This is a genomic window from Natronorubrum tibetense GA33, assembly GCF_000383975.1.
GTDB classification, from domain to species: Archaea; Halobacteriota; Halobacteria; order Halobacteriales; family Natrialbaceae; genus Natronorubrum; species Natronorubrum tibetense.
Genome location: NZ_KB913017.1, coordinates 600,088 through 714,862 on the forward strand (window position 1 = coordinate 600,088; position 114,775 = coordinate 714,862).

Here is a 114,775-nt window from a genome sequence, read left to right on the forward strand (position 1 = left end):
GCGGGTGACACGCTCGAGTTCCGCCTCCGAGTACTCGTCGGGGTCGATAATGATTCCGCCCTTTCCACCGCCGTAGGGGATTCCGGCGGTTGCACACTTGTACACCATCCAGCCAGACAGCGCCTTCACCTCGTCGCGAGAGACCTGCGGGTGGTACCGAATGCCGCCCTTGTAGGGTCCGCGGTCGCCGTTGAACTGCGAGCGAAAGGCTTTGAACCGCTCGAACGAGCCGTCGTCGAGTTCGACCGTGAGATTTGTCTCGAGCACGCGCTCGGGATGTTTGAGCCGCTCGATGACATCGTCACCGACCTCGAGATGAGTTGCAGCCTCGTCGATCTGTGACTGGAGGCTTTCGAATGGATTCGCGCCCTCGGTCATATTGGCCTCTTTTTCGGACGGGAGGATAAGCGTAGCGAATATCTATCATGGTGCATAGTACCCCGTTCATCCGAGTTCCCGAAGTGCCCTTGTATATTGGTCGAGCGGTCACTTTTCGCCAGTTCCTGCCGTTCGGTCCCGAACGGGTCTTGCTCTGATAATTGGGAGTCGTCGACCTCCGAGTGAGGGAGTCCCGTGTCAGCGGTGCGTGTCACGCAACCGTCGTCGACCCGGGAGCGTTCGACGACGGACACCCCTCGTTCAGAGTGAAACGACTCGAGCGGGTGCTCGTGTGCGACCGTCGATTCGAACGCCCCGTAGTATCCGATAGGGGGAGACCCGTCGTTCAGAGTGAAACGACGACGATGCTACGGCTCGTTTCGTCGCTGTCCACCCGGAGCGTTGCGCGGTGTGACAGACGACGCTGAACGCAAAGAGGTGGCCCTTCGAACGGCGCCATCGATCCGTTCGGTCGATTCAGAACTCTTTCACTCTGAACGGGGGGAGAGACTCGAAACAGGTCTCTCGCGAAACGGATTCGGGTAACCGACACGCCGGATCGGGACCCCCACACCCAGTTCAGAGTGTAACGGGTAACGACTGTGGTGTAGTGGCTGAGATCAGTCCGCGTCGACGCTGGATCAGAGGCGATTAGACGAGACTCCTCGTGGAAAGGACATAAAAATCAAAGTGGTATATAAAAGCGTACAATTAAGAAATATCTTCCTATACCATAAAATATAATACTACTATACTAGCTAGACGGGTATCGATAGAAGAGAGAAAAAGCGAAAATCGTGCTTCTCGAGGACCAGAAGACGAAGTTACTACCCGACAGTTCTAGTAGGGCCACTCTGTACCATCGTGGATCGTCCGGTCTGTAGTCCAACGCTTCATCGCGTCTCCGTTCTGTTGGCTCCTCCCACCCACACCTACACTCCGTTTTCACTCTGAACGGGGGGTGTGGGGGTCGTGATCACGGTCGGTAGCGAGCGGCGAGGGTCCGGTTGGAATCCGAGTCGGTCTCGAGACTGGTACAGTCTGAACCCGGGGTCTAGCTACCTCGAGCGATATCGGGCGAATTGGACCGTACCAATACAGCTACCCGAGGTCTATCAGTCTGAACTACCTTCCATAGATTTATTATGTCCGTCTTCGACGACCGAGGTATGGCTGATCAGGCTGGGGATCCGCTCTTCCACTCTCACGATCCTATCTTCGATCGGAAGGAACTCCTCCACGTCGGTCACGTTCCCGACGAGGACCGTATCGTCGGTCGGGACGACGAGATCGAATCCGTCGCGGCCGAAGTCGGGGCGATCACGCGCGGTGATCCACCGAATAACGTGATGATCTACGGTAAGACCGGCACCGGAAAGAGTCTCATCTCCCGACACGTCGCGACGCGAGCACAGGACGCCGCCCGAACGAACGAAATCGACTGCGGCGTCCTCTACATCGATTGTTCCGAAGCGAACACGGAGACGCGCGCGACGCGGCAGTTGGCGCTCAGTTTGAAAGAGCAGACCGGCTATCAGGAGAACATCCCGGTCCGCGGCGTCGGAACCATGGAGTACTACCAGCACATCTGGCAGATTCTCGAAGCGTGTTTCGACGCGATCATCGTCATCTTGGACGAGATCGACAAACTGGACAATAGCAACATCCTGATGCAACTCTCGCGCGCTCGAGAGGCCCAGAAGACGGACGCCTACATCGGTGTCATCGGCATCAGTAACAAGGTCAAGTATCGGGAGACGCTCGACGAACGCATCGATAGCAGTTTCGGCCACCGCGAACTGTTCTTCCATCCCTACGACGCCTCCCAACTCAGGGAGATCATGCGCAACCGCGAGGACGCCTTCCAGCCCGACGTCTTGGAGGACGGGACGATCGAACTCTGTGCCGCACTCGCAGCCAAGAAACATGGCGACGCGCGGAAGGCGATCGAGATTCTCAAGGAGGCCGGCGAACTCGCTCGCCGAACCGGCTCGGAAACGGTCTCGGAAGACCACATCCAGCAGGCCCAGGAGGTCGCCGAAATCAACCGGATCGAAGAGCTCACGAGCGGCGCGACGGTCCACGCGAAACTCGCGCTGTACGCGCTGGCGAGTCGCATCATCACGGGCGACCGCGAGACGTACAAGACCAGAGAGGTCTACGAGCGCTACGTCGGTATCTGCGAACTGGTCGCCACCGATCCGATCACCGAGAACGGACTGTACCGACAGCTCAAGGAGCAAGCGTTCCTCGGCGTCATCGAGTCCGAGAAGACCGGCGGCGGGCGGTCGCAGGGAAGTTACCTCCTCCACCGTCTCGTTACCGACCCGAAACACATCGTGAAGGCCGTGCGGCGAGATTCTTCGCTCGAGGACCTGCCAACGTACGACGGTCTCGCCGGGACGACGACTGCCGGAACGGACCGTGACGCCGACCTTTCCTCGTTTTCCTGAGGCGGCTTCGGTCGGTTCCAATTCGACGATCCGCCCGACCCACGATCGGGCTTTCACTCTGAACGAGGGGTGGGGGACCGGAGGTGACGTCGTTCGGGGACAAGTTTTCGGCGCGCACGGATCAGCCAGCAGCCAATATGTGGATTTCAGTTAACGGCCGAGACGACGTCTCGAGCCGGCGAGTGCCGGCTCGAGTCAACTGATTCCGGGAACGATGCGAAAGACGAACAGCAGGTAGTACAGCGACACCGCGACGAGTACGAGCCCGACGACCCGGTTGATCGGCGTCCCGTATCGGGCGAGTGTCCGGGTAACGCGACGACTGTACGGTTGCGAGAGGAGTGCGAACGCCAGGAGCGGCGCGCCGATCCCCAGACCGAAGGCGAAAAAACCGAGCATGACCTCGAGGTGCGAGTCGAACGCGGGGAACGCGACCGTCGAGCGGCTGAAAAACAGCGCGATCAGTCCGGGGTTACAGGGGATGACGATCGCACCGAAAAAGAAGCCGTACCCGAACGCGGACAGTGAGGGGTACTGAGAGTGCGGCGGCTCGACGGACGGGAGCCGGGAGAACGCAGTCGGCGCGACGAGGAGCACCGCCCCGACCACGGCCAGTACCCCGAACGCGATCGGCGAAACGCGATCGACCGCGCTTGTAACGCTCGTGCCGAAAACTGCGGTCCAGAGCAGTCCGACGACCATCATGAACGTGATCACGCCCGCGACGACGAGCGCGCCGAGCACAGCGACGGGCGGGCCGCGACCGTGCTTGCCGCTACTCGCCAGATACGCGACGAAACCCGGGTAGAGCGGAATTACACACGCCGCTGTCAGGGGCGTCGCGAGCCCGAGCAGAAAGAACTCGAGCAGCGCGGCGGCCGTCGACGTCATCGTAACTCTCCCCGTCGCCACACGAACTCGATGGGAGCGAGTCGGAACTGACTCGCCGACGAACGACGGCCGTGGGAGCGATCAGCAGACATCGTCGATCACCGATTCGAGTTCGTCGGCGTCGGCGATCTTATCGAACCGGTACGTCTCGCCGCTCGGACAGACCACGACTATCGGCGAGGCGGTGCTGCTGTTCATCTCCTGGCCGAACTCCGAGACCAAGCTCCCCGACATCGCTTCCGAGGAGACGCCGAATCGCCACTCGAAGCCGTCCTCCGCGGCGTAGCTTTGCAGCTCGTCCGAACTGACGCGTGGATCGATCGTCAGATCGACGATTTCGGCGTCCACATCGGTCCTCGAGTCAAACTCGTCGAACTCGTGGTGTTGGCTGTGACAGACCGCACAGCCGATCGTGAACCGGTGTATCACGACCGGCTGCTCGAAGTCGCCGATGACGAACTCGTCGCCGGTCAACGCGTCGGTTACCGACGTGGTCAGCCAGGTGGCACTGTCGTCGACGTCGACCGCTTCGGGTTCGACGCGGGACTCGTCGTTCTCGTTGTCATCGTCATCTCCACAGCCCGCGAGTGCAGCCAGCGACCCGGTGCCGATCGAACCGAGGACCGTCCGTCGATCGAGCGCGTTGCGGCCAGTCGGAGTCATCGTTCGGGTATCGGGCGGACGGACTACAATGGTTCTGGTACGACGTTCGATTCGGGCCCGGTGCGTTCACACGGGACCGAAAACGCCGAAAAGTCCTCGTTACGGCCAGAGCCCGCGCGTCTCGTGGGCCGCGGCGACCCGCTCGAGCGCCACGATGTACGTCGCGTCGCGCCAGGTCACGTCCCGCGCCTCGTACTCCTTCCGAACGGCGTTCCAGGCCCGGAGCATCTCGGTCTCGAGTTCCTCGTTGACGCGCTCGAGCCGCCACTTTCGGCGGTTGATGTCCTGGAGCCACTCGAAGTAGCTCACCGTGACGCCGCCGGCGTTAGCGATGATGTCCGGGATAACGTGGATGCCGCGCTCCTCGAAGATTTCGTCGGCGCTCGAGGTCGTCGGTCCGTTGGCTCCCTCAACGATGATATCGGCGCTAACGTTGCGGGCGTTCTCGGCGGTCAGGACGTTCCCGATGGCGGCGGGGATGAGCACGTCGACGTCTAACTCGAGGAGTTCGTCGTTGGTCAGCGTCTCGGGTGCGTCGTAGCCGGAGACCATCCCCGGCGTCTCGTCGTGATCCTCGACGTCGTTGGTGTCGAGTCCGTCGGGATCGTAGATGGCTCCGTCGACGTCCGAAACCGCGACGACGGACGCGCCGAGGTCGTCGAGATAGCGGGCCGCGTTGGCTCCGACGCTCCCGAAGCCCTGAACGGCGACGGTCGTCTGCTTGCGATCCCACTCGTAGTAGTCTATCGCCTCACGCGTGACGATACCGACGCTTCGACCGGGTGCTTCCTCGCGGCCGTACGAACCGCCGATCACGGGCGGTTTGCCGGTAACCACGCCCGGCGTCGTCTCGCCTTCCTGCATCGAGTAGGCGTCCATGAACCAGGCCATCGTCTGCGGGCCGGTTCCCATGTCGGGTGCGGGGATGTCACGCATCGGGCCGATGACTGGACGGAGTTCTTCAGCGAAGCGACGGGTGAGCCGCTCCGTCTCGTCCGCGCTGAGGTCCTTCGGATCGACGACGACGCCGCCTTTGCCGCCGCCGAATGGAATGTCCATCACGGCGCACTTCCAGGTCATCCACATCGAGAGCCCGACGCACTCCTCTTCGCTGACATCGGGGTGGTAACGCAACCCACCTTTGTACGGTCCGCGGACGCTATCGTGGTGGGCGCGATACCCCGTGTACATCTCTCTCGAGCCGTCGTCGCGCTCGAGGGGAACCGTCACGCGATAGACGCTCGTCGGGTATCGCAGTCGTTCGACGATGCCCTCGTCGACGTCGAGGTGGTCGGCCGCCCGCTCGAGTTGTCGACGGGCCGTTTCGACGGCGCTTTCCGGTTCGTCCGATTTCTCCTGGTCCGCTGGTGTATTGGAGACGGTCATCGTACTCGAGGTCAGTCTACGTTGCGACCGCAGAAGTACGTCGGCTTGCAACGCATCCCTTCGAGGGCCGGATGCTGGCGTCGCTCCGTCGTGTCACTCGAGGCGAACCCGTCTATCGCCACCCCCGCGTTTGAAGCGGCTCCTCGTGGTCGGACCCTCCATGTCTATCGAGAGCCAAAATCCGGCGACCGGCGAGGTAGTCGACACCTTCGACGAGACATCGGCCGAAGACCGCGAGGAGCACCTCGAGCGCGCGACCGAGACCTTCGAGGAGTGGCGCGAGACGCCAGTTGAACACCGCCAGCAGCTGCTGTCGACGGCGGCCGACGTCCTTCGAGACGGTGCCGAGGAGTACGCCCAACTGATGACCGAGGAGATGGGCAAACCCATCGGGCAGGCCCGCGACGAGGTCGAGAAGTGCGCGTGGGTCTGTGAGTACTACGCGGAACACGCCGCCGAGTTCCTGGCGGACGACTTCGTCGCCGGCGAACCCGACGCTCGCACGGTCGTCGCTTACCAACCGCTGGGGCCGATCCTGGCCATCATGCCGTGGAACTTCCCGTTCTGGCAGGTGTTTCGCTTCGCCGCGCCGAACCTCGTAGCGGGCAACGTCGGTCTGTTGAAACACGCCTCGAACGTTCCCGGCTGTGCCAAAGCGATCGAGGATATTTTCCGCGAAGCCGGCTTCCCCGAGGGGGCTTTCACCTCGCTGCTCATCGGCTCCGACGAGGTCGAGGACGTGATCGGGGACGATCGAATTCAGGGCGTCACGCTCACCGGCAGCGACGGCGCGGGCCGCGCGGTCGCCGAAACCGCTGGCAGCGAACTCAAAAAGAGCGTCCTCGAACTCGGCGGCAGCGACCCGTTCGTCGTTCTCGAGGACGCACCAATGGAGAAAACGGTCGAGACGGCAGTCCAGGCCCGCCTGATTAACAACGGCCAGTCCTGTATCGCGGCAAAACGGTTCATTGTCGTCGACGACGTTTACGACGAGTTCCTCGAGCGCTTCGTCGAGGAGATGGACGCCCAGACTGTCGGCGACCCCAGCGATGAAGAGACTGACATCGGCCCACAGGCTCGCGAAGACCTCATGGAGGTACTCCACGGACAAGTCGAGGAAACGCTCGAGAAAGGCGGCGAGTGCCGACTCGGCGGCGAACCGATGGACCGCGACGGCGCGTTCTACCCGCCGACGGTACTGACGGACGTTCCCGATGAGGCGCCGGCGGACGACGAAGAGCTGTTCGGTCCCGTCGCGTCGGTCTTTCGCGTGCCCGACGAAGAGGCCGCGATCGAGAAAGCCAACGCCACCCGGTTCGGTCTCGGCGCGAGCGTCTGGACGGACGACCTCGAGCGCGGCGAACGAGTCGCTCGTCGGTTCGAGTCGGGTGCCGCGTTCGTCAACGAACTCGTCAAGTCCGATCCGCGACTGCCCTTCGGCGGCGTGAAGGACTCGGGCTACGGCCGCGAACTCGCCCGCGACGGCATTCGGGAGTTCGTGAACGCGAAGACGATCTGGGTGCAACACGACGCCGGCGAGGAGACTGGGATGGTCGAGTGAGCGGTCCTCCCAAACTCGAGCGAAACCGTCGAGAGGCGACACCGTGACGGCCGTCTAACGGGAGCGTTGGTGGTACCTACCGGGATCGATTCCGGTACAGGCCATCGTCGCGAGAAACGTCCTGGCGAAAAACAACAGCGTGAGGACCTGATCGCGATTCGTGAGCGGAGACGACTCTCCGTCTCGAGCGTCGTCGTCGACGCGCTCGTCGCTTGTCGAATCGTCACGTTCGGTGTTGTTCTCGCCGCCTTCCCCGCCCTCGTCGCCGTCTTCCCCCTTCTCGTCGTCCTCAGCCTCACTTTCGTCGTCATCCGCCTCGCTTTCGCCGTCGGAATCGGGCAGTTCGCCCTCGTCCGACGCGTCGTCGTTTCGGCCGTCATCGGACAACTGAACGTCCCGCGTCGTCACCTGGCTCTCCCGGACGGTGACGCTCGAGCGTCGCGTGTTGTAGCCGTCCGCGCTGGTCTCGAGCGAGTAGCTCCCAGGATCGATCTCGAAGGCGTAGCTGCCGTTCTCGCCGGTCGTCGCCTCGCGGTCGGTGTCGGCGACCCGACCCGTCGCCCCCTCCACCGGCTCGTCGTCGGGGTTCGTCACGGTTCCCTCGAGTTCCGTCGGCTCGGCGGTGAGCGTCACGTCGGTCCGCGTCCAGCTTCCGTTCGAGAGGCTCTCGGTCCACGTCTTCGGTTCGTGTCCGTCCGCGTCGACGGTGACCTCGTACTCGCCCGCCTCGAGTTCGAGACTGTAGAAGCCGTCGGCGTTTGTCCTCTCCGTCTGGCTCGAACCGTTGACAGTGACGTCTGCGGCGAAGATCGTCTCCCCGTCTTCGACAGTGACGGTGCCGCTGAGCCGAGCGGTGTCGCTATCGATCGCCGCGCTCGAGACACCAACGTCGACGGTACCGACCGATAGGAGAACGACGAATCCGACAGCAGCGGCTGTCGCGACGGCTGTGACGACGTTCGTATCGACCCCACTCATTCGGAGCCGACCAACTCGAGCGGTGATTCCGCCGCTCGAGACTACAGCGTATCGGACGACTCACCGCTCGATACGTGACTTATCGCTCGAGTGACGCCGAACGTGCTCCGCTCGAGTAGCGACGGCCGTGGCCCACCTCGAGCGAGCACCACGCTTTTATCGGCGCTGTGCGACTCCGAACCTATGACCGGACTGTACTACGAGGAGTTCACCGTGGGTGAGACGATCGAGCACGAGCGCCGGCGGACGATCTCCGAGAGCGACAATCAGCGCTTCTGCGATATGACGATGAACCAGCAGCCGCTGCACTTGGACGCCGAGTTCGCGGGCGAAACCCAGTTCGACGAGCGGCTGGTCAACGGCCTCTACACGATGTCGCTGGCCGTCGGCATCTCGATTCCGGAAACGACCGACGGAACGATCGTCGCGAACCTCTCCTACGACGACGTCGAGCATCCGAACCCCGTCTTTCACGGCGACACGATCCGCGTCCAGTCGACGGTGACGGACAAACGCGAGACCAGCGACGGCGAGCGCGGGATCGTCACCATGCGCGTGGAGGTACACAACCAGGACGACGACCTCGTCTGCGAGTTCGAACGCACCGTCCTCTCGTTGAAACGCGAGCACGCGGAGGCGTGACCGATGGGGAACTCACAAGTCGCTTCCGACATCGACGACGGCGACCACGGTCTCGAGTGGCTCTCGCTGGACGACGACGAATCCGTCCTCTGGTCCGGCGGCCCGGACCGGCGAACGATCACGCCGACAGCGGCGCTGCTCGCCCTCCCGATCCTCGGACTGTTGGCCGTCCCGTTCAACGCGGCCGCCGGACTGGCGCTCGCGGCCGTGCTGGCGCTGGTCGTCGTCCCGCTCGTCGCCTGGTCCGTCCTCTGGATTCGTCGGACGGACTACGTCGTGACCACCAGCGCCCTCTACGCGAAACGGGGTATCCTCTCGCGAGACGTCAAACGGATCGACTTCGAGAAGGTCCAGAACACGTCCTACAGCCAGACTGCCATCGGAACGCATGTCGGCTACGGCACGGTGGAAGTCAGCTCCGCCGGCGGCTCCGGCGTCGAGATGAGTTTTCGATCTATTCCGAATCCGAGAGAGATCCAGCAACTGATCAGCAGTCGCGTCTCGCCGGGTCGTTCATCGGGCGGTCGAGGGAACGCCGGCTCCGACGCAGACGTCGAGTCGGACGACGTACTCGAGGAGATCCTCGTCGAACTGCGAGCGATTCGGACGGCGCTCGAGGACGGTGAGAGCACCCGGACACAACCATCCGAGTCGGAGCCGACCGACGCCGAAACCGAGAGTGTCACGCTCGAGCACGATTCAGCCGACCCACAGCCTTAGTCCTGCAGCACGATCGCTCGGGGGTTTTGGGACCCCCCGTCGGTCACCCTCCTCAGATCGTCGTCGAGATCATGTAGAGGTTGATGCAGACGGCGGCGGTCCAGGGAATTGCGAGTCCCGCGGGAACGATCGCTCGGTAGGCCTTCGGCAGCATCGGTCGACAGACCAGTCCGATCCCGATCGCGAGCCCTTTGAGCGCGAGCATGCCGAGCAGTCCGTAGCCGTCGATCGCGCTTCGTGCGACCGGGTTCGACTCCGCAAGCCCCAGGTGGAGCCCGACGAACGTCGTCACGATGTCCCCGACGAGCGAGACACCGACGAGGACCCAGAAGAATCGCTCGAGGGCAGCCGGCGAGACGTCGACCGGGAGTTGGTGGTGCAGGTGTGCGGCGTCGGAACTCATACTCTCCCCGCCGGAGTCGAACCGGGCGTCGACGCGTCGACCGTCGGGAGCGTGCCGTTCGCACGCCATGCTTCCACCAAATGGGGTATTGTTATGCCAGGCGTAGGCCGAACCGGTCCGACGTTTTCGGTCAGTAACGACTCTCAAACACCGCGATAACGGTCTCGAACGGTCCGCGATAGTGAACCGACGTGACCTGAAATCGCCTCGAGGTCACGTGACTCGCCAGCGACGTAATCGGGAGACGGGACGGGATAGGCAGCCGGAAAACGGAGAGACTGAGACGCGGATAGCAGGCAGATCGTGCGAGAAATAGCACGCTACCGGCGGACGGTCCTCGTTCTCAGAGCACGGTTCCGTGTTTCTTGTCCGGCAGCGACTTCTCGACGTCCTCGTAGAACGCAAAGCGGGCGGCGAGTTCCGCGCGCAACTCGCTGGGGGGAACGATCTCGTCGATGACGACCTCGCTGGCCATCCGGTGGACGTCGATATCCTCGCGGTACTCCTCGCGGAGTTCCCGCTCCATGCGTTCGCGCTCCTCGGGGTCGTCGATCTCGGAGAGTTTGCGCGCGTAGACCGCGTTGATCGCCGCCTCGGGGCCCATGATGGCGATCTCACCCGAGGGGAGCCCGATGACGCTCTCGGGATCGTAGGCTGGCCCGCCCATCGCGTAGATGCCCGCGCCGTAGGCTTTCCGGACGACGACGGTCTGTTTCGGCACCGTCGCCGACGACGTCGCGTAGATCATCTTCTTGCCCTGCTCTAAGATGCCCTCCTTCTCGACCTGCGAGCCGGCCATGAAGCCGGGCGTGTCACAGAGGTAGAGTAAGGGGATGTTGAACGCGTCGGACTTCCAGACGAACTCCGCGGCCTTCTCGGCAGCGTCGGGGAAGATCGCTCCGGCCCGGTGGGCGGGCTGGTTTGCGACAATTCCCACGGGACGGCCGTCGATTCGGGCGTACGCCGTAATGATCTCCGGCCCGTAATCGGGCCGTAACTCGAAGTAGGAGCCCGAATCGACGATGCGATCGATGACGTCAGTCATGTCGTAGCCCTTGTTCGGCGACTGTGGGACGACGGCGTCGATCCCCTCCGGCGACCGCGCCGGCGCGGTTGGTTCCTGCTGGGGCGGCTTCTCGTCCGAGTTGTCCGGCAGGTAGGTGATCAGTTGGGCGACGAGCTCCCGAGCGTGTTCCTCGTCCTCCGCGATCAGGTCCGCGGAGCCGGACTCTCGAGCGTGGACCTGCGGGCCGCCGAGCTCCTCGAGATCGATCTCCTCGCCGGTGACCATCTGCACCATCCGCGGGCTCGCGATCGCCATCGCGGACATTCCCTCGACCATGATCGTGAAGTCGGCGAAGACGGGCGTGTACGCGGCCCCGGCGATACACGGGCCGTAGAGCACGCAGACCTGCGGTACCCGTCCGGAGAGCATTGAGTGGTTGTAGTAGTACTTCCCGATCCCCTCGCGGTTCGCGAAAAAGCCAGTCTGCTGGTCGATCCGGCCGCCGGAGGAGTCCATCAGATAGAACACCGGTCGGCCGGTTTTCAGCGCGCGCTGTTGCATCCGCAGGAACTTCTCGACGCCCTTCTTGGCCATGCTCCCGCGCTTGACGGTGTAGTCGTTGGCCATGAAGTGGACGTCGCGGCCCTCGAAGGTCGCGCCGCCGGTGATGAGGCCGTCGGCCGGCAGTCGGTCGTCGGTCTCCTCGCCGGCCCCGTCGGGATGCCAGTCGTCGAACGCCGCGAACCTGCCGTCCTCGAACTGAAACGCGCTGTTCTCGCCGTCGAACCAGAGCGCGAGGCGGTCCCGAACGAACAGCTTGTCCGTCTCCTCGAGTTGGTCGCGGTACTTTTCGGGGCCGCCCTCGAGAATGTCCTCGATCTCCGCCCGAAGCCGTCGCTCTCGGTCCGTCGGCTCGAGGTCGTCCGCTTGGTCGCTCTCGGTGGAGTCGCGCTGCGGAGCGTCGGCGTTCGAAGCGGAATCGGCCTCCCGTTCCGTCGACGGCTCCGATTCGGACGAGCCGTCGTGGCTCGCTAGCGGCTCGTCGTCGTCGCCGACGTACACCTCGACCGATTCGCCGACGTGTTCAGCCAGTGCGGCGGCGATAGCCGACGCTTCGTCGTCAGATGCGCCTGCCGCGATGCGGACGTGCATGATCGATGATGTGTGGGGAGACCAAAAACCGTTTTCGCTCCTCGGGCCGACGATCGACGGGGAGTCGGCCCGACTGACGGCGACTCACGGTCTGTCTTGTCGGCCGGAACCGACCGAGCACGCCGTTCGCTACCTATCGACCGCAGAAACCGTCCGCCCTGCTCGAACGGACGGACGTCGCTGAGTGCCGAGACGATCCGGGACGGCAAAACACTCTCAACGGGGCGGCAGAGAGGAGAAAAACGGTTCGCGTCCGACCGACCGCCACTGATCGTTCGGAGTTCGCCACGAGGGATGAGGAGGATCACGTGTCGTGGACGCGAACCGATCGGGAGTGAGTCGTACCGTCGGGCACCTGGTGCCCGCCAGTAGCTGCCTTCGTGGTCACCAGCACGAAGACAGTTACTGCTGGATGGGGAGCTGACACGAACGCTTGCGTTCAGTCGTACAGATTTTATAATGGGTTGGGTTTGTGATCGCCTACGAACGTTTCGGCGCGTCAGTGTTGACACGTTGGGGCCCGCAAAACGGACGGTACAAAACGAGTAGCAGGTGCAGGCACAACCGATATCGCCGATTTCATCGTTACATTCGACTGTCATCGACCCTCCCGTGTACGTGAACATTAGCTTTGGCGTCGTGAACTGAACGGACACTGCAGAGACCAGAATCGCGGTATGGAAGGCACACACACTGAGCATCTCGTCCACCGGATCGCGACGATCCGCGATCGGATCGAGACCGGCATGGATCGTCGCGAGTTTCTTCGGACTCTCGTTACCGGCGGCTACGCACTCGGCGTCGCCGGGGCGCTCGGCGTCGACGACTTCCTCGCGGCCGACGATGGTGAGGTCCCGATCGTCACGGCACACGTCCGAGCCGACCCCGACGACCCGTGGTCGCTCGAGGAACGAACGCGATACGTCCCCGCCGAGTGGTACGCAGCCGTCACGAAAGCCCTCGAGTTGAACGAGTTGCTCGCACGAACGGCGTTTACCGGCTATCTCGGGAGCGCGGTCGTTCCCGGCTCTTACGACAGCGGGACGGCCACCGTCTCCGTCGGTATCTCGAGCGATCCGACCTCCCTCAGAGAATCGCTCGACGGGCTCTTGGACGGGATCTCGCTCGATATCGAGACGATCGGCGAGATCGAAGACATCGAGCAGGGACCGCAAGATATCGAGCCGCGGGTCGTCGGCTCCCTCACGGGCAACGACGTTCCGAGCGGGGTCGCCTGCGAGACGGCGGACAGCATCGCGACGCTCGGACCCGTAATGTATGACCCCAGCAGCGAATCGGAGTTCTTCGTAACGGCCGAACACGCGTTCGACGGCGGTGCCGATACGAATGGCGATCACCTCAGTCTCCCGATCGAGGAGAGCGATTCGATCGAACTCGGTCCCGTCTCACACGCTCATCCAGCGGAGGACGTCGCCGCGATCACGCCCGAGGGACGGGTCCAGCCCTCGAACGCGATCGACACACCGTCGCCGTCACGCGTCCGTGGCCAACTTACTCGACTTGGACTCGCGGACCTCATCGCGCGCGACGAACAGCTCGAGAAGGTCGGCGCGGTAACCGGACACACGACGGGGAGGATTCAGGGGATCGACGCGGTCACCTGCTTCACCGACAACTTCTGTCGGCACGGCCAGATCCGCTGGGGCGGCGAGATGGATCTGACCGACGGCGACAGCGGCTCGGTGAGCTACTACGCCGACCCCATCGGCGACGAGGAGGACGTCCTCATCGCGGGCTTCAACAACGCTCGAACCTGGTGGCCGGGACAGAGCTACGTCTGGGGCGTCGGCGCCTACAGACTCACCGAGATGTACGGTTATCACTTCTAACTACCCCGAACTGTACCGATAGGCCTCCACACTCACCACCTCTCAACCCATGGCAACAGATACACACACCGGCTCCGACCGTTCCGACCAGACCGGGATCGTGAGATCCATCGCCCGACTCGTCGGCGACCTGCTCATCGTCACCTGCTGGGTCGTGTTTTTGACGCTGGTCTTTCTCGGGACCGCGTGGCCCCAGTGGGCGTTTTACCTGCTGTTGCTACTCGGCGTCGGGCTCTACGTGTCCCTAACGGCGACGTGGACTGGATCCAGCGGCTAGGAACCACAGGAGCCGAGAACCGGACGGCCGACGCAACCAAAAAACGGACTACGGGATCGTTGATTAAGCGATTCGATTCTCGACCCGATCTTCGAGCCGCTCGACCAACTCGCTGTTACCGACGTGGACCGGCGTTCGATCGTGGAGGTCATCGGGGTCGACGGAGAGCAGTGACTGATTGCCGTCCGAAGAGCGACCGCCCGCCCGTTCGACGATGTAGCCGATGGGGTTGCCCTCGAACTGGAGGCGGAGTTTCCCCTCGGGGCGGGACTCGAGACCGGGGTAGCCGAAGATCCCGCCGTAGGTGAGCACCTGATTGACGTCGCCGATCATCGCGCCGCCATACCGGAGCTTGAGCTCCTGTTCGATCTCGCGGGCGTACTCCTGAAAATCGTCGGGCCAGTCGGGGACGCGCCCGCCGAAGCCGTAGACGACCGGCTCGTCGGGGAGCCGAACGTCTCGGTCGACGACGGTCCGTTCGCCGCCGGTCAGTTCGTACTCCGTGACGGACTCCTCGGTCGCGAGCACCATCGTCGTGATCGGGCCATACAGGATGTATCCGGCGGCGACGAGCGTCTCGCCTCGAGCGGGGAGCGCGGCGTCGTAAACGCCGAAGATGGTCCCCATGGCGTTGTTCGACTTGAGATTCGAGGAGCCGTCCAGCGGATCGACGGCGACGGCGTAGACGTCCTCCATCGCCGGATCGCCGCCGCAGTCTTCGACCTCGGCTCGCTCCTCGCTTGCGTACTGTCCGACGCCGTCGATACCGGCGAGCCGGTCGCCGAGCAGTTCGTCCGCCCAGATGTCGGCTTCGACCTGCGTCTCGCCGCTAGGATTCTCCTCGTCGACGGTGCCGCGACGCCCGATGAGCCCCTGTCTGATCTCGGTCGCCGAGCGGCTGATCGTCGCGATCACGCTCTCGACAACTGGATCGGACACCGTCATCCTATTCCGTAGCCTCGAGTGCGGCGTCGGCCGTCTCCTCCTCGTAGATGACTCGCTCGAGGGCGTCCAGGATCTGCGTCGGGTTCTCTCGCTGCCAGACGTTGCGGCCGACGGCGAGACCCTTACAGCCCGCCTGGACGGCGGCTTCGACGGTCGAGAGGAACTCGTAGTCGGAGGTCTTCGAGCCGCCGCTCATGACGACTTTCATGTCGCCGGCGGCCTTGCAGGCGTGTTCCATGGCTTCGGAGCTGCCGGGGTACTTGACTTTCGCGATGTCTGCACCGAGCTCGAGGCCGAGTCGGGTCGCATAGGAGATCGTGCTCGGCTTCGTGTCGTTTTTCAGCCCCTGTCCGCGCGGGTACGACCACATGACGACCGGCAGGTCGTGCTCGCGGGCGTCCTCCTGTACGTCGCGGAACTCTTCGGCCATCTCGACCTCGTGGTTTGAGCCGCCGTAGAGGGTGAAGCCGATGGCGTCGGCACCGATCTCAGCTGCGTAATCGACCGAGCAGTTGACCGCCGAGTCGTACTCGCCCATCCAGAGGTTCGAGGTTCCGTTGACCTTCAGCAGGAGGTTCACGTCGTCCTCGTAGCTCGGATAGTAGCCCTCGGCGACGCCCTTCTGGACGGCCATGCAGGTGACCGCGTCGTGCGTCGCCGTCTCGAACACCGTCGACGGGTCGAGCTTTTCGGGCACGTCCTCGAAGTCGACAGGACCGTGCTCTAATCCGTGGTCCATCGCCAAAATCAGTGACTTACCGTCGCGGACGATCGGTGAATCGTCGATCGGAATCATCTGTAAGAGGATCCAACAGGCCGCTATAAATCTCTGATGGTCCGGATTATCGAAATTACGTACTATCGTAGTTATCTTCGGCGGAATCCCGCCCGATTCCACCGCAGTTATTGCAGTTTACCGAGTCACTCGTTGTCACCCGACCAGTTCTCGGGCGTTGTGTCGCCACGTTCGAACGTGGATCACGTTCAGTTCGAGCACGCGAGCGACCTCGAACGCGCTGATCGTCGCCAGTCGCTCCGCCGAACGGACCCCGGCTTCGGCCAACTCGTCGGCGTCGTCGGGACCGACGCCGGCTACCGCCGTCACGGGCGTCGGTTTCGGCCACGGCCGCTCCGACGGACGCTGCCGCCCGATCGACGACTCGGTCGCGTGCTCGTACTCGAAGGCTTGCCAGTCCTCGTCTCCGCTCACGGCGATCCACTCGCGCTCGGCCGCTCCGAGCCCGCGGACTTCGCTCGAGCGACGCTCGAGGTCACCGTCGCCCTCGAACGACCACGGGAGCGAGAAGCGGCGGCGCAGCGCGTCCGCGATCGGTTCGTCGACGCCCGCGTCGAGCAGCATCTGATAGGAGCACTCCTTGCTCGCAACGGCGTCGGGGTCGACGTCGGCCGCCTCGAGGGCATCCCGTTCGTCGGGTTCGATCCGGGGGTCGACGCCATCCGGGGCAGATCCCATGCCGAACACCAGTTCGGTTGCAGAGACCGTCTCTCCGTCTCGATCGACGGTCCCCTTCCGCTGGGGGTCAGCGTCTCGGTCGGTTGGCGTGTTCAGCTTCCGGACAGCGTCTGTGGAGCCCACGTCGGACTCTCGGTCGCCGCGTCCGTCGGCGTCTGGATCGCTGTGTACGATTTCTTTGCTCACGCGATTCACCGGTTGTCCGTAGCTCACACTCTCTCGTAATGAAAGTTTTCCCCGTTTCCGACGAGGAGAAAACGTCAGACGGGAGTCATTCGTCAGGAGACCGCCGAGCGATCGTCGGTTATCGGTCGACTGACGGCGTCTCGGTGTCGGTGGTCGCTTTGGCAGTTGCGAGACTCACACCGACGATTGCAGCCACGGTGACCGGCCACGGCAGGATCGGGAAGTAGTCGGGGAAGTAGTAGAGGTTCACGATCGTACTCGCCATACCGACGACGATGGCCGCGAGGACACCTTCACTGGTTGTGTGTCTCCAGAAGAGGATGAACAGGAGCGGCAGGCCGACGGTGACGCCGAGTCCGACGTAGGCAACTTCGATGATCTCGAAGATCGTACCGGGGCGAATCCACGCGAGTACAATGCCGAACACTGCAACCGTCGCCACCGTCAGCCGACCCAGGAGAATCAGCGTCCGTTCACTCGCATCGGGGTTGACCTGTTCCTCGTAGAATCGGGTGATGTCCGAGGAGGTGACCAGCAACATCGAGTCCGACGTCGAGAGGATCGCACTGACGATCGCGGCGAGCAGGATGCCCGCGATAACCGGCGGAAACAGGTCGACGATCGCGAGCATCGCAACGTTCTCCGGATTGTCGACGGTCCCGTACAGGACCCGTCCGGCGATGCCGATGAACAGCGGGACGGTCAGTCGAAGCGACTGGAACGCCACCGCGATCGCCGAGGCCTTGCTGACGATCGATTCGGAACGGATCGCCTGGAACCGCATCAGCGAGTGGGGTTGACCGATCGTCCCCATCGCGAACGTCACCCAAACGAGCACGAAGATGAGCAGTGCCGTCCCCGTCTGACCGGCCTGCATCTCCAGCAGCGTCGGCTCGATCTCGTTCGCCTGCGTGATGAACGACGACCAGCCACCGACTTCCATGATCGCGAGGACGGGAAGCGCGACGGCGCCAACGAAGATCAGGATCCCCTGGAAGAAGTCGGTCCATACCGATGCGTTGAATCCGCCGAGGACGGTGTAAAACGCCACGGCGAGGCCGCCGATGAGGATCGCGGTCCGGTAATCGATGCCGAGCCCGGTGTCCATCGCCTGGCCGACGGCGATGATCTGTGCGCCGATGTAGGAGACCATGAACGTCACGACTGCAAGCGTCGCGACGATGCGGATCGTCGGACCGAGCGGGTCGTTTCTGAAGAACGCCGAAATGTGGTCGGTAACCGTGATCGTGCCGAGTTCCTCTGATTGACGGCGAAACGGCGAGGCCACGTACCGGTACATGAAGACGACGATAATGATCATCGTCAACGAGAACCAGAGCCCGCTCAGCCCCAGGGCGAACCCGATGCCGACCCAGGCGAAGAACGTCCAGCCACTGGCTACCGAGGACACTTCGGAGATGGCAATCGGCCATGTCCCCACGTCACGACCGGCGAGGAGATAGTCCGAGAGTCGCTTCGTCTCGGTTGTGAAAAAAAAGTAGAGGCCGATCGAGACGAGGACGAGCAGGTAGAGCCCGAACGTGACCTGCATTCCAAGGGACATTAGCGGCGCCCCCAGACGGTCACGCTTCCGTCACCACGCTGTTCGTCGATCACCGAGAGCGCGTACGCGACGAGCGGGATAATCACCATCAGTGCTAGCACGATCGCCGTGAGAAGTGGTAACCCGAGTATTGCTGTCATCGGTTCGTCTCTCCCAGTAGTGGGGTATAAAAACACCCCCTAATGGAGGACCATGGTGTCGTTCGGGTGGACTCACTACGGTCCGGTCGAACGACCGGTCGAAGCCGTTACACAAATCTTTCGAATTTGGCCGCATCTGTCTCTCTGGCAACCATATTCGGATAGTAACCGTTATACGGGTTGTGACAAGATAGCACGCCAGATGAGTATCGAACCGACCGAGGCCAGTGGCGTTTGTCTCACGCTCGAGATCTGGCATCCGAACTGCTGGACGACCAGAGTGACTGCCGACACCGATTCGGGGCTGCTCGGACACACGGTGTATACCGCCGCTGACGGCACGGTCAACGGTCACTTCACCGTCTACGGAAATACTACCGACGCTGTCGAGGGGTGTATCGCGGAGATCAAAGATACTCCGCTAACGGGCGACGTAACGGTCATGCAACGCCGCCACGACTTCACCCACGAGATTGCCGCGCCCGGCAACGCGACCCAGGACATCTTCGTCGAGTACGATCCGGACAACAGCATCACCGACTCGCTCGTCTCCCGTGGATTCATTTATAACGCCCCGATCCACATCCACGACGGCGACGAGTACTGGCCGCTGTTTCTCGCCGATCCGAACCGCGAGGATCTCCATGCCAGCCTGGAATCGCTCCGCACCGAGGAGGACGCCGACATCTCGATCCAGAAGATCACTCGATCGCAGTCGGCCGCCGAGTCGAAAGTGGACCTGCTCTCGGCCCGTCAGCGGGAAATCCTCGAACTTGCCTGTAGTCGAGGTTACTACGGCTGGCCGCGGACAGTCTCGCTCGAGGAACTGGCGACCGAACTCGACGTTTCCAAACCGACGCTTCTAGAGCACCTCCGAAAGGCCGAAGCGAAGATCCTCAACGCCGAACTCGAGGCGAACAGATAGGCTCCGTTCGAATCGGTTTGACCGAATTTTTATCGATCGCTGATCCGGAACGCTCTATCGGGATCTCACACGCCGCTGGCTCAGAAGGGGATGTCCGTCCCTAAATCGTCCGTTTGTGCGCGCTCGTAGACGGTCGCCGCTGCAGTCAGGTCCATGACCGCACTCCCGACGCTTTTGACCACCGTGAGCCCGTCTGCTGGCTCGTCGGGGCGCTCGCCCGTGAAGGCGTCCGCCAGCGGGTGGAGATCCCCCTCGGACCAGACCGTGCCGCGAAGATCGCCCGTTTCGATCGCTTCGCCCGGAACGTCGGCGAACACCCGATCGGCGCGATCGACGAGATCGGTCTCGAGTTCCTGCATCGACGCGTTGTAGGCACCAACCGCGATGACGAGTTCCGCATCCGTCTCGGCGGCCGAGAAGACCGGTTTCGTGCTCGTCGTCGCCGTCAGGACGACGGTCGCCTCCGAGACGGCGTCGGCCGGCGTTTCGACCGCCTCGGCCGGAATGCCGTCGGCACGGAGATCCGCTGCGCACTCGTCTTTCGAGTCGCTGGGCGAGTATATCGAGACGGAGTCGAGAGCAGACGTCGCGTCGATCGCTCGCGTCTGCCACCGAGCCTGCACACCGGCTCCGATGACACCCAGTCGAACCGGTTCCGAGGCGAGCGCTCCGGCTGCAAGCCCGCCGACGCAGCCGGTTCGGACGTTCGTTATCCGTGTTCCCGGCATATACGCGACTGGCGTTCCGTCTCGAGCGTCGGTAAGTGCGATCTGTGCCCGAATCGTCGGCAGTCCCCGTGATTCGTTGCCCTCGTGGACGCTCGCGAGTTTCGTCACGTAGTACTCCTCGCCGTGGACGTACGCCGGCATCGTTAGGGCAGTGCCAAGCGGTTCGTCGCCGTCGAGGCCCGTTCCGACCGGAAAGTGCGGCCGATCGGGTCGTTCGACGTTCCCCGCAGCCTGTTCGACGAGCGCAGTTTCGACGGCGGGGAGAACCGACTCGACGTCACAGCACGACTCGACCTCGTCCGCAGTGAGAACCGTGACCATAGCAAAGATGGCTCGACGGAAGCACTAAAGTAATACTCCCTAATCGCCGACCGAGAGACACCTCCGTCCGTTCGGCTCGGGTTCACGACGACTCGAGACCGGCCCCGAAGCGGCTTCCGGGTGAGAACCGCGCTACTGCGAAGGGATATCGTCCGTCGAATCGACGCTGACGCGATCGTGGATGTGCCCCTCGCGGGTTCGCAGGTGATCCGGCGTCCGGTCGTTGGACACCGAAAGCACCTCCGCCACGATACTGTGTGCGATCTGGTAGGGTGAACCGCCGCCGAGATCGAGACCCATCGGCGTGTACAGCGACGACAGCGCCGCGTCGTCGAACGTCGTCCCCTCGCTCTCGAACGCCTCGACCATCTCCTCGAATCGCTTGTGTGGCCCCATCAGCCCCACGTACGGAACGGGCGAGTCGAGCAACCGTTCGACCGTTAGCCGATCGTCGACGAAGTTGTGCGTCATGACGACCGCGTACGTGCAATCGTCGAGATCGATCGCCTCGTCGATCGAGGCTGGCGACGTCGTCACCGTCGCGTCGGCGTCGGGGAACCGCGCCTGGAGATCGACGCTTCCGCGAAAGCTGACCACGGTAACCCGGAAGTCGTTCTTCGCGGCCAGTTCGGTGACCGGCCCGACATCGTGGCCGGAACCGAAGATGACCAGCTCCGTCGGGGCCGCGAGACCGTCGATAAACACCTCGAGTTGCGTACCCGAAACGTCGAGTTCGACGGTATCGGCTCGGCCGCGCTCGGCGAGATCGGCCGCTGGGCCCGTGAGTTCATCGGGCCACGCCGTCGCCGGCTCGCCGTCCGGCGTCGCGAGGAGTCCTTCGTCGGGATGGTAGTACGCCCGATCGCCGCGAGCGAGGAGCGCGTCTCCGCCATCTCTTCGGTCTCTTCCGTCCCCCTCATCTCCCCCGTCCCCGCCCTCGAGCACGGTGAGAACGGCCACGCTTCGACCCTCGTCGAACGCCTCGACGGCCGGCCGGTAGGCGTCGGTCAGCGGCTCGAGCAGGACGTCGATGATTCCGTTACAGCCGACGCCGAGGCCCCAGACATCGTCGTCGTCCTCCATCAGATCGTACGTCACCAGCTCCGGCCGGCCGCGTTCGCGAACCGACTCCGCCGCGACGAGCAGTTCGTCCTCGAGACAGCCGGCCGTAATGCTGCCGACGCCCTCGCCCGCTTCGTCGAGGAGCATCTTCGCGCCCGGCCGCCGGTAGGCGTTCCCCTCGACGTCGACGATCGTCGCGAGGACGTCGGTCCTGTCCCCATCGAGTCGTTCGTGAACGCGCTGTACCACCTCGGTTTCCGGAACGCTCCAGTTACTTCGTGTCATTGGTTCGAATCGCTCCCATCGGTCGTTTCGCTCCGCCGCTCGCTTCGTCTCGTGCGTTCGTTCGCCGTTGCTGGTCCCCGTAACCCCCGGTCCAGGTCGGCGACGCCATCGGCTACCGTATACACCTTCCGTACGCCGGCGTCGTGCAAGTCAGTTCCGCACGCCCCACCCCGGACGGCCTCGCGAACCCGATCGGGAGCGACCACGTCGGCCCCGGCGACGACGTCAACACCGGCCTCGAACATTGGTTCCGGAAGCCCCGACGCCGTCGCGCCGATCAGGACGACCGCCGCTTCCGCCGGTGCGGCCTCGAGATACCGCTCGAGACCGCCGTAGACGAACACGGAGCCGGTGATGAATACGACGTCCGCGTCGGCCATCGCCGCGGTCGCTTCGGTCGGCCGGAACGTCGTGATGCGCACGTCGTCTGGCGCGGAGATGGGGCCGACATCTCTGCGTTCGATCACCCGAACGTCCACGTCCGAGAACTTCCGGAATGCGGGTCTGAAGACGCCAACCGTCGCGATCACGTCTACGCTCGGATCCAACAGCGTCATCGGATCCCCGGTCCGCCAGTCGACGAACGGCGCAGACAGTGCGTTGATCGTAGCGACGCCCAGCGCGATTCGAAGCGCGGTGTCTCCGTCCGCCATCGCGTCGCTACGGGTCGATTCACCCGTCTCGGTGCCGTCACCGTCGCGATCCGATTCATCCCCCGACTCGTCGGGCTCCAGTGTCGCCCACCGGAGGAGCGTCTCGAGATCCACGTCGTCGGTCGACACCGGCTCCCCCGACGGTCGGTGGGCAAGCCCGGTCGTCCGTACTCTCTCGTCAGACTCCGTGAGTTCGGGTTCGGAACGGACCGCTGTGCAGACGCCGGCCAGTTCGACCAGCACCGCCGCCTTGCCGATCGTCACGCGCTCCACCGTGACGCCCTCTGTAATCCCGCGACTACGGAGTCGGTCGACGATGGCCGGTCGGATGAGGTCGATCACTCACGATCACCCCCGCCGTCGGCGCTCTCGACAGCGGATCGCCTGCGCCGGGGATCGTGCTCGAACCCAACCGGGCCGTCGATCCCGTAGCGCTCGAGCTGTCGCGTCGCCTCGTCGAGATCGGTTGGCGTCGCGAAGCCGAACAGCGCATCCACGTAGGGGAGGGCGGTCGCCATTCCCCGCGACCGCGGCTCGTACGCCGGCGACACCGCGAGCGGGTTGAGCCAGACGAGCGCGTCGGCCCGGCCCGCGAGCCAGGTGACGCTCTCCTCGAGGATCTCCTGGTCGCCGACGTCGAGCCCGTCGCTGATGACGACGACGACCGTTCGCCGATCCACCGCGTAGGGATGGCGTCGCCGGAGTGCATCGAACGCGTCGCCGATCCGCGTCCCGCCGCCCCACTCGATTTCGGCGTCGCGCAGCGCTCCGGCGGGGTCGCCGTCGGCTCGCGCGAACTGCTCGGTCGCCTCGACGAGGTCCGTGTCGAACAGGAAGACGGACGACCGCCGCGCGGTGGCTTGCAGTCGGTCCGCGACCGCAAGCAGCGTGTCGCGGTCGATCGTGTCCAGAACGGAGCCGCTGACATCGATCAGCAGACAGCAGTGGAGTTCGCTCGGCACCCGCTCGCGGGTCGGGAGGTCCACCGCGGTGCCGCCGGTCCCCAGACTGGCGCGAAGCGCACGCCGGGCGTCGATCCGATCGCCGGTGGCGGCGAGGCGCGTTCGGCGGCCGGGAATCGTCGACAGCGCGTCGAGAAACCGATCGACTGCGGCGGTCTCGTCGGCAGTCAACGGAGCCGGCGTCGCTTCGACGGGTTCGCGCCGTCCGACGGCGCTGTACAGCCGCGCGTCGTCACCGTCGTCGCCGTCGGACTCCGGCCGCTCGCCGGTCGCGTGCCTGCGACCGGTCGCGAGACGGACGTCTACGCTCTCGGCCCCGTCGTCCGATTCCGGCGGCGGTGGTTCCGTCTCCGATGGCACGTCCGATCCCTGTAGCGACGCCGCGTGACGATTCGACTCGTCGGAATTGCCGCCGTCTCGCGCAGGCGAGTCGTCGTGTGTCGAAATCCGATCGATCCCGGTCCGCAAGCGGTGCCAAAAGGTCGGGAACTCCGCGTCGAAAACGTCAGTATCGGCCGACTCCGTGAGCAGAGTCGCCCGAAGCGCGTCGGCGGCGACGCCGCGATCGGCGAACCCGACCACGGCGAGCGCTCGTGCACCCTCGAGCGCCCCACTCGCCGGGACGCTAGCGCCCTCGCGGCGGAGTCGACCCACGAAGCGAACGAGTTCCGTCAGCACGTGTTTGCGCGCCGCCTCGAAGTCCGGGGCCGTGTGACGGCCCGGTGGTTGATCGAGTCCGTCGTCGTTGGACTCGGTTTCGAGTTCGGCCTCGGTCTCGAGTTTGCCTGCATCCCCCTCGGCCTCGGACGGGTTCCGGCGCGGCGTCATGGGTCGGGCGCGTCGGTTCGGTCGCGAGCCGCTGTCGCGGCGTCGCGAAGTCGTTCCAAGAGCGAGCCGTCGATCCGTTCGACATCCTCGACTTCCTTGAGCAGGCAGCCGATTGTGCGCTCGATTTCGTCCGCCGAGAGCGACTCGCGGTCGCCTTCGGCTCGCAGTGTGGCCACCGCTCGAGCCCAGTCGAGCGTCTCGGCGACGCCGGGCCGTTTGAGGAACGATTCCTCTCGCAGGCGTTCGACGACGGCGCACACTTCGGCCGCGATCGCGGCGTCGAGCTCCGGCACCTTGCGGGAGACGATTTCGTACTCCGTCTCGAACGACGGGGGCTCGACGTGCAAGTAGAGACACCGGCGTTTGAGCGCGTCGCTCAGTCCGCGGGTTCGGTTCGACGTGAGGACGACGATCGGCGGATTCTCCGCGCTGACCGTCCCCAGCTCCGGAATCGATACCTGATAATCCGAGAGGAGCTCGAGCAGGAAGGCCTCGAACGCCTCGTCCGCGCGGTCGATCTCGTCGATCAGCAGGACCGGCGATCGGTCCTCCCCCGCGGTGAGCGCGCGCAGGAGGGGTCGCTCGAGGAGGTACTCGTCGTCGAACACGGAGCGTGGTCGGTCGGCGTCCGACCCGGAGCTGTCCGGGGTGTCCGTCGCGTTCGACGCGTTCGGTCCATCCAGAGCGCCCGAATCGGCCGTTCCGCCCTCGACCGCCCCCGTCGCGCCGACCCGTCCCTCGTTCGACTGGACCGCGAGCAATTGTTTCGTGTAGTTCCACTCGTAGAGCGCGTTTTCGGCGGTCAGCCCCTCGTAACACTGGAGCCGAATCAGCTCCGTCTCGAACCCCTCGGCGAGGACTTTCCCCAGTTCGGTCTTCCCGCTGCCGGGCGGTCCCTCGACGAGGAGCGGCCGCCCGAGTTGCAACGCGAGGTACACCGTCGTGACGAGGCGGTCGTCGGCGACGTAGTTCAGTTCCTCGAACCGCTCGCGAAGCGTGGATTCCGAGACCGTATCGAACGCGATAGTCGGCGTCTCGTCGGTCATGGTGATGTCAGTTCCTCGTCTTCGACCGCCTCGAGATAGTCGTCGGGATCGGTCCGGAAGCTGTCGGCGCAGCCGTGACAGCAGAAGTGGTAGGTCGCCCCCTCGTGCGTGACGCCCGGCGCGTCGGCGGGATCGACGGTCATGCCGCAGACGGGATCGACTGCCGACTCGTCCGTCACGTCGTTCGGGTCGTTCACGCTGTCCGGGTCGGTCGCTCCGCTCGTCGCTGTTTCGGTCTCGCTGCCGCCACCTCCGCAGCAGGCGTCACCCCCTCCATCGCCGGCGTCGATGGTCGTTAACGCGTCCTCGAGACCGCCCGCCTGATGGGACGACCCCGTCACCATCCCCGTGTCGGCCCGCACGTCGATCAGTTCGGCGAGCACGCTCGTCGCAATCTCCGCCCCCGTTTTAGCCGAGATATCGACGCCCGCGGGGTTCGTGATCGCGTCTCGGACCGCGTCGGGTTCTTCGTCGAGGAGCCCCGCGGCCCGCTCGACGACCGTCTCAGCGCGCGCGTCGCTCGCTACGAGCCCGATGTACGGCGCGTCCGCGAGAACGCCCGCCGCGACGGCGCGAGCGTCGTACTCGCCCATAGAAGCCGCGACGACGAACGGTCCGGGGCCGACGGATTCGGCGATCGAGTCGGGCTCGAGCGTCGAGAGCACCGTCACATCCGGTGGAACGTCTCCTCCACCTCCTTCGGGATCGACGACCGTCACGTCGACGGCGAGTTCGCTCGCCAGTCTGGCGAGCGAGCGTGCGATAGGCGACCCACCCACCACGAGGAGTTGCGTTGTTGGAATCACCGGCTCGATAAACACCTCGAGGGTACCCTCGCTCTGACACGTCATCGGAAACGCCTCGAGTCCGGGGCGATCGATCTCCGCGGGATCCGGTGCGAGACCGATCAGGCGGGGCTCCCCGTCGGCGATGGCCGCTCGAGCCTCGCTCTCGACCCGCGACTGCGCGCAGGCCGCCCCGCCAACCCAGCCGACGAGGTCGCCGTCGGCCGTGAGGAGCGCCCGGTCGCCGACGTTGGCCGACACCGGCGCTTCGCGGCGGACGACGGTGGCTCGGGCGTAGGGCGTCCCGCACTCGGCGAGCGCTCGCTCGCGCTCTGCGAGTTCGCCGTCGCTTACGGCGTCGGCTCGGTCGGTCGTCGACTCGATGTTCGTGGTCGCGTGTGATGTTTCTTCGGTCATTTCATGATGTCTACGCCTCGTTCCCCGGCGTCACGAGGGGTGGTGCGGGCGAATTCCGTCGTGGGACCGCTCGCAGCCATCGGTGGCCCCGACGAGCGCTCGGGTGCCGGGACGTACGTTTGCTCATCGTGGCTGTCAGTCGTCCGCCGCCTCGTCGCTCGACTGCACGTCGAACTCGAGGGCGACGTTGTCGGCGGGATCCATCGAGAGGCCCGCCTCGTCGAGTTTCTCCCAGACGACGTCGGGCGTCATCGGCATCTCGACGTGGCTGATCCCGCCGTGGGCCATCGCGTCGACGACGGCGTTGACGATGGCGGGCGGCGAGCCGACCGTCGGCGACTCGCCGACGCCCTTCGCGCCGATCGGGTGGTGGGGCGACGGCGTCACGGTGTGGCCGGTCTCGAACTCCGGAATCTCCATCGACGTGGGGAGCAGGTAGTTCATAAAGTCGCCGCCAGTGACGTTGCCGTTGTCGTCGAAGGTGACGTGCTCTAGCATCGCCGTCCCGATCCCCTGGGCGAGTCCGCCGTGGATCTGGCCCTCGATGATCATCGGGTTGATCCGGTTGCCGCAGTCGTCGACGGCGACGAACTTCTCGAACTCGACCTCGCCCGTCTCGCGGTCGATCTCGACGATCACGATGTACGAGCCAAAGGGGTAGGTCATCTCCGGCGGATCGTAGTAGTTGACCGCCTCGAGACCCGGATCCTCGCCTGCCGGCTTGTTCATGTACGCGCCGGCGGCGATCTCGGTGATCGTGATCGAGCGGTCCGGCGCGCCGGCGACGTGGAACTCACCGCTCTCGCGGTCCCACGCGATGTCCTCCTCGGCGGCCTCGAGTTCGTTGGCTGCGATCGCCTTCGCCTTCTCGCGAACCTTTCGCGAGGCGACGGCCGCCGCCGCGCCGGCGACGGGGGTGCTCCGGGAGCCGTAGGTTCCCAGGCCGTACGGATCGGTGTCGGTGTCGCCGTGTTCGACGGTGATGTCGTCGACGTTCATGCCGAGTTCCTCGGCGACGATCTGAGCGAACGTGGTCTCGTGACCCTGGCCCTGCGTCTGGACCCCGACCCGGACCGTCGCGTTGCCCGTTGGGTGAACTCGAATCTCGGCGGAGTCGAACATCTCGACGCCCGCGATGTCGCAGGTCTTTCCGGGACCCGCGCCGACGACTTCGGTAAACGAGGAGATGCCGATGCCGAGCAGTTTGTCGTCGTCCTCGTCGATCCGACGCTGTTGTTCCTCGCGGTAGTCGTCGTAGTCCGCCATTTCGAGGGCGAGATCCAGGGCCTTCTCGTAGTCACCCGAGTCGTAGTTCCACCCGGTCGAACTTTCGTAGGGGAACTGCTCGGGCTGGATGAAGTTCTTCCGTCGGATCTCGGCGGGATCCATCTCGAGTTCGTCCGCGAGGACTTTCACCATCCGTTCGATGAGGTAGACGGCTTCGGTGACGCGGAACGAACACCGATACGCGACGCCGCCCGGGGCGGTGTTGGTGTACGCCGCTGTCAGTGAGCCATAGGCCGTGTCGATGTCGTAGGATCCGGTGAAGATGTTGAAGAACCCGGCGGGGAACTTCGACGGCTGGGCCACGGCGTTATATGCCCCGTGGTCCGCGAGTACGTCGGTTCGGACCGCCAGAATCTCACCGTCTTCGGTCGCGGCGAGTTCGCCCTGCATGTCGTAGTCGCGGGCGAACCCGGTCGACTGGATGTTCTCCGAGCGCTCCTCGACCCACTTCACCGGCTGCTCTAAGACGTACGACGCCGCGGCGGCGACGACGTAGCCCGGATAGATTGGCACCTTGTTGCCGAACCCGCCGCCCACGTCCGGGCTGACGATCCGAACCTTGTGTTCGGGGATCCCCGAGACCTGCGAGAACAGCGTCCGGTGGATGTGGGGGGCCTGCGAGGTCATGTGGACCGTTAGCTTGTCCTTGCCGGGATCGAAGTCGCCGACCGCGCCGCAGGTCTCGATCGGCGCGGGGTGGAGTCGCTGGTAGAGCATCTGCTCTTTGACCGTGACGGGGGCCTCGTCGAACGCTTCCGCGGTGGCCTCCTCGTCGCCGGTTTCCCAGTCCAGACAGTGGTTGTCCTCCTGGCCCTCGATATCGTCCCTGATCAGCGGCGCGTCGTCCTCGAGCGCCTTCTCCGCGTCGACGACCGGATCGAGCACGTCGTAGTCGACGACAACCTTTTGCGAGCCGTCTTTCGCCGTGTACCGGTCGGTCGCGATGACCGCGGCGACCTCCTGGGACTGGAACTTCACCTTGTCGTTGACCAGGACGTCCTGCGTGTCGTCCATCAGCGTCGGCATCGTCGCAAGATCGTACTCGAGTAAGTCCTCCGCGGTCAGGACGGCGACGACGCCGTCGACATCCAGCGCGCGGGACTTGTCGATGTTCTCGATGCGGGCGTGGGCGTGGGGGCTGCGAACGAGTTCGCAGTGGAGCATCCCCGGCTTCTTGATGTCGTCGACGTAGTTGCCGCGGCCGGTGATGAAGCGCTGGTCTTCCTTTCGCTTGACCTCCTCGCCCATGCCGCCACGACCGTGGCCACAGTGTTTCTCGGGCTGTGGGCCGCCGTCTTCCGCCTCCGCGAACCGTTCGGAGTCGCTGCTCATCGCGAATCACCGCCGGAATCGACACCGTGCTCACGGTCCGTCGTCGGCCCGCCACAGCAGTTCTCCGCGCCGCAGTCGAACTCGCCGTCCGAGAGGTCGTAGTCGATCGAGGCGGACGCGCTCGTCGACCCGTCGTCGACGCTCACGCCGCCGTCAGCGGCCGCGATCTCTCCCTCCTCGAGTTCCTCGGCGGCGTACTCGATCGATCGAACGATGTTCTGGTAGCCGGTACACCGACAGAGATTGCCACTGATCGCCTCGCGGATCTCCGCCTCGCTCGGGTCCGGGTTCTCGTCGAGCAACGCCTTCCCGGCCATCAGCATGCCGGGCGTGCAGTAGCCACACTGCAGGCCGTGTTCCTCGCGAAAGCCCTCCTGGAGCGGATGCAAGTCTCCGCGCGCTTCGGGGAGTTCTTCCATCCCCTCGACGGTCATGAGTTCGCTCCCGTCGGCTTGCGTTGCGAACATGAGACAGGACTTGATCGGTTTCCCGTCTTTGAGGACCGTACAGGCCCCGCAGTTGCCAGTGTCACAGCCGATGTGCGTACCGGTCATGTCCAGTTCCTCTCTGATCGCGTGCACGAGCAGCTGGCGCGGTTCGACCTCGATCGTGTGTTCGGTTCCGTTGACCGTCAGCGTAATCTCTCGCGTGTCTGTCACTGTGATACCCTCCGTTTGACGACCCCGGCGCGTTCGGCGGCGTCGCCGAGCGCGCGCTGGGTGAGGACGTTCACCATTCGTTCCTTGTAGCCGGCGTCGCCGTGCTCGTCGGACTCGGGGTTCGACTGTTCGGCCGCCAACTCCCCGGCGCGTTTGAACAGGTCGCTGTCGGGACGTTCGCCCTCGAGGTGTTCTTCGGCGTCGGTCGCGCGGACGTTCGTGATGTCGACCGCGGTGAGGCCGATCCCCGCCCGCTCGATCCGGCCGTCCTCGTCGAAGACGAGCCGCGCGGCCGAGCCGACCATCGCGTAGTCGCCGACCTTCCGTTTTAGCTTGTGGTAGGCGCTCCCCTCGCGCGGCCCCGGCGTCGGTACGCGAATCTCGGTGACGAGTTCGTTCTCGTCGAGCGTCGTGTCGTAGGGGAGCAGGAAGAAGTCCTTCGCGGGGATGACCCGCTCGCCGTCCGGTCCGTGCGCGACGACCTCGCCGTCGTGGGCGAGCAAGACGCTTCCCCAGTCGCCCTTCGGATCCGCCTGGGCGACGCCGCCGACGACCGTTCCGCGATTGCGGATCTGCGGATCCGCGACCAGCGGCGCCGCGTCGGCGAAGCTGCCGTAGTTCTCGTCGACCAGGTCGGAGTGCTCGACGTCGGCGTGGCGGGCGAGCGCGCCGATCTTGAGCCAACCGTCGTCCTCCTCGAGGTAGTCGAGGCTCTCGATGCGGTTGATGTCGATGACCGTCTCCGGGACCGCGAGTCGGAACCGGAGCATCGGCACCATGCTCTGCCCGCCCGAGAGGATCGCCCGGTCGTCTAAGCTCTCGAGCAGGCTTACGGCCTCCTCGACGGTCTGGGGCTCGTGCTGTTCGAACTGTGCCGGTTTCATAACATTCCGCGGATCCGGTCTGTGATACCCGAATCCGTCTCCTCGTCCACGTCGGTCATCTGCTGTTCGATGTCGCTGAAGAAGTTGCCGACGATCTTGTTGGCAACGGGTTCGATCACGCGCGAGCCGAGTTGCGCGATCCGGCCCGAAATGTCGGCCTCGGTCCACCACTCGATTCGCGAGCCCTCACCGTCCTCGAGCGGGTAGATCTGCATTCCCGAGTTCATGCTGAAGCTGCTCCCGCTCGCGGTTCCGCTCCCGGTGGCGGTCATAGTAAAGTCTTCTTCGTCGCGTTCCTGGATCATCACGGAGGTCTCGAACCGTGGCTTGACGCTCCCGACGCCAACCTGCATCAACGCGGCGTACTCTTTGCCCTCGACGAACGCGCGTTCGGCGACGTCCTCCGCATCGGCCTCGGGCAACGTCTCGAGATCCTCGTCGGCCTCGTAGTCGTCGAAGCTGAAGTCGTCGTCCATCGGGGTGATGTACGTACAGCCCTTCAGCGAGTTCCTGACCGCGACCGGGTCCGAGAGGACGATCCACGCCTTCTCTGGCGGGACCTCCTCGAGTTCGAATTCGCCGTCAAACTCCATTAGGACCACCCGTTCCACAGTCGTGGTTGTGGTTCTCTCTCACCCATCATCTTTTATAACCCTGCACTATGTGCATACTATTTACCACAGTGCATGTTATCTCGTACCACTCCAATAAACGTTAGTGTTAGTCTCGGGTCGGGTCGATCCAATCAGTTGCGACTATGACGAGGGAGATATCGCACGACGGTGACGACCTGATCGATCTCGACGATGCGGCCGACCGAATGCGAACGCTCCGTTCGACGTGGTTGGCCGGCCGGAGGACCGAGCGCGTGTCGCTCGAGCGATCCGCCGGACGGGTGCTCGCGGAGTCGATCCGCGCACCCGTCGACGTTCCCGCGCGGAGCCACGCGACGATGGACGGCTTCGCCTTCGACGCAACCGACGAGTATCCGCTCGAGGTGGTCGACCGGTCGGTGTTTCCGGAAGACGACCCGGGAGCGCTCGCCGACGGCACGGCAGTCCGGATCGCCACCGGGTCGCCACTTCCACCGTCGGCCAACGCGGTACTGAAACGGGAGGAGGCGTCCGTCGACGACGGCCGACTAACGGGGCCGACGTTAGAGCCTGGAACCTACGTCTACGAACGAGGCAGCAACGTCGCCGAGGGAGAGCAACTGTTCGAGGCGAACGAACGGCTCGGCGCGAAGGATGCGCTGTTGCTCGGCGATCTCGAAATCGACGAGGTGACGGTTTTCGAACCGCTCTCCGTCGGACTGCTCGCCACGGGGACGGAGATCCACGAGGGCCGCCACCGCGACCTCGACTCGCCGATGCTCGCCGGACTCGTCCGTTCGTGGGGCCACGAGGCGACCTACGAGGGCTCCGTGCCCGACGAGAGCGATCGGGTTGCGTCGCGGATCGACGAACTGGCTCGCGAGCACGACGTCGTCGTTACGACCGGCGGCACCAGTGTCGGCGACAAGGACTACGTCGTTCGGTCGCTCGCCGCACTCGGCGATGTGCTCTTTCACCGCGTGCGGCTTCGACCGGGGAAACCGATCGCCGTCGCGCGCCTTCCCGACCACGACGCGGTCGCGATCGCGATTCCGGGAAAACCCGTCGGCGCACACCTGGTGACGGCGCTCGTCACCCGGCCGTTTTTCACCGGCGACGACGCGCTGCCGACGGTGTCCGCGCGGCTGGCTCGAGCCGTCGACATCGCGACACCCGGGTTCACGTACGCCGTTCCGGTCACGCTCGAGGATGAGGTCGCGATGCCACTCGGCCACGTCGACTCGGCGCTCTCGATCTACGACGGAACGTTCGACCCGAGCGTCCTCTCCTCGAGTACGCGCGCGAGTCGCGCGGACGGAGTCGTCCTGACAGAGGCGGGTCTCGACGCTGACGAACGGGTCGCGGTCGTTCCCCATACCGTCCTCGAGCGATGACCGAAATGACCGAGAACGCTCCCGACGAAAAACGGGAGCCACCCCCGTCGGAGACGCTCCCGGTGGTCGACGTGGATCGACACTCGAGGCCGGCGAATCGGGGACACACCGGCGACGACCGCGACGATCGCGGCGATCACGACGGCTCTTCCCCCGACCAGCCGGCGGTTGCGGGAGTACTCCTCGCTGCCGGGACGAGCAGCCGGTTCGGGAGCGAGAACAAACTCCTGACGACGGTTGACGGCGAGGCGGTCGTTCGTCGCGCCGCGCGAACGCTCCTCGAGAGCGACGTCGATCCGGTCGTCGCGGTGCTCGGTTACGAAGCCGATCGGGTTCGGGCCGCACTCGAGGGCCTCCCGGTCGAAACTGTTGTCAACGAGGCGTACGAGACCGGGCAGGCCTCGTCGCTGCGGACGGGTATTCGAGCGATTCGGGACCGCAAGGAGGAGTGTGAGGCCGCGCTCGTCGCGCTCGGCGACATGCCGTTCGTCGCGCCGACGACCGTGAACGCGCTACTGACGGCGTACGCCGAAAACGCCGGCGACGCGATCGCACCGGCGTTCGAGGGCGTCCGCGGCAACCCGGTGCTGTTCGACGAGCGGTTCTTCGACGCGCTCGCCGATGTCGACGGCGATATCGGTGGACGTGAGATTCTGCTCGAGAGCGACGCGAGCGTGCTCGTGTCTGTCGACGATCCAGGCGTGCGTCGCGACATCGATCGTCCCGCGGATCTGTAAGCACCTCCACTTCGGCCCGCGATGTCGATTGCGGCGTTTTCGGCCCTCGACACGTCGCAGTGCTACTCGGACTCGAGTTTCTTTACGACGATCTTACCGTCCTCGACGTGCCACTCGACTCGGTCTCCGGCACCGACATCCAGAAAGTTGCGGACCGGTTTTGGCACCGTCGTCAGGTTCTTCTCGGAGATTTTCGTATCAGTAAGGTTTCCCATCGGCGTATGGTTGAGCCGTAGTCCGTACATAGGTTACGCTATACTGATAGACGGGTCCGATTAGCCGCTCGAGTGCCATCGGTGCGCTCCGCCGTCGGAGGCCTTCGTGAAGTCGAGATCGTATCGATCGGATTCGATGAGAACTTTTCCGGGCACGTACCGGTCTTCTGCTCCGTCGACCGGCTCGAGGAGGTTTCGGTCCGCCATCGTCGAGAGAACGTCCCGAACCGTCCCTTCGCGGCCGGGGATCAGATTTGCCTCTTCCATCACGCCATCGACGTCGACCTGCCCCCGAAGGAATGCCAGCCGGATCGCCGACACCCACGCCGGCTCGCGCTTCGTTTCCCGACACATGAAGGAATAGTTGTGAGGGATGCTGTTATAGTTTCTGACGGGACTGTGCAAGCGATTGGTCGGTGGCGGTCCAAGAAACGGCCGAAGCGACCGCGGTTCGCCGAGGCCGTTGCGGTCGGTTCGCCGGGTGAGGACGGCGGCACGGTGATTTTTATCAACGCGGTGAATAATCGCGCACATGGTCGCTCGCTACAGCCGCCGAACGCTGCTCGGCGCGGGACTCGGCGGTATCGCCACCCTTCTCACCGGCGGATACGCGTGGACGCGGTACCGAACGCGGCACACGGTTCGCATTCGCCCGCTCGATATCGTCACCGAGTCCGACGAGTCCGTCACGGTGGAACTGACCCTTACCGACGAAGCGGGTCATCGCGAGGAGAACCGAACGGTACAGTTGGACCCCGCCAGCGGAGATGACGAGGCGCGACGGTTTGGGCCCTGGATGAAGTACGCCGGCGAGTGGCGCATCGACGCGGTATTCGAGGAGCACCGACTCGAACTCACGGCCGCAGAACTCACGGACCGACTCGAGGGATCGGGCTGGGGCGTCGACTGTGCGCACATTACGATCGTGGTGACGGCCGACGGCGGACTCGAGAGCCATGTGGATCCCTCCGACGCGTGTTGAATCGGTCGTCAACGTACCGTCTCGAGCGGGTATCCGTGAAAAATAATCGACGGACCGTTCTCGTCGGGCCAGCGAGAGAACGAACTACTGGTGAAGCGGTTTCTCGGCCATTTCCTGTCGGAGTTCGGCCAGCGCCGCTCGAGAGACGTTCCCCTCGAACGTCTGGAGGAGCGCGTACACCTCCGCTCGAGAGACCTTGACATCGCCTTCGCGGACGACGTCCTCCGGGCGTTCGCGGAGTTCGCGCATCGTGCCGACGGCGAGTAGGTACGGAATCGCCCACGCCGAGAGCCGGTTGCCGTGGGTTTCGGGGACGACCTCGAGGTAACGGTGGGCGTCGTCGAGGTAGGTTTCGGCTCGTCCGGTGACCCGCTTGATGACGTTGGTGACGCCGCGCTGGTTGGACTCGTCGGTGACCGCCTCGAGGTCGACGTCTTCCTCCTCGAGCCACTCAGCGGGGAGGTAGACGTTGTTCTCCTCGTGGTAGTCCGACTCGACGTCTTTGGCGATGTTGACCAGTTGCAGGAGTAACGCGAAGGAACGGGCGTTGTTCCGCATCTCCTCGGCACGGTCAGGCGACGCACCCCGGGCAACCAGTCCGGTGATGAGCGTGCCGACGGTGCCGGCGGCGTACCAGCAGTACTCCTCGAGTTCCTCGAGCGTCTGTAAGCGGAGTCCACCTTCGTCCGCGTACCGACTCGTGAACATCGCCATTCCGTCGACGAGTTCCCGGACGGGTTCGCGCATGATCTCGCGGGGCTCCTCGTCGAGCGATTCGAACGTCCGCAGGACGCGTGGGGTCTCGGCGACGACGTTCCAGTCGTCGGTTCGCTCGTCCGGAATCCACGGCTCGACCTCGTCCATGAACGCCGAGACTGTCTGGTCGGCGTCCGGGTTGAGCAACTGGTCGTACGCCGTCAGCAGGTCGCTCTGGGCCTCCGGGGGAATGTGGCCCGCGTCTTCGATCGTATCCGCGACGCGACAGAGGAGGTAGCCGAGACAGATGTGCTTCGCCATCGGCTCCTCGAGCCGATCAATAGTGATCGAAAAGGTCCGCGAAACGTCGTGAACCGCGTCGTAACACCACTCCAGGTCGGCGTCGGTCGGCGGTTCGGGCTGGCCCGTGGTCATCTACTCTGTGAGAGTTTGTTCCCACCCCGGAAAAACACCGCGGTCTCGGCGGAATGTTCCGTTCGATACTCGCAGCACCGATCCTGTGTGTCCGATCGACGCCCGTGCTGGCGATCTGCATCGGCGTCAGCCGATACCGTCGGGCATCGCGATCGACGACCTGTCGAGTTTGCTGAACGTTTTGTTGGTGTACGTACGACCGCCCGCATCTTCGCCACAACGATCACCCCGGCGTATTCCGACCCGACGGCTATGGCGAACGCTTCCGAAACACGAGCGTGACTCAAACCGTACTCATCGCGGGCGCTCACGGACAAGTCGGACAGCACGTGACAGCCATTCTCGGCGAGAGCGACCACGAGGGCAGGGCGATGGTCCGGGACGACGATCAGGTCGAAGAGATGGAGTCCCAGGGGGCCGACAAGACGGTCGTCGCCGACCTCACCGAGGACGTCTCCCACGCGGTCGAGGGCTGTGATGCGATCGTCTTCGCCGCGGGCTCCGGCGGCGACGACGTCTACGGCGTCGACCGCGACGGCGCGATCAACCTGATCGAGACCGCCGAGGAGGCGGGCGTCGACCGGTTCGTCATGCTCAGTTCCATGGGAGCCGACGATCCCGAGTCGGGTCCCGACTCGCTCGAGGACTACCTGACGGCCAAGGCCGAAGCCGACGAGTACCTCCGCCGGAGCGGCCTCGAGTACACGATCGTCCGGCCCGGCGAACTGACGAACGAGTCCGGGGTCGGAACGATCGAAGTTGGGGACGATATCGGGCTGGACGCCGGCGATATTCCCCGCGAGGACGTGGCGCGGACGCTCGTGATCGCACTCGAGCACGACGCCCTCGTGGGAGAGACGTTCGAGATCCTCTCGGGCGACGAGCCGATCGAGGAGGCCCTGGAGACGATCGCCGCGAACTGATCGCTACTCCTCGCAGCTGACCCGCGTTCGTCTCTCGCTCGTCTCTCGCTCGTCTCTCGTTCGTTTCGGACGCTCCCACCCACTATTTTTCCGCCCATCAGAGACCGAAACTGCCGTGCGTAGCAACAACAATAACAATACATCGTCCCGATACCTCGAGCATGGACTTCGCGCTCTCAGCCGAGCAACAGCAGATCCGTGATATGGTATCCGAGTTCGTCGACGAAGAGGTCGTCCCCGTCGCGGACGAGATCGATCACGCGGACGAGTTTCCCGCCGATCTCGTAAGCGAGATGGCCGAACTGGGCCTGATGGGGATGCCGTTCCCCGAGGAGTACGGCGGTGCCGGGCTCGACTACCACTCCTACGCGATCGGCCTCGAGGAGATCTCGCGCGGTTCGGGCGGTCTGGGAACGATCGTCGCCGCTCACACCTCGCTCGCGGGCAACATGCTCTACGAGTTCGGCGACGAGGCCCAGAAGGAAGAGTACCTGACGCCGCTGGCTGCGGGTGAGGATATTGGTGCGTTCGCGCTCTCCGAGGCCGGCGCGGGCAGCGACGTGCCGGCGATGGAGACCACTGCGGAAAAGGACGGAAACGAGTACGTGATCAACGGCGGCAAACTCTGGATCTCCAACGGTTCCGTGGCCGATACGGTAACGGTCTTCGCCAAAACGGATCCCGAGGCTGGCAACAAGGGGATCTCCTCGTTCGTCGTCAAACCCGGGGCGGACGATGGCTTCATCGTCGAGGGGACGGAGGAGAAACTCGGCGACAAGGGCTGTCCGACCGCCGAACTCCGGTTCGACGACCTCCGCATCCCCGAGGACCGCCTGCTGGGCGAGGAAGGCGACGGCTTCGTCCACGCCCTCAAAACGCTCAACGGGGGCCGAATCACCATCGCTGCCCGCGGCGTCGGCATCGCCCGCGCGGCCTTCGAGGAGGCCCGCGACTACGCGAACGAACGCGAGCAGTTCGGCCAGCCCATCGGCGAGTTCCAGTCGATCAAGCACAAACTGGCCGACATGGACACGAAGATCCAGGCCGCCAGCATGCTGATGCACAAGGCCGCGGACAAGAAAATCCGCGGTGAGAACTACATCAAGGACGCCTCGCAAGCCAAGCTCTACGCCTCCGAAGTGAGCCGCGAGGTCGCCAACGAGGGGATCCAGATCCACGGCGGCTACGGCTACACGAAGGACTTCGCTGCCGAGCGATTCTACCGGGACGCCAAACTCAACGAGATCTACGAGGGCACCAGCGAGGTGCTGCGGAACACGATCGGGGATCAGTTGCTCGACGAGGCCTGAACGACCACCACCGTTCGTCGTCCGGCCTCCGCTATTTCCACCACAGAACGTACACCGTGATCGCGATCCCACCGACGGTGCTCAACACCACGGCCGCGATCAGTCCGAGGACGACGTCGACCTGCAGCAGGCCGATCACGAGCGCGAGAAACGCCAGTTGAAGGATCGCGAGGACGACGCCAAACCTGAACCAGCCGGTTTCGACTGCTACCGTCGATCCGTTGCTCGGATCGTTCGCGTCTGGTGCGGACATCGCTTCGCTGATCGCACGCCGCGGGTTGGTATAGTTCTCCGCACCGAAGATTGGCGGTCGTGACCTACTCCCCGCCTTCGTGGCCCTCGAGACACTCCCGAACCCAGTTGTAGTGTTCGCGCACTCGCCGCTCGCCGCCCTCGGTGAGCGCGTAGACGTCGTAGATCCCCTCCGTTCGTTTCTCGACGAACCCCGCATCCACCAGCGCCGACAGCGAACCGTAGAACGCCTTCGGCTCGAGGTGGTCGTCGTAGTGAGACTCGAGGTGGGATTTGAGCTGTTGGCCGCGCAGTTCGCCCTCGTCCGCGGCGGCGAGCAGGAAACAGATGTCCCGGCGGCGACCGCTCCGGAGCCACTTGGTCATACCCAGCCTCGAGGCGGCGGGTGCTCGAGCGTTACGGTTTCGGGCTCGTCGCCGGGACCGACTATGCGGAGTCGAGCGACCGATAACAGCCGACGGCGACCGCCCAGACGAGTCCGCCGAGCGCCCCGACGGCGAGCCACAGTGTCGCACCGATCTCGAGGTAGACGGCTCCGACGTGCGGATCGAGTTCGTGTCGGAAGAGCAGCCATCGACCGTCGGTACTGCCGAGTATGACGGTTCCCGACCCGACGGCGAGCGAGCAAAACACCGCCCCGACCAGCGCGATCGAACACACCGCGAGCGTCCCCGCGGCACCGGCAGCGGCCGTCGAAAGGAGCCACACTCCGGTCCCCCGGCCGACGGCTCGCTCGCTCGATCCGTAGATCCCAAACCCCTGTACGTCGCCGTCGGAGAGTGGGGCGACCCGAACGTCCGCGGGGTACTGCAACAGGACCGCGGCCATCCAGAGGTCGCCGATCGAGCCGGCGGCGTTCGCCGCCAGCGGGACGACCAGCAGCGAGGACGGGTAGACGACCATCGCGGCGACACCAACAGCGGTGATGACGACGAACGGGGCCAGCAGGACGACGAGCAACTGGTTTCGGGTGTAGCTCGTCCCTGCCGTCTCCGCGTAAGCGTACGGCAAGAGGAAGTGCGAGACGCCGACACCGTAGGTTGGACGCCCCCCGTAGCGGGCCATGAACGCGCCGTGGAGTAGCTCGTGGGGAACGACGACGAGCGCGACCAGCCCCACGGAGACGGCGATCCAGACGAGAGCGTCCGACGGCGCGAACGCCGGGATGACGATCGGCTCGAGCGAGGTCCCTCGAATCGTTGCGAGTGCGTGTCCGAAGCCGTAGGCGAAGCCGAAGAAGCCGACCGCGGAGACGACGGCCCACTGTATTGCGACGGAACGCGTCTTGCGAAACGTCGCGACCGGTCGCGGTGACTCGTGGGACTCCGTTCGACTCACGACAGCATCCTGTCGGGGGTCGAAAATATCCGTGTCGATTCCTCGCCGTCGTTGCGCGCCTCGAGTTCGCTTCCCCCTCTGGCTCGATGGGGGACTCGCCGGAACCGATAGCTTCCCGGTCTTCCGCCCGCGAGTGTCGACTATGACTGACGATCGAACCGCCGAAGCGAACGGCATCACGGCGACCTATGACGAGACCGAGACGGAACGCGTCCTCGAGTTCGCGGTGACCGACAACGGGGCGGACGCTCCGCCTCGAGCCGGCGGGAGCGCCGCAATCGCCCAGAACATCGAGGGCTACGCCATGCTGAAGGTGCGACCGACGGCCGACGGCGACGAACTCGAGCGCTACTACGGATTCGATATGGCGCTCGACCATGCGGGGGAGTTGCTGGGGGTCTCCCCAAACGACCTCCCGGTCCCGGCGGCGGCCGAAGATATGGGGATGTAACTCCTCGTGAGGGCAGGGCTGTACCGTCACTCGGATCACGTGACGCCCGCGTACAGGGGAACGGAGAGGAACAAGAGCGCCCCGACCGCCTGAAGTCGAAACCAGCGACTGTCCGCGCCTTCGTCGGCGTACGTGCGTTCGAACGCGCCCCGTTCGCGGGTGGAGAGGACTGCGAGGGATGCTCGAGCCCGCGGTGTAGCGTCTCGAATCGCTCCGCGTGGAACGGTTGGCGGCAGTACGGACAGCGGGTGGCCGGCTCACCGCCGCGGACGACGGTTTCCGGATTGGGTCCACTGCCGGTCGTCCTCGAACGGTCACTGTTCCGATCACCATCACTGACCGCGGGTTCCGATCACCATCACTGACCGCGGGTTCCGATCACCATCACTGACCGCGGGTTCCGATCACCATCACTGACCGCGGGTTCCGATCACCATCACTGACCGCGGACTCGTTCGTCGCGCGAGACGCTTTCGACGGTACCACCGTGTCGGACGGTACGCGCCCATCCATCATCGTTGCTCGCCCTCGTTTCAGCGATCGTGAACGCGTCCCCTGAGTTCTAACGACCCGAACCAGTTCGGCGAGGATACTCGTCGAAAGCCACTGGAGAGCGGGAAAAAGCGGGACTCATAAATACGCAGAGTCGAACGGTTCAGACGAGAACAGTCGTGGCAACCACATCGTCGTCGTTCCCCCGTCCGATCGGTAGCCGACAACGCTTTTCCGCGCTCCTCGCAGCGACCGCGCTCGGGGTATACCTCCTGTTAATCATCGGTGCGACGACCTCACTGACGAACGCTGCGGCGGCGTGTTCGACCTGGCCGACCTGCCACGCGCCGGCCGATCCGCTGAGTCAGACCGAACTCGTGATCGCCTGGGGCCACCGCCTCGCGGCAGTTATCGTCGGGCTGCTCGTTGCCGCCACAGCCGTCACCGCCGTCCTCGGGGATGTCTCGAGTCGCGTCCGGTGGACGATCCTCGCAGCAGCCGCCCTCTACGTGATTCAGGTCGGCGTCGGTGCTGCGACGGCGATTTTCGGACCCGCAGCGATCGTCCCCGGGCTCCACCTCACGCTCGGGCTCGTGATCTTTACAGGCATCGTGCTCGCACTCGCCTGGGACCTCGAACTCGCGACCGGCGAGGCAAACGACACGATCGACCAGCCCGAACCACTCGAGTCCACAGCCGTCGACGGAGAGGCTCCCGCAGCCCGCCCGCTTCCCACCGGACGGCTCGCTCGAGCGCGGCTCACCGCCTTCGCCTACTTCAAGATGATGAAGCCACGGCTGATGTGGCTGCTCTGTCTCGTCGCCGCCGCGGGAATGGCGCTGGCCGCCGGCCCCTCGCTGACCGTCTCGACGATTGTCGCCACGCTCGGCGGCGGCGTCCTCGCCATCGGCGCGAGCGGCACATTCAATCACGTGTTAGAGCGCGATGTCGACCAGCAGATGTCACGCACGGCGGATCGGCCGCTGGCAACCGAGCTGATCCCGGTCCGGAACGCGATGGCTTTCGGCGTGTTGCTGACGATCGCCTCGCTGGCGACGTTCCTAACGATCAACCGCCTCGCGGCCGCGCTTGGACTCGCCGCGATCGTCTTCTACAGCGTGGTCTACACGCTCGTGCTCAAACCTAACACGGTCCAGAACACGGTTATTGGCGGTGCGGCCGGCGCGTTGCCGGCACTCATCGGCTGGGCCGCCGTCACGAACGAAATTGGCTGGCCGGGACTTGCGCTGGCGGGCGTGATCTTCCTCTGGACGCCAGCCCACTTCTACAACCTCGCACTTGCCTATCAGGACGACTACGCTCGCGGCGGTTTCCCGATGATGCCCGTCGTCCGCGGGGAGACGGAAACCCGGAAACACATCCTCTACTACATCGCAGCGACGCTCATCAGCACGGTCGCACTCGCCTGGATCACCGACCTCGGCGCGCTCTACGCGGCAACGGTCGCCGTCTTCGGCGGGATCTTCCTCTGGGCGGCGATCGTACTCCACTTCGAGCAGACCGAATCCGCGGCGTTCCGGGCATTCCACGCCTCGAACGCGTTCCTCGGGGCCGTCCTCGTCGCAATTCTGGTGGACGCACTCGTGCTTACCGGGGCAGTGCTCTGACCGGTCTCCGAGGCGTTCGTTCCGAAAACCGTACGCCTAACAGTGTTCGGGCCCTAGCAGCGAGCAATGCACCGCCGTTCGTTTCTAACGCTCGCCGGAACGGGTGCGACGCTTTCAGTCGCCGGCTGTACGTCGCTCCTCGAGGCGTCGATCCCCGACGAACTCGAGAATGTCGAGCCTGCTAGCGATCAGCTTCCGACCCCGACGCTCGGGTCCGGCCCCGTCACCGTCGACGTCTACGAGGACTTCGGCTGTCCGGTCTGTCATGAGTTTCAGGCAGACGTATTTCCGATCCTCGAGCGCGAGTTCATCGAGTCGGACGATATCGAGTACCGCCACTACGACTTTCCGGTCGGGGCCGCCGACGAATCGGTCGCGATGGCGAACGCTGCGCGAGCCGTCCAGGATGCAACGCGCGTCGACGAGGACGAGCCGACCGGCGCGTTCTTCGAGTACAAAGCTGCCGTAATCGATAACGACGACTGGAGCGACGAAGAACTCGCGGCGCTCGCGGCGGGAGTCGATGTCGAGCCCGACGCCGTCTCGAGCGCGCTCGAGAACGAGACCTACTATCCGACCCTCGTCGCGGACTGGGAACGCGGCGAGGACGCGGGCGTCGAGGGAACGCCGACGGTCATTGTCGACGGCGAGGAAGTCGACGACGCGCTCGACATCGACGAGATCGAACAGACGGTCGAGGACGCTACGTAGCTACCGCAGGGAGCTGAGAGCGGGAGCAAGACCACTCGTGCGGATCGTTGTGTCGTTTTGCCGGCGATCGTCCGACCGGGCCGGCGATCACCGGTAACGAAGTACAACAGACCGTATCAGTCCAGTTCGGAACCGGCCACGGAATCGGTGAACTCATCGAACGCTGCTGTCGGCTCCCAGCCGGTTTGACTCACCGAGAGTTGGCAATGAACCGATTGACGGTTTCGTCGCTGCCGGCGACGATGAGACCGTCGTCTCGCCGGATGGTGAACTCGGGGCCGAGGTTAGTTAGCAACTCGCCGTCCCGTTCGGCCGCGACGACCGTACACCCCAGCCGTGCACGAATGTCGAGGTCGCCCAGCGCTTGGCCGGCGAACTCGGGTGCCGTCGTCCGGATGATCTCGAACTGCGTTTCCGGCGTCAGCACCTCCTCGTCCTCGAGCAGGATCGAGGAGAGCATCCGTCCCGTCACCGTCGACAGGGCGAGGACGTACTCGGCGCCCGCCCGGTAGAGCTTTCGTACGGTTTCAGTTTCGTTGGCTCGCGCGATCACCTCGGTCCCGGGAGCCACGTTCTCGAGGACGAGGGTCGCGTAGATAGCGGCCGTATCGTCGTCGAGTGAGAGGACGATCGACCGAGCGCTCCCGACATCCGCAGCATCGAGCGTGTCTTCGGCCGTGATGTCTCCGACGACATCGACGCCAAGGTCGTCGCGACTGTCGATAACCGTACGGGTGATCCCCTCCGCCTCGAGCGTGTCGCCGACCGTTCGGCCGACTTCCCCGTATCCGCCGATGACTACCCGAAAGGTGCGCTCTTCCGCAGGCGAGAGCGTCCGTGCGGTCAGTTCCGTAAGCGTCTCGTGAGAGCCGGCGACGAGCAGAATCGTGTGTTCGTTGATCGTCGTCTCGGGATCCGGTGCGGGGACGAATTCGCCGTTGAACCACGCGCCGATCACGGTGATGCCCATGCGGTCGCGTATGCCCGACTCGGCGATCGTCCGACCGGCGAGATCACTGTCACGCTCGACGAGGAACTCGGTGATCTCGAACTGCTCGCCGAGTTCGATCGTTTCCTGAAGTTCGGTGGTGACCGACATCGCCGCCTTCGCTGCGAGGCTGTTGCCGAGAACTTGTCGCGGCCGAACGACAACGTCCGCACCGGCGTAGCGATGGTAGGTCTCGGCGTCTTCGTCCTCGGCGACGCTTACGATCTGGATCTCGTCGTCGAGTTCCCTCGCGGTGAGTATGACTTCGGGATTGGCTTCGTCGGAGATGTCGACCACGAGAGCGCGGGCGTCGTCGATGTTCGCCGCCACAAGCGTTTGTTCTTGCTCCGGATCGCCCACCATCGCCTCGATGCCGTCGTCGGTGAGGTCCGTGACGGTTCCCGGGTCGTCGTCAACGAAGACGGACGGAACGTCCGCGGCCTCGAGTTCGTCTCTGAGAACGTCTTCGCGTTCTCTGTGCGAACAAATGATGACGTGGTCGGTGAGGTCGGTCGACTCCGCTGGCTGCGTCGCAAGCGCCTGTTGAAAAAGCGGTACGACGAACAGCGGCAGCGCGAGAAAGACGAGCAGTACGCCGCTGAGGTTCATCCCGATAACGATGAAATTCATCGGGGCGCTGTTCCAGTCATCCGTGTCGCCGCCGAATCCGGCGGTCGTCAGCGACTCGATAACGACCTGCACCGACTCGTACATCGTTCGCTCCTCGCCCTCGAACGTTAGCATCCCCCACTGATAGATGAAGCCGTACGCGATTACGATCCCGAAAACAGCGACGAGCGACAGCACGATTCGTCGCCACCACGTGTTCATCGGGGTAACTGTCGCTCTTGGGGAGAATGAAACTTACTGCCTTCCTCATTCGCTGTCCGGGTATCGCGACGATAATACGCGTCCGATGAACCCGCTCGACCGATCTATCTACTCGCTCTCGTTTCGAGCCGCGTCGATGCGCTCGAACTGCTCGTCGCTCAGTTCGATCTCGACCGCACCGACGTTCTCCGCGAGTTGGTCGGCCGTGCGCGCACCCACGATCGGTGTGCAGGTGAACCGATCCTGATCCATCAGCCACCGGAGCGATACCTGTGCCGGCGTGGCGTCGACCTCGCTCGCGACGGACTCGACGGCCTCGAGGACGTCCCAGGCGCGGTCCGTTGCGTAGCGGTCTTCGAACAGGTCGTCCAGACTGGCGCGGGAGCCGTCCGGCGCTTCGACGGAGCCGTCTTCGGCCTGCTCGTACTTGCCCGTCAGGAAGCCGCCGCCGAGCGGCGAGTACGGACAGACCGCGAGGTCCTGATCGGCACAGACGTCGAGGTAGTCGCCGACGACGTCGTAGTGGGCGGCGTTGACCATCGGCTGCGTGACGTCGAAGCGCTCGAGACCCTCGACGTCGCTGGTCCACAGCGCCTTGGCGAGCTGCCAGGCGGCCATCGTACTCGCGCCGAGGTGGTTGACTTTGCCCTCGCGGACGAGGTCCGAAAGGACCGACATCGTCTCCTCGATCGGCGTCTCCTCGTCCCAGCGGTGGATGTAGTATAGGTCGAGGTAGTCAGTCCCCAGTCTGTCGAGGGTGCCCTCGATCTGGGCGCGAATGTGTTTCCGTCCCAGTCCGGAGTCGTTGGGTCCGGGCTCGCCCCAGCCGTTGAACGGGAAGTATACCTTCGAGGCGATGACGAGGTCCTCGCGGTCGATATCGTCGCGCGCTTCGAGCCAGTCGCCGATCCACTCCTCGCTGGTGCCGTCCGGGTCGCCGTAGACGTTGGCGGTGTCGATGAAGTTGATGCCGTGATCCCAGGCCGCGTCGAGCAGTTCGTGGGCCTCCTCGCGGTCGGTCTCGACGACTCCGCCGGTCTCGCGTCCGAATCGCCAGGTGCCGTAACAGAGTCTCGAGACGGTCGTCCCCGTGTCGCCGAGCGTGGTGTACTCCATGGAGCGGAGTTTCGTCCGCGAGCGGGAAAACGGTAGGGAAGCGGCGAATCGCCCCTGATCGTCGCGTTCTTCCACCGGGGCGCTTGCAGGTCCATGGCAAGATGTCCGTTGCGTGCCGCCTGCTACGTCCGACGCTGGAACTGAACGAATTGGCCGTCCGCGAACCCGGATCGGTGCAGTCACCGGACCCGGTCGTACACAGGTACGATACCGAGACCTCCGCCAGCATGGTCGTCATCCACGCGAGCTGTACCGTCGCGAACGTCGATCCGCTCGAGCAGTTCGCGATCCTCCGGGCTCGAGTCCGGCGACCGATTTCTCGGTCCGATGGCGGCCGACCCGACTACCGGTGGTCGACGGGAACCGAAAACTCAAACGCTACCGCTTCGTCCGTCCGAGCGACCTCGAGGACGCGTTCGACGAAGGGCCTCTTTCCCGTCGAGTAGGCGACGAGTTCGTCGTGTTCGGACGCCAGATCGAACTTCAGCGTTTCGTACTCCGCGCGAATGGCAGGCGACGCCCTTAGAACGTCCCGCGTAACCACGCTGATCTTCCAGCCGTCGTCCGACGCCGCGAAGACGTGGTCGTTGAACCGCTGGCCGTTCTCCCGTCGAAACACGGGATGCCACTCGTCGCTGTTCTCGATTCGATCACCGCCGAGTTCTGATTCGAGCGTCCGCGAGACGTCGTCAACAGCGTCGTCCGCAACGACGATATCGAGATCGACGATATCCTTCGCCGCGAGACCGGGGACGGCGGTCGAGCCGACGTGTTCGATTCGCTCGACGACGGACTCGAGCCCAGCGTCGCAAAGCGCATCCTGCACACGGTCACGTTCGGCGTCGAAGCGCTCGTGCCACGCCTCGTGTCTGGACGGAACGAGTTCGATCGGATCCTCGTTCGGATTGACCATTGTTTCTCAAACACATGTCCGGTACTTGAAAGTTCGGCTCGAGCACCTCTCGGAGCCGACCTCGAAGACGCAAAAAAGCAGCGACGAACCGATCCTACTGAACCGACGGCAGCACTTCCTCCTCGTAGAACTCGATCGCCGGCTCCTGTTCGGGACCGATCTGGTGGACGTAGACGTGATCATAGCCGGCGTCGACGGCCTGCTTGATGCTGTCGATGTGGTCTTGTGGATCCGGCCTTGTGGTCGTTCCCGCATCCGCGATGTCCTCCTTTTCGACCATCTCTGCGGCCTGTTCGAAGTGTGCCGGCGTCGGTAGCTCCTGGCCCAGTTCGCCCGGCACGGAGCCGTTGGGCCAGTACTCGTAAACCGTCTCGACGGCCTCCTCCTCGGTTTCGGCATAACAGCCGTGTAGCTGGGTGTACTTCGGTCCGTCACCGCCGGCATCCTCGTACGCTTCGATTGGCTCTTCTTTCGGGCCGGAACACCAGAGCCCGTCACCGTTCTCGGCGGCCCACTCGGCCGTCTGCGGGCCGAACGCGCTCGCTATCGTCGTCGGCTGCTCGTTGGGACAGGTGTAGAGGCGCGCGTTCTCGACCGTGAAGTGCGTTCCGTGGTGGCTGAGGGTCTCGCCCGTCCAGAGCTTATGCTTGACATCCTCCTGCGCCTGAAGACGTCCCCAGAACGCTCCGCGTTCTGGTGTGCGAACGAGACGCGTCGCGTCTCGTTAACGCAGGAATCCCGAGCGGTGTGAGTTTCAGGTTCGCAACCATGACTCCGCCACTTTACGGGAGCCCACATCTAACCCAGCCATCGTGACGGTGGCTGACTGGCGGTGCCAAACCGCCGTTACTCCTATCCTCTGTGTCTTTGGCTCCCATCTGTTGTTTTTGCCAGCAGGGGGCCGCTGACACGTCGACGAACTCGGAGTTATCGTCGGGCTTGCTCGACCGACGGGCACAATGACGAACCCTTCGAGGATTCGTGTTCACCGCGTCAGCGTTTCGGATATTGCCTCGTTGGGTAGCGGGCAGGCCGCCTCCGAAGGTCGTTCGGAATCCGCTCCGTTCCGACCTGACCTTACCAGCCTATGGGGACTCTTGTAACTTGAACGTTAGAATCGGAAACTCGGCTATGCTCTTGACGGTGGAATGTGGCACTAAGTGACGGCGCGTATCCAAGGCCTGAAGGTCGTGGTATTGCGCCTGTTCAGCGTATAAACATCCGACCGATCGACAGCGCGATTGGCGTCGCCGAGCCGACCGACGAAATCGAACCGCTTACCCGCGACGGGTGGATAGCCGGCCGTATGGAAGCCGAAGCCGTGGTCGAAGCGACGGACCTCGAGAAAACCTACGGCGAGACGGTCGCGCTGTCGGGGGCGTCGCTCTCCGTCGCGGGCGGCGAGGTATTCGCACTGATCGGCCCCAACGGGGCTGGAAAGACGACGCTCGTGCGCGCGTTGACGGGGACGACCGACCCCGATTCGGGCTCGGCTCGAGTGCTCGGCGACGCGCCGACGGCCATCGACCGGGACCGCCTTGGGGTCCTCCCGCAGGACTTCTCCCCGCCGGATCGACTCAGCGCGCGCGAACTGCTTTCCTACTACGCCGGACTGTACGACGATCCGCGGGATCCCGACGCGGTGCTTGCCGACGTCGGACTCGCGGATACCGGCGACACCTGGTACGAGAATCTCTCGGGCGGCCAGCAACGGCGCGTTTGCGTCGGCTCGACGCTGGTCAACGACCCCGACGTCCTCTTTCTGGACGAACCGACGACGGGAATCGATCCCGCGGGGCGGCGAACGGTCTGGCGGCTGATCGAGGACCTCGCAGCGGACGGGACGACCGTCGTCCTCACCACCCACGACATGGCCGAAGCCGAACGGCTCGCCGACCGCGTCGGTCTGCTCGCCGACGGCTCGCTCGTCGCTCGCGGCACGCCCGACGCGCTGGTTCGGGAACACGGCGGCTCGAGTCGTCTCACGATCGAGACGGCCGCCGATCTCGACGCCTTCGACGACCTCGAGGTCCCCGTTTCCCGCCCGGAACGGAGCCGAGTTCGGGGTCGGAACTCGGAAAGCGCGGTCGTCGTCCGCGAGATCGCACCCGCGGAGATCGGAACGATCGTCGACTACCTCGAGGATCGCGGGATCGAGTACACCAGCCTCTCGTGGGCCGAACCGGACCTCGAGAACGTGTACCTCGCGCTGGCGGATCGGACGGAACTCGAGCACACTGATCGCGCTGGCGACGAACCTGCCGACGAGGCCGCCGCCGACCCGACTCGCGCAGGTGAGACGGCGTGAGCCGACTACGTCGCATTCGAGCCGAGACCAGCGCGGGCTGGCGCTCGTTCGTTCGTCGCCGAACCGCGGTCTTTTTCACCTTCTTTTTCCCGGTGATCCTGATCGTTATCTTCGGCGCGCTCGTGCGAACGGATCCGACGGGCGAGGGGCTGTTCACGGAGCCGCCGGCGTACTACGTGCCGGCGTATCTCGCCGTCGTCGTGCTCTTTACCCCGCTCTCGCGGATGGGGAGCGAGGTCGCGCGCCACCGCGAGGGGAACCGCTTCGAAAAACTCGCGACGACGCCGGTGACCCGCGGCGAGTGGCTGCTCGCCCAGACGCTGGTCAATGCCACCATCATCGGCCTCGCGAGCGTGCTCATCCTCGCGCTCGTGGTTGTCCTGACGGGGGCAGAGATCGCGTTCTCGCTCTGGCTCGTCCCCTATATCCTCGTCGGTGTCGTCTGTTTCTGCGGAATCGGTGCGATGCTCGGCAGCTACACCGACTCCCAGGACGGAGCCATCGCCGCGAGCAACGCCATCGGACTTCCGCTACTGTTCCTCTCGGAGACGTTCATCGCGCTCGAGCAACTCCCCGGCTGGTTCGAGCCGCTCGTGAACGTCTCGCCGCTGACGTACTTCGCTCGCGGGGTCCGTGCGGCAACGTTCCCTGAGGCTGGAACTGCTGACGTGGCTGGTATCGAGCCCGCAGTGGCGAACTTTGCGATTTTAGCCGTGCTGGCCGTCGTCGCCTTCGGCCTCGGCGCGCGGTCGATTCCGCGAACTGATTGAGGGGTGGGCGTTCTCGAGTGGTGGACATCGTTCGGAGAAGTCGCCGACGGCGGGGCTGGCTCGAGACGAAAAGTAACACTATTGTGCGGGCATCTCATATCTCGCAACTGGAGTCCCCAAGTGAACGCAGTTCTGCTGGAACTGCGAGTACTCGAGGATGAACGAGGAGTCCCGTGGTGGTGAGCAAATCCGAACGGATTTGCGAGGTACACGGGGCTTCGAACGACGTGAGAAGTCCCGTGGTGTAGTGGCCAATCATATGGGCCTTTGGAGCCTATGACGGCGGTTCGAATCCGCCCGGGACTACTTCTGCCGCGAGCAATTCCGCGAGCGGCGAATGTCCTCGCGGATTCGAACCAGGGAGCAGCTCCGCTGCGACCGTGGTTCGAATCCGCCCGCCCAATTCTCTGACGAACCGTTTCACGAGCAGTAAGCAGTCTCCGCGAGTGGATCGATGGGCTCCTCGAGGATGGGCTGAACACCGTCGTTCGCCATCGGGACGACGTGGTCGGACACGCTGTCCTGATCCCGTACGACGACATCGGTGAACTGGCGACCTTTGTCCGGCCGGCCTACCAGGCGGCGGGAGTCAGCACGCACCTCATTCGCGGGCTGCTCGGACACGGCGTGGCAAACGGGATCGACCACGTCTGGCTGACCGTCTCTCGAACCAATTGCATCGCGATGAATCTCTACCGGTCGGCCGGGTTCGAGACGACGGCACACGACCGCGGCGAACACGAGATGGAGCGCTCCCTGTAGCGCCGGCAAAGCCCGCTCGCGCGCGTTTGCCCGACTCCGACTGCAGGATCTCCGTCTGAGCAGCAGAGTTCGGTGACTCAAGCGCGGTGACGGAAGGAGGTCGGACGACTGTGGGTGACTGAGAATCTCATACGATCCAAATCACGTTGGTATTATCCTTTTGCACAGTCGGTTGCATTCTCAACGTAGTAGTTGAAGAAGCAATATACCGAGTGGATCCACCACACCGCAGTACTGTCGCTACTACAGTCTTTGTCGGTCGTTTCAGATCGGATATAGCGTAAGCCCCACTTGTTTTCTTTATATCATTCAGAAATATTTCCAAGAGGTGTTCAGAACAAAAGCTTTACAACGACATACGAACCTGCTTTGGGTGCAGACCATGACCTCCATATCGAACCAATATCGCTGCCGCGCTGACGACCCCGCAGATTCGGTCACATCTGACCGATCGTCGCCCCTCTCCCGAGACGATATCTTTCACGTGCTACAGACGAATCGCCGTCGAGACGCGATCGCGTACCTGTTAAACAGGGACGGTCCCGTCAAGATGAGCGACGTCGCCGAGTACGTCGCGGCGAAAGAGAACGAGACGACCGTCGCGAGTCTGACCTCCGCACAACGCCAGCGCGTCTACATCCCGCTCTATCAGTCCCACCTCCCGAAACTCGATAAGAAAGGTATCGTCGAGTACGACCAGTCTCGCGGAATCGTCCGGTCGACCGATCGCATCGAGATCTTCCGTCCGTATCTCGAGGACATGACCGACAGTGACGATCACTCGAGTCGCGATGCTCCCCGATCGATCGTGGCGAGCGTCGTCGGCGACTATCACGTAACGTCCGCGTGTGCGAGCACCGGACTGCTGGTCGCGACGATGGCCGGATTGTTGCAGATCCCCGAGTTGACGCTCGCCGTACTCATCGTCGGCCTCTTTACACTGGCAACGGTGGCGACGACGATCACCGACTCGCTCGCGTCGAACGACGCCATTGACGGCCGCCCGGTCCACTGATTCGAAGGCTGACCCCACACGTTGGGACCGTGGACGCGAGCCGCGTTCAAACGAAGTCTGCACGGTTCCTATTCTGCGCTTGGTGACGACTGCGAGTCGCTATCCGTGTAAGGATAACGGCACTAGTTCCTACTCGTATCGGAACGACCAGTTGATCGACGACGCCGTGGTAATAGTCGAGGATGCGATCACGGCGACCGCCTGAGCCGGACAAACCCGTCTCCGGCAGGCCAACGGCCCCACCTCTGTACGTCGCTCACCGATCGCTGACGGTCGATTTCGACCGCTGCAACGGCCGTTACCCGCTCTATAAGTATGGGTCATCGGTCGAACCGCAGAGGATACGGCTAGTATGGGATTTATCGCCGAAGTCCACCTCGTTCACGACGACCTCGCGTTGGCCCCGACGATAGCGCGCTATCCCGACGTAACGATCAGATACGAGTACGAGGCGACGACTACCGATCGAACGCTGCAGTTCGTCTCCGTCTTTAGCGACGAGTATGCCCACCTCGAGCGAGCGATGGACGAGGACCCCACGGTCTCGAACCCGACGCGAGTCGCGACCTTCGAGAATCGGGCGATCTACCGCGTGACGGTCGAGACCGCCGTCGAGATCGTTCCCGATCGGTGTGCGGAGAGCGGGCTGTTCGTGTTCACGATGACGAGCGCCGAACGGGGCTGGATCGCACGAGTGCATCTGCCGGACCGTGATGCACTGACCGCGTTCCGAACGTGGAGTCGCGACCGCGGCGTTTCGTTTCGGGTCACGCAGCTGTACGACCTCTCGGTCTCCGACAACGGGACGTACTTCCTGACCGAGCAACAACACGAGATTCTCCTGATGGCGTACTACGCCGGCTACTTCGATATTCCGCGCGGAATTACCCAGGACGGGCTCGCCGACCGACTCGAGATTTCGGACTCCGCGGTCTCACAGCGGATCCGACGCGCCGTCTCGGAGCTGATCGCCGCCACGCTCGAGAACGACCGCACGCCGAGCAACTGGGCCTGACAGCCCTCCAATCTGACCCATCCCAGTACAGCCCCGCCTCGGAGGCGGGGTCGAGAATTCGGTTCGAATACACTATTCTCGTCCGCGGTGCCGTCCAGTCCCCACTCGGGACACCGTAGCGTCCCTGCGTCTCGCGAAAGCTCTCGCAGCCACAGCGGTTGCACCGTTTTCCACGTGCCGTACTCCTCGGTCAATGGCACGTCGATACCTGCGCCGTGGGTTGTGCTCGATGTAGCTGAGCAGGCGGGGAACGGCATCCTATGGCTCGTGTCGTTGATGTCTCGCCCGTTGTCGTTGTTCTTGTAGATATCGTCGAAAACCTGCGACGATGACCGCGTTGCGTTCCACGATCTGCTGGCCCCGTCGGTTTCGGCCTAGCCGATGGACGTTCGCTTCCCTACTGCTGTCACTCCGTTCACCGATCGTCGACCGATCACGACCGTATCCCATAGGGTATGCCCATACCGATATCCGTATCGGTGACTGATAATTGTGTTCTTAGATAGGTAATAACTCGCCACCCGTACACGCTCGAATACGATTGTTTTCGGACCTGTATCGGTTACTTGCACGAAGTGAAATCGTCTGTAGCAGTTACTAATGTTCCCCGAGTGATAGCTACAAGATTCGATCTCGAACTTAAAAGCTTGCTATCCGAATCCATAGATACTGAACCCCATCATTACTCAAAACGAATGACTATCAATGTCGGAACGAAGTGGTATGCAGCGTTCGAATCGGAAGGATTCTCTGCGAACTCGATCCGCCCGTTGGGATGACGGTCACGAATCGAGAGATTCCCGAACACGACGAACGTTTTTACGTGGTGTTGCGGCCACCGGGGCCGCTGGAATCGGTTTGACGTCGACCGCCGGAGCGGCCTCGGAACCGTACGCTCAGTACGACGACGACTACCGAAACGTCGTCGACGTCGTCGACGCAGGTGCAGACAACACCGGCGAGGAACCGATCACCCCCGTTCTCGAGGAGCTACGAGCCGACGACACACTGCTCGTATTCCCGGAAGGGCGGTACTACATGGACGAACAGTTCCGGTTCAGCGGATTCGACAACTTCGGCGTCGTGGGTGACGATGCGACGCTGGTCCCGGCGAACTATTACGACTTCGCCGGCCCGCAGTACAGGCTGTTTCGGCTCGGCGTCTCGTACAGTCCCGGCGGTCACCTCCGATTCGAGGGGTTCGATGTCGATCAACGCGCTCCCGACACGGGAATTCGGGTCATCGAAGCCAACGCCGCCGACCGACTCGAGGTACGTGACGTAACCGTCTACGGCCAACACGACAGCGGTACGTGGGGTCCCGGGCTGTTCAACATCACCGATTCCGACGGCTGGGGGATCGTCGAACGCTTCCGCGCGCCGGACGGCGGCGCTTGGATCAACGACACGCCCAACGCCGGCAACCGCTGGCGCGGTCCCATCGGTATCGAGGCCAATCAGAACGCGGGCACGCTCGAATTCAGGCGCTGCTGGCTCGGCGCCTTCCCGAACAACGGCCTGTACGCGGCAGGTGGCGACGGATCGATCGTCGTTCACGGCGGACTCTATGAAAATAGCAACGGCGCGAACGTCCGCGTCGGTGGACAGGGCAGCGAGATTCGGTGGCCGACAGTCAAAGTCGACGACACGCGTCCGGAAGACAAAACGCAGCGCGGAATTCGGGTCGAGAACGGGGAGAACGTAAAGATCCACGGCGCCGCCGTCGAGATCTCATCGCCGAAACCAACCAGTCACGCGATTTCGGTGATGAACTCCTGTGAGAGCGCCCGGATCGAGAATACGCGACTCGAACTGCGCGGTTCGGACGTCAATCACGGTATCGTCCTCTCGCCGGAGTGCGGAGAGACCGTGATCGCCTCCACCAAGATCAGCCACGAGACGGCAGGCGGCTATCCGCTGTGGATCCGCGACAGCGATCGGACCGAGTCGGTCCTCGCCGAGAACCTCACGATTTCGGGCGAAGCGGGCGACGCCAGCGGCCTTCGAGACGGCATTCGCTGTGAGCGAGACAACTGTCGGTTCAGCCACGTCGACATCAGTCAGCACGGTCGCGACGGCGTCGATCGGAACGCGATCGTCAACACGGGCGACGATGTGACCGTCTACCGGAGCGACCTGCGTGCCAGCCAGTATCCCTTCGTCGACCTGGGAGCTGACACGCTCGTTCGCGACTCCGACCTCGAGTCGTCGGGCGACGACGAGGCCGTCTGTCTCTACGCGTCCGCGGAGAATCCGACGTTCAAGAAGAACCGACTGGTCGACGGGATTCGAGACCTCGGTGCGAGCGGGGTTACGACCTGGGAGAACAGCTACGAGTAGATCGATACGGCTGGAGAAAGTGCCAATAACGCTCTCGAGAGGCCATTTAACACCCGTATAATAACGCCTCGCAGTCGCCACCGTACTGATACTGTGAGCACGGTGGACGCTGAACGACCGTCGGCGAGGGGGGCCGTCGACTCTCGGCTCGAACGCTCCCGAGGGATCGCGTGAACCGAAGCATCGCGAGCGGCGTCTTCTCGGTCGTCAGCGCGAAGGTCGTCGTACTCGTCCTCACCGCGATTTCGACGCCGTTGCTGTACCGGTTTCTCGGTGCGTCGGGGTACGGCGAGTACGCCTTCTTGATGTCCGTCTTCGCGATCTACATGATCTTCGTGAGTTCCGGGATTACCGACGGTGTCCGGAAGTTCCTCGCCGAGGACCGCAACGCGACGAACTGGAGCGAACACGTCGTCGGCTTCTACTTTCGGCTGGCGGTCGGTCTCGCCGCCGTCGGTGCCGTGTTACTGGTACTCGCCGCCCAGTTCGGCGTCGTCAGCATCGCTTTCGGCGAGGAGTTCACGATATACTTCTACGTTCTGGCCGTCCTCGTCGTGACGGCGCAGTTTCGGGACTACGCCCGAAAGACGCTCATGGGGTTCGGACTCGAGCGATACTCCGAGCCGCTGAAGATCCTCGACAAGGTCGGGTTCGTCGCCGTCGCGCTTCCGCTCGCGTACGTGTTCGGCGTGATGGGCGCACTCGCGGGCCACCTGGCCGCGAGCCTGCTCGTGGCCGTCGCCGGACTGATCATCGTCCACCGTCGGATCTCGCTGTCGTGTATTTACAGCAAGCCGACGGAGCGATTCCCGCGTACGAAGATGCTCACGTTCAACTCGATGAGCATCGTCCTCGTCTTTCTGCTGATGTCGCTCTACCACATCGACATCGTGATGCTCCAGCACTTCCGGGAGAGCGCGGACGTGGGCAACTACCGGGCGGCGCTGGTGCTCGCCGAATTCCTCTGGTTCGTCCCGCTGGCGATCCAGACCGTCTTCGTCCACTCGACTTCCGAACTCTGGTCGCAGAACCGCCACCGGAAGATCTCGGAACTCGCGTCGAAGGCGACGCGGTACACGTTCCTGTTGACGGCCGTCATGGCGGTCGGGCTCGCGGCGCTGGCCGACGTGGCCGTGCCGATCTATTTCGGCTCGGAGGCGACGCCGGCGATCGCTCCCCTCCTGTTGTTGCTCCCCGGCGCGCTCGGTTTCGCGCTCGCGCGGCCGATTCTGGCGGTCTCGCAAGGCGAAGGGACGCTTCGATACCCGGTCGCGGCCACCGCTGCGGCGGCGCTGATCAACGTCGTCCTCAACGTCGCGCTCATCCCGCGCTACGGGATGCACGGCGCGGCCGTCGCGACCAGCGTCGGCTACGGGACGATGTTCGTCTTCCACTGTTGGGCCGCCCGACACGTCGGCTTCGATCCGCTCGCGGACGCTCGAATCGGTCGAGTGGCGCTGACGACAGTCCTCGCTGGCGCCCCCATCGTCGCCCTCGCGACGGCGATCTCGAGTCCGTGGCTTGCCCTCGCCGTCGTCCCGCCCGTCGGCTTTGCCATCTTCGTCGCCTTCGCGCTCCTCGTCGGCGCGCTCGATCCGGCGGAGCCGTTCGAGGTGCTGTCGATCTTCCCCGATCCGATCGGCTCGATGGCCGCGTCAATCCAGGGGCGACTCGAAGGGGACGGCGACGGCCAGCCGCGCAGTTGGTACCAACACCTGCTGTTCGTCGCCGGCCTGTCGCTGCTCGTCTCGGGGCTCGCGCTGGGGGTGCTGGAAACGGATGCGCTGTTGGTCTCTCCCTGAGGTGGCTGGGACCCCGTTCGGGGTCGCACTCGAGCGTCGGATCGAACGGTCAGGAGTAGACGGGGGATGGTGTTGGCTCGAGCGTTACACTCGAAGTCGCTGCGGTCGGAGTGCGTGGGCGAACTGATCGCCGGAACGGCTGTCGGGGCGAACAGTTGCGGGCGAGTCGTGCTGACCGAGACCCGCCTCGAACGAGAAAGCCTATACAGGGACGATTCACAGCAGGGGGTGTAATGAACGAGAATCGGACCGTCGTCGATATTCTCGAGCGTGTACGAGCGTCGCGTCGCCGGAAGCGTTGTCCCGACTGCGATGCTACCGTTTCCATCCGCGGGTTCGACGGTGAATACCGCTGGAAGTGTTTGAACTGCGATGCGCTCGGCATCGGATACAGAACCCGTTCAGCCGCTTTAGAGGGAGTAACGCAACGACAGTAATCCTCTCGATGGAGAATAATAGGAGCCATTGCAAGTCAGTGCACACCTGATCGCCAACTGTGTCGGCGATCAGTGTGCGGGTCCTCTCGAGGGCCGACGCGACGGGACCTGGCGGAAGTCGACCGAAGTGACGGGAGCGGCCCGTCGAAGGAGCAGACGGTAGTGGCTTTCATCCCGACTGGGGCGACCAGTCACGAACTGTAAAGCCGACACTCACTTCGTGTGCGTTCGCCCCGTCAATCTGAGTGATAATCACGATTATCTGGCGGTACGGTATGGGTTTATACACGTGTTGGTGGGACGGCAATGCGGGTTCATGCCGCTAGAAAACCTCGCTCGAACTGATGTAGTAACGGCACAAGAAGACGAGTCCGTTCAAGAACTCGCGACACGCATGGACGACTCTCACGTCGGCAGCGTCGTCATCACGGACGGCGACGAGCCGACTGGGATCGTCACCGATCGCGACCTCGCGACACGCGTGCTCGGCGAAGGAATGGATCCAGCGGAGACGACGGCTGCCGACGTAATGTCCGACGATCCGACGACCGTCGACGAGACTGCCGGGTTCTACGAGGCGACCGAGCTGATGAGCGAGCACGGTATCCGACGACTCCCCGTCTGTAACGACAGCAACGAACTGGTCGGGATCATCACGTCCGACGACCTCAACGAACTCCTCGCCGACGAGCACATGCAACTCTCGGACGTGATCCGGGCCCAGAGACCCGAGTACTGACTCCCTCGTCGGCAGCCGAGCTATCGTTTTTTCCACCATCTACGGATTCGACCGACGACCGACGAGATCGGTCACCGATCTGGTATCGGCTTGTTCTGTACTGATCGGGGAGTGGTCCTCCACGCTGACGCCGTATTCCCGTCGACTGCCATCCGACGCGCCGCTACTGCACTTGCATCTCGAGGTGCTCGCTCTCGGCCATGTCGAACACCATCGCGAACAGCAGGAACGCGATACCGGCGACGAGCAAGAGCACGGTCGTCGATCCCCCGACAAGCGCGCCGAGACTCGAGACCGCGGCGAGCAGCGTTGTGCCGGTAGCGAGGACGCCCGCGCCCGCCAACCCGGCGCCCACGAGGTAGAACAGCGCGAGCGGGTGGAAATCCAGCGCGAGGTACTTTGTCTTCAGCCGCCAGAGAAAATTCTGAAGCAGCATCGTCGACACCTTTGGGATGTAACTCGAGTACTGGATGCTCGATTCCTCGTCGCCGTAGACGGCCGGCATCGCGACGTCTGCGACCCGCATGCCGTGGACGTTCAGCTTCACCAGCAGGTCGTTGCAGTAGCCGTAGTACTCATAGAGGTTCTCGAGGTCGACCGCCTCGAGCGCGTCGTTCGAGATGGCCGTGTAGCCGTTCTGGGGGTCCATCGTCTTCCAGTAGCCCGAGGCGATCTTCGTCAGGAAGGTCAGAATCGCGTTGCCGACGAACCGAAATCGCGGCATCGCGGCCCGGTATTCCCGTGAGAGGAGTCGGTTCCCCTTCGCGTAGTCTGCCTCGCCGTCGGCGATCGGATCGAGGAGTCGCGTCATCTGGGAGAGGTCCATCTGACCGTCCGCGTCGACGGTGACCGTCGCGTCCACGCCGTCCTCGAGGGCCGCGAGGTAGCCGGTCTTGATCGCTCCGCCGGCACCGAGGTTCTCTCGGTGTCGAATGGGGACGACGCGGCCGATGGGGTCGCGTACCGACGCTCGTTTGGCGAGCGCGGAGATGTCGCCGTCGAGCGTCGCTCGTTTCCCCGAGAATCCGCCGTCGGCAACGAGTCGCTCCTCCCTGCTCGAGTCGGACGACCCGTCGGAATCCGCGTCCGCTCGGGCCGCCTCGAGGATCTCGTCCCAGGTGCCATCGGTTGACTGGTCGTCGATGGCGTAGATCCGGTCGACGTAGTCGGGCATCTCGCGGATCACGTCGCCGACGAACCCCTCCTCGTTGTAGGCGGGCATCACGACGCCGACGCTCGCGTCTCGATACATCAGCTCCCCTCCAGGAGCTCCGAGGCGGTCACGACCTCGACGTCGGCGTCGTCGACGTGCTCGAGGAGCTCCTCGAAGTCGTCCGTCGATAGCCCGTCCTCGCCGATGTGTTCGAAGTGCAAGACGGCGAGTTGGCCGTACTCGGCGGCGCGGTCGATGTACCGTTTCGTCGTCTCGCCGTCGCTGCCGGAGAAGACGCCGACGTTGTGCGGGTCCGAAAGCGGGAGGGCGTTCGGCCCGCCGCCGTAGCGGAACGCTTGCTCGTGGTACTCCCGGACGAGGTCGATCGTCTCCGGGCCGAGGACGTTCCGCGGCGTGACGAAGTGTCGTGCGCCGTCCTCGAAGCCGCGATTCTCGAGGAACGCCTTCGTTCGCCTGATCGCCCCCTCCTGTTCCGCCGGCGAGTAGTCGTGGAGGAACTGCGCGCCGGTTCGCGGCCGCGCCGCCATATCCCAGCCGGCGGCGTCTAACTCCTCGAGCTGGTCGATCGTGAGCCGATCGGACTCCCCCAGCGCCTCGTAGATTACGGCCTCGACGCCGGCGAAGTCGTACGCGGCCATCGGCTCGAGCGCGTGCTCGTAGTGGCTCTCGAGCGTGCCGTCGAACAACAGCATCACCTTCCCCGTCTCGGGTCGGTCGACGGCCCGGAGGTCGTCGATCCGACAGTCGATCGAGCCGGACTGATCGCCCCGACGACGAGCCGTCAGGCGGATCTCGCGGACGTCCGTGAGGTCGGGATCGCCGTCGACGTCGCTGGTACCGAAGTCGACGCGCACCCAGCGATCGGTCGGCCCGGTGAGGGTACGCTCCATCGCGTACGCGTTCCGGGAGTTCGGGGCGTGCAACTCGAGGGTGAGGTGTAGCTGGTCGCGACCGCTGAAGTTGACGGCCAGCGAGAGGTTTCGGGCGGTCAGATCTACTCCGTCAGAGCGCACCTGATAGACGGCCGCCCGCTCGGTGTCTTCGGTCGCGCGGAGGCGAGCCGACTGCGACCCGGCGTAGGGGTCGTCCGTCTCGGTCTCGAGCGTCCCGGCATCGATCATCGACGCCCAGCTGTCGAGATCCTCGAAGTCCTCGATCGTCTCGCCCGGGAGGTCGAGGGACCCGTCACCGCCGTTCTCCTCGGGCGACCGTGCTTCGGCCGTCGGCTCGCTGCCATCGTCGCGCCACTCGCGGACGGTCGAGAGACAGCCGGCGAGACCGATTGCCCCGGCCGTGCCGACGGCAGTCACGAACGATCGTCGGTTTCGATTCATCATTGGCGGGGTCGACGAACCGTTCGGTCTTTCTTATAGAGTTGTTAGGCCCGTAACGTCCCGGTCCGCGTCGTTCGGCCAGTCTCGCCACGCGTCCGTTGCGACGATCGGTCGGCTCGTGAGACCGGCCGGAACGCTCCGTCGCGGCGTTTATCGACTCGATAATAATGCGACGCGAACGGCTAGCCCCGGAAAATGACTCGCGTCAGCGTCATCATCCCGACGTACAACAGAGCGACGACGCTTCCACGGGCGATCGACAGCGCACTCGCACAGACGGTCGACGACCTCGAGGTCGTCGTCGTCGACGACGGCTCGACCGACGACACCGACTCGGTGCTCGCCGAGTACGACGACCCGCGAGTTCGGCCGGTCGTCCACGCGACCAACCAAGGGGCGAACGTCGCCCGGAACACGGGGATCGACCACGCCCGCGGCGAGTACGTCGCCTTCCTCGACTCCGACGACGAGTGGCGTTCCGAGAAGCTCGAGCGACAGCTCGAGACCCTCGAGGATCGCTCGGACGAGTGGATCGGCGTCTACTGCGACGCGGTGTTCGAGCTGTCGGGGACGGACGGCTGGTTCCGATCGACGGCCGCAACCGTCCTCGCTCGCGGGGACGACCGACCAACGATGGAGGGCGGCGAGGAACTGATCGGCGAGATCCTGGCGGACAACGTCCAGCCGGGTGCCGGCTCGACATTGGTCGTTCGAACCGATGTCGCCCGTGATATCGGTGGGTGGGACGAACAACTCGACCGGTTTCAGGACCCCGAGTTCTGCCTGCGGGTGCTCGAGGCGGGCAACCTCGCGTACGTCGACGAGGAACTCGTCGTCCGCGAAGAGACGGCCATCCCGCCAGCGGATGTCATCAAAAACGCGGACGAACAGTACCTGTCGATGTACGACGAGACGGTCGAGCGCTTCGAGAGCGAGGGCTACGAGATTCGCTCGAGCCACCAGCTCATCCTCGCGAAGTGTTACTTCTCGGAGGGGCGACTCCTCCGCGGCCTCTGGCACCTCCGGAAGGCTGCGCCGTCGCGGCGGCAGTATCCGGGACTCTGCTGGGCCGCCGGCGTCGGCGTTCGACAGCGACCGGTTCCGATCGTCGCGACGGTCGCATTCGTTCTTGTAGCGATCATCCTGACGCAGACGTGCGTCGCTCGTCGCGTGTTCACCGACTAGCGCTGTCCTGCCGACACGAGTACGTGTCGCCGTTAGACAATGACGTAGTATCCGTTGTTTTACTGGCTGAAACGATACGGAGATCACTCTCGAGCGTGCAACGGTCTTGCCGAATCGATAACTAACCCGCTCTCTCCGGCAGGGTGTGACGTGAACGTCAGAACACTCTACCACACGGCCAGAGGGCTACAGGACCTCGCAGCGACCGAACGCGAGTCGGCCGCCTCGCCATCGCTTCGGCGTCGGCTCTGGCTCTGGCGGCGGGGCTTTCTGAGCCGCTCCGACGCCGTCTACGATCTCGACGAGTCGACGTATCGGGACTACCTGAACGACTATCGGCGATTCGTCCGAACCAAGCAGATCAACGGCACGTGGTCGATCGCGCTGTCGAACAAACTCCTCTTCCACCGCGTGATGCAGCCGTTCGACGACCACCGAATGGGCGTCTACGGCATGATCCGCAACGGTTCGTTCCACAGCGTCGACGGGGGCGATAGCCGACGCGAGGTGACCGACGGTGGCGCGGTCGTCCCGACCGAAAGCGAGAGTGAGGGCGAAACCGATTCGCGGGAAGCTGCCGCGCGTCGGAACGCGAACGTTGCCGAGCGACGGGACTCGAATCATCCTGATCCGCGCTCGTCCGCGGAAACCCGCAACGCCGCCCAGCGCGTCGTCGAACGACTCGAGAGCGACGGTCGGCTGGTCCTCAAATGGGTTCGCGGCGGTGGCGGGAACAACGTCCTCCTGTGTGAACGCACGGACGACGGCTACCGGGTGAACGGCGACTGCTACGCGGAGGTCGAGTTCAGATCGCTGGTCTCGGACCTCGAGGAGTACCTCGTCTGTGAGTACGTCGAACAGGGTTCGTTTGCGGACGGCCTCTACGCGGAGACGCCGAACACGATCCGAATCATCACGATGTACGACGAGGAGCGCGACGAGCCGTTCATCGCCGCGGCGATCCAGCGGATCGGGACGGCGGACTCCGCGCCGCTGGATAACTTCACGCAGGGCGGTCTCTCCGCGGAGATCGACCTCGAGACGGGCGAACTCGGTCCCGGCGTGAGCCCGCCCGGCGACGGCGACCTCGAGTGGCACGCGGTCCACCCCGAGACGAAGACGCCCGTCGAGGGCGCCCACATTCCCGGCTGGAGCGAGATCCGCGAGCGAGTTCTCGAGATGGCAGATACCTGTTCGTTCGTCCCCTACGTCGGTTGGGACATCATCGTCACGGGCGACGACGGCGAGTTCTCGGTGATCGAGGCGAACAGCTACCCCGGACTCAAGTCGATCCAGGTTCACGGGCCGTTGCTGACGGACGACCGAGTTAGGCGGTTTTACGAGCGCCACGGCGTCCGGTGAACTGTCCCGGCCTGTGCCGCCTGTAGACCGGCCGTTCGCGTGTCGGTTGGCGAACCGTTTGCTGCGCTGGGACGATCGATCGCGTTGCCACGACAACCATTGCGAGCGTGATAATAGCTGTATTCGCGAGTTATTCTCGCGATAGTAAACACCGGTTCTCCCGAATCGGGGACCGGATGCAACGGAACTCACTTTCACGACGGACAGCACTGTCACTTACGGCCGGTTCCGTCCTCGCGGGTATCGGTGCCACCACGGCGAGCAGCGAGACCGACGAGGGGGTCTCACGGGAGTCGTTCGAGATACTCGAGGGAACGGACCACGAGACGACAGTACACGTCACGACCGCGCAAGCAGACGGCCCGACGGTCGTCGTCGTCGGCGGCGTCCACGGTAACGAGGTCGCCGGCTACGTCGCCGCGCACGAGATCGCCGACTGGACGATCGAGGCTGGCACGCTCGTCACGATTCCCGAGGCGGACGCCGTCGCGGTCGATCGCGGAATACGGACGGGCGAGGAGGGAGTCGACCTGAATCGCCAGTTCTCCGAAGGCAGCGAGCCGGAGACGAAACTCGCGCGAGCGCTGTGGGACGTCGTCGCGGAATCCGATCCCGACGTGGTCCTCGACCTCCACGAGTCGACAGGGATCTACGCGGGCAACCCCGTCGATGGCGTCGGACAGGCGATCTTCCACTCGGACGGCGACGGCGCTCCGGCTACAGCGGCGGAGGCCGCTGACTACGTTACGCGGAACTACGTGGACGATCCCGATCTCGCGTTCCAGACCGGTCGGTTTTCCGGACCCAACAACGATCCACAGGGGCTTCTCGTCCACAAGGCCGCTCGAGACCTGGACGCCGACGCGTACCTCGTCGAGACGCTGTCGACCGATGTCGACCTCGAGACCCGCGTTCGGTGGCACTCGGTGATCGCCGAGCGACTCGTCGAAGACGAGTTGTTCCCCGAGGAGGTGCCCGAAAACGGCCACGTTCCCGACGATTCCGACGATGACGCCGAGGAGCCGGTAAACGACCCGGATGATGAATCCCCGGACGAAACGGACGACGAACCCGAGGAGACGGACGACTCTGACGAGCCGGTCGAAGAGCAGCCCAACGACGAAACGCCGGACGAAGCGGACGACGCGCCGGACGACGAGACCGACGCGCCGGACCGTGACTCGCTAACCGCGACGATCACGACCGATCCGAGCAACGCGGACGAGCTGTCGCTCGAGTCCGGCCAGACAATCGTCCTCGACGGCTCGCGTTCGTGCGTGCCGGGTGGCGAAATCGTCTGCTACGAGTGGGACGTCGGCCACGATGGCTGCTTCGACGCGACCGGTGAGACGCTTGAGGTGACGATTAGTGCGAACGGCGAGCACACAGTCGTGTTGCGCGTAACCGACGATACCGGGGCGACTGCCGGGGAGGCGATCACGTTCTCGGCGAGTTGAGCGGTCGTCCGCACCTGACCATGTTCCACGGTCGCTGCGCTGTGGACGAAACGGGACGAGGGGAGACGAACGGTACTTTTGGGACGACCACTGCGGTCGCAGCGAATCAGTGGCACGCGAAGAACGGATCAGATTCGGTACTGAGCGACGGGACGCACGCTACGGCTTCGGCTAACGTGGGGCGTTACTCGTAGTGCTGTTCGGTCCGCAGCTCCCAGAGATCGTCGAACGTGATGACCTCGACATCCGCATCGTTGATGTACTCGATGAGGTCCTCGTAGTCGTCTTCCGGCATGGTGTTGTTCGCTTCGAACTCGTGGAAGTTCAGGATCGAACACTGGTTGTGTTCGGCGGCGAGATCGACACAGCGCTTCGAGATGTCTATGTCGTGGCCGATGGTTCGGGGCAGCGCCAGCGGATCGAAGCCGTAGACGCTCGTCGTGTTGACGTTGCCCGCCTGGTTGAAGCCGCCGCAGTAGTGGTACGCCGTCTTCTGCTCGAGGCTCGAGCGGTCGTAGCTGTTGTGCGGGTAGACGATGTAGTCGGCGCCCTCGAACCCGTTGTTGATGAACCACTGCTTGTCGTTTCGGAGCCTGTTCTCGATCTCCTCGTCGTCGTCGTACTCGTGAATGGGCGTATGCGTGCCGTGGACGACGATCTGGTCACCCTCCTCCTGGCGCTCCTTGAGCTCCGAGATCGACATGACGCCCTCTCGGCCCTGTTCGGTCCACCGCGGAACCGGGGCCTGAACCGCCGGGAAATCGTACTCGTCGTGCAGCGGTGAGGCCGTCTCGTAGTAGTCGCTAGTGCCGTCGTCCCAGACCAGCATGACGTAGCCTTGATCGGGCTTTTCGTGGGTACGTAGGTCGTCGATCCAGACCTCCGCTTCGTCCATCGAGTGGAGAACCTGGATCTCGAGGCGGTCGAGCGAATCCATCGCGGGCTCGTACTCGCTCTCCTGGAAGACCCCGGGGCTCGAGCGGAACCAGCCGACATCGGGGGCGCGGTATGTAATTTCGCGGAGCGAGTACACTCGCTCGCTGCCGAACTGGTCGACGAGACGCAGGTTGATCGTGATGTTCTGTGGCGTCGACGTTCGGATCGCAAAGGAGAGGTCGGTTTCGGAGAGGTCTTCGCCGCTGAGATCTCGCTGGGCGACGACGTTCTCGCTGCCGTCGGACTCCAGTTTGAAGCTCTGATCGCCGTCGAAGACGACATCCTCGTCCGGCTCCCCGGAGCCTTGGACGACCTCCCAGGCGTCGAGGTCCTCGAAGTCGTCGAGGGACGCCCCCGGCTGCTGGTACTGTTCGCGGCTGTTGTACTCGGTCTCGAGCGACGGAACGCCGTCCGCGAGCGCCGCCGCACGCTCGGTGGTTTCTCCCTCTTCCGAGGGGTCGTCGCCGTCGGAACTGCCGGTAAGTGACTCGAGACGATCGGTACACCCTGCGAGACCAGCGGCCGCGGTTGCACCGGACAGTGCAAGGATTCGTCGTCGCGTCGGTCGGTCGGATGTCATGTACGGGTCGAAGGTATCGACAGTGACTCCATTATTATAGAGACGATAGCTCCCGATCACCCACCGTTCAGATCACCGCTGTGGGGCCACCTCGGAGCTTAACAATGGCATAGTTAACGACCGCAGGTCCGGAGGTGGAACCAATCAGGCGTACGTGCGTGGCGATCGATCGAACGGATCGGTCGTTGTCTCTCGTACGTCGGCAAAGTGATCTTCGACGATGAACAGGGAACTCTTCGGCGTATTTGGGAGTATCGAGACGTTCGACCGATTCAGATCCAGCGACGAGTTCGACGAGGTGCTCGCCGGCTCGACCATTACGGTCGGGATCAGGGACTCCGATCTCGGAACCCACGGCTGGAGCGCGCGATACGCCGGCGACGACGGCTACTGCGTCATCTGGGGTGAAGTATACGTCCCCGGGGACGCCTCGAACGCCGCGCAGTGGCTCCTCGAGCGCTACGAGGCGGACGGCCGCGAAGCGCTCTCGGAACTCAACGGCTCGTACGTCGCCGTGCTCGACTCCGCGGCCGCCGACGAAGCGATCGTCGCGACCGACGTGGTTCGTTCCCGGGAGTGTTTCTACACCGACGATCCCGGCGTTCGCCTCTTCGGAACCGACCCCGCCGAGGTTAGCCGTCCCATCACGGACCCGAGGCTCGATCGAAACGGCATCCTCGAGTTTCTGCATCTGGGCGTGACCCTCGGTGAGAAAACCGGTGTAGGCGAACTGAGCCGGCTCCCGATAGACAGCGCGCTGACGGTTGATTCAGTCGACTCGCTCGAGCGGTTCGTCTATCAGCCACAAGAGTTCGACTACGCGACCGAACTCGCGGAGCGTCTCGAGCGCGCGCTTCGACGGCGGTCGTCGCTCCCGGGGACCAAAGGGGTACTCCTCTCGGCAGGGTACGATTCGCGGATCATCCTCTCGCAGGTGTCCGACGTCGACCACAGCTATACGGTCGGCTCGCCGGACGCACAGGAGGTACAGGGCGCGAAGCGACTCGCCGACCAGTACGATGCGAGCCACACCGCGTTCCCGCCGGACGAGCGCTATCTCCGCGCAGACGAGTCGAAGATCCGGTACTCACAGGGGATCAAAGAATCGTTGCACATCCACCACGCGGGCTACACGGACGAGATGGAAGTCGACACGATGTACCACGGACTCCTCTGTGACACGTTCTTCCGGGGTCACTTCACCGCACAGGACAGCGTCGATGTCTTCGGTAAACGCGTCCCGATCTCCCGGCTCGACCCGGATCCGGACCCCATCGAGTCGCTGCTCGAAAAGTTCGGCTACAGCCGTGGGGCCAGTCTCGAACTCGCCGAGCGGACGTCGTTCGACGTGGACCCGGAGTCGTTCGTCAGGGAGGCGATCGACGCCGAGTTCGACGCAAGAGGTGATCGCGCGCGGACGGTACAGAACACGCTCACCTGCGTCGGTATCGCCAACCAGCCGTCGATTCCGTTCCACAACCACCTCTCGGATCAGTTCGTGACATCGTTTCTGGCGACCGACCGCGAACTCGTCGATTGGCACCTCCGGACACCACCGGAACACCGGACGACGGAGACGTTTCTCCAGGCGTGCAAACAGCTCGACGGCGACATCTTGCGACACAGGCCGCCTGACCGTCCGTACGATACGATGCTGTTCAACGAGATCGAGCGATTCGTCCGTCGGAAGACGCCGTTGCTCTCGTCGTTCCAGCCACCCTGGCCCGACCGGAGGACCCTCTTCGAACGCCACGACTTCGACCGGCAGCTGCTTGCCGACGCCGAGCACGTCCACGACCTCCCCGCCAGACACAAGCTTCGGCTGATCGATCTTCGCGGGTGGCTCGAGTGCTGGACCGGCTCGAGAGGCCGATCGATTCCGTGGCTGTCGCCACCGCAGTCGACGATCGGATGATGTGTGTACTGGTGATCGCCCGCCGTGGATACGGTTCGGCGAAATAGAACCCCGACGAAACCCGTCTAATGACGGGATAGATCTGTTGCAGCCGTCAAACCGAGACAATACTTATATGTCACGCAGTTTTAGCGCGAGATATGCGTCTGACGCCGCCTTGGTTTCGCTCCTCGTCGGAAGATCCTCCCGGAGAGGAATCCGACGGTGATCCCGACACCAGCGCCGGAGTGACGATCTATCACTCCCCGCCGAGCGATCTTTCAGAGGAGTCGTCCGTGTCCAGCAGACGAGCAGCGCACTTCGTTCCGGACTCCGACACCGCGCTGGTGGTCGAACTCGACGAGATGAGTACACCGGTGACCGTCGACGAGGTCGCCGATCAGCTGATCTCGCCCGCGGATCCGCCGGTCGAAACCTGGGCGGCCGTCCACGAACGGTTGCACCGGGATCGGCTTCCAGCACTCGACGCCTCGGGCGACATCGTGTTCGACGAGTCCCAGGGGGTCGTCGAGCGGCCGCCACGGGCTCGAGCTGGCACACAGAACGGTGTCGCGGTCGCCTCTTCGGCCGCCTCGAGAACGGCTCCGCTTACGCCTTCGCGTGTGTTTCTCGCGGTTCTTTCACTCGCGCTGCTGAGCGCGGCTATTTTCGTCGTGATAACAGTTGTCGTCTAACAGGTACACCACGGCTATTTTCGTCGTGATAACAGTTGTCGTCTAACAGGTACACCACGGCGATTAGCCGTTACCGGTTGATGAGTCGGCTAACGGTCAACACCGAAAAGAGGAGCAGAATCAACGCGCTCAACGCGATCCCCGAGAGGAACGAAGTGAACGGCAACTCGACGACGGCACCGACCAGAAGGACGTAACAGAGGACCGTCGCGCCGATGTAGTAGTCGTCCCAGTTTTCGTCGGTCGCCTGCTCGGCCTCTGACTCGTCGCTCGGCTCGATCTGAAGGTACTGATCGACCTGTTCTGCGAGCGGCTTGCGTTCGACGATGCCGCGGTTTTTCTGGTAGTCGATAATACCCGCCTCGTCGAGTTTCGACAGGTGAGACTGATAGAGCGGGATGTAGACGCGCTGGCGCTGTGTGGACGTGAGTTGCTCGACCGTCGTATCGTGTTCCCACGCCGCGACCTGTTCTGCAATATCACGCATGCGTACCGGTCCCTCGGTGCCACGAAGGTATCGAAGAACCATTCGGCGACGTTCATTCTGCAGCAGGTGGAAAATTTCGTCCTTCGAAAATGCAGACGTTTCCGATGGCTGGTCGACCTCACCGTCCATAGGCGCTTCCGATGGCTGGTCGACGTCACCGTCCGTCTCCTGCTCACCGTGTTCTTTTTCGCTGATATATGTCGCGTTCATCGCACCAATATCCCGTAAACAGAAGGGGGTAATAAAGCATTGGAACTGTAAATTGTCAACGCAGAATTTTTAAATGGATTCACGAACATTGCTTGCGTTTCTAGTGATTTTATAACTCCTATAGAGTCGCTCTTCTGCGCACTCATTCGGGTATTAGAATATCGTGGCTGTTTTTAATTTCTTGACTAGAGGTAGAAATATTGTGGGTTATCTATCCGAATATGGGACTATTGTATCTCGTAGGATCGTTCAGAACCGCCGAAAAACCTCTACGCAGAATCAGTATCTGGTTTGTGATGTATTGGCGTCAGACGGCCGGCAGACATACCCCTCAGTCGCCCGCTTACCGTGCCGATAATAAACCAGCCACCGTCCCATCGGCTACCTCATGAGCGACAATCACTGGTGGTTTTTCGACCTCGCAGTCGTCATCGCGATCACTGGCGCAGTGACGTTCGGGATATTTTCCGGCGTCGGTGGCGTTGTCCGAACGGTGTTGCTTGTTCCGCTCGTCTGCTTTCTACCGGGCTATGCGTTCGTCTCTGCACTGTTTCCGGACGAGCCGACCGACGAGTATCAGCCGTTCGACGACGAGAAGACGGCGCTCGGAACCCCGCTCGTTATCACCGGCGGGCTCGAGTCGGTCGAGCGAACGATACTGTCAGTCGTCTTTAGCATCGCGACCGTTCCGCTGATTGCCCTTCTCTCGTCCGCAACCCCTGGGGGTTTGACGCTCGAAACCGTGCTCTCCGGACTTGCGATGTTCACGGTCGTGTTATCGGTGCTCGCGATCGGTTCTCGCTATCGGTGTCCACCCGACCGCCGATTCGCGCCGTCGCTCTCTTCCGTGTCACTTTTCCACACACCGGCTCGACCGACCGCGTACTCGCGAACGAACACCCGACCGTACAACGTGGCGATCGTCGTCGCGCTGGTCCTGTTAGTCGCGACTGCGGGCTTCGCGATCGCGAATCCGCCCCAACACGACGGATTCACCGAATTCGCCGTCGAGACCGAGACCGTAAGCGGCGATATCGACACGATGTATCAGTCGACGTACGCTGCCGGTGAGACTGACGAGCTCGCCGTGTCGATCACCAACCAAGAACACGAAGAACGCAGCTACACAACCGTAGTGTTGCTCGAGCGGGTCGGCGATGGCGACGGCAACGATAGCGATGCGACCGTCACGGAAGCGGCCGAACTCGATAGACAGTCGGGGACGGTCCCCTACGGCGACACACACGAGCAGACGCTCGAGATCACGCCGTCGATGCACGGGGAAGATCTCCGGCTGACGCTGTTGCTCTACGAGGACGAACCGCCGTCGGAGCCGACGAGTGAAAACGCCTATCGAGCGATCCACCTTCCGATCGAGGTCGAATAGATGTTTCCGTGGGAGCACCTCGCCTTCGCGTACGTCCTGTACTCACTGTTTGCGAATGCTGTCCTCAGACGGGCACCCACGAGTCGTGAGACGGTCGCTGTCGTCATCGGCTCACAGCTCCCGGATCTCGTCGATAAACCCCTCGCCTGGACGTTCGGGATCACGGAAACCGGCTACTCCGTCGGTCACTCGATCTTCGTCGCCCCGATCGTCTGTCTCGCAGTGTACGCGGTGGCCGCTCGCCGAGACGATCGACTGGTCGCCGGTGCGTTCACGCTCGCCTACGGCTCACACCTCGTGATCGACGTCTACGACCCGCTGCGAGAAAGTTCGAGATTCGAGCCACGGGTTGTCCTCTGGCCACTCGAGTCGCCCCCGTCGGGCGATCATGGCGGATTTCTGGATCACTTCGCGCTCTACTTCGTCCGGTACGTAAACGAGTTGCTCACCGGCGGCGTGACGCCGTCGGTCGCCCTCCAGCTCGGGCTCGGCCTCGCCGTCGTGGCGCTCTGGCTGGTCGACGGTGCGCCGATCGCCGCCGACGGCTACCGGTGGCTCCGGGCTCGTTTGCGGGCGTGAGCCGGAGTTTGTCATGCGGCCTACCTTTGTCGGGAGTCGATCGGTCGGCCTCGAACGGTCGCCGACACGATTCCCGTCGAACGCTCGCTGTGCTACAGGACGGAGGGTCCTCCGTAAATTCGAACGAATCGGTGATCGCGACGATCGCAGCCCTCCTCGTCGACTACTCCCAATCGAGGATATCGGGGAGCTCAGCGAATCCGCCGCCCGAGTATCGGCACGCGGTCCATCCGGCGTTTATCGCGCCGTCGACATCCGAATCGTCGTCGCCCACCATCGCGTAGGCTCGTGCGGGGAGCCACGCTTCGGCGAGTCGGTAGGGAGCTTCGCACGGCTTGTGCGCGCCGGCCCGATAGGAGGCGACGACCGTCTCGAAGTGCTGTTCGAGGTCGTGTTCGCGAAGCTTGTACCGCTGCCAGTCCTCGAAGCCGTTGGTCAACACGCCGAGCCGATAGCCGTCCGACAGGCGGTCCAGATCCTCGTGGACGGAGTCGGGTGGTTCACAGGCCGCCGCCTCCCGGCTACGGAGTTCTTCCATCAACAGGTCCGGTTCCGAACAGGCGTCGATACTGGCGAACGCCCGCCGGACCGGATTCGGCTCGTACGCCTCGAACAGCTCATAGAAGACGTCATTGTACCGTTCGATCCACACCTCCCGGGCCTCCCCTTCGACCGTTTCGAAGGTCGCCGTCAGTATCTCGGAGTACGCCTGACGATGCTCGAGCAGCGTTCCGTCCAGGTCGAAAAAGATCGCCTTCGCGTTCGTCATCGTCTCACGGAGTACGGAAACCGAACCTAAAGGGATTTCTCTGGACTGAACCGGCGGGACATCCCACTCGGGCTCCGAGGTCGAATCGAAACTGAGCGTCTCGGCGACGAGTCGACGATTATCCGGATCCGGGTCCGGCCGCACACATCGTCACGTCACCGTTCGTGTAGACCGTGGCCTGATCCGGCCGGCAGAGTTGCGGCTGGTCGATCTGCTCGATCCGTCCGTTTCCGTCGGCGTCGGTGAAGTAGACCGCATCGGTCGACTGCGTCGAGCGGTAGACCGTGTACTCGTGGTCGGCGACGCCGTCGTCCGGAACGGTCGCAGTGCCTATTCCCGACCGCGGATAGGCCCCGGTACGCCAGAACAACGTCTGGTACGGATGATCCGTGTGGATTCGCTGATCCTCCCGGATCTCGCTTCCAGTTTGAGAGCCGGTTAACTCGCCGATCGAGTCGACCGCGGCGAGCTCCGCTTCGTTGTACGCCAGCTGCTCGTGGTGATCGTCGAAGACCGGATTTTCGGAGTTACTCTCCACTGCCAGTATCATCGCTCCCGGATAGACGAGGACGAAGATCAAGAGCACGGAGACGACGATTCGAGGCTCGAGCCCCTGAACCATCGTTCGCAGGCCGATCGCACCGAGAATAGCCATCGGCGCGAAGAGGAACGCGAACCACCGAGTCGGGATGAAGTTACGGATGCCGAACATCGGCAGCCCGAGGACGAAGACGAGCATGAACGCCGCCGCTAACAGGAGCGTGAACACCGACTGTTCGGCGCGTCGCCGGTGGACGACGTACAGACAGCCGACGAACGTGACGCCGAGCAGGAACAGGAAGCCGAGGGCGTCCACGTAGGGGACGAGCTGATCGAGCAGCGTCGTCGTCGCTTGGGCCGCTTCGTCAGGATCGGCGTCGCCCGTGTCGCTCGCGATGTTGAGGAACCCGGCGCTCTCCTCTACCGTCTGGCTGAAGAAGCTCATCACGGTCGCGAGGAACGACTGGTTGCCGTAGGGCGTCAGCGACCAGACGAAGATCGTCAGCCCGAAGTTGAAGACGACGAGCCCGATGAGATTGACCGGCTTTTTCGACCGGAAGACGCTCGTGTCGACGCGTGTCAGCCCGAGCGGATCGATCTCGAAGACGAGCTGTGCGAGAAATGCCGCCAGCAACAATACCAGCATGATGAACGTCGACACCTGGTGAGTGAGGATGACGGCGATGCTAAACAGGACCAGCAACGCAAAGTCGCGGGTCGTGTACTCGATGCGCATGACGCGGAGCAGCGAGTACAGCATCGCGAGGAAGAAGACCAGCCCGAGACTGGTCGGAATGAGGTGCATCCCCCACATCGAAACGTGGCTGGCGAGGGCGAAGAGGGCCGTCGCCAACGTCGCCCACCGTGCCGACACGAGCAGGTTCGCCGTGGCGTAGACGAGCAGGACCGACAGCGGCATCGCGATGCCGACGGAGAGATACAGCGCCGTCCGCAGCGACACGTCGTACAGCACCGACGAGGACGCGACTAACAGGTGGTAAAACGGCGACGCGTAGTGTTTGTCGTGAGAGATGCCGCCGACGGACCGGTCGTCGAGGATCGCTTGTGTGAGCTCCGTGTGGGTCCAGATGTCGATCCCGATGTATCCCGGCGTCGCGTAGAGCGCAGTGAATCGGAAGACGAACGCGAAAGCGATGATCTGGAGCAGCAAGATTCCGGGATGCAACTCGCGGTCGTTCACGAAGAGGATCTGCCCGATTACGAGCGTCCCGAGGACGCTCGCCACCCCGAAGAAAAGCGGCGTCCGCGCACCCTGTATCACTGTCAGTACCACGAGCGCCGAGAGTCCGGCCAGAACGATGCTCGGAAGCGCCATCGCCACTCTCGATGGAAGCGTCGGGAGGCTCGTCGAGTTCGTCCCCTGATAGAGAGAGACGAGGTACAGGACGCAGGCGGTCCCGAGGATCAACGGGACGGTCTCGAGATACAGCTGCGACGCGAAGAACCGAAGCGGCAGCAGCGCCAGCGCGAGCGCGAGACCGACGATCGCCGCGACGGTGTCGAGCCGTAACGGTCGCAGCTCAGACAGCCTGCTATACACCGTGGTCCACCTCCGTTCGACGGCCCGCCGGCCCGTCTCGCTCGAGTACGTCACGGTAGACGTCGAGGAGGCGGTCGCCCAGCGCGTCGAGACTCAGCCCGTCGATCGTCTCGCGGCCGTCGGATCGGCGGCGAGCGTCGGCGACGCACTCGAGCCCCTCGGTCAGGGCCTCGTCGTCGTCGCTGACGATGCAGTCGGTCACGTCTGCGACCGTCTCGCGGACGAAACCGACGTCGGTCGAGACGATCGGTAGGTTGCATGCAGCCGCCTCCTTGACGACCATCGGACCGCTCTCCCGCTCCGAGGTCACGAGGAGGATATCGCTCGCGTTCATGTAGTACGGAATCTCCTCGTGGTCGACGCCGGTGACCGTCCGCAGTTCGATATCGGCGTCGGCTCGTTCGACCAGCCGGCGCGCTCGCGGGTAGTCCTTGACGGCCCGTGTCCGATCGTACGGAAAGAGCGCGATCGGCCGGTCGGTCTCCCAGCCGATGCGTTCGCGGGCCTCCACCTGCGGTACCGGTCGAAACAGGTCGGTGTCGACGCCGAACGGGACCAGTTCGTGCTCGGTCTCGAGTACGCTCGACATGGCTCGACTCGGGACGATTGCCGCGTTCGCACGGCGGGCACCGAATCGGCTGACCGAGCGGAGCCAGTCGTGATCGCTCATCAAATCCGTCCCCCACAGGGTCAGAACGACTGGACGGGTCGGCTGGGCGAGCGCGAACGGCGCGACGAGCCCGTAGTTCGCGTGGACCAGGTCGTAATCGTTCGATCGGAGTTCCGAGAGGATCCGCGGATAGTATCGCGCGTAGTCCGTCGGCGACCGACTCGAGTCACCGCCGTGTGTGCCGGGGACTTCGAGGACGGTACAGTCGACGCCCCGATCCTCGAGCACCGACACCTGCTGGTCGAAAAACGGTCGCGGGGACGTGACCAACTGAAGTACGTTCATGAGTAGGTTAGCGTAGCGTCGTCGCCGGCGTCGGATTCGCTTCGCGTGCACGCGCGTGAGATTCAATCTGCTCTACGACGAACGCCGTCACGTCGATCCGCTCCTCGAGCAGACGTTCGCGTCGTTCGGCCCACGTTTCGGCGGACGCCGCGAGGACGTCGTCGATCGCCTCGAGCGCTCGAGCGTGGCGGTCGTCGCCGTTGCAGCCGAACAGCAGTCCGTACTCGGCTTCGAGTTCGGCGGTGTAGCCGAGCGAGAGCGGGTTGACGTACACAGCCGGCGTACCGAGCACCGCGGCCTCGGTCGCGGTCGTCGCGCCCTCGCTAACGACGATCTCGGCGTGGGCGAGCAGATCGTGCAACCGTTCCGGTCGCGTCGAGAACTGGTAGGGTTCGAGGTCGGCCGGTGGCTCGCCCTCCGCCGAGAGCAACACCTCGAGACCGCTTTCCTCGAGTCGATCGATCGCCTCGCGCGGATCGTCGAAGCCGCCGTGGCCGACGTCGTGGGAGGCCTCCCAGCTACTGAGTCGAACGACGGCGAACGAGTCGTCCGGATCGAGGCCGACCGACTCGAGGACGGCTGGATCGGGATCGAACCGATTCGGGTGGAGGTAGGCGAGTTCGTGATACCCGGGATAGCGAACCTGGCTCGAACCGACGTCGTCACGGTAGCACGCCGGCGTACAGATCGCGTCCGCGAACGGGTAGGCGAGTTTCGTGATGAGTGTCGCGTGTTCGGTGTCGTAGAAGACGACGCTCTTCGTTCGCAAGACGGACGCGACGTGGGCGGCGGCAACGCCGCCGATAGCCGTGATGACGTCCGGATCGATCCGTCGCGCCCGGGCCAGCAGCCGCGTCTCGTAGGTCGCCTGCACGGTGGCCAGCGAGAGCAGCGAGTCGGACTCGCCGGCGAGCACCTCGTGGTCGATATCGTACGCCTCGAGCAGCGCGATGGCTACGTCGCTCTCGCGAGCGAAGACGTGGACCTCGTGTCCTCGAGCGTCCAGTTCCTCGATCGGGTTCCGGAAGAAATGGACGTGCCCGGGGTGTTGAATCGTAATCACGACTCGCATTGGCGATCACAACCTCCGGTAGACGAATCCCGCGTCGTGGGCCGCGTCCTCTTCGAACGTTCCCGTTATGTCGACCAACGCGGGGTTCTCGCCCAGTTCGGCCGCGACGGCCTCGAGATCCAGCCGTTCGAACTCGGCGTGTGGCGTCGCGAGGAGCACGGCGTCGAAGTCGTCGAACGAAAGCGTCTCCTGGACCTCGAGGTCGAACGCGTCCTGTACCGCATCGGCGTCCGCGAACGGGTCGAAGCCCTCGACATCGATATCGTACTCCCGAAGCGAGTCGACGACGTTCGCGACTTTCGAACTTCGAATGTCGCCGACGTCCGCTTTGTACGACAGTCCCAGGACCAGTACGCGACTCTCTCGAAGGGTCTTGTGACACTGGTTGAGCGCCTTGATCGTCAGATCGGCGACGTGGTCCGGCACCGACTCGTTGACGTCGCGACCGGCCCGGATGAGTTCCGGCTCGTACCCGTCCTGGGCCGATCGGTGGGCGAGGAAGTAGGGATCGACCGGAATGCAGTGGCCGCCGACCAGTCCCGGGCGGTAGTCGTGGAAGTTCCACTTCGTACCCGCGGCCTCGAGGACCGCCTGCGTGTCGACATCCATCCGCTCGAGCGCCATCGAGAGTTCGTTGACGAACGCGATGTTGAGGTCGCGCTGGGTGTTCTCGACGACTTTGCACGCCTCGGCGACCTCGATCGAGGTGGCGCGGTGGACGCCCGCGTCGACGACCGACTCGTAGAGCGTCGCCACGTCCTCGAGCACCGGCTCGGTCTGTGCCCCGACGACTTTGACGACGTGTGCGAGCCCGTGTTCGTCGTCTCCGGGCGTCGCGCGCTCCGGCGAGTAGCCGACGAAGAAGTCCTCGCCAGCAGTGAGGTCGGACGCCTCCTCGAGAGCCGGAATCAGGACGTCCTGTGTCGTCCCCGGGTAGACGGTCGATTCGAGGACGACCGTCGTGCCGGCGGTCAGTTTCGATCCGACGGTGGTCGCCGCACTCTCGACGAAGCGTAGGTCCGGCCGGTCGTCGTCGTCGATCGGGGTCGGTACGGCGATGATGACGTAGTCTGCCTCGCCGATCTCGGTCGCGTCGGTCGTATAGGAGATGTCGCCGTCCTGGATCGCCTCGTCCGAGAGGTCGCCGGTGGTGTCGACGCCCTCTTGAAGACGCTCGACCGTCGATTCGTCGATATCGTAGCCGATGACGCGGTAGTCCGACTGCGCGAAGCCGACCGCGAGCGGCAGGCCCACGTAGCCGAGCCCGACGACGCAGATCGTCGCCTCTCGGGCGGACTGGTCGTCGACGTGCTCGAGGGTGGTCCCCTCGTCGCTCGCTCGCAGGGGTAGTCGGTCGCGCTCTCGATCGTCCGCTCGGTTCTCAGTGTCGCTGATTGTCGTGGTCATAGATGATACGTGGTCGCTGGGCCGTCACGCGCGGTCGTGTGACGGTCTCGTCCGGCTCGGTGCCGTTCGCGTTCCTCATCCATGCCAAGACAGTTCGGGCGGTTTACTATAGCCAGAATAAACGGTTGCACCACGCCCATCCGCTCGTGAGGGGGTCTGCTGTGGGTGAGTCGGCGGTTCAGAAGGTCCGCGTCGATATCGCGGACAGCGGCTTATACTGGTGTTAAACGGGGCTATACGGACTCATAATGAAGGGGGCGTCGGTCCGATGATTCATGCGGTCAGTTCGATTACGAACGCCGTGATCGGGACCCACCGACCGCATCAGAACCGTGAAACACATGGTTTCAACTTCCCAGATCGAACTCGGACCCGCGTTCGCCTCGATACACGCCAGCGTGTCCTCGAGTACGGGTTCGGTGCCGATTCGTCGACTCGACGTCCAGACGTTCGCATCGGTAACCCCCACCGATAGCGATCAGTTGGGTGGACCGGTATCCTGGCTGTCGATGCTACGCGGCGCGTCGGGCTGGGAAGCGGCGATGATCGCGGTTCTGTTCTTACTGATCAGCGGACTCGTCGGCATCCGCCTGCGAGAACTGCTGTCGAACCGCGAGGTCCAACTCGCTACGCACTCGCTGCTCGGTCAGTCAGCGGACGAGTCGGGTGAGATAACAGGCTCACCCACCGACGATCACCGACCCTACGAACAGTATCTCTCACCCGAGACACCGACCGAACTCCTGAGCGACAAGGGAGAAGTGGTTCGACTGCTCGTCGCAAATCACGGCCGCATTCGCCAACACCAGATCGCCGACGAAACGGGCTGGTCGAAGTCGAAAGTGAGCCGAATCTGCTCGCAGATGCACACCGACGGCACGATCGAGAAGACCTCGGTCGGCCGAGAGAATCTCATCACCCTGTCCGATCGAGAGCCGGAGACGGAAACGCAGCGTACCGACACCGAAAAACCGCTTCAGTGAGCACGCACCACACTCTCGCACCACTCTCGTACTGACTGAAACGGTTCGCGTACCGATCGCACGACGACCGTGCGATCGGCTCTCTTCGGCTTTCGCTGCGACGATAGTTCGGATTCACGGTGCCAGACGGCGGTTGTCCGAACCGAGGGCACCGACACCGATCTCTTTCATTCCATCGTCCTGTACCACGCAGCCAGCTAACGCAACGTGGCGGTGCCATCGACATCACGCTCGTCTAGCGAGAAGTCTTTTCGACGTCGAACCGAAGCTGTCCGGAATCGAGATCCACAACTCATCGGCGTTACCGGCGCTCGAAACCAGCTACGAGCGATCGTCGGAACCGCTGCCGTAGACGCGCTCGACGCGTCGGACTGATTCCGTCTCGTTGCCACCGTCCGGTTCGACGGGGGACGAGCGCTCCGGCACGAACTGCGTCGGTCCCGCCGTAGCGCTCTCGAACCCGCGGCGACGTGACGAAAAACGGCTCGTTTGCAGTTCGTGCAAACGAATTTCGCATTATACAGACGATAGCGCTCAGCTTATTCGTGGTATAGTAATGGCCGCTGTCGAACTTGGTGTCAGTAACGACCCGCCCCGTCTCGCAGCCGACGGGTGCAGGTAGGTGATATCAATGATACACAACCGCACTGTACGTCAGGCAGCCTCCTCGAACCGACTGGGTACGACTGTCCCGAACGCGGCACGTCTCGTTGCACATCGTCTGGCAAACGCGACGAACTCGACGCCGGCCGCTCGAGCGGAGGTGAGCAGCTGATGTGCGGCATCATCGCGCGTATCGGTCACGGTGACGCCGCGGAGACGCTCCTGTCGGGACTCGAGAATCTCGAGTACCGCGGCTACGACTCGGCGGGAATCGCCGTTCAGAACGGCTCCGGCGTCAAGGTCCACAAGTGCTCGGGCGAGGTTGACGACCTCAAATCCTCGCTCGAGAGTCAGCCCCACGGCAACATGGGGATCGGCCACACGCGCTGGAGCACCCACGGCCCGCCGACCGACGCGAACGCACACCCGCACACGGACACGGCCGGTGACGTCGCGGTCGTCCACAACGGCGTCATCGACAACTACGACGAGCTTCGGGCTGAGCTTCAGGCGAAGGGCCACGAGTTCGAGAGCGACACCGACACGGAAGTCATCCCCCACCTCATCGACGAGTACCGGACGGAAACCGGCGACAGCGAGCAGGCGGTCCGCCGCGCCGTCGAGACGCTCGAGGGCAGCTACGCGATCGCCGCGATCGTCGACGGCGAGGAGGCGGTCTACGCCGCGCGGAAGGGCTCGCCGCTCGTCCTCGGACTCGACGACGAGGAGTGGTACCTCGCCAGCGACGTCCCAGCCTTTCTCGACCACACCGACGAAGTGATTTACCTCGAGGACGGCGACATCGTCGTTCTCGACCGCGACTCTTACCGGATCACCGATCTCGCGGGTACCCCCGTCGATCGCTCGACCGACACCGTCGAGTGGGACCCGGAGGACGCGGGGAAAGGCGAGTACGACCACTACATGCTCAAGGAGATCAACAACCAGCCGACGTCGCTCTCGAACACGATCGAGGGCCGGATCGACGACGGCGACGTCGCGCTCGAGGAGCTTCCGGCGGGCACGTTCGAAGACGTCGAGACCGTCCAGTTCGTCGCCTGCGGAACGTCCTATCACGCGGCGATGTACGGCGCTAACCTGCTTCGTTCGGCGGGGATCAGCACGGAGGTCGTTCGCGCGAGCGAGTATGCGTCGATGTCTGGACCCGTAGACGAGGGGACGCTCGTCGTCGCGGTGACCCAGAGCGGCGAGACCGCCGACACGCTCGAGGCCGTTCGCGAGGCGACCGCACGCGGTGCCCGATCGCTTGCCGTCACTAACGTCGTGGGATCGACGGCCGCACGGGAGGCCGACGACGCGGTCTACATCCGCGCCGGCCCGGAGGTCGGCGTCGCCGCGACGAAGACCTTCTCGTCGCAGGCGGTCACGCTCGCATTGCTCACCCAACGGCTCGCGGCCGACGTTCCGGACGCGACCCCCGCAGCGGACCGCGAGACGATGCTCGAGGAGCTGAAAGATCTCCCGGAACACGTTGAGCAAGTCCTCGAAACGACCGACGCGGAGACGCTCGCCCGGGACACCGTCGACAGCAAGTCGTACTTCTTCATCGGCAACGGCCTCGGCCACTCGGTGGCACTCGAGGGCGCGTTGAAGTTCAAGGAGATCACGTACGAACACGCCGAAGGGTTCGCCGCCGGGGAGCTCAAACACGGCCCGCTCGCGCTGGTGACCGACGAGTCGCCGGTGTTCGCGGTCGCCACCGGCAGTGGCGACGGGAAGACGAAGACGAACGCGATCGAAGCCCAGACCCGCGGCGCACCGATCGTCGCCGTCAGTCCGGACGACCATCCGCTGACCGACGTCGCCGAGGTGCACCTGTCGATCCCCGACACCCATCCCGTCTGGGCCGGCCTGCTCGCGAACGTTCAGCTTCAGCTGGTCTCCTATCACGCCGCGGATCTGCTCGAGCGACCGATCGACAAGCCGCGCAACTTAGCGAAGAGCGTGACGGTCGAGTGATCGAGTCGCCGCGATACTGACTGATTTTCGCCGGTTCCGTTCGGTCCGTTCTCTGGCTTCTCGAGTGCACGAGCGAGCACGACTGCTGTCACGTCTACTACTGTCTTCGTGCGGTTTCACCCGGTAGCTGTCCACTCTCGCCGATTGAGATCTCGATTAAGCGTCCTCGCCGTCGTCCGAGTGGCTGGGTCAAGATTTAGTCGTCCGACTATATTGTCTCTGGAATAGCGGGTCGCTGAAGAGTACGTATTTGACAGTCGTGTCGTCATCCCCCGCCGATCATCGCATTCGGACGGGTAAAAGAATATCCGATGGCATACAACAGAAGGGCAATTATCATCGCGATCGGTGTAATGACTACCGCAGGAAGAGAACTCAGGAGGCACAAGAGCTGACCGTGGCTATTGGCGTCTAGACGTAGCCCGCTCCAACAGCGCGAACCAACAGCTCGAGGATGTAGCTTCTCGAGCCACGTCGGTCTCGCAGGATCGGTGTTAGTTTCATCTGAATCGCGATCCATACTCACAGTCCCTTACCGAACGGCAAAATATCATCGAGATATCACGTCTCGGTATCCGTGTTCTCTGTACTGACCGCAACCGGATCTGAGTATGTTATCTACTGCGGATTCCAATAGAGCTGTTCGAGTCAGTGTCGCCCTTCTCGGACTCGTATACCATTTCGACACCTTCGAGGACATTCCCCGAGTGCCGCTCCGCGTTGTTCCTCGGGACGTCTACCTCGAAATCGTACGCGTCGAAACCGACGCTGTCGTCGACCCCGATGTCTTGTGCATCCGATTCGTCCTCGGAATCGGTTTCGTTCCCAGTGTCGTCGTTCCCATCGGTCGGTAACGTATCAAGACAGCCTGCGAGACCAATCCAACCAGCGTGCGTCGAGAGTGACTGTCGGGAGAGCCGGCTCGGCACGGATTTAGCCTCTCGAGCGGACGCGAACCGTGTTCGCAGCGTAAGACCGATCAGATCGTCCGAATAACGCGCGCCCGAAAACGAGGCTACGGGAGCTGCGACACCAGCGCAGTGAGCCGATCAGTCCTCTTCGAGCACCAGCGTAACCGTCTCGTCGTCGCCATCTATCTCGATGTCTACTTCGTCGTCTTCGTAGCCGTCCGCACTCGCGGTGACCGTGTAGTCGCCGTCTTCGACATCGAACTCGGCTTCGCCATCGTCGGCGTCCTGTTCCTCGCTCGAGCCGAAGAGATCGGACTCCTCGAGTTTGACGGTAGCGTCGTCGATCGAATCGCCGTCCTCGTCCTCGACGATCGCCGTCAGGGTGTGGGTCTCGTCGTCACCGTCGTCTTCCTCGAGTTCCAGCGTGACCGTTTCGTCGTCGCCGTCGATCTCGACGTCCGTTTCGGCGTCTTCGTAACCATCCGCGCTCGCGGTGACCGTATAATCGCCGTCCTCGAGTTCGAACTCGGCCTCGCCGTCGTCGGCCGCTTGCTCCTCGCTCGAGCCGATATCGCCGTCCACCTCGACTGTGGCATCGTCGATCTCGTCGCCGTCCTCGTCCTCCACGATCGCGGTCAGGGTGTGAGTCTCGTCGTCGTCCTGATCGTCGTCGCCATTCTGATCGTCATCGTCGTCTTGCTCGTCATCGTCATCGGCGTCCTGGTCGTCTCCGTCGCCTCCGTCACCGCTATCGGAATCCCCGTCGTCCGTGTCGGAGCCGTCGTCACCGTCTCCGCCGGTCTCGTCTTCGTCGCCGTTTTCGTCGTCGGACTCCGAACCGTTGTCGTCCGAGTCGATGTCGTCGGCAGATCCTTCGGTGTCTCCCCACTCGTCGTTGACCGCACCGAGCGCGCTACCGAGAGAGGCACCGCTGGCGGCGAGTGCGAGCCCGGCCACCAGGAAGAGGATCCCGCTGACGGTGAGCAGTACCTGTACGCCGCGCTGGGCGGACCGCGTCCGTGTCGGTTGCTGGTTGACGTTGGGGCACATTGTTGAAAGTAGATGAAAGTCTGAATTACGTGCTCGTCGAGTCGTCCGTTCGTGATGTCTCCGACCGCTTCACAGCCAGTCGTCGTCGGCTTGTCGTCCGACTGAGAGCCGTGCTTGCGAACTGGTTCGGTGGCGTGACTGCGGGTTGATTCGCCGAAAAGCGAACCGGAGGGGCGGTCTGTGCACGCCGGTGAGCGGAATACCCACCGCGTACGAGAGAGATGACGTTCACTACCCGTTCGTTTCGTCTTTTGGGGGTTCACTATACCGCAGATAAGACCGTTTCGTCGGGTGAAACAGTCCGTAACGGTACTGAAGCAAGCGGAACAACGCAGGACGATATCGTCATTGGGACGGTACTCGAGGGCCGACACGCCGGCGAGGTCTCCGTCTATAGCGGCCGGGACACCGATCGACGTGGCGTCACACCGAACGTGTCGACGTGTTGTCGTCGAGCGGATCCGTCGATCCGAATGCATGAGTGGCGCTCCGCCTCGTGCGGCCCTCGAGCGGATTACGGTCGGTCAGGCCGAGGCGATCGATTTCGAATCAGGGCTGCTCTATGGCGATTATACAGAGGATAACGGTCACGGTGGACCCGACGTGTCGCGTGGATGAGCCGTGGAGCGCGTTCCTATTTCGCGAGTCGGTGGTCGTTCACCCGGTCGAACTGGGTATGAGTGATCGTGTCACGAACGGATCGAACCAGGCCGAGTGCTGACGTGCCAAGAACGGCGAAACAGCAGATCGCGAGGCTGGTGGGCGACGGGCGGTTTTTCGTGGCCTCCCACCCGTACCGAAGTGCCCGCCGTCGGTTGTCGCGCTCGATCTCCGTCCACCCCCAGGAGAGGTGTCGGTCGTACCGCAGTTGCCGTTCGATTTCTGGGTGGCGGTCGATCTCCTCGCGGTACTTCGACCAGATCTGCCCGAAGATATCCGCGGTCCCGTCGAGTTCGAGTTGCAGGCGATCCGTCCGCTCGATCGCGGCCGCCGCCGACACGTTCGAGTCATGGAAGTGCCGAACGACCAGTGGCTCGTCTACGTACTCGTACTCGTACTCGCGGGCGATCCGAATCGCGTGATCCCAGTCTTCTCCGCAATCGAAATTCGTATCGTAGTCTCCGACCGTCTCGAAACAGTCGGCGCGGATCATATGACTCGAGTAGGGTTTGAGATCGAACTGCGCGAGGATCTCCGGATAGATATCGCCGCGGATCGACGGCGTGTAGGTACCAACTGTTCGGTCGTTCTGGCGGACGAGACCACCGGTGTAGACGACGCCGCAGTCCGAATTAGCCTCCATGACGGCGAGCTGTTTTTCGACCTTCCGGGGGTCCCAGCGATCGTCGTCGTCCAGAATACAGACGTACTCGCCGTGGGCCCGCTCTATCGCTAGGTTTCTGCTCGCCGCGATTCCGAGTCGCTCGTCGTTGTAGAACGGCCGAACGCGGTCGTCGTCGTCGTACTGCTCGAGGACGGCCCGCGTCTCTTCGACGGGCGGATCGCAGACGATCACGACTTCGATCTCGTCGTGGGTCTGGGCGAGCGCTGTTTCGATTGCACCCTCGACGAACGAGTGGCGGTCGTAGGTGGGAATAATCACGCTGACGAGCGTCACGACCGTGACTCACCCGTCGAACGTCGCTGGTGGAGAGCGGTGTGCCTACGCGCAACTGAACACATATCATGAACCATCGTCCAGGAATACTTATCCGTGAACGTGATTCTCAGGAGGTGATGAGACCTTGCTGTGGGTATCGTTCGATTTATGAACAAAGTCGGGCTAATCGACCATAATTCGGGCGGGGACGGGACGGGACGGCCGTTCGTAGCGGGACTGCGAAACCGTCTCGAGCCAGCTACTGTGCGTCTCCGGTGACGGTCGTCTGCAGAATGCTGTCCCTACTTTTTGCGGTTCGTCCTAACTGACTGAACAACGGTCGAGACTGACATCATTTCCGATCACTATGAACGGACACAACACACACGGTGAGCCGCGAGGAAATGGCGCGGAGGGCGGGAAGTGGGCTATAGATGCGGGCGAGTGGCCGCAGGTGTCGGTCGTCGTCCCCGTCTACAACGATCCGACGGGGCTCCGGGATACGCTCGATTCGCTGGTCGAACAGACGTATCCGACCGACGCCCACGAGGTGCTCGTCGTCGACAACGGTTCGACGGACGAAACGCCGACCGTCGCGAGGGAGTTCGCAGACGAGTACGAACAGATAACCGCTCTCGCTGAGGACGAGGTCCAGAGCTCCTACGCGGCGCGAAACAAGGGCATCGAGCACGCGAGCGGTGAGATCCTCGCGTTCGTCGACGCGGACATGACCGCCGGGGACGAGTGGCTCGTCGACGCCGTCGACGCGTTCGAACGGGCCGATGCCGAGTACGTGGGCTGTAACGTCGAGATGGTGCCCTCCGAGGACGGCGACTCGCTGGCGGAACGGTACAACTTGCAGACCGGGTTTCCCATCGATCACTTCGTCGAGAATCTCGGGTTCGCACCGACGTGTTGCCTACTCGTCCACCGATCCGTGATCGACGACGTCGGACCGTTCGACTCGCGGCTGCTCTCCGGCGGAGACCGGGAGTTCGGTCACCGAGTTCGCGACTCCGGCCGAGAGCTCCAGTTCGCACCGGACGCGACGATCTACCACCCGACGCGGTCGACGGCCGACGCAATTTTGCGAAAGTCGCGACGCGTCGGCCGCGGCGTCTACCAGCTACGCGCGTTCCACCCCGATCGATACGACAGTGCGGTTCCGGTCGCGCTCAATCCCGTTCCGTACCTTCCGCCGCGACCCGACCGAGTCCGCAGCGTCGACGGCTGGAACGAACTCTCTCGCCGGGAAAAAGCGGGCTTTTACCTGCTGTCCTACGCACGCGGGATCTGCAACGGGTTAGGTCGGCTCGAGGAGACGGCCCGGAGACGCGCGAGCGCGTTGCGGTGAGTTCGGGCCGAGGCTCGAACGCCACTCACGTCGATTGGTGTGTACCGTCGCCTCGCGGCGATTCCTCGACGCGAGCGTACTCGAAGAGATCGTCGACTTACTTCCGTGCGATTAGTTCGATCGAGTGATCGCTCTCGGCCATCGCCCGTCGAAGGTCGTCGAAGGTCTCGACGCCGCACTCGAGGCCGTGCCAGCGTCGCGCGTCCGACACCCCGGCGGCGGCGTCCGTCCGAACCGCCGAGACGACCTCGAACCCGTTCGCTGCGAAGCGTTCGACGACCGCCGCCTTCGATTCCGGCGAGAGATCGAGCGGGTGCAGTTCGACGTAGACGACCGTCGGCCCTGGCGCTTCCAGGACGTCGGTCAGGCCCTCGAGCACCGCGGACTCGTACCCCTCGACGTCGAACCGGACGACGTTGATCGAGGCGGGCTCGATGTCGCAGTCAGTGAGATACCGATTTCCGGTGGTCTGTTCGACCGAGATCGTCTCGCGCTCGGCGTCCTCGAGCGTCGTTGTCGACGAGGCGCTGTCCGCTGCCGACGAAACGCCGTCCGCCGCTGCGGAGCTTGCGCGAACCTGGTGTTGGTTCGAGTGCGTACTCAACTCCATCTCGACTGTCCGCTGCTCGTCGCCGAAGGCGAGTTGATCGACATCCGCGAGGTGGGCGTACCCGTTACGCTCGAGATTATGCTCGAGGAGGGCGACGTTCGACGGAATCGGTTCGACCGCGTGGATCCGCGCCCGGTCGCCGAGGATTCCGGCTTCCATGGTACTGAAGTAGCCGATGTTCGCGCCCACCTCGAGGACGCAAACGGGGCCGTCGACGGTCGCCGCGAGGCGCTCGAGTTCGCGCTCGAAGACCGTCGACGAGCGGTACTCGTGGACGCCGTAGGCGAGCAGCGTCCGCGAGATGCCGGCGTCGGTGGTGTCGACGACCAGCTCGTGATCACCGACTGAAAGGGCCTGGTAGCGTCGGTCCTCGAGTCGGAACGCATAGTAGGGGTTTCGTCCGGTCGCCAGTTCTGCCACCGAGCCGACGGCCGCACCGATTCGACCGGTGCGCAGGAGGCGGCCCAGCTTTCGGGCTTCCAGACCCAGATACTGTGCGATCTGCGGTGCGTCGTCGAGCACCGACCGGACGCGTTTCGCGGACGTACGTGTCGCAGTCATCGGTCCAGTGGGGCAGGTTGCCGCGTCGGTCGAGTACCCGTTCCTGAGTCACCCATCACTAGTTCGATCTAGTTCACGAACGCGGATAAGTCTCGAGACGGCTTTCGGTTCGTGAGAGTGGCTCTCGATCGGACTCGAGAGCGACTCAGCGACCGCTCGGCACACAACCCGAAGCGGAGAACAGCTACGCGAACCGCGACGATAGTCTGTTGAGCCTGATCGATTATCAGTCGTCGAACGGCCCGCCATCGTCGAACGGCCCGCCATCGTCGAACGGACTGTCTGGTCCGTCATCATCGAACGGCCCGCCATCGTCGAACGGACTGTCTGGTCCGTCATCGTCGAAGGGGCCGCCGTCGTCGAAGGGGCCGCCATCGTCATCGGCGTCGTCGGGAACGTCGTCCCCACCGCCCCCACCATCGGTACCGTCGTCACCGGTATCGTCGTTGGCGTCGTCCTCACCTTCGACATCGTCGAACGGACTTTCGGGTTCGTCGGGCCCGTCATCGTCATCCTGTCCGGGCGGGCCGTCGTCGTCCTGTCCAGGCGGCCCGTCACCGCCCGGCCCCGGTGGATCGTCATCGTCGTCCGAATCGTCTGGCGATTCGGCCTCGTTCGGTTCGTCCGCATTCGACTCGTCGTCGGATTCGAGGTCCGAATCGGTCGACTCGTTGTCGGCCGATTCGTTGTCATCGGAGTCATCGTCGGGATTGAGATCGGTCGACGGCGTCTCGGTAGTCGAGTCGTTCACCGGCGACTCCTCCGAGGATTCCTCACCCGGGCCGAGCATTCCCGGACCCATGCTGGGAATGAACACCATCGCGAGCGCTCCGAACGTGAGCAAAACGATGAGGACGGTCACGAGCAACGTCGACGCTGGCGGTATCGAATCATCGTCCGGGGCCGGATCGTCTGAACGAGCCATTCGATCGTTTCTTTTCAGCCCGACAGGCTTTGTTAATCCCAGCCCACATCGATTGTCGACGGCCCGTGCGATCAGTATCGAAAGGATTCGATCCTCGCGAGAACGCGACAGCGGGTGCTGGCGAAAGGCTCGCACTGCCGCGCGGGTGGACGGTCGGTCTCGATGGCCGAACAATGATATAGCCGGCTCACCCACTATTCGCCAAGAACGCCCGCTACAATGACGAAACACTACGATCACGCGCAGGTCCAGGAGTTCTGGCAGTACGTCTGGGAGCGCGACGACGTTTACACGTTGGCCGAGAACGCCGAAGACCCGACCTACGTGCTCGGGATGTTTCCGTACACCTCCGGGACGCTCCACATGGGGCACGTTCGAAACTACGCGATCACTGACGCCTACGCTCGGTATCGCCGGATGCAGGGCGACGATGTCCTCCATCCGATGGGGTGGGACGCGTTCGGTCTCCCCGCAGAAAACGCCGCGTTCGAGCGCAAGACCGATCCTCGATCGTGGACCGAGGCGTGTATTCGTCGCATGCGCGAGGAACTCGAGACCATGGGCTTTGGCTACGACTGGTCCCGAGAGATCACCACCTGCGAGCCGGACTACTACCGGTGGAATCAGTGGCTGTTCAAGCGCCTCTACGAGGCGGGCTTCGTCGAGTACGAGGCCGCGTCGGTCAACTGGTGTCCCGACTGCGAGACGGTGCTTGCGGAGGCTCAGGTCGAGGAACACGAGGTCGAACGAAGTGAGACCTCGGGAAGAGCGAGCGGCGAAGCCGCGAGCCGCGAGCACCAACGGAGTGAGACCTCGGAAATAGCGGGCGATGAGGGCTCGAGTCACGACCACGAGCGAGTCTGCTGGCGCTGTGAGACCCCCGTCGACCGGCGCGAACTCGACCAGTGGTTCTTTACGATCACCGACTACGCCGAGGAGCTTCACGACGATCTCGAGGACCTCGAGGGATGGCCCGACGGCGTCCGCGAGATCCAGCGCAACTGGATCGGCCGTCAGGAAGGGTGTCGGATCACGTTCGAAGTCGACGACTACACTGGGGGATCGGTCGACGTCTTCAGCACCCGACCGGAGACGGTCTATGGCGCCACGTATCTCGCCGTCTCGCCGGGCCACGACCTCGCGCGGGAACTCGCCGAGACGGACGACGCCGTCGCGGAGTACGTCGACACGGTTCGCGAACAGGATCCCAGCGAGGTCGGGTTCGCCGGCGTCGAGACGGACGCGACGGCGATCCATCCGCTCACCGACGAGGAACTGCCAGTTTACGTCGCCGGCTACGTCCTCGAGGACGTCGGCACCGGGGCCGTGATGGGCGTCCCCGCACACAACGAGCGCGACCACACGTTCGCCGCGGAGCACGACCTCCCGATCGAACGGGTCGTCCTTCCCAGTACCCCGGACAAACGTACCAGCCTCGAGGACGGCCCCTACACCGACGACGGTATTCTCGAGCACAGCGGCGAGTACGACGGGCTCGAGAGCGAGGTCGTCCGCGAACGGGTCGTCGCCGAGCACGACGCGCTAACAGAAGACGTCACCTACCGCCTGCGCGACTGGCTGATCTCCCGGCAGCGCTACTGGGGGACGCCGATCCCGGTCGTCCACTGCGAGGACTGCGGACACGTCCTCGTGCCCGACGAGGAACTGCCGGTCGAACTGCCCGAGTTTGTCCGGACGACGGGGAACCCGCTCGAGGCCCACGACTCATTCCGCAAAGCGGAGTGTCCCGACTGCGGCGGGCCGGCCCGGCGCGAGACGGACACGATGGACACGTTCGTCGACTCCTCGTGGTACTTCCTGCGATTTCTCTCGCCGCACCTCGAGGACGCCCCCTTCGACACCGATCTGGCCGACGAGTGGCTGCCGGTCGATGTCTATGTCGGCGGCGAGGAACACGCCATTCTCCACCTGCTCTACACGCGATTCTTCACGAAAGCGCTGGCCGATCTGGACCTGCTCGATCGGCGCGAACCGATTACGGAACTCAAGAGTCAGGGGACGGTGTTGTACGACGGCGAGAAGATGTCCAGTTCGAAGGGGAACGTCGTCGCCCCACAGGAGTACGGCGCGGAGACGACGCGGCTGTTCGTTCTCTCGGCGGCCCACCCCGAACAGGACTTCGAGTGGACCGCGAACAACGTCCGCGGCGCCTACGATCTCCAGCAGACGCTGTACGGCATGGCTACCGCGTTCGTCGAGGAGGGCGACACGCGGGTCGAGCGGTTGGATCACGACGAGTACATCGCCCGCGAGATTGACCGAACGATCGCCGCGGTCACCGAGGAGTACGACCGATTCCGGTTTCACCGGGCGGCCACGGAGATCCAGGAACTGGCTCGAGTGCTTCGACGGTACCGCGAGTACGACAGACCACACGGCGAGGTCTACCGCCGCGGGCTGTTGGCACTGGCCGCGCTGATCGCGCCGATGGCACCGCACCTCGGCGAGGAGTGCTGGAACAAACTCCGAGGCGACGGGCTGGTCGTCGAAGCCGATTGGCCCGAACCCGCGGACGACCTTGAGGAGTACCGGCGTGAACGCCAACTCGTCGAGACCACTCTTGCGGACGTTCGGGATATCGTCGATACCGCGGCGATCGACGATCCGGAGCGAATCGAACTCGTCGTCGCTCCGGCGTGGAAGTACGAGGTGCTCCGGATCGCGGCCGACCGCGCCGACGATGAGCGCGCGGACGGCGATTCCGGGTCGCTCGTCGATCAGGTCCTCGAGACCGACGCCGTAGCCGAACTCGAGGTCGACCGCGAAACCGTCGCGACGTTCGTCGCCGATTTGGCCGGCCGCGACGACCGAGCGGATTTCGAGTACGTGCTCGCAGCAGCGGACGAACTGGCGATCTTAGAACGCAGTAGCTGGCTCGTCACCGACGAGTTCGACGCCGATGCTGTCGTCCGCAGTGCGGGCGACGACGACGAACTGGCAGGGCGGGCACGGCCGGGAAAACCCGCGATCCGCATTCGGTAACGATCGATTAAACTACCAGATTAAAAACATCAATTGGTGACTTCCCGTACGCGCGAACCACTCACCCAATCGAAATCGCTAAGCGACGGTTCCGTCGTGACTCCTTCGATATCGAAGGTAACTGGCCGCATTTTTGTCAGAATCGAGATCAAGAAGGACAGTTTTATTCCATCGGATTCGGAAGGGTACCTGTATGACGGAGGGGGATGGCGACAGCGTCGATACGTCGTGTGATCGAGTGCCAAGTCAGAAGGTGATAAGAGCGATCGCTGCGGCCGAAGGAATCCCACCCGAGCAGTTGCACCCACCGACGTACGAATCGCTGCACACGGTCGTCGATCCGGAAGCCCTCGACGCGCTCTTTGCGCGCCGCTCCGACGGCGCACCCCGGCCCGGCGGTGAAGTGACGTTTCCGTTCTGTGACTACGACGTGACCATCGAACGAGACGGCTCGGTCGTCCTCGAAGAGCGATCCGACGTATCGGAGTAGCGATAGTCGACGCGGTAGTCACGTATTACAGGCGCGAGTCACGGTGCTCGTTACCCATTCTCGGCACCCTCGCCGGGCGGAAAGACTCTTTCGTCGAAGGGGTGTAGTACGGAACGATGGAGAGCCACTACGAGGTCCTCGGACTGTCACCGGCCGCCGACGAGCGGGCGGTTCGGCGAGCCTACCGGACCTTGTTAAAAGAACACCATCCGGACCAGGGTGGCTCTGCCGTTCGACGGCAGCGGCGAGTCCGGCGACCTCTACGACCGTCGTTGATCCGGAACAGCAAGACAAATACGGACCCTATCCTAATCCTCGATAATGGCAACCGCCGACGCGAAACGACGGCTCCGAGAGCGGCCGATGGGTGTCACGATCGTCCTGTCGATCGTCGGCTACGCGCTCGTCATCGGGACCTTCGTGCTCGACTTGCCGATATATCCGGACCTCACGCTCGAGCAGATTAACCTGCTGACCCACGCCATCGCCGTCATCAACGTGGCTGCGACGGTGTTGCTGGTCGCCGGCTGGTACTGGATCCGGGCCGGCGAGGTCGAGAAACATAGGCTAGCGATGATCGGCGCGTTCGCGTTGATCCTGTTGTTCCTGGTCGTCTACTTGCTCAGAGTTGGCGGCGGCGGGGACAAGATATTCGACGGACCGACGTTGGTCAGGTACGCCTATCTGATCATGCTCGCGATCCACATCCTGCTCTCGATCGTCGCTGTCCCGGTCGTGCTCTACGCGCTGATCCTTGGGCTGACGCACACACCCGCGGAGCTTCGAGAGACCTCTCACGCGAGAGTCGGGCGGATCGCCGCCGCTTCGTGGGTCCTGAGTCTCGTCCTCGGCGTCGTCACCTACCTGCTGCTCAATCACATCTACAGCTACGAGTTCGGGATGTGATCGCGCCGCTGTTCTGACTCGTACTGATCGCCGTGAGAAACCACCGGCTCCACCCGAGCGATGCGGAGACAGTAGCCTAATTCCTCGCCGTATCGGATGTCAGTTCGGTACCGCCGAAGGCACGAATTCACGCGTTTGGACTCCGCGTTGCCGTCGACCTCGAGGATCTATCCAGTTTCGTCCACGTCGCCGTCGACCTCCGCAGAGTCGGCGACATCGACGGACTGCCCGGTGACGTCTCCGTCGACCTCGGCATCGTCCTCGAGCACGATGTCCCCGTCGGCGTCGACGTTCCCGCCGACTTCAGCGTCCTCCTGAAGCAAGACGTCGCCGCCGGCTTCGATGTCCCCGTCGACTTCCGCGTCGGGACCGAGGGCGACGTGTCCGCCCGCGGCTACGTCTTCGGCTTCCGCGTCGTCTTCGAGGCGGACGTGTTCGCCGGCGTCGACGGCGCCGTCGACCTCCGCGTCGTGCTCGAGGACGACCGAACCGCCGGCGATAACGCTTCCGCTGAGGAGGAACTCCTCGGGGACGACGACGTCGTCTCCCGTCTCCACGTCTCCGATCTCCTCCTCGACGGTCACAGCGTCGCGGTCCTCGATCGGCCACGACTCGTCGATCTCGCCGTCGGCCTCGAGCGGACTGTAGTCGTCATCGGCTTCGTCTTCGTCGTCGTCCTCTGCACTCACCGCGCTGGCCGTCGCTCCGACGACGAGTGTTCCGCCCGTTACCTGTAAAATTCGTCTTCGGGTCGTCTCTCGTGGCATCACTGTTTGCTGGCTACCGGAAGAGAAATAAAAGGCACACCAGCAGTTTCGCACTGTCATGGACGGCGACACGACGGGTCGTGGCCGACTCGTCGAGCGGGACGGACGCTTACAGGTAGCCCTCGTCGGCTAGTCGCTCGATTCCTTCCTCGAGTCGCTCCTCGCTCGCGGCGTAGGAGATCCGCGCGTAGCCGGGCGTCCCGAACGCACTGCCGGGGACGGTGGCGACGTGAGCGTCCTCGATCGCACCCTCACACCAGGCCTGATCGTCGTCGTCGACGGGCAGCATCATGTAAAACGCACCGTCGGGAACGGCGACATCGACGCCGTGTTCCTCGAGCAGATCGACGACCAGCTCGCGGCGCTCCTCGAACGCTTCGGTCATCTCCGCGACGGCCTCGTCGGTGTTCTCGAGCGCTTCAATCCCGGCGTGCTGGACGAAGTTCACGGCCGAGGAGACGGAGTGGCTGTGGAGCTTTCCAGCCTGTTCGATGAGGTCCTCGGGGCCGGCGAAGTAGCCCAGACGCCAGCCGGTCATCGAGTAGGCCTTCGAGAAGCCGTTGACAGTGATCGTGCGGTCGGCCATTCCCTCGAGCGTGCCGAGGCTCGTCGGTTCGACGCCGTAGGTGATCTCCTTGTAAATCTCGTCGGAGATGACGGTGATGTCGTGTTCGACGGCGAGGTCGCGGACACCCTCGAGCGCGGCGTCGGAGTAGACTGCGCCGGTCGGGTTCGACGGCGAGTTGACGATCAACAGTTCGGTGTCGTCCGACACTGCGGCCTCGAGGTCGTCGAGTGCGGGCTCGAGTTGGAAGTCCGAATCGGAGAGATCGACGCGGGTCAGGTCGCCGCCGGCCATCTTGACCATCGCCTCGTAGGAGACCCAGGCGGGATCGAGCAGGGCAACCTCGTCGCCGTCCTGGATCAGGGCCTGAACGATCTCGTAGAGGGCCTGCTTCGCACCGGGGGTAACGATGATCTCTTCGGGGCCGTGATCGAGGCCGTCGTCGGCGAGCTTTTCGGAAATGGCCTCGCGCAGGTCGATAATCCCCGCCGAGGTGGTGTAGCCAGTGTGGCCGGCGTCCATCGCGTCCTGGCCGGCATCGACGATGTTCCGGGGCGTCGGGAAGTCAGGCTCGCCGACGGAGAGGTCGACGACGTCGGCGCCGTCGTTCTCGAGTTCGGTGGCGAGCGCGGAGATGGCGAGCGTTGCGGACGGTTCGACTCGGGTCAGGCGGTCGGTGAATTCCATAGACATTGTACTGAATTGGTGATATTACGCTGAATCTGCTGGTCCGTCGGGGTCGGGAAGTTCGTCCACGAGATCGAGCGCGCCGTCGACGGCTTTCGCCGCGTTCTCGATGCGTTCGCGGGATTCGGCGGCGGACATACCGGGACCCGTCACGCCGAGTGTCACCGGAGTGTCACGGTCGAGGCTCACGTCGGCGAGCCGCTGGGCGGCCGCGTCCGTGATCACCTGATCGTGATCGGTATCGCCGGTGATGACGGTCCCGACGACGGCGACGGCGTCGACGGTCTCGAGGCGGGCGAGTCGGTCCGCCGCGAGGGGCGCGTCATACACGCCCGGAACGGTGACCGTCTCGTACACCTCGGCACCCGCGGATTGGGCTGCCTCGAGTGCCTCCTGCTCCATCTGCTCGGTGATCGGACGGTTGAACTCCGCGACCACCAGTCCGAGCGTGGTCATAGGCGAGCGGTGGAGAGGGCGGGTAAAAGAGGTACCGTTCTCGAGCGGCCCGATGGCGGTCGTCCGCGCGACGTAGTCGGCGCACTTCCAGTGAGAACAATTAACACACTTTCCTGCGAAAGGGGGATATGGGAGTGATCGATTCGATTCGTGACGCCCTCGAGCCCGAGACGAACGGTCGATCCGACATCGCCGGTGCGTTCTGGTGTGACGACTGTTCGATTCGAGAGCCCGTCACCGACGCCGAACTCGACGACGATCGGGTGTGTCCGGAGTGTGGAGCGTCGATGCGACTGGAGCGAACGCCGGATTCCGGCAGTTGTGCGTGCTGATACGGTGTGCGTAAGTCAGTATTGGGGCAACCGCGAGCCGACCTGCGGTCGCTCCGGGAAACAGTTACAACAGACCGTCTGAATTACTCCACCTCCTTTGAGAATCCTTAAGCGCGGGCGAGAACAACCGGCGCGCAATGACAACGCTACGGACGCCAGGTCCCACGATCGGGGTCGTCGGCGGGGGACAGCTCGGTCGGATGCTCGCCGAGGCGGCGTCGCCGCTCGGCGTCGAGGTCGTCGTGCTCGACCCGACGCCGGACTGCCCAGCCGCACCCGTCGTTCGCGATCAGATCGTCGCCGACTTCGACGACGAGGCGGGGATCCGCGAACTCGCCGCCCGCGCGGACGTACTCACCTTCGAGATCGAACTCGCCGACCAGGACGTCTTAGAGCGCGTCAGCGAGGACTCCGGGACGCCAGTCCACCCGAAGCCGTCGACGCTGCGGACGATCCACGACAAACTCGTCCAGAAGCGAGAACTCGAGGATGCCGGCATTCCCGTCCCGCCGTTCCGCGCGGTCGACGACGCCGACGATATCCGCGACGCCATCGACGACTACGGTGCGCCGGTGATGCTCAAGGCCCGTACGGGCGGCTACGACGGCCGGGGGAACGTCCCCGTCGAATCGAAGGGCGACGCCGAGGAGGCACTCGAGTCTGTCGCCGGCCCCGCGATGGTCGAAGCCTTCGTCGAGTTCGAGCGCGAGGTGTCCGTCATCGCGGTAAAGGGAGACGACGAGATCGCGACCTTCCCGCTGGGTGAGAACATCCACGTCGACGAGATCCTCAGAGAGACCATCGTACCCGCGCGCTCGAGCGAGGCAGCGACGGAACGAGCCTACGAGGTCGCGCGGGACGTGCTCGAGGTTATGGACGGGCGCGGCGTCTACGGAATCGAGTTGTTCCAAACGCCAGATGGAGAAATCCTGCTCAACGAGATCGCCCCGCGCCCGCACAATTCGGGCCACTGGACCATCGAGGGTGCACACAGTTCGCAGTTCGAACAGCACGCGCGGGCCGTCCTCGGCTGGCCGCTGGGATCGACCGAACTCCGCTCACCGACCGCGCTGGCGAACCTGCTGGCCGATGTCGAGGAAAACCGTGACGCACAGTTGCGACACGTCGACCGCGTGCTCGAGACGCCCGGCGCAACCCTTCACTGGTACGGCAAGCGTCAGGCCCGACCGGGTCGGAAAATGGGGCACGTGACGGTCTCCGGGCGCGACGAGGATGCGGCCGTCGAGGATCTGCTCGAGACTGCACGGGAACTCGAGGACGCGGTAACGTTCCGCTCGCAGTGAGTGTCACGCGGTACCTTCTGATCGTAACCCCGACGATAGCGTTTACCGCGAATTGAAGTCACCCGCGCGACCATCATCAGCTATGAGCGACAGCGTTGCCGATCTGATCGACCGGTTACACCGCGAGGCCGAGCAGGACCGTCCGACCGAAGAGACCCCCGACGTCGGCATCGTCATGGGGAGCGACTCGGATCTCGAGGTGATGATGACCGGGGGCGAACGCCGCGGAGCCTACGACGCGTTCGTCGACGAACTCGGCTTCGCCGAGCAGACCGACTTCGAGAACCCGCCCGAGGAACGGTTTACCTTCGAAACGTACGTCACCTCCGCCCACCGCACCCCGGACTTAATGACGGCTTACGCCGAGACGGCCGAGGATCGCGGCCTCGAGGTAATCATCGCCGGCGCGGGCGGCAAATCCGCGGACCTGCCGAACATGACCGCCTCGATCGCGTATCCGTTGCCCGTCATTGGCGTTCCGGTTCAGGAAAAGTCCGTCGACAGCGTCATCGGGATGCCCACCGGCGCGCCGCTCGTGGCGGTCGACGCCGGGAAATCGTTCAACGCGGCGCTCTCGGCGGCACAGATTCTTGCGCGCCAGTCCGACGAGGTTCGCGACCGACTCGTCGCCTACCACGAAGGGCTCCGCGAGGGGGTCGGAACGGTCTCTCGAGCGCTACACGACGAGGGAACGGTCGACTTTTCGAACCGGTAAATTTCAGTTCGAAAGCAGATTCGAACAACCGACCGAAGAGTGAGAGGTTCCTTCAGGGAAACTGGACATTTGTCCGACTGTTGTCGGCACAGATCACGACGGCCGAACGGACCACCTCGCCTCCTTCTTGCGTTTTTCTCGGTTGAGTAATCCTGGGATACCGATTCGTTCGGTCCTGAAATGTACATATATAGTTTACAGTGATTATTCGAGAAGGTTCGATACCGCGGAAGTCGCCGGTATGGCCCGTCTGCGGCCGAAAAACGAACAATCAACCCTTATATGCGTGGGGTATGAATCTCCGAACGTTACGGAGATGAACGACTGGATCGCTATCGGGATGCTGGCGGTCGTGGGGTTGTCGATACCACTCGGTATGATGGTGGTGTCCTACCTTATTCGGCCGTCGGTTCCCGAAACGAGTAAACGTGCCACCTACGAGAGTGGCGAGATCCCGACCGGCGGAACGCGCATCCGCTTTAACATTCAGTACTACATGGTCGCGCTTCTGTTCGTGGTCTTCGATATCGAGACCGTCCTCCTGTTTCCGTGGGCGGTCGTCTATCAGGATGCGCTGGCCTCGCCGGAGTACGGGCTTCTCGAAGCGCTCGGCCCGATGTTGCTGTTCGTCGCCATCCTCATGGTTGGACTCGCGTGGGCGTGGCGCACTGGCGCAGTACAATGGGCACAGACACGAACGCAAGCAGCGTCCGACACTGACCGACAATGAGTAGTGACAATCCACGGCAATCGATCTACGACAGCACCGCACCGTCGACGGACACCCGCGACTCGCGGATCGGCGAGGGTCCCGACGACCGGTTCAACTCCAAACTGCGGGAGGCGTTCGGTTCGACGCCGTTCATCCTCACGAAGTTCGACAAGTTCATGAACTGGGTGCGGGGGAACTCGATGTTCATGCTGCAGTTCGGGATCGCCTGTTGCAGCATCGAGATGATCCATACGTACGCGATCAAACACGACCTCGATCGCTTCGGTGCCGGGGTTCCTCGCGCCTCGCCGCGACAGGCCGACGTGATGATCGTCCCCGGAACGATCGTCTCGAAGTTCGGTCCCCGCATGAAGCGCGTCTACGACCAGATGCCCGAACCCAAGTTCGTCGTCGGGATGGGGTCGTGTACGATCTCCGGCGGCCCGTTCCAGGAGGGGTACAACGTCGTCAAGGGTGCCGAAGAGATCATCCCGATCGACATCCACGTCCCCGGCTGTCCGCCGCGGCCGGAGGCGCTGGTCTACGGCGTCGCCAAACTCCAAGAACGGATTCGGAACGGAGAGTCCTCGCCCGTCGTCGTCAAACCCTACGAACTCGAGCAGTTCGGCGACTTAGAGAAAGACGAACTCGTCCAGAAACTCGCGAGCGAGATCGACGAGGACGACCTCGTCATGCGCTACAACTGGGCTGATTCGCCATGAGTTCGGGACTCGAGCGAACGCGGCCGGTCGAGACCACCGAGGACGACCTCGAGGCGCTGTTGGGCGATCGTGCGCTCGCACGCGACGATCACCTGAACGCGCCGGGCTTCGTCATCCGACCGGACGCCGTCCAGAACGTCCTCTCGGATCTGCGGGACGAGGCGGGGTTCGATCATCTCTCCTGTCTCACCGCACAGCAGTACGAGGATCGGTACGAGTCGATCTACCACATGAAAAAGTACGCCGATCCGACCCAGGAGGTCTCGATCGTCGTGCCGACGACGACCGACGATCCCGTCAGCGAGTCCGCCGCGCCGGTGTTCCGGACGGCGGACTGGCACGAACGCGAGGCGTTCGACCTCGTCGGGATCGACTACGAGGGCCACCCCGATCCGCGACGGATCCTCCTGCCCGAGACCTGGCAGGGCCACCCGCTCTCGCTGGATTACGATCAGGAGAAGCCACAGCTCGTTACCCTGACCGAACACGCCAACCCGATCCAACCGGACCACCACGACGCCGAATCGGACACGATGTTCTTAAACATCGGTCCACACCACCCGGCGACTCACGGCGTGCTCCACGTCAAGACCGTGCTGGACGGCGAGACGGTCGTCGACGTCGATCCCGACGTCGGCTACCTGCACCGCTGTGAGGAGCAGATGTGCCAGCAGGGCACCTACCGTCACCAGATCATGCCCTACCCCGACCGGTGGGACTACGTCTCGGCCGGGTTGCTGAACGAGTGGGCGTACGCCCGCGCGGCCGAGGACCTGGCCGACATCGAGGTCCCCGAGTACGCCCAGATCATCCGAACCATGGGTGCGGAGCTGTGTCGGATCGCCTCCCACATGCTCGCGCTCGGAACCTTCTGTCTGGACGTCTACGGCGACTTCACCGCCGTCTTCCAGTACGCGTTCCGCGACCGCGAGGTGGTCCAGGATATTCTCGAGGACCTCACCGGCCAGCGGCTGATGTTCAACTACTTCCGCCTCGGCGGGGTCGCCTGGGATCTGCCCGAACCCCGCGAGGAGTTCATCGAGAAGACGCGGGACTTCCTCGACGAACTGCCGGCGAAGGTCGACGAGTACAACGACATGGTCACCTCGAACGAAATCTTCCAGGTCCGGTGTATCGACACCGGAATCTTGGAGCCCGAGGTCGCCAAGGACTACGGCTGTACCGGGCCCGTCGCCCGCGGTTCGGGCGTCGACTACGACATTCGACGCGACGACCCCTACGGCTACTACCCCGAACTCGACTGGGACGTCATCACCGACGACGGCTGTGACAACTACAGCCGCGTCCTCTGTCGGATGCGGGAGGTCGAGGAGTCCGCGAAGATCATCGAGCAGTGTCTCGATCTGATCGAAGACTGGCCCGAGGACGAACGTGAGATTCAGGCCAACGTCCCGCGGACGCTGAAGCCGGACGCGGATACGGAGGTCTACCGCGCGGTCGAGGGTGCGAAGGGCGAACTCGGCATCTACATCCGCTCCGACGGCACCGACAAACCGGGTCGGTTCAAGATCCGCAGCCCGTGTTACCACAACCTCTCGGCGCTCGGTGAGATGACCCAAGGGGAGTACATCCCCGATCTGATCGCCTCGCTCGGCAGTCTCGACATCGTTCTCGGGGAGGTGGATCGGTAACTATGGTCGGCGCAATCACACGGACGCCGCTCCAGAACGACGACACCATCCTGCTCCCCGAACGGATCGGGGACCTGACGGGGCTCGACGCGTACGGAACCGGCGGCGAACTGCTCGCCATTTTCCTCGGTGCCTTCCTCATCGGCAATCTGATGCTCGCGATGACCGGCGTCGCCGGTCCGTGGGCGAAACGGAAGATCACCGCCGCCTTCACCGACCGCATCGCGGTCAATCGGCTCGGACCGGCCGGCATACTGATCATCGTCGCCGACTCCGTGCGACTGCTCTCGAAGGAGCTGATCATCCCCGAGGACGCCGATCGACCGGCGTACGATCTCGCACCGATCGTCATCGCCTCCTCTGCCCTGCTGGGATTCGCCGTTATCCCGATGGGAAGCGGGATCCACCTCGCCGACCCCGAAGTCGGGCTGGCGTACGTCTTCGCGGTGGCCGGCATCGCGAGTATCGGGCTGGTGATGGCCGGCTACGCGTCGTCGAACAAGTACTCGATGCTCGGCGGCCTGCGGGCGGTGGCACAGAACGTCGCCTACGAAATCCCGCTGGTCGTCACCGGGATGTCGGTCGTCATCTTCGCTGGCTCCTTGCAGATGAGTACGATCGTCGACGCACAGGCACAGACCCTGCTCGATCTCGGCGTCGTCTCGATTCCAGCGTGGTACGCGCTCGTCAACCCGTTCGCGTTCGTCCTCTTCCTGGTGGCGAACTTCGCGGAGGTCGGTCGGAATCCCTTCGACACGCCCGAAGCGCCGACCGAGATCGTTGCCGGCTACCAGACCGAGTACTCCTCGGTCTACTTCGTCCTGATCTACCTCGGGGAGTTCCTCCACATCTTCCTCGGCGGAGCGATCATCGCGACGATCTTCCTCGGTGGTCCGGCCGGACCGGTGCTCCCGGGGATCGTCTGGTTCATCATCAAGATCTGGGCGGTCTTCTTCCTGACCCAGTGGCTTCGATCCGCGGTGCCACGCGTCAGGATCGACCAACTGATCGAGATCGGCTGGAAGGGACTACTCGTCCTCTCCTTTGCGAATCTCGTGCTTACCGCGGTAATTGTGGGGCTGATAGTATGATCGGACTACTCAAATCGATGGCCACGACGATGAAACACGCACTGGACGGGTCGACCTTCACGGTCGAGTACCCCGAGACAGCTCCGGACGTCTCGCCGCGCTTTCGCGGCGTCCACAAGTTCAGCCAGGAGCGCTGTATCTGGTGTCGCCAGTGTGAGAACGTCTGTCCGAACGACACGATTCAGATCGTGATGGACGACCAGCGCAACGGCGAGCAGTACAACCTCCATATCGGGCAGTGCATTTACTGCCGGCTCTGCGAGGAGGTTTGTCCGGTCGACGCCATCCTGCTCACGCAGAACTTCGAGTTCACCGCGGACACGAAACACGATTTCGTCTACAACAAAGAGCAGCTGAAAGCCGTACCGTGGTACAAGGATATCGACCCGCTCGAGTCGCGCGAACCTGACCGGAGCGCGTGGATCGGCGAGGGGGAGGGGGACGTCGATTACCAGTAACAATGTTGGAAACGATTGCGTTTGCGGCGTTTGCGGTCGTGACGCTCGCCAGCGCGCTGGCTGTGGTCCTCTTACAGGACCCGTGGCACTCGGCGCTCATGCTTGGCGTGGCGCTGATAAGCATCGCGGTGCACTTCGTGATGCTGGCGGCGGAGTTCGTCGCTATGATGCAGGTCCTCGTCTACGTCGGCGGGGTGTTGGTGCTCATCACGTTCGCCGTGATGCTCACCCAGCGTGATGACGGGGCGTCCGACGAGGTGGTACAGGCATGACGACCGGACCGAAACTCAGACTCGGGAGTTCGCTTGCTCCCGGACTGTTGGCCGTCGCGCTGTTCGGCCTGATGGCGTTGATCGTCGTCAACACGTCGTTCCAGCCGATGGCGGACGGCGGCTTCGAGGTGGAGTCGATCACCGCCGCGATCGGCTACGCGCTGCTCGATTTCGCGACGCTCCAGGAGTCTGACGGCGTGACGGGCACCGAACCGTTCCTCGCCGCGTTCCTGCTGATCGCGCTCACGCTCGATGCGGCCCTCGACGCCTCGCTTGTCCTCGCGAAACGCGAGGAGGCGGGCGAGCCCGTCTCGGCGCTCGGGAGTACGGGCCCAAGCGACGCCGCACCCGGAACCGGTTCCGGCGACTCGAGCGGCTTCGGCCCGGCCGGACCGACGGCGACTGACGGCGGTCCCGCCGCTGAAAGCGCGAGTTCCGAGGACGACGCGGCCGACGTTGACGCGGAGTCGACTGGAGGTGACGACAGATGACGGTCGGCGTCGAGTACTACATCCTCCTGTCGATGGCCCTGTTCTGTATCGGGCTGTTCGGCGTGTTGACGCGTCGCAACGCACTGATGTTCCTGATGTCCGTCGAGCTCATGCTGAACGCGGCGAACATCAACCTGATCGCCTTTGCGTTCTATCACGGCAACCTCACGGGGCAGGTGTTTGCGCTGTTTACGATGGCGCTAGCCGCCGCGGAGGTCGCCGTCGGTCTCGGGATCATCCTGGTGCTGTACCGCAACTTCCGTGACGTCGACGTCACGGTTCCGACGACGATGAGGTGGTAAGATGGAAGGTGCATTCTCCTACGCGCCGGCGATAGCGGCGTTCCCCCTCGCGGCCTTCGTGGTCGCGCTCACCTTCGGCAAGTGGATGCCGAAGAAGGGCGCGATCGCGGGCATCGCAGCGACGGCAGGCTCCCTGCTGTTCTCGCTGTGGATGCTGGCGGCGGTCGCGAGCGGCGAAGTGTATCACGAGACGCTCTACGAGTGGACGGCCGGCGATGCCGCCGGCGAAGTGGGCACAGAGGGGATCGCGTTCACGTTCGGGATCCTGATCGACCCGCTCTCGGCGCTGATGTTGGTCATCGTCTCGCTCGTGGCGTTTCTCGTCCACGTGTTCAGTCTCGGCTATATGAACGCCGAGGGCGAGACCGGGCTCCCGCGATACTACGCCGGACTCGGCCTCTTTACGTTCAGCATGCTCGCGTTCGTCTACGCGGACAACCTGCTGATGGCGTTCATGTTCTTCGAACTGGTGGGTCTCTGTTCGTACCTGCTGATCGGCTTCTGGTTCCGAACGCGATCCGCACCCTCGGCCGCGAAGAAGGCGTTCCTGGTCACTCGATTCGGGGACTACTTCTTCCTGATCGGGGTCGTCGCTATCGCTGCAACCTTCGGCACGGTCGCGTTCGCGGGCGACGACTCGTTCGTCGTGGCCGCCGAAACCGCGATCGCCGACGGCGACACGCTGTTCGGGTTCGACGCCCAGACCTGGGTGACGATCACCGGACTGCTGGTTCTGGGCGGCGTGCTGGGTAAATCCGCCCAGTTCCCGTTCCACACCTGGCTGCCGGACGCCATGGAGGGCCCGACCACCGTCTCCGCGCTCATCCACGCCGCAACGATGGTCGCGGCCGGCGTCTACCTCGTCGCCCGGATGTTCGGCTACTACGCGCTCAGCCCGACCGCGCTGGCGATCATCGCCTTCGTCGGCGGCTTTACCGCGCTCTTTGCCGCCACGATGGGCGTCGTCAAAGACGATATCAAGCAGGTGCTGGCGTACTCGACGATCAGCCAGTACGGCTACATGATGCTCGGACTCGGCGTCGGCGGCTACGTCGCCGGGGTCTTCCACCTCATGAACCACGCCTTCTTCAAGGCCTTGCTGTTCCTGGGTGCCGGGGCCGTCATCATCCTCATGCACCACGAACAGGACATGTGGAAGATGGGCGGGCTAAAGGAGAAAGCGCCCGTCACCTACTACACGTTCCTCGCGGGCGCGCTCGCGCTCGCCGGGATCATCCCGTTCTCGGGCTTCTGGTCCAAAGACGAGATCCTCTACGACGCGCTCATCGTCGGCATCGAGGAACCGATTATCCTCGCAGCGTACGCGATGGGGCTCGTAGCGGTCTTCTTCACCGGCTTCTACACCTTCCGGATGGTCTTCCTGACCTTCCACGGTGAGCCGCGCTCGGAGGCCGCCGAGGATCCACACCCGGTCGGCTGGGCCGTCAAGATCCCGCTGCTCTCGCTGGGCGTCCTCGCGCTGGTCGCGGGCGTCGCGAACCTCGCCCCCGTCGCGAAGATTCTGGGCGTAGACATCGTCTTCCTCGAGCACTGGCTCGACGGTGAGTACGGTGCCGTCGAGGGGCTGACCTACAGCGCCTACGGTGAGCTGTTGGCCTACGAGACCGGTGCCATCGGCTCCGAACAGCTGACGATTCTGGTCGCGGCCGGGCTCTCGCTCCTGCTCGCGTTCTCCGGAGCCGGACTCGCCTGGAAGCTGTACAACGTTCCGGAACCCGTCGCCCACAAAGAACGGCTGGGCAGCGCCCGCCGAACGATCGAGAACAACTACTACCAGGACGAGTACCAGGTCTGGCTCGCACGCGGCTTCACCTTGCCGCTCTCTCGAGCCGCCGACCGCTTCGACCAGACCGTCATCGACGGCTCGGTCAACGGCATCTCGACCGCCAGCCTCTTCGGCAGTAGCTGGGTGAAACGACTGCAGACCGGTATCGTGACGAACTACGCGGCGTTGATCGTCGCCGGGTTCATCGCCTTACTGGTCTTCCTCGGCGTCTACGGAGGGTGGTTCTGATGATGATCGAAGCACTAATCGCTGTCGCACTGGTCGGCGCGCTCGTCACGTTTATCGCGCCGAATCGAATCGCTGGCAAGCTGGCGTTCGCCATCAGCCTGGTGCCGGCCGCGCTCAGCATCTGGATTTTCACGGCGTTCGACGGCAGCGGTAACGCCTTACTCGACGGCACGCTGGCCTTCGAGTCCCACCTCGAGTGGATCCAGCTTGGCGAGTACTCGATCTCGTGGTTCGTCGGCGTCGACGGCATCAGCCTGCCGCTCGTCGTGTTGACGACGATCCTGACGTCGCTGGCGATCATGAGTTCGTGGACGCCGATCGACGACCGCGAGTCCCAGTTCTACGGGCTCATCCTCTTCATCGAGGCGAACCTGATCGGCGTCTTCACCGCGCTTGATTTCTTCCTCTGGTTCATCTTCTGGGAGGCCGTCCTGATCCCGATGTACCTGCTTATCGGTATCTGGGGCGGGCCGCGCCGGAAGTACGCCGCGATCAAGTTCTTCGTCTACACGAACGTGGCGTCGCTCGTGATGTTCGGTGCGTTCATCGCGCTGATCTTCGGCCTCGGCGACGGCGTGACGAGTTTCGCGCTGCCGGAGATCGCCAACGCGATGCTCAACGGCGGTCCCGAGGGACTGTTCGGCCTCGAGGGAACCACCCTCGCGTCGGTCGTGTTCATCGCGATGTTCCTCGGCTTTGCGGTGAAAGTCCCGGTCGTTCCGTTCCACACGTGGCTGCCGGACGCTCACGTGCAGGCACCGACCCCCGCCTCCGTGTTGCTGGCCGGCGTCCTGCTAAAGATGGGGACCTACGCACTGCTCCGGTTCAACTTCACGATGTTCCCCGACCAGGTTGAAACGTATGCCGTCCCGATCGCCGCCATCGCCGTGATCAGCGTGATCTACGGTGCGATGTTGGCGCTGGCCCAGACCGACCTGAAACGGATCGTCGCCTACTCTTCGGTGTCGTCGATGGGCTACGTCATCCTCGGACTCGTCGCCTACACCCAGTTCGGGGTCGGCGGCGCGACGTTCCAGATGGTCAGCCACGGCCTCATCTCGGGGCTGATGTTCATGGCCGTCGGCGTCATCTACAACGCCACCCACACCCGGCTCGTCACGGACATGTCCGGGATGGCCGACCGAATGCCCGTCGCCGTCGGCATCCTCGTCGCCGGCGCCTTCGGCTACATGGGGCTGCCGCTCATGAGCGGGTTCGCCGCGGAGTACTTCATCTTCTTCGGCGCGTTCGGGGCCGAGTTCCCGTACGCTCCGCTGTTTACGTCGCTGGCGATGTTCGGCATCGTCATCGTCGCCGGCTACCTGCTCTTTGCGCTCCAGCGCGCCGTCTTCGGACCGTACGAACTCGAAACCGACTACGAGGTGAGCCGCGCCCCGCTGCACGACATCGCGCCGATGTTCGTGCTGCTCGGACTCATCATCGCTCTGGGCGTAGCTCCTGACCTGATCTTCCAGATGATAACCGATGCAGTCGATCCGATCCTGAGCGGAGGTGACCTGTGATGGCGATGTTCCAGCTCGCGGAGTGGACCGCACTCGCACCGGCGTTGATCCTGGCGGGGACGGCGCTCGCGCTGTTCGTCTTCGACAGCATCTCGCCGCACTCGACCAACCGCTCGCTGCTTGCGGGCACCGCGGCCGGCGGCGCGCTCGCGTCGCTTGCCGTCGCCGTCTGGTTCATCGTCGCCGGCGTCGGCACGCCGACGGTCGACGGCGGACTCGGCGAGATCGAGCCGATTCACGGCTTCGTCATCGATCAGATGGCGCTGTACTTCATGATCATCGTGGCCATCGTCACGGCCCTGATCGTGGTGGCCAGCTACGATTATCTGGTCGGTCACGCCTACCAGGCCGAGTACTACTCGCTGGTCGTCCTCGCGGCGACCGGCATGTCGATGATGGCCGCCGCCGACAGCCTCGTGACGATCTTCATCGCCCTCGAGCTAGCGAGTCTCCCATCCTACGCGCTCGTGGCGATCCTGAAGGACAATCGCGGCAGCGTCGAGGCCGGCCTGAAGTACTTCCTGATCGGCGCGCTCTCGTCGGCGATCTTCCTCTACGGAATCTCGCTGGTCTACGGCGCGACGGGCCACCTCGAGCTGTCTGCCATCGCCGAGGTTATCGCCGCAGGCGAGGCCGACGACTACGGCGGCCTGCTCGGACTCGGCATCCTCATGCTGATCGGCGGCTTTGCGTTCAAGACGGCCAGCGTCCCCTTCCACTTCTGGGCGCCGGACGCCTACGAGGGTGCGCCCGCACCGATTAGCGGGTTCCTCTCGTCGGCGTCGAAGGCCGCCGGCTTCGTCATCCTCTTCCGCGTCTTTACGGAGGCGTTCCCGCTCGGCGAGCAGATGAACGCCCTGATCGGCTTCGACTGGACGGTCGCGTTCATCATCCTCGCGATCGTCACGATGACGGTCGGGAACTTCGCCGCGGCGACCCAGAACAACGTCAAGCGGATGCTCGCCTACTCCTCGATCGGCCACGCCGGTTACGCGCTGATCGGGGTCGCGGGCCTCTCCGCCGACGGCGGCGAACTCGTCATGGGCGCGGCGATGATGCACCTGCTCGTCTACGGCTTCATGAACACGGGTGCGTTCCTGTTCGTCGCCCTGGCCGAACACTGGGGTGTCGGTCGCACCTTCGAGGACTACAACGGACTCTCGACGCAGGCACCGGTCGCCTGCGCCGCGATGGCCGTCTTCATGTTCAGCCTCGCTGGGATCCCGCCCTTTGGCGGCTTCTTCAGCAAGTTCTTCCTGTTCATGGGGGCACTCGAGGCTTCGGCCGCCAACACGGCGATGCTCGCGGTGGCCGCCGCGCTCGTCGTCAACAGCGCGCTCTCGCTGTACTACTACTCGCGGCTGGTCAAGGCGCTCTGGATCGAAGAGCCCGCGACCACCCGCGATCGACTCGCCAAACCGACCGGGCTCTACGCGGCGATCGTCGTCGCCGCCGTGATGACGGTGCTCATCCTCCCCGGCTTCGGGCCAGTCGTCGACGCCGCGCTCGAGGCCGCGGTGGCCGCTCTGGGCTGAGGCGCTGCGATATTCGACTCGGGAGCGCAACCGCGGGCGGTTCGCGATTGCGCCGGAACTGACTTTTTGCGGTCCCTTCGAGCGCGGACCCGGTAGCTTTTCCCGCACGGGATTCCAAACCGGGAAATATGGTTTTCCGGCTCGTGCTCGGGTGCGGAACGGTGGGCCGCCAGGTGGTCGAACAGATACCCGAGCGCACCGGCGACGCCCGCGACCGACTGCTCGTTGTTACCGACGACGAGGGCGTCGTCGAGACGCTTCGCGACGAGAGCATTCCGGCCCGGTATGCCGACCCGACTGATCCCGAAGTGATCGCGAACGTCGAACAGGCCGACGTGATTTTCGTCGCCAGCGACCGCACCGACGTCAATCGGGCGGTCCTCGAGCGAGCGCGCGAGCGGTTTCCGACGGCGTCGATCGTGGCCTATCTGGGCGGGAACGTGGCGTCGTCGGATCGAACACGGTTCGAGGAGCTCGCGGATCACGTCGTCGACGCCAAGCGCGCGATGGTCGATCACGTCATCGACGGCGTTGCGCGGCCCTCGGCCGGTGCCGCGATCGGCCTCCGAAAACAGCTCTCGACGATCGACGGCCGGCTCGCCGTCGTCATGCACGACAACCCTGATCCGGACGCGATCGCGAGCGCCGTCGCGCTGGTCGAGATCGCCGCGGAGGTTGGCGTCGACGCCGACGCCTGCTACTTCGGCGATATCTCCCACCAGGAGAATCGCGCGATGGTCAACTTGCTCGATCTCCGGCTCCGTAATCTCTCGCCCGAAGACTCACTTGGGGAGTACGACGCGTTCGCGCTGGTCGACCACTCCCGACCCGGAGTCAACGACCAACTCCCCGAGGACCTCCACGTCGACATCGTCATCGACCACCACCCGCCCCGGGGTCCCGTCCCCGGCGAGTTCGTCGACCTGCGCGAACACGCCGGCGCGACCAGCACTGTCATGACCGACTACCTCGATCGGTTCGGTCTCGAGCCCCGACGGGCGACCGCCACGGCGTTGCTCTACGGCATCCGGATCGATACGAACGACTTCACGCGAGAGGTCTCGCCGGCCGATTTCCAGGCCGCGTCGATCCTCTGGCCCCACGTCGAGACGTCCGTTCTGCGCCAGATCGAGCAGCCTACCGTCGAAGGAGACACTCTGGATACGATCGCTCGAGCGATCAAGAACCGCATCCAGCGTGGCTCGGTCGCCGTCGCGAGCGTCGGCCGACTCGCCAACCGCGACGCCTTGCCACAGGCAGCCGATCAGTTGCTGTCCATCGAGGGTGTCGAGACGACGCTCGTCTTCGGCTTCAGAGACGAGATGGTGTTTCTCTCCGCTCGATCGCGGGCGAGCGACGTCGATCTCGGCGAGACGCTCCGGGACGGGTTCGACCGGATCGGCAGCGCGGGCGGCCACGCCGACATGGCCGGTGCCCAACTCGAGATCGGCATTCTGGGGAGCGCCGACGACGAAGACGAGATCGAATCGATCGTCAGCGTCGTCGAGGAGGTGATCACGAACCGGTTCTTCGAAGCGATCGAAAGTCGACCGGGAGTCTCTGTCGGGGCCTACACCCAGACCAGCGAGTGGCTGTTTTCAGTCGACGACGAGGACGGAGTGAGTGAGCCGACACGCTCCGACGACGAGGGCGAACTAGAAGGCGGGGAGTCGGCGTAACACGACGGGCGAGAGATCGACGACGGCGGAAACCGGACCTATCAACGGCCGGGAGCGGATAGTGACGGCAGTCACCGACGGGAGGACACGCTTTTGCGCGCGGAGTCCCTCGAATGAGGTATGGAGGTCGCGTCGGACAGAAGCAAACCCCAGGTCCACGAGTACATGACGCGCGACGTGGTGACGGTCGCCCCCGACGAAACCGTCGGCGACGTCGCGGCGCGGATCGCCGAAAGCGACGAGCACAGCGGCTTTCCCGTCTGCGAACGGCGACGCGTGGAGGGGTTCGTCAGCGCCCGCGATCTATTGCTGGCCGACGACGACGAGCCGATTTTCAAGGTGATGACGACGGATCTACTGGTCGCCCACCCCGATATGAAGGTGACCGACGCCGCTCGCGTCATCCTCCGATCCGGCATCCAGAAGCTGCCGGTCGTCGACGACGCCGGGAACCTCGTGGGGATCATTTCGAACGCCGATGTCATCCGCAGTCAGATCGAGCGCGCCACGCCCGAGAAGGTGGGGAAACTGATGCGAACGCTCGAGCAGATCCACAACACCGAACTCGAGCAGGAACGACGGACGGTCTCGCTCGCGGAACTCACGCCGACGCAGGGCCGGGTCTACGCCGACGAACTCGAGGGGCGACGGTACGAACTCGAGCACGGACTGGCCGAGCCGTTGGTGGTCATCGACAACGGCGGCACGAAGTTGCTCGCCGACGGCCACCACCGCGTCATGGCGTCGGACCGGTTGGGGATCGACGAGATGGACGCCTACGTCATCGTCGTCGATCAGGCGATCGAACTCGGGATGGCTGCCACCGCGGAAAAAGAGGAACTCGAGCGGATCGACGACATCGAAATCGTCGACTACGCCCGCCACCCGCTCGTCGAGACGACGAAGCGGTTGCAGTCTGGGAAGTAGCCGACTACTACTCTTCGGTCGGAGACTGTTGCCGAGTGTCCTCGACGCGATCAGGTCTTCGAGCACGACTGTCGGGCTTGCTGTCTATTGGTGAAGACTATCCGTCCTCGGACAGTATCCCGGTCGATGGCAGGTACCCCTTCCGGACCGACGGACGTCGACCGCGTTCTCGTTGCCGGTGCGAGCGGAGAGACGGGCCACGAACTGCTCTCCGTCCTCCGGCCGACGGATCTCACCGTTCGAGCGACGACGCGATCGTACGCGAACGTCGACACCCTCGAACGACTCGGCGCGGACGAGGTGATCGTCGCCGACTTCTTCGAGTCGGCCGACGCCGTCGCCGCGGTCGAAGATTGCGACATCGTCTACTGTGCCCTCGGCACGCCGGCGGGCGTGCGCCACACGCTCGGCGGGAAACTGGTCGATCGAACCGGCGTTATTAACCTCATTACGGCCGCGATGGGGGCTGACGCCGACTACTTCGTCCACGAGAGTGCGATCGGCGTAGGCAGTTCGAAGACCGGGATGTCGCTCCCAGCCAGACTCCTGATTCGCGGCTCGCTCCGTGCCAAACGGGACGCCGAAACGGCGCTGCGTCGGTCGGGGCTGGGGCACACGATTATTCGCCCCGGTAAACTCACCAACGCGCCGCCCAGCGACGACCCCGTCGTCGGCGAGGGTGGCGACTCGGTGTCGGGATCGATCGCGCGGGCCGACGTCGCCCGCCTGATGGCCGCCGCGCCGTTTACGCCCGACGCACGGGACCGCACGCTCGAGGTCGTCTGTCGTTGCGGCCTGAGCGAACCCCCACGGAATCTCGTCGACGTCGACTGGGCGTTCGATCGGCTCGAGGAGAAGGAACTCGAGGAGCGAGAGCAAACAGAGGGAGATCAGACACGACGCTAAGTGCCACTGCGGACCAATTCCCCGTTGCTGACGGCCACCGTCCCCTGGTTGAGCCGAACAGCGTCCGCCTCGAGCGCGGCCGAGATCGCGATATCGCTCGATTCCTCGGTGGCTCCGTTGCCAACGGTTCCCCGGCCGTTTACAGAATCAGAGTTGTGATCAGGCCGACGATCCCCGCGAGCGTAAATCCCACGCCCGGGACAGCGATTAGTCCGCCGAATATGAGATACAGCGAGCCGGACCGACGGTTATCCGAGAGCACCGTTTGCTGTCCGCCGGCCGAGATTTCGAACCAGTTGCCGCCGGTAACGGTAATCGCACGACCAGACGCTCGCCCATCACGGCTCGAGTCGACAACGTTCCCGCCGAAGACGTGGATGTCGTCACCCGATTCGAGGCGCAGTTCCCGGTACTGACGGCGACGGGAATCGCTCGCATCGCCGACGCCGCCATCGCCGTCGCCTTCGGACAGCCCGACGGCCTTCAGACGCTCCAGCGCGTCGTACTCGAGATTCGAGCCGTCGGTCCACCCCGTCTCGGTCGCCCAGTCGTCCAGGGAAAGGACAGCGTTCGTCGGATCGACCGCCACGCTGTCGGTGTCGTCTTCGACCGCAAAGGGGACGCTGGCCGACGTCCCACCGTCGAACGTCCAGCGATCGTCCTCGGTGACTTCGCCGTCGGTTTCGACGCTTTCAACCGCGTCGGTAGCCGCGCCAGCCCCGCCGTCCACGGAGTCGATATCGTTCCGGGTGGTCCCGTCCGCTCGAGACCGAGCCTCAACCGTGTAGGCCAGACACGGCGCGCCGGTGACGGGGGCCTCGAGGGTCCCGTCGTCGCCCTCACGTGCGCTCCCCTCGAACGCGACGAGGCCGCTCGCCGCGGGGACGTCGCGCAGTGCCGTCGGCCCGGTCTCGCGGAGCGCTCGAGCGGTCCGCATCCGGTTGACGCCGATGGAGGCGACGTACAGCCCGGCACCGAGAAGTGCGAGTCCGACTACGGTGACGGCCCCAACGACAAACACGTCCGTCGACAACATATCGGTCGGTTACGGTCCGGGAAGGATAACTCCCGCGACACCGACCGGAGACGCCGCAGTTTCCCTCGGTCGCGTCGCTCGTCGAGCGGTTCGAGAACGGGTGCCGTATTGTGGCGCGACCGACGCTTACATCGCATTCTCGTCGAACCGCGTGATCACCTGTACGACTACCAGCAGCGTCACCAGGAAGACACCGATCGTCACCCCGCCGTAGAGTCCGAACGTCACCGGCGAGACAGGAACGGCCATCTCGAGGATGGCGATCTCCTCGAGTCCGGTCCACGCGGGGAGCACGTAGCCCAGCAGTGCGCCGAAGGCGGCAGTCACGGCGATCAGTGTGGCGACGAAACCGACGACGCGCCGGCCGTCGAGTTCTCGATCGTCAGTCACGCGAGACCGTTCGTCCGGTGGGACCGAGGGTGTTGCGTTTTCGCCGCGAGTTCGGAAATCGGTGCTCGAGTCGCCGGGCAATCGTGTTCGACAGATGAAATACCAAAGTCGTTTGGAGCCACTGGTATTTCCGGCCACAGTATACGTCTGCACACGGCAGTTCGAGGGGGCCGGACCGGTACCTTCACTGCCGTCGCACTCCCACTTCACCCCCACCCCCACCCCATCCCCCGGGAACTGCCCGGTTCGTGTCTGTGGGTGTGCATCCTCCGACGGCCACGATCGGGCCCGATAGCTGTAGTGCTCGGACTCGCCGTCACACCGTTTTGCATCTCCTCTCGTCCCCACAGCCTCGTGTAGAGCATCCGTAGACTCCGATGCGACCGACTCCGACGACGAGAGAACGCGACGACCGCTCGCCGTCGTCCGCTCTCTCGTTCGCACTCGAGTAGTCGGCCGTCATTGGCGACGGCTACCACGTCCGACAGATATAGTAGCCACTGAAAGTCAATGCACACCTGATCGCACGGCGGCTGTGCGATCAGGTGTACATCGTTTCAGTTGTTACTATAGTAGCTAGGTCTCCGCATCGGATCCGTGACTGTGATCGACCCGTGGCGGTTCGTCGATGCAGGTGCGGTTCGTCGCCGCTGGACGATTCGTCGCTGACCGGCGTCAGTCCTCGCGATCGACGACGAACTCGGTGAACTCGAAGAGCTTTCGGGTCGTCTCGTCGTCGAACTCGAGGCCGTCGATCGCTGCCCGAGCCTGCGCTGCGAGATCGAGGGCGTGTTCGCGAGCGTACTCGAGGCTGCCGGCGTCTTCGATGATCTCGAGGGCTTCGGTGATCTCCTCGTCGGTGTTCTCGTCGGCGCTGAGAATGTCCTGGAGCCGTTTGGCGTGTTCGGGATCGCTCTCCTGAATCGCGTGGATGACCAGCAACGTCTGTTTGCCCTCTCGGATGTCGTTGCCGAACTCCTTGCCGAAGTCGCCGGCTCGGCCCAGCGAGTGTTCGACGTCCAGTATGTCGTCGCCGATCTGGAAGGCGACGGCCGTCAGTTCGGCGTACGCCGCGACGGCTTCTTCGACCTCACCGGGTTGGTCGGTGACGATCGCCGCGAGTCGGGCGACGATCCGGGCGAGACAGCCGGTCTTGCACGCACACATCTCGAGGTACTGTTCGGGCGTGATCCGAACGTCGCGTTCGTTGTGCCAGCAGATGTCCATCCCCTGGCCGAGGTGGGTCCGGTTGAGTTCGCTCGTTAGCATCTCGTAGGCCGCGAGCCGACGATCCGCCGGGAGGTCGGCGGGGTTTTCGGTCAACACCTTTAGCGGCAGGAAGTACAACGCATTGCCGGCGTTGAGCGCGATGTCCTGCCCGTAGAGGTGGTGCAATGCGCGTTCGCCCCGCCGGATCGTGGCCCCGTCCTCGACATCGTCGACGATGATCGTCCCGTTGTGCAGAATCTCCGGGATGCAGGCGTAGTGGATATACTCCGCTGGATCCTCGCCGAAGCCCTCGACGAAGACGAGAAACAGCACCGCGCGCCAGCGTTTTCCGCCCCGATCGAGCAACTCCCACAGTGGCGTCGAGAGGGCCCGCTGGATGGCGGTCGGATCGT

The 114,775-nt window shown here is 63.8% G+C and carries 103 protein-coding genes, 1 tRNA gene and 2 pseudogenes (2 of these 106 running past the window's edge); 55 read left to right on the forward strand and 51 right to left on the reverse strand.

What is annotated here, in order from left to right; all coding sequences use genetic code 11:
* A protein-coding gene (locus NATTI_RS0103170; RefSeq protein ID WP_006092323.1) for a Glu/Leu/Phe/Val family dehydrogenase crosses the window boundary here: on the reverse strand, positions 1-378 show its start. It extends 879 nt beyond the left edge of the window; only the first 378 of its 1,257 coding nucleotides appear in the window; it begins with the start codon at positions 376-378; its stop codon lies beyond the left edge, outside the window.
* Positions 379-1,547: 1,169 nt separating this feature from the next.
* On the opposite strand from NATTI_RS0103170, the gene NATTI_RS0103175 reads away from it, so the two are divergent.
* Entirely contained in the window at positions 1,548-2,831 is a 1,284-nt protein-coding gene (locus NATTI_RS0103175) for a Cdc6/Cdc18 family protein (protein ID WP_019991603.1), read from the forward strand.
* A gap of 195 nt (positions 2,832-3,026) precedes the next feature.
* On the opposite strand, the gene NATTI_RS0103180 is transcribed toward NATTI_RS0103175, so the two are convergent.
* The 3 genes from NATTI_RS0103180 to gdhB form a co-directional block, all read right to left on the reverse strand.
* Complete coding sequence (locus NATTI_RS0103180) at positions 3,027-3,722, reverse strand: hypothetical protein (protein ID WP_006092326.1); 696 nt, start codon at positions 3,720-3,722, stop codon at positions 3,027-3,029.
* An 81-nt stretch (positions 3,723-3,803) separates the two neighbouring features.
* Entirely contained in the window at positions 3,804-4,385 is a 582-nt protein-coding gene (locus NATTI_RS0103185) for a hypothetical protein (protein ID WP_006092327.1), read from the reverse strand.
* Positions 4,386-4,484: 99 nt separating this feature from the next.
* The gene (gdhB, locus tag NATTI_RS0103190) at positions 4,485-5,771 is read right to left on the reverse strand and encodes a glutamate dehydrogenase GdhB (protein WP_006092329.1); all 1,287 of its coding nucleotides are present in this window, start codon (positions 5,769-5,771) and stop codon (positions 4,485-4,487) included.
* Between the two features lie 160 nt (positions 5,772-5,931).
* Between gdhB and NATTI_RS0103195 the strand changes: the two genes are divergently transcribed.
* A complete protein-coding gene (locus tag NATTI_RS0103195) occupies positions 5,932-7,332 on the forward strand; it encodes an NAD-dependent succinate-semialdehyde dehydrogenase (RefSeq protein ID WP_006092331.1) in 1,401 nt (466 codons plus the stop codon).
* A 54-nt stretch (positions 7,333-7,386) separates the two neighbouring features.
* Here NATTI_RS0103195 and NATTI_RS0103200 read toward each other — a convergent pair whose 3' ends face one another.
* On the reverse strand, positions 7,387-8,310 hold the full coding sequence (locus tag NATTI_RS0103200) for a carboxypeptidase-like regulatory domain-containing protein (RefSeq protein WP_006092334.1): 924 nt from the start codon (positions 8,308-8,310) through the stop codon (positions 7,387-7,389).
* A gap of 183 nt (positions 8,311-8,493) precedes the next feature.
* On the opposite strand from NATTI_RS0103200, the gene NATTI_RS0103205 reads away from it, so the two are divergent.
* Positions 8,494-8,952 (forward strand): MaoC family dehydratase, encoded by a 459-nt coding sequence (locus NATTI_RS0103205; RefSeq protein WP_006092336.1) that lies wholly within the window; start codon positions 8,494-8,496, stop codon positions 8,950-8,952.
* A gap of 3 nt (positions 8,953-8,955) precedes the next feature.
* Positions 8,956-9,672 (forward strand): PH domain-containing protein, encoded by a 717-nt coding sequence (locus tag NATTI_RS0103210; RefSeq protein WP_006092337.1) that lies wholly within the window; start codon positions 8,956-8,958, stop codon positions 9,670-9,672.
* Positions 9,673-9,724: 52 nt separating this feature from the next.
* Here the strand turns inward: NATTI_RS0103210 and NATTI_RS0103215 are convergent, their stop codons facing one another.
* A complete protein-coding gene (locus tag NATTI_RS0103215; protein WP_027119046.1) occupies positions 9,725-10,075 on the reverse strand; it encodes a DUF5658 family protein in 351 nt (116 codons plus the stop codon).
* Positions 10,076-10,418: 343 nt separating this feature from the next.
* A complete protein-coding gene (locus NATTI_RS0103220) occupies positions 10,419-12,233 on the reverse strand; it encodes an acyl-CoA carboxylase subunit beta (RefSeq protein WP_006092340.1) in 1,815 nt (604 codons plus the stop codon).
* A 677-nt stretch (positions 12,234-12,910) separates the two neighbouring features.
* Here NATTI_RS0103220 and NATTI_RS0103230 point away from each other — a divergent pair.
* Positions 12,911-14,083: a hypothetical protein gene (locus tag NATTI_RS0103230; protein WP_006092344.1), complete on the forward strand. Its 1,173-nt coding sequence runs from the start codon at positions 12,911-12,913 to the stop codon at positions 14,081-14,083.
* Positions 14,084-14,132: 49 nt separating this feature from the next.
* A complete protein-coding gene (locus NATTI_RS0103235) occupies positions 14,133-14,360 on the forward strand; it encodes a hypothetical protein (protein ID WP_006092345.1) in 228 nt (75 codons plus the stop codon).
* A gap of 63 nt (positions 14,361-14,423) precedes the next feature.
* Here NATTI_RS0103235 and NATTI_RS0103240 read toward each other — a convergent pair whose 3' ends face one another.
* From NATTI_RS0103240 to NATTI_RS26405, 5 genes are all read right to left on the reverse strand, one after another.
* Positions 14,424-15,305 (reverse strand): class 1 fructose-bisphosphatase, encoded by an 882-nt coding sequence (locus NATTI_RS0103240; protein ID WP_006092347.1) that lies wholly within the window; start codon positions 15,303-15,305, stop codon positions 14,424-14,426.
* Between the two features lies 1 nt (position 15,306).
* Positions 15,307-16,101, reverse strand: coding sequence for a class I fructose-bisphosphate aldolase (locus tag NATTI_RS0103245; protein WP_006092349.1), 795 nt, complete (start codon positions 16,099-16,101; stop codon positions 15,307-15,309).
* A gap of 135 nt (positions 16,102-16,236) precedes the next feature.
* The gene (locus NATTI_RS0103250; protein ID WP_241434413.1) at positions 16,237-16,965 is read right to left on the reverse strand and encodes a DUF7409 domain-containing protein; all 729 of its coding nucleotides are present in this window, start codon (positions 16,963-16,965) and stop codon (positions 16,237-16,239) included.
* A 118-nt stretch (positions 16,966-17,083) separates the two neighbouring features.
* A complete protein-coding gene (locus NATTI_RS0103255) occupies positions 17,084-18,517 on the reverse strand; it encodes a sodium/proline symporter (protein WP_006092353.1) in 1,434 nt (477 codons plus the stop codon).
* A gap of 11 nt (positions 18,518-18,528) precedes the next feature.
* Positions 18,529-18,669, reverse strand: coding sequence for a hypothetical protein (locus NATTI_RS26405; RefSeq protein WP_006092355.1), 141 nt, complete (start codon positions 18,667-18,669; stop codon positions 18,529-18,531).
* Between the two features lie 202 nt (positions 18,670-18,871).
* Between NATTI_RS26405 and NATTI_RS0103265 the strand changes: the two genes are divergently transcribed.
* On the forward strand, positions 18,872-19,594 hold the full coding sequence (locus NATTI_RS0103265; RefSeq protein ID WP_006092357.1) for a helix-turn-helix domain-containing protein: 723 nt from the start codon (positions 18,872-18,874) through the stop codon (positions 19,592-19,594).
* Positions 19,595-19,674: 80 nt separating this feature from the next.
* Here the strand turns inward: NATTI_RS0103265 and NATTI_RS0103270 are convergent, their stop codons facing one another.
* The 10 genes from NATTI_RS0103270 to NATTI_RS0103315 form a co-directional block, all read right to left on the reverse strand.
* The gene (locus NATTI_RS0103270; protein WP_006092359.1) at positions 19,675-20,643 is read right to left on the reverse strand and encodes an ornithine cyclodeaminase family protein; all 969 of its coding nucleotides are present in this window, start codon (positions 20,641-20,643) and stop codon (positions 19,675-19,677) included.
* 132 nt (positions 20,644-20,775) lie between these two features.
* Positions 20,776-21,990, reverse strand: a complete 1,215-nt coding sequence (locus tag NATTI_RS0103275; protein WP_006092360.1) for an XdhC family protein — start codon at positions 21,988-21,990, stop codon at positions 20,776-20,778.
* Positions 21,987-22,985: a Rossmann-like domain-containing protein gene (locus NATTI_RS0103280; protein WP_006092361.1), complete on the reverse strand. Its 999-nt coding sequence runs from the start codon at positions 22,983-22,985 to the stop codon at positions 21,987-21,989. The genes NATTI_RS0103275 and NATTI_RS0103280 overlap by 4 nt, the downstream gene beginning before the upstream one ends.
* Positions 22,982-24,433 carry a VWA domain-containing protein gene (locus NATTI_RS0103285; RefSeq protein WP_006092363.1) on the reverse strand — a complete coding sequence of 484 codons (1,452 nt, stop codon included), beginning with the start codon at positions 24,431-24,433 and terminating at the stop codon, positions 22,982-22,984. The genes NATTI_RS0103280 and NATTI_RS0103285 overlap by 4 nt, the downstream gene beginning before the upstream one ends.
* Positions 24,430-25,479 (reverse strand): AAA family ATPase, encoded by a 1,050-nt coding sequence (locus NATTI_RS0103290; RefSeq protein ID WP_006092365.1) that lies wholly within the window; start codon positions 25,477-25,479, stop codon positions 24,430-24,432. The genes NATTI_RS0103285 and NATTI_RS0103290 overlap by 4 nt, the downstream gene beginning before the upstream one ends.
* Positions 25,476-26,681, reverse strand: a complete 1,206-nt coding sequence (locus NATTI_RS0103295; protein WP_006092367.1) for an XdhC family protein — start codon at positions 26,679-26,681, stop codon at positions 25,476-25,478. The genes NATTI_RS0103290 and NATTI_RS0103295 overlap by 4 nt, the downstream gene beginning before the upstream one ends.
* Positions 26,682-26,816: 135 nt before the next feature.
* A complete protein-coding gene (locus tag NATTI_RS0103300) occupies positions 26,817-29,300 on the reverse strand; it encodes an aerobic carbon-monoxide dehydrogenase large subunit (protein WP_006092369.1) in 2,484 nt (827 codons plus the stop codon).
* A complete protein-coding gene (locus NATTI_RS0103305; RefSeq protein ID WP_006092370.1) occupies positions 29,297-29,959 on the reverse strand; it encodes a (2Fe-2S)-binding protein in 663 nt (220 codons plus the stop codon). Before NATTI_RS0103305 ends, NATTI_RS0103300 begins: the two co-directional genes overlap by 4 nt.
* Positions 29,956-30,843: an FAD binding domain-containing protein gene (locus NATTI_RS0103310; protein ID WP_006092371.1), complete on the reverse strand. Its 888-nt coding sequence runs from the start codon at positions 30,841-30,843 to the stop codon at positions 29,956-29,958. Before NATTI_RS0103310 ends, NATTI_RS0103305 begins: the two co-directional genes overlap by 4 nt.
* On the reverse strand, positions 30,840-31,436 hold the full coding sequence (locus NATTI_RS0103315) for a CoxG family protein (RefSeq protein ID WP_006092373.1): 597 nt from the start codon (positions 31,434-31,436) through the stop codon (positions 30,840-30,842). Before NATTI_RS0103315 ends, NATTI_RS0103310 begins: the two co-directional genes overlap by 4 nt.
* Positions 31,437-31,600: 164 nt before the next feature.
* Between NATTI_RS0103315 and NATTI_RS0103320 the strand changes: the two genes are divergently transcribed.
* Complete coding sequence (locus tag NATTI_RS0103320; protein ID WP_006092375.1) at positions 31,601-32,830, forward strand: molybdopterin molybdotransferase MoeA; 1,230 nt, start codon at positions 31,601-31,603, stop codon at positions 32,828-32,830.
* 5 nt (positions 32,831-32,835) lie between these two features.
* On the forward strand, positions 32,836-33,567 hold the full coding sequence (locus NATTI_RS0103325) for a nucleotidyltransferase family protein (RefSeq protein WP_241434414.1): 732 nt from the start codon (positions 32,836-32,838) through the stop codon (positions 33,565-33,567).
* A gap of 62 nt (positions 33,568-33,629) precedes the next feature.
* Here the strand turns inward: NATTI_RS0103325 and NATTI_RS24900 are convergent, their stop codons facing one another.
* Positions 33,630-33,782 (reverse strand): AbrB/MazE/SpoVT family DNA-binding domain-containing protein, encoded by a 153-nt coding sequence (locus NATTI_RS24900; RefSeq protein ID WP_241434415.1) that lies wholly within the window; start codon positions 33,780-33,782, stop codon positions 33,630-33,632.
* A 60-nt stretch (positions 33,783-33,842) separates the two neighbouring features.
* The gene (locus tag NATTI_RS0103335; protein WP_006092381.1) at positions 33,843-34,136 is read right to left on the reverse strand and encodes a hypothetical protein; all 294 of its coding nucleotides are present in this window, start codon (positions 34,134-34,136) and stop codon (positions 33,843-33,845) included.
* 178 nt (positions 34,137-34,314) lie between these two features.
* Between NATTI_RS0103335 and NATTI_RS0103340 the strand changes: the two genes are divergently transcribed.
* Positions 34,315-34,764: a hypothetical protein gene (locus NATTI_RS0103340; protein ID WP_006092383.1), complete on the forward strand. Its 450-nt coding sequence runs from the start codon at positions 34,315-34,317 to the stop codon at positions 34,762-34,764.
* Positions 34,765-34,848: 84 nt separating this feature from the next.
* Here NATTI_RS0103340 and NATTI_RS0103345 read toward each other — a convergent pair whose 3' ends face one another.
* Positions 34,849-35,895: a phytoene/squalene synthase family protein gene (locus tag NATTI_RS0103345; protein WP_006092385.1), complete on the reverse strand. Its 1,047-nt coding sequence runs from the start codon at positions 35,893-35,895 to the stop codon at positions 34,849-34,851.
* Positions 35,896-36,173: 278 nt separating this feature from the next.
* Between NATTI_RS0103345 and NATTI_RS0103350 the strand changes: the two genes are divergently transcribed.
* Together NATTI_RS0103350 and NATTI_RS0103355 are read left to right on the forward strand one after the other, a co-directional pair.
* On the forward strand, positions 36,174-36,818 hold the full coding sequence (locus tag NATTI_RS0103350) for an SDR family oxidoreductase (RefSeq protein ID WP_006092386.1): 645 nt from the start codon (positions 36,174-36,176) through the stop codon (positions 36,816-36,818).
* 161 nt (positions 36,819-36,979) lie between these two features.
* A complete protein-coding gene (locus tag NATTI_RS0103355; RefSeq protein WP_006092388.1) occupies positions 36,980-38,128 on the forward strand; it encodes an acyl-CoA dehydrogenase in 1,149 nt (382 codons plus the stop codon).
* Between the two features lie 31 nt (positions 38,129-38,159).
* On the opposite strand, the gene NATTI_RS0103360 is transcribed toward NATTI_RS0103355, so the two are convergent.
* From NATTI_RS0103360 to NATTI_RS0103370, 3 genes are all read right to left on the reverse strand, one after another.
* Positions 38,160-38,381 carry a hypothetical protein gene (locus NATTI_RS0103360; RefSeq protein WP_006092390.1) on the reverse strand — a complete coding sequence of 74 codons (222 nt, stop codon included), beginning with the start codon at positions 38,379-38,381 and terminating at the stop codon, positions 38,160-38,162.
* 64 nt (positions 38,382-38,445) lie between these two features.
* The gene (locus NATTI_RS0103365) at positions 38,446-38,745 is read right to left on the reverse strand and encodes a PadR family transcriptional regulator (RefSeq protein WP_006092392.1); all 300 of its coding nucleotides are present in this window, start codon (positions 38,743-38,745) and stop codon (positions 38,446-38,448) included.
* 61 nt (positions 38,746-38,806) lie between these two features.
* Positions 38,807-39,718, reverse strand: coding sequence for a DUF3267 domain-containing protein (locus NATTI_RS0103370; RefSeq protein ID WP_006092394.1), 912 nt, complete (start codon positions 39,716-39,718; stop codon positions 38,807-38,809).
* A 142-nt stretch (positions 39,719-39,860) separates the two neighbouring features.
* On the opposite strand from NATTI_RS0103370, the gene NATTI_RS0103375 reads away from it, so the two are divergent.
* The 3 genes from NATTI_RS0103375 to NATTI_RS0103385 all read left to right on the forward strand — a co-directional run bounded on the left by NATTI_RS0103375 (position 39,861) and on the right by NATTI_RS0103385 (position 43,000).
* The gene (locus NATTI_RS0103375) at positions 39,861-40,169 is read left to right on the forward strand and encodes a DUF7111 family protein (RefSeq protein ID WP_006092396.1); all 309 of its coding nucleotides are present in this window, start codon (positions 39,861-39,863) and stop codon (positions 40,167-40,169) included.
* Between the two features lie 671 nt (positions 40,170-40,840).
* The gene (locus tag NATTI_RS0103380; protein ID WP_006092397.1) at positions 40,841-42,289 is read left to right on the forward strand and encodes a heme o synthase; all 1,449 of its coding nucleotides are present in this window, start codon (positions 40,841-40,843) and stop codon (positions 42,287-42,289) included.
* A gap of 66 nt (positions 42,290-42,355) precedes the next feature.
* Entirely contained in the window at positions 42,356-43,000 is a 645-nt protein-coding gene (locus NATTI_RS0103385; protein WP_006092400.1) for a DsbA family protein, read from the forward strand.
* 190 nt (positions 43,001-43,190) lie between these two features.
* Here NATTI_RS0103385 and NATTI_RS0103390 read toward each other — a convergent pair whose 3' ends face one another.
* From NATTI_RS0103390 to NATTI_RS25180, 4 genes and pseudogenes are all read right to left on the reverse strand, one after another.
* Complete coding sequence (locus NATTI_RS0103390) at positions 43,191-44,819, reverse strand: potassium channel family protein (protein ID WP_006092402.1); 1,629 nt, start codon at positions 44,817-44,819, stop codon at positions 43,191-43,193.
* A gap of 108 nt (positions 44,820-44,927) precedes the next feature.
* Positions 44,928-45,935 carry an aldo/keto reductase gene (locus NATTI_RS0103395; RefSeq protein ID WP_006092404.1) on the reverse strand — a complete coding sequence of 336 codons (1,008 nt, stop codon included), beginning with the start codon at positions 45,933-45,935 and terminating at the stop codon, positions 44,928-44,930.
* Between the two features lie 343 nt (positions 45,936-46,278).
* Positions 46,279-46,848 carry a GrpB family protein gene (locus NATTI_RS0103400; protein WP_006092405.1) on the reverse strand — a complete coding sequence of 190 codons (570 nt, stop codon included), beginning with the start codon at positions 46,846-46,848 and terminating at the stop codon, positions 46,279-46,281.
* Positions 46,849-46,942: 94 nt separating this feature from the next.
* Positions 46,943-47,503, reverse strand: a pseudogene (locus NATTI_RS25180) (LLM class flavin-dependent oxidoreductase); the annotation flags it as partial.
* Positions 47,504-48,154: 651 nt separating this feature from the next.
* Here NATTI_RS25180 and NATTI_RS0103410 point away from each other — a divergent pair.
* From NATTI_RS0103410 to NATTI_RS0103465, 9 genes are all read left to right on the forward strand, one after another.
* Positions 48,155-49,156 (forward strand): ABC transporter ATP-binding protein, encoded by a 1,002-nt coding sequence (locus NATTI_RS0103410; RefSeq protein ID WP_006089451.1) that lies wholly within the window; start codon positions 48,155-48,157, stop codon positions 49,154-49,156.
* The gene (locus NATTI_RS0103415) at positions 49,153-49,926 is read left to right on the forward strand and encodes an ABC transporter permease (RefSeq protein WP_006089450.1); all 774 of its coding nucleotides are present in this window, start codon (positions 49,153-49,155) and stop codon (positions 49,924-49,926) included. Before NATTI_RS0103410 ends, NATTI_RS0103415 begins: the two co-directional genes overlap by 4 nt.
* A 233-nt stretch (positions 49,927-50,159) precedes the next feature.
* Positions 50,160-50,232: transfer RNA gene (locus tag NATTI_RS0103420), tRNA-Gln, on the forward strand.
* A 144-nt stretch (positions 50,233-50,376) separates the two neighbouring features.
* Positions 50,377-50,688, forward strand: a complete 312-nt coding sequence (locus tag NATTI_RS0103425; protein ID WP_081603648.1) for a GNAT family N-acetyltransferase — start codon at positions 50,377-50,379, stop codon at positions 50,686-50,688.
* A 382-nt stretch (positions 50,689-51,070) separates the two neighbouring features.
* The gene (locus tag NATTI_RS0103430; protein ID WP_006089448.1) at positions 51,071-51,703 is read left to right on the forward strand and encodes a DUF7344 domain-containing protein; all 633 of its coding nucleotides are present in this window, start codon (positions 51,071-51,073) and stop codon (positions 51,701-51,703) included.
* Between the two features lie 352 nt (positions 51,704-52,055).
* The gene (locus tag NATTI_RS0103440; protein WP_006089446.1) at positions 52,056-52,718 is read left to right on the forward strand and encodes a helix-turn-helix domain-containing protein; all 663 of its coding nucleotides are present in this window, start codon (positions 52,056-52,058) and stop codon (positions 52,716-52,718) included.
* 858 nt (positions 52,719-53,576) lie between these two features.
* Positions 53,577-55,058, forward strand: a complete 1,482-nt coding sequence (locus NATTI_RS0103450; RefSeq protein ID WP_006089445.1) for a hypothetical protein — start codon at positions 53,577-53,579, stop codon at positions 55,056-55,058.
* A gap of 170 nt (positions 55,059-55,228) precedes the next feature.
* A complete protein-coding gene (locus NATTI_RS0103455) occupies positions 55,229-56,860 on the forward strand; it encodes an oligosaccharide flippase family protein (protein WP_006089444.1) in 1,632 nt (543 codons plus the stop codon).
* A gap of 753 nt (positions 56,861-57,613) precedes the next feature.
* Positions 57,614-58,036, forward strand: coding sequence for a CBS domain-containing protein (locus NATTI_RS0103465; protein WP_027119048.1), 423 nt, complete (start codon positions 57,614-57,616; stop codon positions 58,034-58,036).
* 163 nt (positions 58,037-58,199) lie between these two features.
* On the opposite strand, the gene NATTI_RS0103470 is transcribed toward NATTI_RS0103465, so the two are convergent.
* Together NATTI_RS0103470 and NATTI_RS0103475 are read right to left on the reverse strand one after the other, a co-directional pair.
* Entirely contained in the window at positions 58,200-59,288 is a 1,089-nt protein-coding gene (locus tag NATTI_RS0103470; RefSeq protein ID WP_006089442.1) for a glycosyltransferase family 2 protein, read from the reverse strand.
* Positions 59,288-60,547 carry a polysaccharide deacetylase family protein gene (locus tag NATTI_RS0103475; protein WP_006089441.1) on the reverse strand — a complete coding sequence of 420 codons (1,260 nt, stop codon included), beginning with the start codon at positions 60,545-60,547 and terminating at the stop codon, positions 59,288-59,290. Before NATTI_RS0103475 ends, NATTI_RS0103470 begins: the two co-directional genes overlap by 1 nt.
* Positions 60,548-60,739: 192 nt before the next feature.
* Here NATTI_RS0103475 and NATTI_RS0103480 point away from each other — a divergent pair, with 192 nt between their 5' ends.
* The 3 genes from NATTI_RS0103480 to NATTI_RS0103490 all read left to right on the forward strand — a co-directional run bounded on the left by NATTI_RS0103480 (position 60,740) and on the right by NATTI_RS0103490 (position 64,548).
* The gene (locus NATTI_RS0103480; protein ID WP_006089440.1) at positions 60,740-61,729 is read left to right on the forward strand and encodes a glycosyltransferase family 2 protein; all 990 of its coding nucleotides are present in this window, start codon (positions 60,740-60,742) and stop codon (positions 61,727-61,729) included.
* Between the two features lie 150 nt (positions 61,730-61,879).
* On the forward strand, positions 61,880-63,091 hold the full coding sequence (locus tag NATTI_RS0103485) for a sugar-transfer associated ATP-grasp domain-containing protein (protein ID WP_006089439.1): 1,212 nt from the start codon (positions 61,880-61,882) through the stop codon (positions 63,089-63,091).
* A 176-nt stretch (positions 63,092-63,267) separates the two neighbouring features.
* Positions 63,268-64,548 (forward strand): PKD domain-containing protein, encoded by a 1,281-nt coding sequence (locus NATTI_RS0103490; protein ID WP_006089438.1) that lies wholly within the window; start codon positions 63,268-63,270, stop codon positions 64,546-64,548.
* Positions 64,549-64,732: 184 nt separating this feature from the next.
* Here the strand turns inward: NATTI_RS0103490 and NATTI_RS0103495 are convergent, their stop codons facing one another.
* Positions 64,733-66,064: a polysaccharide deacetylase family protein gene (locus tag NATTI_RS0103495; protein ID WP_006089437.1), complete on the reverse strand. Its 1,332-nt coding sequence runs from the start codon at positions 66,062-66,064 to the stop codon at positions 64,733-64,735.
* 220 nt (positions 66,065-66,284) lie between these two features.
* On the opposite strand from NATTI_RS0103495, the gene NATTI_RS0103500 reads away from it, so the two are divergent.
* Together NATTI_RS0103500 and NATTI_RS0103505 are read left to right on the forward strand one after the other, a co-directional pair.
* Positions 66,285-67,979, forward strand: coding sequence for an asparagine synthetase B family protein (locus NATTI_RS0103500; protein WP_019991607.1), 1,695 nt, complete (start codon positions 66,285-66,287; stop codon positions 67,977-67,979).
* A gap of 275 nt (positions 67,980-68,254) precedes the next feature.
* Positions 68,255-68,653, forward strand: a complete 399-nt coding sequence (locus NATTI_RS0103505; RefSeq protein WP_241434290.1) for a hypothetical protein — start codon at positions 68,255-68,257, stop codon at positions 68,651-68,653.
* Between the two features lie 70 nt (positions 68,654-68,723).
* Here the strand turns inward: NATTI_RS0103505 and NATTI_RS0103510 are convergent, their stop codons facing one another.
* Entirely contained in the window at positions 68,724-69,350 is a 627-nt protein-coding gene (locus NATTI_RS0103510; RefSeq protein ID WP_006089434.1) for a DUF7344 domain-containing protein, read from the reverse strand.
* Between the two features lie 388 nt (positions 69,351-69,738).
* Here NATTI_RS0103510 and NATTI_RS0103515 point away from each other — a divergent pair, with 388 nt between their 5' ends.
* Positions 69,739-70,737, forward strand: a complete 999-nt coding sequence (locus NATTI_RS0103515) for a DUF1616 domain-containing protein (protein ID WP_006089433.1) — start codon at positions 69,739-69,741, stop codon at positions 70,735-70,737.
* The gene (locus NATTI_RS0103520; protein ID WP_006089432.1) at positions 70,738-71,316 is read left to right on the forward strand and encodes a metal-dependent hydrolase; all 579 of its coding nucleotides are present in this window, start codon (positions 70,738-70,740) and stop codon (positions 71,314-71,316) included. It abuts the gene before it with no gap.
* 163 nt (positions 71,317-71,479) lie between these two features.
* Here NATTI_RS0103520 and NATTI_RS0103525 read toward each other — a convergent pair whose 3' ends face one another.
* The 5 genes from NATTI_RS0103525 to NATTI_RS0103545 form a co-directional block, all read right to left on the reverse strand.
* Positions 71,480-72,085, reverse strand: coding sequence for an HAD family hydrolase (locus tag NATTI_RS0103525; protein WP_241434289.1), 606 nt, complete (start codon positions 72,083-72,085; stop codon positions 71,480-71,482).
* A 118-nt stretch (positions 72,086-72,203) separates the two neighbouring features.
* Entirely contained in the window at positions 72,204-74,186 is a 1,983-nt protein-coding gene (locus tag NATTI_RS0103530) for a DUF2206 domain-containing protein (protein WP_027119049.1), read from the reverse strand.
* Positions 74,179-75,141 (reverse strand): glycosyltransferase, encoded by a 963-nt coding sequence (locus NATTI_RS0103535; protein ID WP_006089429.1) that lies wholly within the window; start codon positions 75,139-75,141, stop codon positions 74,179-74,181. Before NATTI_RS0103535 ends, NATTI_RS0103530 begins: the two co-directional genes overlap by 8 nt.
* Before the next feature lie 7 nt (positions 75,142-75,148).
* The gene (locus NATTI_RS0103540) at positions 75,149-76,213 is read right to left on the reverse strand and encodes a DUF354 domain-containing protein (RefSeq protein WP_006089428.1); all 1,065 of its coding nucleotides are present in this window, start codon (positions 76,211-76,213) and stop codon (positions 75,149-75,151) included.
* Between the two features lie 6 nt (positions 76,214-76,219).
* Positions 76,220-77,620 (reverse strand): nucleotide sugar dehydrogenase, encoded by a 1,401-nt coding sequence (locus NATTI_RS0103545; protein ID WP_006089427.1) that lies wholly within the window; start codon positions 77,618-77,620, stop codon positions 76,220-76,222.
* A 341-nt stretch (positions 77,621-77,961) separates the two neighbouring features.
* Between NATTI_RS0103545 and NATTI_RS0103555 the strand changes: the two genes are divergently transcribed.
* Together NATTI_RS0103555 and glmS are read left to right on the forward strand one after the other, a co-directional pair.
* A complete protein-coding gene (locus NATTI_RS0103555; protein ID WP_006089425.1) occupies positions 77,962-78,603 on the forward strand; it encodes a helix-turn-helix transcriptional regulator in 642 nt (213 codons plus the stop codon).
* A gap of 774 nt (positions 78,604-79,377) precedes the next feature.
* A complete protein-coding gene (gene glmS / locus NATTI_RS0103570) occupies positions 79,378-81,186 on the forward strand; it encodes a glutamine--fructose-6-phosphate transaminase (isomerizing) (protein WP_006089423.1) in 1,809 nt (602 codons plus the stop codon).
* A gap of 1,049 nt (positions 81,187-82,235) precedes the next feature.
* Here the strand turns inward: glmS and NATTI_RS0103580 are convergent.
* Both NATTI_RS0103580 and NATTI_RS0103590 read right to left on the reverse strand, forming a co-directional pair.
* Positions 82,236-83,147 (reverse strand): carboxypeptidase regulatory-like domain-containing protein, encoded by a 912-nt coding sequence (locus NATTI_RS0103580; RefSeq protein WP_006089420.1) that lies wholly within the window; start codon positions 83,145-83,147, stop codon positions 82,236-82,238.
* A gap of 634 nt (positions 83,148-83,781) precedes the next feature.
* Positions 83,782-84,765, reverse strand: a complete 984-nt coding sequence (locus tag NATTI_RS0103590) for a glycosyltransferase family 2 protein (protein WP_006089418.1) — start codon at positions 84,763-84,765, stop codon at positions 83,782-83,784.
* 349 nt (positions 84,766-85,114) lie between these two features.
* Here NATTI_RS0103590 and NATTI_RS0103595 point away from each other — a divergent pair, with 349 nt between their 5' ends.
* Entirely contained in the window at positions 85,115-86,101 is a 987-nt protein-coding gene (locus NATTI_RS0103595; protein WP_006089417.1) for a glycosyltransferase, read from the forward strand.
* A 97-nt stretch (positions 86,102-86,198) separates the two neighbouring features.
* Here the strand turns inward: NATTI_RS0103595 and NATTI_RS0103600 are convergent, their stop codons facing one another.
* A complete protein-coding gene (locus tag NATTI_RS0103600) occupies positions 86,199-87,272 on the reverse strand; it encodes an FkbM family methyltransferase (protein WP_006089416.1) in 1,074 nt (357 codons plus the stop codon).
* Positions 87,273-87,498: 226 nt separating this feature from the next.
* Positions 87,499-88,197 (reverse strand): hypothetical protein, encoded by a 699-nt coding sequence (locus NATTI_RS0103605; RefSeq protein ID WP_006089415.1) that lies wholly within the window; start codon positions 88,195-88,197, stop codon positions 87,499-87,501.
* 219 nt (positions 88,198-88,416) lie between these two features.
* Here NATTI_RS0103605 and NATTI_RS0103610 point away from each other — a divergent pair, with 219 nt between their 5' ends.
* The 4 genes from NATTI_RS0103610 to NATTI_RS0103620 all read left to right on the forward strand — a co-directional run bounded on the left by NATTI_RS0103610 (position 88,417) and on the right by NATTI_RS0103620 (position 92,596).
* The gene (locus NATTI_RS0103610) at positions 88,417-91,200 is read left to right on the forward strand and encodes a leucine--tRNA ligase (RefSeq protein ID WP_006089414.1); all 2,784 of its coding nucleotides are present in this window, start codon (positions 88,417-88,419) and stop codon (positions 91,198-91,200) included.
* A 193-nt stretch (positions 91,201-91,393) separates the two neighbouring features.
* Positions 91,394-91,690 (forward strand): HalOD1 output domain-containing protein, encoded by a 297-nt coding sequence (locus NATTI_RS0103615; protein ID WP_006089413.1) that lies wholly within the window; start codon positions 91,394-91,396, stop codon positions 91,688-91,690.
* Between the two features lie 116 nt (positions 91,691-91,806).
* Positions 91,807-92,157, forward strand: coding sequence for a J domain-containing protein (locus NATTI_RS26880; protein ID WP_241434288.1), 351 nt, complete (start codon positions 91,807-91,809; stop codon positions 92,155-92,157).
* Complete coding sequence (locus NATTI_RS0103620; protein ID WP_338045756.1) at positions 92,054-92,596, forward strand: DUF420 domain-containing protein; 543 nt, start codon at positions 92,054-92,056, stop codon at positions 92,594-92,596. Before NATTI_RS26880 ends, NATTI_RS0103620 begins: the two co-directional genes overlap by 104 nt.
* 167 nt (positions 92,597-92,763) lie before the next feature.
* Here the strand turns inward: NATTI_RS0103620 and NATTI_RS0103625 are convergent, their stop codons facing one another.
* The 3 genes from NATTI_RS0103625 to ribH form a co-directional block, all read right to left on the reverse strand.
* Positions 92,764-93,363, reverse strand: coding sequence for a polymer-forming cytoskeletal protein (locus NATTI_RS0103625; protein WP_006089411.1), 600 nt, complete (start codon positions 93,361-93,363; stop codon positions 92,764-92,766).
* A gap of 109 nt (positions 93,364-93,472) precedes the next feature.
* Positions 93,473-94,621 carry a pyridoxal phosphate-dependent aminotransferase gene (locus NATTI_RS0103630; RefSeq protein WP_006089410.1) on the reverse strand — a complete coding sequence of 383 codons (1,149 nt, stop codon included), beginning with the start codon at positions 94,619-94,621 and terminating at the stop codon, positions 93,473-93,475.
* 18 nt (positions 94,622-94,639) lie between these two features.
* Entirely contained in the window at positions 94,640-95,071 is a 432-nt protein-coding gene (gene ribH, locus NATTI_RS0103635; RefSeq protein WP_019991611.1) for a 6,7-dimethyl-8-ribityllumazine synthase, read from the reverse strand.
* Between the two features lie 128 nt (positions 95,072-95,199).
* On the opposite strand from ribH, the gene NATTI_RS0103640 reads away from it, so the two are divergent.
* From NATTI_RS0103640 to NATTI_RS0103720, 17 genes and pseudogenes are all read left to right on the forward strand, one after another.
* Positions 95,200-95,403: a hypothetical protein gene (locus NATTI_RS0103640; RefSeq protein ID WP_006089407.1), complete on the forward strand. Its 204-nt coding sequence runs from the start codon at positions 95,200-95,202 to the stop codon at positions 95,401-95,403.
* Between the two features lie 101 nt (positions 95,404-95,504).
* Positions 95,505-96,707: pseudogene (locus NATTI_RS0103645) on the forward strand (5-(carboxyamino)imidazole ribonucleotide synthase); the annotation flags it as partial.
* 82 nt (positions 96,708-96,789) lie between these two features.
* On the forward strand, positions 96,790-97,422 hold the full coding sequence (locus tag NATTI_RS0103650) for an AIR carboxylase family protein (RefSeq protein ID WP_006089405.1): 633 nt from the start codon (positions 96,790-96,792) through the stop codon (positions 97,420-97,422).
* 316 nt (positions 97,423-97,738) lie between these two features.
* Positions 97,739-98,152, forward strand: a complete 414-nt coding sequence (locus NATTI_RS0103655) for an NADH-quinone oxidoreductase subunit A (protein WP_006089404.1) — start codon at positions 97,739-97,741, stop codon at positions 98,150-98,152.
* A complete protein-coding gene (locus NATTI_RS0103660) occupies positions 98,149-98,856 on the forward strand; it encodes an NADH-quinone oxidoreductase subunit B (RefSeq protein WP_006089403.1) in 708 nt (235 codons plus the stop codon). The genes NATTI_RS0103655 and NATTI_RS0103660 overlap by 4 nt, the downstream gene beginning before the upstream one ends.
* Entirely contained in the window at positions 98,853-100,508 is a 1,656-nt protein-coding gene (locus NATTI_RS0103665; RefSeq protein ID WP_006089402.1) for an NADH-quinone oxidoreductase subunit D, read from the forward strand. Before NATTI_RS0103660 ends, NATTI_RS0103665 begins: the two co-directional genes overlap by 4 nt.
* Before the next feature lie 2 nt (positions 100,509-100,510).
* Positions 100,511-101,599 (forward strand): complex I subunit 1/NuoH family protein, encoded by a 1,089-nt coding sequence (locus tag NATTI_RS0103670; RefSeq protein WP_006089401.1) that lies wholly within the window; start codon positions 100,511-100,513, stop codon positions 101,597-101,599.
* The gene (locus NATTI_RS0103675; RefSeq protein ID WP_006089400.1) at positions 101,596-102,057 is read left to right on the forward strand and encodes a NuoI/complex I 23 kDa subunit family protein; all 462 of its coding nucleotides are present in this window, start codon (positions 101,596-101,598) and stop codon (positions 102,055-102,057) included. The genes NATTI_RS0103670 and NATTI_RS0103675 overlap by 4 nt, the downstream gene beginning before the upstream one ends.
* A gap of 2 nt (positions 102,058-102,059) precedes the next feature.
* Complete coding sequence (locus NATTI_RS0103680; RefSeq protein WP_006089399.1) at positions 102,060-102,329, forward strand: NADH-quinone oxidoreductase subunit J; 270 nt, start codon at positions 102,060-102,062, stop codon at positions 102,327-102,329.
* A complete protein-coding gene (locus NATTI_RS0103685) occupies positions 102,326-102,820 on the forward strand; it encodes a hypothetical protein (RefSeq protein ID WP_006089398.1) in 495 nt (164 codons plus the stop codon). The genes NATTI_RS0103680 and NATTI_RS0103685 overlap by 4 nt, the downstream gene beginning before the upstream one ends.
* Positions 102,817-103,122, forward strand: coding sequence for an NADH-quinone oxidoreductase subunit NuoK (gene nuoK, locus NATTI_RS0103690; protein ID WP_006089397.1), 306 nt, complete (start codon positions 102,817-102,819; stop codon positions 103,120-103,122). Before NATTI_RS0103685 ends, nuoK begins: the two co-directional genes overlap by 4 nt.
* Before the next feature lies 1 nt (position 103,123).
* Entirely contained in the window at positions 103,124-105,157 is a 2,034-nt protein-coding gene (gene nuoL, locus NATTI_RS0103695) for an NADH-quinone oxidoreductase subunit L (RefSeq protein ID WP_006089396.1), read from the forward strand.
* A complete protein-coding gene (locus NATTI_RS0103700; protein WP_006089395.1) occupies positions 105,157-106,680 on the forward strand; it encodes a complex I subunit 4 family protein in 1,524 nt (507 codons plus the stop codon). Before nuoL ends, NATTI_RS0103700 begins: the two co-directional genes overlap by 1 nt.
* Positions 106,680-108,215: an NADH-quinone oxidoreductase subunit N gene (locus tag NATTI_RS0103705; protein WP_019991612.1), complete on the forward strand. Its 1,536-nt coding sequence runs from the start codon at positions 106,680-106,682 to the stop codon at positions 108,213-108,215. The genes NATTI_RS0103700 and NATTI_RS0103705 overlap by 1 nt, the downstream gene beginning before the upstream one ends.
* A 128-nt stretch (positions 108,216-108,343) precedes the next feature.
* Positions 108,344-109,894, forward strand: coding sequence for a DHH family phosphoesterase (locus NATTI_RS0103710; protein WP_006089393.1), 1,551 nt, complete (start codon positions 108,344-108,346; stop codon positions 109,892-109,894).
* Between the two features lie 120 nt (positions 109,895-110,014).
* Positions 110,015-110,821: a CBS pair associated ParBc domain-containing protein gene (locus tag NATTI_RS0103715; RefSeq protein ID WP_006089392.1), complete on the forward strand. Its 807-nt coding sequence runs from the start codon at positions 110,015-110,017 to the stop codon at positions 110,819-110,821.
* 126 nt (positions 110,822-110,947) lie between these two features.
* On the forward strand, positions 110,948-111,727 hold the full coding sequence (locus NATTI_RS0103720; protein ID WP_006089391.1) for an NAD(P)-binding oxidoreductase: 780 nt from the start codon (positions 110,948-110,950) through the stop codon (positions 111,725-111,727).
* 139 nt (positions 111,728-111,866) lie between these two features.
* On the opposite strand, the gene NATTI_RS0103725 is transcribed toward NATTI_RS0103720, so the two are convergent.
* From NATTI_RS0103725 to NATTI_RS0103735, 3 genes are all read right to left on the reverse strand, one after another.
* Positions 111,867-112,763 carry a hypothetical protein gene (locus NATTI_RS0103725; RefSeq protein WP_006089390.1) on the reverse strand — a complete coding sequence of 299 codons (897 nt, stop codon included), beginning with the start codon at positions 112,761-112,763 and terminating at the stop codon, positions 111,867-111,869.
* Positions 112,764-112,889: 126 nt separating this feature from the next.
* Complete coding sequence (locus NATTI_RS0103730) at positions 112,890-113,153, reverse strand: DUF7520 family protein (RefSeq protein WP_241434287.1); 264 nt, start codon at positions 113,151-113,153, stop codon at positions 112,890-112,892.
* A gap of 675 nt (positions 113,154-113,828) precedes the next feature.
* Positions 113,829-114,775: the 3' portion of a polyprenyl synthetase family protein gene (locus tag NATTI_RS0103735; RefSeq protein WP_006089388.1), read on the reverse strand. The gene runs 118 nt beyond the window's last position; only the last 947 of its 1,065 coding nucleotides appear in the window; its start codon lies off the right edge, out of view; the stop codon is at positions 113,829-113,831.

Excerpts from the sequence above, each read along its gene's own strand:
- NATTI_RS0103540 (WP_006089428.1), bottom strand. The coding sequence starts at position 76,213 with ATGCGAGTCGTGATTACGATTCAACACCCCGGGCACGTCCATTTCTTC.
- NATTI_RS0103535 (WP_006089429.1), bottom strand. The coding sequence starts at position 75,141 with ATGAACGTACTTCAGTTGGTCACGTCCCCGCGACCGTTTTTCGACCAG.
- NATTI_RS0103375 (WP_006092396.1), top strand. The coding sequence starts at position 39,861 with ATGACTGACGATCGAACCGCCGAAGCGAACGGCATCACGGCGACCTAT.
- NATTI_RS0103240 (WP_006092347.1), bottom strand. The coding sequence starts at position 15,305 with ATGACGGTGTCCGATCCAGTTGTCGAGAGCGTGATCGCGACGATCAGC.
- NATTI_RS0103320 (WP_006092375.1), top strand. The coding sequence starts at position 31,601 with ATGACGAGGGAGATATCGCACGACGGTGACGACCTGATCGATCTCGAC.
- NATTI_RS0103310 (WP_006092371.1), bottom strand. The coding sequence starts at position 30,843 with ATGAAACCGGCACAGTTCGAACAGCACGAGCCCCAGACCGTCGAGGAG.
- NATTI_RS0103525 (WP_241434289.1), bottom strand. The coding sequence starts at position 72,085 with ATGACGAACGCGAAGGCGATCTTTTTCGACCTGGACGGAACGCTGCTC.
- NATTI_RS0103210 (WP_006092337.1), top strand. The coding sequence starts at position 8,956 with ATGGGGAACTCACAAGTCGCTTCCGACATCGACGACGGCGACCACGGT.
- nuoL (WP_006089396.1), top strand. The coding sequence starts at position 103,124 with ATGGAAGGTGCATTCTCCTACGCGCCGGCGATAGCGGCGTTCCCCCTC.
- NATTI_RS24900 (WP_241434415.1), bottom strand. The coding sequence starts at position 33,782 with ATGGGAAACCTTACTGATACGAAAATCTCCGAGAAGAACCTGACGACG.
- NATTI_RS0103500 (WP_019991607.1), top strand. The coding sequence starts at position 66,285 with ATGAACAGGGAACTCTTCGGCGTATTTGGGAGTATCGAGACGTTCGAC.
- NATTI_RS0103650 (WP_006089405.1), top strand. The coding sequence starts at position 96,790 with ATGAGCGACAGCGTTGCCGATCTGATCGACCGGTTACACCGCGAGGCC.
- NATTI_RS0103625 (WP_006089411.1), bottom strand. The coding sequence starts at position 93,363 with ATGCCACGAGAGACGACCCGAAGACGAATTTTACAGGTAACGGGCGGA.
- NATTI_RS0103410 (WP_006089451.1), top strand. The coding sequence starts at position 48,155 with ATGGAAGCCGAAGCCGTGGTCGAAGCGACGGACCTCGAGAAAACCTAC.
- NATTI_RS0103615 (WP_006089413.1), top strand. The coding sequence starts at position 91,394 with ATGACGGAGGGGGATGGCGACAGCGTCGATACGTCGTGTGATCGAGTG.
- NATTI_RS0103290 (WP_006092365.1), bottom strand. The coding sequence starts at position 25,479 with ATGACCGACGAGACGCCGACTATCGCGTTCGATACGGTCTCGGAATCC.
- NATTI_RS0103665 (WP_006089402.1), top strand. The coding sequence starts at position 98,853 with ATGAGTTCGGGACTCGAGCGAACGCGGCCGGTCGAGACCACCGAGGAC.
- NATTI_RS0103580 (WP_006089420.1), bottom strand. The coding sequence starts at position 83,147 with ATGTGCCCCAACGTCAACCAGCAACCGACACGGACGCGGTCCGCCCAG.
- NATTI_RS0103235 (WP_006092345.1), top strand. The coding sequence starts at position 14,133 with ATGGCAACAGATACACACACCGGCTCCGACCGTTCCGACCAGACCGGG.
- NATTI_RS0103700 (WP_006089395.1), top strand. The coding sequence starts at position 105,157 with ATGATGATCGAAGCACTAATCGCTGTCGCACTGGTCGGCGCGCTCGTC.
- NATTI_RS0103680 (WP_006089399.1), top strand. The coding sequence starts at position 102,060 with ATGTTGGAAACGATTGCGTTTGCGGCGTTTGCGGTCGTGACGCTCGCC.
- NATTI_RS0103265 (WP_006092357.1), top strand. The coding sequence starts at position 18,872 with ATGAGTATCGAACCGACCGAGGCCAGTGGCGTTTGTCTCACGCTCGAG.
- NATTI_RS0103725 (WP_006089390.1), bottom strand. The coding sequence starts at position 112,763 with ATGTTGTCGACGGACGTGTTTGTCGTTGGGGCCGTCACCGTAGTCGGA.
- NATTI_RS0103300 (WP_006092369.1), bottom strand. The coding sequence starts at position 29,300 with ATGAGCAGCGACTCCGAACGGTTCGCGGAGGCGGAAGACGGCGGCCCA.
- NATTI_RS0103400 (WP_006092405.1), bottom strand. The coding sequence starts at position 46,848 with ATGGTCAATCCGAACGAGGATCCGATCGAACTCGTTCCGTCCAGACAC.
- gdhB (WP_006092329.1), bottom strand. The coding sequence starts at position 5,771 with ATGACCGTCTCCAATACACCAGCGGACCAGGAGAAATCGGACGAACCG.
- NATTI_RS0103515 (WP_006089433.1), top strand. The coding sequence starts at position 69,739 with ATGAGCGACAATCACTGGTGGTTTTTCGACCTCGCAGTCGTCATCGCG.
- NATTI_RS0103495 (WP_006089437.1), bottom strand. The coding sequence starts at position 66,064 with ATGACATCCGACCGACCGACGCGACGACGAATCCTTGCACTGTCCGGT.
- NATTI_RS0103710 (WP_006089393.1), top strand. The coding sequence starts at position 108,344 with ATGGTTTTCCGGCTCGTGCTCGGGTGCGGAACGGTGGGCCGCCAGGTG.
- NATTI_RS0103610 (WP_006089414.1), top strand. The coding sequence starts at position 88,417 with ATGACGAAACACTACGATCACGCGCAGGTCCAGGAGTTCTGGCAGTAC.
- NATTI_RS0103490 (WP_006089438.1), top strand. The coding sequence starts at position 63,268 with ATGCAACGGAACTCACTTTCACGACGGACAGCACTGTCACTTACGGCC.
- NATTI_RS0103470 (WP_006089442.1), bottom strand. The coding sequence starts at position 59,288 with ATGTATCGAGACGCGAGCGTCGGCGTCGTGATGCCCGCCTACAACGAG.
- NATTI_RS0103230 (WP_006092344.1), top strand. The coding sequence starts at position 12,911 with ATGGAAGGCACACACACTGAGCATCTCGTCCACCGGATCGCGACGATC.
- NATTI_RS26405 (WP_006092355.1), bottom strand. The coding sequence starts at position 18,669 with ATGACAGCAATACTCGGGTTACCACTTCTCACGGCGATCGTGCTAGCA.
- NATTI_RS0103390 (WP_006092402.1), bottom strand. The coding sequence starts at position 44,819 with ATGAACACGTGGTGGCGACGAATCGTGCTGTCGCTCGTCGCTGTTTTC.
- NATTI_RS0103685 (WP_006089398.1), top strand. The coding sequence starts at position 102,326 with ATGACGACCGGACCGAAACTCAGACTCGGGAGTTCGCTTGCTCCCGGA.
- NATTI_RS0103175 (WP_019991603.1), top strand. The coding sequence starts at position 1,548 with ATGGCTGATCAGGCTGGGGATCCGCTCTTCCACTCTCACGATCCTATC.
- NATTI_RS0103640 (WP_006089407.1), top strand. The coding sequence starts at position 95,200 with ATGGGAGTGATCGATTCGATTCGTGACGCCCTCGAGCCCGAGACGAAC.
- NATTI_RS0103365 (WP_006092392.1), bottom strand. The coding sequence starts at position 38,745 with ATGACCAAGTGGCTCCGGAGCGGTCGCCGCCGGGACATCTGTTTCCTG.
- NATTI_RS0103655 (WP_006089404.1), top strand. The coding sequence starts at position 97,739 with ATGAACGACTGGATCGCTATCGGGATGCTGGCGGTCGTGGGGTTGTCG.
- NATTI_RS0103315 (WP_006092373.1), bottom strand. The coding sequence starts at position 31,436 with ATGGAGTTTGACGGCGAATTCGAACTCGAGGAGGTCCCGCCAGAGAAG.
- NATTI_RS0103360 (WP_006092390.1), bottom strand. The coding sequence starts at position 38,381 with ATGTCCGCACCAGACGCGAACGATCCGAGCAACGGATCGACGGTAGCA.
- NATTI_RS0103185 (WP_006092327.1), bottom strand. The coding sequence starts at position 4,385 with ATGACTCCGACTGGCCGCAACGCGCTCGATCGACGGACGGTCCTCGGT.
- NATTI_RS0103510 (WP_006089434.1), bottom strand. The coding sequence starts at position 69,350 with ATGAACGCGACATATATCAGCGAAAAAGAACACGGTGAGCAGGAGACG.
- NATTI_RS0103675 (WP_006089400.1), top strand. The coding sequence starts at position 101,596 with ATGATCGGACTACTCAAATCGATGGCCACGACGATGAAACACGCACTG.
- NATTI_RS0103660 (WP_006089403.1), top strand. The coding sequence starts at position 98,149 with ATGAGTAGTGACAATCCACGGCAATCGATCTACGACAGCACCGCACCG.
- NATTI_RS0103475 (WP_006089441.1), bottom strand. The coding sequence starts at position 60,547 with ATGATGAATCGAAACCGACGATCGTTCGTGACTGCCGTCGGCACGGCC.
- NATTI_RS0103720 (WP_006089391.1), top strand. The coding sequence starts at position 110,948 with ATGGCAGGTACCCCTTCCGGACCGACGGACGTCGACCGCGTTCTCGTT.
- nuoK (WP_006089397.1), top strand. The coding sequence starts at position 102,817 with ATGACGGTCGGCGTCGAGTACTACATCCTCCTGTCGATGGCCCTGTTC.
- NATTI_RS0103630 (WP_006089410.1), bottom strand. The coding sequence starts at position 94,621 with ATGTCTATGGAATTCACCGACCGCCTGACCCGAGTCGAACCGTCCGCA.
- NATTI_RS0103465 (WP_027119048.1), top strand. The coding sequence starts at position 57,614 with ATGCCGCTAGAAAACCTCGCTCGAACTGATGTAGTAACGGCACAAGAA.
- ribH (WP_019991611.1), bottom strand. The coding sequence starts at position 95,071 with ATGACCACGCTCGGACTGGTGGTCGCGGAGTTCAACCGTCCGATCACC.
- NATTI_RS0103255 (WP_006092353.1), bottom strand. The coding sequence starts at position 18,517 with ATGCAGGTCACGTTCGGGCTCTACCTGCTCGTCCTCGTCTCGATCGGC.
- NATTI_RS0103600 (WP_006089416.1), bottom strand. The coding sequence starts at position 87,272 with ATGACTGCGACACGTACGTCCGCGAAACGCGTCCGGTCGGTGCTCGAC.
- NATTI_RS0103195 (WP_006092331.1), top strand. The coding sequence starts at position 5,932 with ATGTCTATCGAGAGCCAAAATCCGGCGACCGGCGAGGTAGTCGACACC.
- NATTI_RS0103245 (WP_006092349.1), bottom strand. The coding sequence starts at position 16,101 with ATGATTCCGATCGACGATTCACCGATCGTCCGCGACGGTAAGTCACTG.
- NATTI_RS0103430 (WP_006089448.1), top strand. The coding sequence starts at position 51,071 with ATGACCTCCATATCGAACCAATATCGCTGCCGCGCTGACGACCCCGCA.
- glmS (WP_006089423.1), top strand. The coding sequence starts at position 79,378 with ATGTGCGGCATCATCGCGCGTATCGGTCACGGTGACGCCGCGGAGACG.
- NATTI_RS0103395 (WP_006092404.1), bottom strand. The coding sequence starts at position 45,935 with ATGGAGTACACCACGCTCGGCGACACGGGGACGACCGTCTCGAGACTC.
- NATTI_RS0103345 (WP_006092385.1), bottom strand. The coding sequence starts at position 35,895 with ATGACCACGGGCCAGCCCGAACCGCCGACCGACGCCGACCTGGAGTGG.
- NATTI_RS0103200 (WP_006092334.1), bottom strand. The coding sequence starts at position 8,310 with ATGAGTGGGGTCGATACGAACGTCGTCACAGCCGTCGCGACAGCCGCT.
- NATTI_RS0103595 (WP_006089417.1), top strand. The coding sequence starts at position 85,115 with ATGAACGGACACAACACACACGGTGAGCCGCGAGGAAATGGCGCGGAG.
- NATTI_RS0103715 (WP_006089392.1), top strand. The coding sequence starts at position 110,015 with ATGGAGGTCGCGTCGGACAGAAGCAAACCCCAGGTCCACGAGTACATG.
- NATTI_RS0103335 (WP_006092381.1), bottom strand. The coding sequence starts at position 34,136 with ATGTGTCGGGAAACGAAGCGCGAGCCGGCGTGGGTGTCGGCGATCCGG.
- NATTI_RS0103670 (WP_006089401.1), top strand. The coding sequence starts at position 100,511 with ATGGTCGGCGCAATCACACGGACGCCGCTCCAGAACGACGACACCATC.
- NATTI_RS0103385 (WP_006092400.1), top strand. The coding sequence starts at position 42,356 with ATGCACCGCCGTTCGTTTCTAACGCTCGCCGGAACGGGTGCGACGCTT.
- NATTI_RS0103220 (WP_006092340.1), bottom strand. The coding sequence starts at position 12,233 with ATGCACGTCCGCATCGCGGCAGGCGCATCTGACGACGAAGCGTCGGCT.
- NATTI_RS0103340 (WP_006092383.1), top strand. The coding sequence starts at position 34,315 with ATGGTCGCTCGCTACAGCCGCCGAACGCTGCTCGGCGCGGGACTCGGC.
- NATTI_RS0103295 (WP_006092367.1), bottom strand. The coding sequence starts at position 26,681 with ATGACCGAAGAAACATCACACGCGACCACGAACATCGAGTCGACGACC.
- NATTI_RS0103355 (WP_006092388.1), top strand. The coding sequence starts at position 36,980 with ATGGACTTCGCGCTCTCAGCCGAGCAACAGCAGATCCGTGATATGGTA.
- NATTI_RS0103325 (WP_241434414.1), top strand. The coding sequence starts at position 32,836 with ATGACCGAGAACGCTCCCGACGAAAAACGGGAGCCACCCCCGTCGGAG.
- NATTI_RS0103440 (WP_006089446.1), top strand. The coding sequence starts at position 52,056 with ATGGGATTTATCGCCGAAGTCCACCTCGTTCACGACGACCTCGCGTTG.
- NATTI_RS0103285 (WP_006092363.1), bottom strand. The coding sequence starts at position 24,433 with ATGACGCCGCGCCGGAACCCGTCCGAGGCCGAGGGGGATGCAGGCAAA.
- NATTI_RS0103605 (WP_006089415.1), bottom strand. The coding sequence starts at position 88,197 with ATGGCTCGTTCAGACGATCCGGCCCCGGACGATGATTCGATACCGCCA.
- NATTI_RS0103275 (WP_006092360.1), bottom strand. The coding sequence starts at position 21,990 with ATGACACGAAGTAACTGGAGCGTTCCGGAAACCGAGGTGGTACAGCGC.
- NATTI_RS26880 (WP_241434288.1), top strand. The coding sequence starts at position 91,807 with ATGGAGAGCCACTACGAGGTCCTCGGACTGTCACCGGCCGCCGACGAG.
- NATTI_RS0103205 (WP_006092336.1), top strand. The coding sequence starts at position 8,494 with ATGACCGGACTGTACTACGAGGAGTTCACCGTGGGTGAGACGATCGAG.
- NATTI_RS0103180 (WP_006092326.1), bottom strand. The coding sequence starts at position 3,722 with ATGACGTCGACGGCCGCCGCGCTGCTCGAGTTCTTTCTGCTCGGGCTC.
- NATTI_RS0103545 (WP_006089427.1), bottom strand. The coding sequence starts at position 77,620 with ATGACCACGACAATCAGCGACACTGAGAACCGAGCGGACGATCGAGAG.
- NATTI_RS0103270 (WP_006092359.1), bottom strand. The coding sequence starts at position 20,643 with ATGGTCACGGTTCTCACTGCGGACGAGGTCGAGTCGTGCTGTGACGTC.
- NATTI_RS0103480 (WP_006089440.1), top strand. The coding sequence starts at position 60,740 with ATGACTCGCGTCAGCGTCATCATCCCGACGTACAACAGAGCGACGACG.
- NATTI_RS0103520 (WP_006089432.1), top strand. The coding sequence starts at position 70,738 with ATGTTTCCGTGGGAGCACCTCGCCTTCGCGTACGTCCTGTACTCACTG.
- NATTI_RS0103215 (WP_027119046.1), bottom strand. The coding sequence starts at position 10,075 with ATGAGTTCCGACGCCGCACACCTGCACCACCAACTCCCGGTCGACGTC.
- NATTI_RS0103705 (WP_019991612.1), top strand. The coding sequence starts at position 106,680 with ATGGCGATGTTCCAGCTCGCGGAGTGGACCGCACTCGCACCGGCGTTG.
- NATTI_RS0103620 (WP_338045756.1), top strand. The coding sequence starts at position 92,054 with ATGGGTGTCACGATCGTCCTGTCGATCGTCGGCTACGCGCTCGTCATC.
- NATTI_RS0103555 (WP_006089425.1), top strand. The coding sequence starts at position 77,962 with ATGGTTTCAACTTCCCAGATCGAACTCGGACCCGCGTTCGCCTCGATA.